We start from the raw sequence: 112130 nt of genomic DNA on the forward strand, positions 1-112130 counted from the left end.
TCTTGCCGGGGGCCTTTTGCGTGCGACGAAAGTGGACTCTCTGTCCAACCTTCGTCTGAACGTTCCGGTCTGCCTTGACCGTGCCGTAGCGGCATGGTTTCAACTGGGTCTCGTCAGCAACCGGAGAGGAGGACGTCGTGGCGTGGAGCACCAGTCAACTGGCCGATCTCGCCGGCACGACGTTGCGCACGATCCGGCACTACCACGACGTGGGCCTGCTCGCAGAGCCGGAACGCCGCGCCAACGGCTACAAGAGCTACGGCGTGCCCCATCTCGTGCGGGTGCTGAGGATCAAGCGCCTCACCGAGCTCGGGTTGTCGCTCACGCAGATCGCGGAACTGGGTGACGGGGACGAACATCCTCGCGAGGCGTTGCGGGAGCTCGACGCCGAACTGGCCGCGCAGATCGAACGCCTGCAACGGATCAGGGCCGAACTGGCACTGGTCCGGCTCCAGAAGGTGCCGACCGACCTGCCGCCGGACGTCGCGGCGATGATCGAGAACGCGAACCTGTCACCGCGGGACCGCTCGTTCACCGTCGTGCTGGCCCAGCTGCTCTCGCCGGAGACGCTTGCCAGGTACGCCGAGACCCTGAAGGACTACTCACGGGACCCGGCGGTCGTGGCGTTCGACAACCTGCCGGAGGACGCGGACGAGGAGACCCGGCAGCGGGTGGCGGACGCCATGCGCGACATGCCGTACATGGCTCAGATCCGCGCCGTGTTCCCGGATCCGGCCGGTCTGTGGAGCGACGCCCCGCGAGGTGCGGAGCACGCGCGGCGGACTGTCGTGAAGGTCCTGGTCGAGCTCTACAACAAGGCCCAGCTGGACGTTCTCGTCCGCATGAGCGGCTGACATTCCATTGGTTCGACGCGCCGAGAGCGCGTCGTCGGGGAGGTATTTGCTAATGCGAAAATCGTTGTCGCTGGCCGCGGCCGTGACCGCCGCCGCAGGGCTGGTGGCGGTACCGGGGGTGTCGACCGCCGCCACGCCGAAGCCCGAGGTGCAGTGGGTCGCTTGTCCCGCTGACGTGGCGCTTCCCGGGCTGGAGTGCGGAAAACTCCGACTGCCGCTCGACTACCGCAAGCCGGAAAGCCGCAAGACCGAGGTGACGATCTCGCGGCTGGCCAGCAAGAACCCCGCGAAGCGCAAGGGGATCCTGCTGACCAACCCCGGCGGGCCGAGCGAGGGCCTGACGTTCCCGGCCGTGTTGAAGGCGGTCGGACTGCCACAGGACGTGCAGGACGCGTACGACATCATCGGCATGGACCCTCGTGGGATCGGCTACAGCTCACCGTCCACATGCGACCTCACCGAGGAGCAGATGGCTGACGGCAGCGTGCCTCCGTACGCCAACAACTCCTCCGAAGTGCGTCAGCGCGCCGACGAGGTCAAGAAGATCGCTGAGCAGTGCCTCAAGTCGTCCTCGGCCGGCGAACTGCCGTACAACACGACCGCGAACATCGCGCGTGACCTGGACTCGGTCCGTGCGGCGCTGGGCGAGAAGAAGGCGTCGTTCCTCGGGTACTCGTACGGCTCGTACCTGGGTTCGGTGTACGCCACGCTGTTCCCGAAGACCGCCGAGCGCGTCGTGATCGACAGCAACCTGCCGAAGGGCGGCTGGGACGTCGAGGGCGGCCGGCTGATGGGCCGTGGCGTCGAGGACACGTTCCCGGACTTAGCGAAGTGGGCCGCGGCGCACCCCGAGTACAACCTGGGCACGACGCCGCAGCAGGTGCGCGCCAAGTTCTTCGACCTGGCCGCGCGGCTCGACAAGAAGCCCTCGGTGGAGGGCTTCGACGGCAGGCTGTTCCGCTTCCTCACCTTCACGGCCCTCTACGACACCGGTGACAAGGCTTTCTCGAAGCTCGCCGCCTCCTGGAAGGCCTTCGACACCGGCCAGCCGCAGCCGCCGCAGGAGTATCCCGAGGTCCCGCGCGTCCAGGCCCTGCTGGCAGGCCGCCTGAACGTGATCTGCGGTGACTCCACCTGGCCGTCGTCAGTCGGCACGTACGAGCGCAACGTGGCGATCGACCGCATCCGCAACCCGATGTTCGGCGCGGCCGCGGCGAACATCCAGCCGTGCGCCTTCTTCCCGAAGCCGGTGGAGAAGCAGGTTCTGCCGTCCGACCGAGGCCCGCGCAACGTGCTGCTGGTGCAGAACGAGCGCGACCCCGCGACGCCGCTGGTCGGCGCCCAGTCGACTCGCCGCGCGTTCGGCGACAGGGCCGCGATGATCGCGATCGACCAGGGCGGGCACGGCGCCTACATCTTCGGCAAGAACAAGTGCGCCAACGACAAGGTCACCGAGTACCTGCTCGGCGGACAGCGTCCGAACGACCAGAAGTGCGCAGCTGAGAACGGCTGATGACAGGTGGGGGCCCGGCTCGCGAGCGAGCTGGGCCCTTGCCATGTGCACGCTCCCAGGGCTAGCTTGTCCCCGCACGACGTCGCCGCCGATTCCACTGTGGAACGGAGCGGCATGAAGACGTTTACACGGCTCGCGGCAACGGTTCTGTGCGCGGCGGCCCTCGTCACGCCCGGCACCGCCCAGGCGGCGGACCTGAACGACCCGCAGCTCAAGGACATCGCCATGCAACTGGTGTCCAGTGCGGAGAACTCCTCTTTGGACTGGCGCGCGCAGTTCGGCTACATCGAGGACATCGACGACGGCCGCGGCTACACCGCCGGCATCATCGGCTTCTGCAGCGGCACCGGCGACATGCTCGACCTCGTCCGCCTCTACCGCGACTGGAAGCCCGGCAACGTCCTGGAGAAGTACCTGCCGGCGTTGGAACGGGTGAACGGCACGCCGTCGCACGACGGCCTCGACCCGAACTTCACGTCCGACTGGGAGACCGCGGCCCAGGACGGCACCTTCCAGGGCGCGCAGGAACACGAGCGTGACCGCGTCTACTTCAACCCCGCCGTGAACCGCGCCAAGCAGGACGGCGTGCAGGCGCTCGGCCAGTTCGCCTACTACGACGCGATCGTCATGCACGGCGACGGCTGGGGTGACCTGGACTTCTCCGGCATCCGCCAGCGCGCGCTCAACACCGGGGCCCGTCCGCCCGCACAGGGTGGCGACGAACGAGCGTGGCTGCACGCGTTCCTCGACGCACGGGCGTGGACGATGAAGCAGGAGCCCGCCCACGAGGACACCAGCCGGGTCGACACAGCACAGCGCAGGTTCCTCAACGAGGGCAGGTTGAACCTCGAACGCCCCCTGCAGTGGCATGTCTACGGGGACTTCTACGAGATCAGGTGACATGAACGGTTCCGGCGGAAACGTTTGCGGGACAAGCGTTTCCGCCGGAATGCGCCCAGTGACGGCAAATGTCCGTTTCGCGAATTAGTAAAGACACTTGCCAATAAAGGTATGGACCCCTTACCGTGGCTCCCACGCCGCCCGGGAACTCGACATCCCTGCCCCGGAGGGAAACACGTGAAAATCACTGGTCGCATCGCGGCCGCACTGCTGACGTGCGCCGCTCTCTTCACCACCACGATCGGAACCGCTGCAGCGGCCAACCTCGACGAACCGCGCCTCAAGGACATCGCGATGCAGATCGTGTCCAGCGCGGAGAACTCCTCGACGAACTGGAAAGCGCAGTTCGGCTACATCGAGGACATCGACGACGGCCGCGGCTACACCGCGGGCATCATCGGCTTCTGCTCCGGCACCGGTGACATGCTCGACCTGGTCGAGCTCTACAAGACCAAGAAGCCCGGCAACGTGCTGGAGAAGTACCTCCCGGCACTGCGCAGGGTGAACGGCACCGAGTCCCACTCGGGCCTGGACCCCAACTACACCAAGGACTGGAAGACCGCGGCCAAGGACTCCGTCTTCAAGGCAGCACAGGAGTCCGAACGCGACCGCGTGTACTTCAACCCGGCCGTGAAGCAGGGCAAGGCCGACGGCGTGCGCGCCCTGGGCCAGTTCGCCTACTACGACGCGATCGTCGTGCACGGCGACGGCGGCGACAAGACGAGTTTCAGCAACATCCGCAAGCGCGCGCTCGGCAAGGCGAAGCCCCCGTCACAGGGCGGCAACGAGACCACGTGGCTCAACGCCTTCATGGACGCCCGCGTGTGGGCCATGAAGCAGGAAGCGGCCCACGAGGACGTCTCCCGCATCGAGACCGCGCAGCGCGTGTGGCTGAAGGCCGGCAACTTCGACCTGAAGACGCCGCTCAGGTGGAAGGTCTACGGCGACAGCTTCGAGATCAAGTGATCTCCTAGCGCGCACACAGACGAAAGAGGAGGGCGTCCCCACTCGGGGACGCCCTCCTCTTCGCTCGCGCCAAGTTCCGATAACATCATGATCCGATGAAAACTCTTGCAGGACATGGTGTTTACGCTGATCGAACCAGTGAGCGCGGCGCCTGATCCGTAATCCGGTAACTGCCCTTGCCGCTAGTGGTACGGACCCCTTACCGTTGCCTCACTGCCGCCCGGGACACCCCGGAGGACCTACGTGAAGATCCCAGGCCGCCTCGCGGCCGCGCTCCTGACGTGCGTCGCACTCATCGCCACAACCACGGGCACAGCCCAAGCAGCAGACCTGAACGACCCGCGCATGAAGGACATCGCGATGCAGATCGTGTCCAGCGCGGAGAACTCCTCCACGAACTGGAAAGCCCAGTTCGGCTACATCGAGGACATCGACGACGGCCGCGGCTACACCGCCGGCATCATCGGCTTCTGCAGCGGAACCGGTGACATGCTCGACCTGGTCGAGCTCTACCAGCAGCGCAAACCCGGCAACGTGCTGGAGAAGTACCTGCCCGCACTGCGCAGGGTGAACGGGACGGACTCCCACGCGGGCCTGGACCCCAACTACACCAAGGACTGGAAGACCGCGGCCAAGGACTCCGTCTTCAAGGCAGCACAGGAGTCCGAACGCGACCGGGTGTACTTCAACCCGGCGCTGCGGCAGGCCAAGGCCGACGGTGTGCGTGCGCTCGGCCAGTTCGCTTACTACGACGCGATCGTCATGCACGGCGACGGTTGGGGCAGCCTGGACTTCACCGGCATCCGCAAGCGGGCGCTGGGCAAGGCGAAGCCGCCGTCGCAGGGCGGTAACGAGACCACGTGGCTCAACGCCTTCATGGACGCCCGCGTGTGGACCATGAAGCAGGAGCCCGCACACGAGGACACCACCCGTGTCGACACCGCGCAGCGCGTGTGGCTCAAGGCCGGCAACCTCGACCTGAACACACCGCTCAGGTGGAAGGTCTACGGCCAGAGCTTCGAGATCAAGTAGCTGAACAGGCGTCTGCAAGTACTACCGACGACCAAGTTGGCGGTACTTGCAGACGCCCCTTCCGTCCTACAGCTGGGTCCAGTCCAGCACCGGCGCCGCGAAGTCGCGGATCGACCCCAGCAGCCCGAGCCGCGCGGCCTTGACCGCCGGATCCTCGGCCATGACCAGCACCTCTTCGAAGAACGTGTTGATCGGCGCCGTCAGCCCCTCGGCAGCGGCAACGAACGCCGCCAGACCGGCCACATCGCGCGAAACACCGTCGAACGCCTTGTACAGCGCCACTTCCGCCGGCTCCGACAACACCGAGGCGTCGTAAGAAGCAGAGACGTCGGCCGGCACGATCCGCCGCACCCGCTGCAGAGCGGCCACGAGCGAGTCGAAGGACTCGTTGCCCGCCAACGACTCCAGCTGCGCCAGCGTCTCGTCGGCCAGCACCGGCGAGTCGGCCAGCGGCAGCACCGCCTGCACGAACCGGTGCTCGTGGCCGGCGTCGAGCAACGCCTGCTCGTAGCGCCGTACCGCGAACTCCCGCGCGGTCTCCAGCGCCTCGGCCGACACCTCAAGGCCTTCAGCGGCAAGGGACAACGCCACCGGCAGGGTGATCGCGCGCAGGTCCGGGAAAGCCCGCAGCACGGTCACCGCGCCCAGAGCCGCGCGGCGCAGGCCGAACGGGTCGGAGGAACCGGTCGGCTGCGCGCCGATGCCGAACAGACCCGCCAGCAGGTCGAAGCGGTCGGCCAGCGAGAGCAGCGCACCCGGCACCGACGACGGCAGCGCGTCACCGGCCGAGCGCGGGAGTTCCATCTCCCACAACGCCTGCGCGACCTCCGGGGTCTCCCCCGCCCGCGCCGCGTACTCCTTCGCCATCACACCGGCCAGCGACGACAGCTCGATCACCATCTGCGAACCGAGGTCGAACTTGGCCAGCGCACCCGCTCGATCAAGCGTCTCGCGGTCGACGTCGACCACCGAAGCGAACCGACCGGCCAGCGTGGCGATGCGACCCGCGCGATCCGCCATCGAGCCCAGCTTGTCCGCGAAGGTGAGCTTCGCGAGGCCCGACTTCATCTCCTCCAGCGGGGTCTTGAGGTCCGCCCGCCAGAAGAAGGCCGCGTCCTCGTACCGCGCGCGCAGCACGGCCTCGTTGCCCGCACGGACCAGGTCCGCGTCGATAGAACCGTTCGCCACAGCCACGAAGTGCGGCAGCAAGGCGCCATCGGACGAACGCACCGGCAGGTAGCGCTGGTGCTTGCGCATCACGGTCGTGAGGATCTGGCCCGGCAGCTCCAGGTACCGCTCCTCGAACGAGCCGAGGATCGGCGTCGGCCATTCGACCAGGTTCGTGACCTCGTCCAGCAGCCCGTCGACCTCGACGACACCGCCGACCGACGCCGCGAGCTCCTGCGCGGCGGCCACGATCGAAGCGGAGCGGACCGAGGCATCGGCCTGAATGCCGTGCCCGGCGAGGAACTCCAGGTAACCGTCCGCAGTGGACACTTCAACGACCGGCGCGTCAGCCGTGCGGTGCACGCGCGTGACGGTGCCGGAAGCCAGCGACGACACCGCGACGGGCACCGGCGTGGACCCGAGCAGCGCGAGCAGCCAGCGGATCGGCCGGGTGAACGACAGCTTCGGGTCGTTCCACTTCATGTTCTTCTCGGCGCGCAGGTCCGACACGACCTCGCCCAGCAGGCCGCTCAGCACCTCGACGGCACCGCGCCCGGCATCGGTCTTGGTCAGCGCCACGAACTCGACGCCGTTCTCCTCGACGCGCCCCAGCGCGGCGACATCGACGCCCTGGCCCCGCGCGAAGCCCTGCACGGCCTTCGTCGGGTTGCCGTCAGCGTCGAAAGCGGCGGAAACACGCGGACCACGCACCGTGCGCTCGGCATCCGGCTCACGCGGCGACACCGAGGGCACCAGCACGACGATCCGGCGCGGCGTTCCGTGCACGGTCACCGTGCCGTGCGTCAGACGAGTCGCACCCAGCTTCGAGGTGACGGCCTCGCGCACCGCGTCGACGGTCCGCAGCACCTCGTGCGGCGGCAGTTCCTCGGTACCGATCTCGAACAGCAGGGTCGCCGGCGCCACCACGTCCTCGAAGGACGAAGGAGCCGCGACGGCGGCCGGAAGTTCAGCCACCCCGAGCGGATGCCCGAGCTCGGCGCGTCGCTCGGCCCACAGACCGGCGACTTCCCTGGCCAGGCCGCGCATCCGGCCGAACGCACGGGCGCGCTCGGTCGTGGAGATCGCACCCCGGGCGTCCAGCACGTTGAAGATGTGCGAGCACTTCAGCACGAAGCTGTGCGCCGGCACGGGCAGGCGGGCGTCGAGCATCCGCCGCGCCTCGACGGCGAACTCCTCGAAGAGGCGCTTGTTCGCCTCCACGTCCGCGTCGTCGAGGTAGTACCGCGACATCTCGTACTCGGCCTGGCCGAACGCCTCGCCGTAGGAGATGCCGGGCGCGTAGGCGATCTTCTTGAAGTGGTCGACGCCCTGCAGCGCCATCATGATCCGCTCGATGCCGTAGGTGATCTCCACCGACACCGGGTCGAGCGTCATGCCGCCGGCCTGCTGGAAGTAGGTGAACTGGGTGATCTCCAGCCCGTCGAGCCAGACCTCCCAGCCGAGGCCCCAGGCGCCGAGCGCCGGTGAGGCCCAGTTGTCCTCGACGAACCGGACGTCGTGCGCGCGGACGTCGATGCCGAGCGCCTCCAGCGAGCCGAGGTAGAGCTCCTGCGGGTCGCCCGGATCCGGCTTGAGGATCACCTGGAACTGGGTGTGCGCCTGCAGCCGGTTCGGGTTCTCGCCGTAGCGGGCGTCGTCGGGCCGCACGGACGGCTCCACGTACGCGACGCGCCACGGCTCGGGACCCAGCACCCGCAGCACGGTGGCCGGGTTCAGCGTTCCCGCCCCGACCTCGGTGTTGAACGGCTGCACCACGATGCAACCTCGGTCGGTCCAGTACTTGGTCAGCGCGAGCAGCGCGTCCTGCATCGTCAACACGGCCACGAGTCTACGAAACCGGCAAAACCGCTGGTCACGGCCCCTGCATCTGGTGGTGTGCACCACTGTGTCACGCTTTGCACAACCGAGTGGAGTCCCCGCACGTCTACTTGGGGTACCCGGAAGTGCTGAGAGGAGTGGGTGTGGACAACCGGCCGCCGCGGCCGGGAGACCCGAGTGGATCTCCTGGTCGGTCTCCTTCTGGGCGACCCTCCGCCACCCCGCGACCCCCGGCGGGGCAACCCCGCCGTCCCCAGGTGCCGCCGCGCAGCTCAGAGCCGCCGCGCCGCGAACCGCGCCAGGCAGAACCTCCGCGCCGGGAGCCCCCGAAGCGCGCCGAACCGCCGCGCAGGGAGCCTCCGCGCCGGGAGTCCGCGAGCCGCAGCGAGCCACCTCGCCGGGAAACCCCGCGCCGGGAGCAGCCCGCCCGCGCCACGTCGTCCGCCCCGCGCCCGCGTCCGGTGGCCGACCGCCCGACGGTCCGCACCACGCCCGCCAAGGCGAAGACGCCCGCTCCGGCCCGGCCGCGACCGAGGCCCGCCGCCGCTCGCCGGCCGAGCACGGCCAGCCGTGGCACGTACACCGGCACGAAGATCTTCGTCAGCATGCTGTCCGCGGTGGTCCTGCTGGTCACCGGCATCGGCTGGCAGAACTACACCGCGCTGACCGACAACCTGACCACGCAGGACTTCGGCCTGGCCGACGCGGGTGAGAAGCCGGCCGACGGCGCGATCGACATCCTGCTGGTCGGCATGGACAGCCGCACCGACTCCAAGGGCAACCCGCTGCCGCAGAACATCCTCAACGAGCTGCAGGCGGGCGGCAGCGACGACGGCGGTTTCAACACCGACACGCTGATCCTGCTGCACATCCCGAACGACAGCGGCAAGGCGTTCGCGGTGTCGTTCCCCCGCGACTCCTACGTGAAGATCGCGGGCGGCTTCGGGCGCCACAAGATCAACTCTGCCTACGGTTACGCCAAGGGGCAAGCCGCGGAGAAGCTGCAGGGCAGCGGCAAGAGCCCGCAGGACCTCGAGATGGAGACCCGCAAGGCGGGCGCGAAGAACCTGATCGAGACCATCCAGAACCTGACCGGCACGAACATCGACCACTACGCCGAGGTCAACCTGGTGGGCTTCTACGAGATCACCAAGGCCATCGGCGGCATCGACGTCTGCCTCAACAGCAACGTCCGCGACAGCTTCTCCGGCGCGAACTTCAAGGCGGGCCCGCAGACCATCGAGGGCAAGAACGCGCTGGCGTTCGTCCGGCAGCGGCACGGTCTGCCAATGGGCGACCTGGACCGCGTCGTGCGCCAGCAGGTCTTCATGGCGGGCCTGGCCAAGAAGATGCTCTCCGCGGGCGTGCTGACCGACAGCACCAAGCGCAACGACACGATCAAGGCCGTGAGCGGCGCCATCGTGCTCGACGACGGCTGGGACATCGCCAAGTTCGCCCTGCAGATGAAGGACCTGACGGGCGGCAACATGACGTTCCAGACGATCCCGACCGGCAACCCCGACCTGCAGACCCCCGAGGACGGCTCGGCGGTCGAGGTCGACGAGGGCGACGTCCGCACGTTCGTGAAGAACCTCGGCAAGGCGCCCGCGTCGTCGGCCGCGCCGGACCCCAAGTTCAACAACGCCTCGGTGATCGTCGACGTCCGCAACGCCTCCGGCCAGCCAGGCCTCGCCGGCCAGGTGCTCCAGTCACTCGTCGCGAAGGGCTTCGGCGAGGGCCAGACGGGCAACGCCGCGGCCATGTCGAAGTCCGTCGTCCGCTACGGCAAGGGCGGCGAGGCGGGTGCCGACGCGGTCCAGAAGGCCCTCGGCGGCGTGAAGACGGAAGAGGACGTGAACACCCCGGCCGGCCGCGTCCGCGTCTTCCTGGGCTCCGACTACTCGGGCCCCGGAGCGCAGGGATTCACCGGCTCCGGAGTACTCGCCCTGGACGGTGCACGTCAGCAACCGGCTGACCCCGCGGCCCCTCCGCCCATCACCGCAGACGGCGTGCGCTGCGTAAACTGATACCCAGAGTAGAGTCGAGTACCCCATTCGGGGGATTCCGGCAGTAAGTTGCGTAAGCAGCGAAGCTCTGGCGCCTTCCATCACCGTGAGACCCGCTCACGGGGTGGAGGACCAGTGACGACTGCGACAGGCCAAATCGACACAGCGGCGTACCAGCGCGTGCTCGGTGATGAGATCCGCAGCCTTCGCAAGCAGCGCGGCTGGACCCGCAAGGAGCTCAACAAGCGACTGCAGACGGAGATCTCGCTGCAGACGCTGGCGACCTACGAGCTGGGTACCCGGCAGTGCTCCGTCGTGCGCCTGGTGGAGATCTGCCACGCCCTCGACGTGCCCGCGCACCAGGTGCTCGCCCGCGTCCACGAACGCTTCTTCGGCGACACCCCCGCCGGCCACCTGACGCTGAGCCTCACCGCCGTGGCCGCCACCGACAACCCACGCCTGGTGCCGCTCAAGCGCTGGGCCGCCGGACGCCTGCACGCGCTGCCTCCCAGCCTCTCCCCCGAGGTGCACCTCGACCTGCCCGCGCTCGAGAACATGGCACAGCTCTGCCAGCTCCCGACCGTCGAGCTGATCCGCATCCTGCGCGGCCTGGCCCGCTAGAACAGTCAGCCCACCCAGCCCGCACCCGAGAACATGACCCAGTCGACGGCCAGCTCCCGACCGTCGAGCCGATCCGCGCATCCTGCGCGGCCTGGCCCGCTAGTCGTGCCGGGCCGCCAGTCGTGCCGAGCCGCCAGTCGTGCCGAGCCGCCAGTCGTGCCGAGCCGCCGGTGCTGAGTCGCTAGTTGTACCGAACCCCGTTCACACCAACGCAACGACCGCCCGAAAAGGTCGCTTCTCCACCGCCGGTAGCATCGCCGGGGTGAACGATTCCCCCGCCCGCCTCCCTCTGCGCACCGCAGCCGCCGTGAAGCTGGGCAACCTGAGCTCCACGCTGTCCCAGAAGATGGGCCTCGGCGCCGGCGGCATGATCGGCGGCCGGGTGGCGCTGAAGCTCGACCCGCAGGCGCTCGCCCGGCTCACGCACGGCCGCAGGGTCGCCGTCGTGACCGGGACGAACGGCAAGACCACCAGCACGATGATGCTGGCCAGGGCCGTCGGCGCGCTGGGCGAGGTCGCCACGAACCACAGTGGCGCGAACATGCCCGACGGGCACGTCACGGCGCTGTCGAAGCAGCCGGACGCCCCGTACGCGGTGCTGGAGTGCGACGAGGGCTACTTCCCCGCCGTCGCGGGCGCGAGCAACCCGGCCGTCGCGGTGATCCTGAACCTGTCGCGCGACCAGCTCGACCGCGTCGGCGAGGTTCGCACCATCGAGCGGGCGTTGCGCGACACCGTCACCAAGCTGCCGAACTGCACGATCGTCGCGAACTGCGACGACGTGATGGTGACGAGCGCGGCCTGGAACGCCCAGAAGGTCATCTGGGTCGCCACCGGCACCGGCTGGCACCACGACTCCGCGAGCTGCCCGCGCTGCGGCAACCCGATCCGCTGGCAGGGCGAGCACTGGCACTGCACCGGCTGCGACCTCGCGCGCCCGCACCCGAACTGGATCACCGCCGACGAGGCGATGATCACCCCGGAGCACCAGAAGCTGGAGCTCCGCCTCACGCTGCCGGGCAAGTTCAACCAGGCCAACGCCGTCATGGCGTCCGCCGCCGCGCACGCTCTCGGTGTGCCCACGGACGAGGCGGTGCGCAGGCTGCGCGGCGTCTCCAACGTGAGCGGCCGTTACCGCACGATCCAGCGCAACGGCCGCAGCGCGCGCCTGTTGCTCAGCAAGAACCCCGCCGGCTGGAGCGAGACCCTCACGGTCGTCAAGGAGGCCAACCACCCGGCCGTCCTGGTGATCAACGCCAACGAGGCCGACGGCCGCGATCTGAGCTGGCTGTGGGACGTCCCGTTCGAACGGCTGCAGGGCCGCACGGTGATCGCGTCCGGCGAACGGGCGACCGATCTCGCCGTCCGCCTGACCTACGCCGAGGTCCAGCACACGATCGTGCCCGACCCGCTGAAGGCCATCGACCAGATGCCGCAGGGGGCGGTCGAGGTCATCGCCAACTACACCGCGTTCCGCGACTTGAATGCCAGGGCTGCCGCTGATGAGTGAGTCGACAATCCAGATCGCGCTCGTGCTGCCGGATCTCCTCGGCACGTACGGGGACTTCGGCAACGCCGTGGTCCTCGAGAAGCGCATGACGTGGCGCGGCATCAAAGCCGAGATCGTGCCGATCAACTACGGCGAGCCGGTACCGGACTCGTGCGACATCTACGTCGTCGGCGGCGGTGAGGACACCGCGCAGACGCTGGCCGTGAAGCACCTGCGCGAACACCCCGGCCTGCAGCGCGCCGTCACGAAGAACGCCGTGGTGTTCGGTGTCTGCGCCGGCATCCAGATCTTCGGCGAGAGCTTCACCCGTGCCGACAACATCACGCACCCCGGCATGGGCCTGATCGACTCGTCCTCGCACGCGGGCGGCAGCCGTGCGATCGGTGAGGTCGTCGCCGAGCCGGCGGACGGCCTGTTCGAGGGCCCGCTGCTCGGTTTCGAGAACCACCAGGGCCGCACCACCCTGGGCCCGGCGGCCCGGCCGCTGGCGCACGTCAAGGTCGGCACTGGCAACGACGGCAGCGCCGAGGGCGCGGTTCAGGGCCGGATCGTCTGCACCTACCTGCACGGACCTGTGCTGCCGCGCAACCCGGCGCTCGCGGACATGCTGATCGAGTGGGCCACGGGCACGAAGCTCGCCCCGCTGGACCTGCCCGCCGTCTCCGCTATGCGGGCCGAGCGGGTGCGGGCAGCTTCGTAAGCCTGGCGGAAACACCCGGCCAGATCACGGCCATCACGTAGTCGGTTGCGAGCGCGGGCCCCACCGAGGGCCTGCGCTCCATCCACACCGCGAGGCGTTCCGTCGCACCGACGACGATCTCCGCGAACGCCTCGGCTTCCAGCGGGTCGATGTCCGGCGTGAACGACGCCAGCACGGCCCCGATCATGTCCGTCTGCTGCTGACGGATGCCTTCCACCTCTTCTTGGGCCGATGGCACGGCCACGGCCGCCTCCTGCCGCAGCAACGCCCACGACCTGCGGTGCTCGTCGATGAACTCGAAGAACGCGAGCAGGCCGAGCCGCAGGAACTCCTCAGGACTTCCCGCGCCCGCGATCGCCGCCGCGGTCTTCTCCCGCAGCTCGGTGCGCGCACGGTGAATACAGCCGATGAGCAGGCCTTCCTTCGAGCCGAAGTACTCGTAGAGCATCGGCTTCGAGACGCCGACGCGTTCGGCGATCTCGTCCATCGACGTGGCCAGATACCCCTGCTCGGCGAAGATCTCCTCGGCGACGGTGAGCATCTGCGCCATGCGCTGGGCCTTGGGCATGCGGCGGCGCGGAGCAGTCACGAATGGAGTCTACCGCTCGTAACTTACTTCGAGTAACCTACTGCGAAGTAGCCACCGCGAGCGGAGGGACTTCCCCATGCACCGAGAGACGAAAGTGCTCGTCATCGGCACCGGCTTCTCCGGCCTCGGCATGGCCATCGAGCTGAAGCGCCGCGGCGAGCACGACTTCGTGGTGCTCGAGAAGGCCGCTGACCTCGGTGGCACCTGGCGCGACAACTCCTATCCCGGCTGCGCGTGTGACGTGCCGTCGCACATGTACTCGTTCTCGTTCGAGCTGAACCCCAAGTGGTCGCGGATGTTCGCGCAGCAGGGCGAGATCTGGGACTACCTGCGGCAGGTCGCCGACAAGTACGAGCTGCGGCCGCACATCCGCTTCAACACCAAGGTTTCCGGCGCGCGGTGGGACGACGAGGCCAAGCGCTGGAACATCACGACCGAGCAGGGCGACACCTACACGGCACAGGCGCTGGTCGCCGGCGTCGGCGCGCTGCACATCCCGAACGTCCCCGAGCTGCCCGGCATCGAGAACTTCGGCGGCAAGACGTTCCACTCGGCGCAGTGGGACCACGACTACGACCTCACCGGCAAGCGCGTCGCCGTGGTCGGCACGGGCGCGTCCGCGATCCAGTTCGTGCCGAAGATCGCGAAGCAGGTCGGCTCGATGAAGATCTTCCAGCGCACGCCGCCGTGGATCATGCCCAAGGCCGACCGCGAGATCACCGGCCGGGAGCAGAAGCTGTTCCGCGCCTTGCCTTTCACGCAGCGGCTCTACCGGAACTTCGTCTACTGGGTGCGCGAGTCGTCCGCGCTGGGTTTCGCGATCAACCCGAAGATCATGCGGTTCGCGCAGGGCATCGCGTTGAAGCACATGAAGAAGCAGGTGCCGGACCCGAAGCTGCGCAAGAAGCTGAAGCCCGACTACACCATGGGCTGCAAGCGCGTGCTGATCTCCAACGACTACTACCCCGCGCTGGCCAGTCCGAACGTGGACCTGGTGACGGACAAGATCTCCGAGGTGCGCGAGAAGTCCATCGTGGACGGTGCGGGCGTCGAGCACGAGGTCGACGTCATCATCTACGGCACCGGGTTCCACGTCGTCGATTCGTTCGACTACCTGGACATCCAGGGCAAGGGCGGCGTCGACCTCGCGAAGCAGTGGCGTCAGCAGGGCATCGAGACCTACTACGGCATCACGGTCTCGGGATTCCCCAACCTGTTCTTCCTGCTGGGCCCCAACACCGGGCTCGGCCACAACTCGGTCGTGTTCATGATCGAGTCGCAGATCCGGTACATCTCGCAGTGCCTCCAGCTCCTCGACAAACACCGCGCAGCGGAGCTGGACGTGCGGCCGGAGGCCCAGCAGGAGTTCAACGAGGAGATCCAGCACAAGCTCACCAAGGGCGTCTGGACCCAGGGTGGCTGCAAGAGCTGGTACCTCGACGCGCAGGGCGTGAACCGCACCGTGTGGCCGGGATTCACCTGGCGGTACTGGATGCGGACCAAGCGCGTGCGCGCCGAGGACTACGTGCTCACCACCGCGCCGCGCGCTACGGCTGAACGATGACCTTGAGGGCGGTCCGCTCGTCCATCGCCTGGTAACCCAGCGCGACGTCGTCGAGCGAGACCGTCCGGTCGAACACCGGTCCGGGGTCGATCCGCCCGGCGAGCACGTCGGCCAGCAGTTCCGGCAGGTACGCCCGCGCCGGAGCCACGCCGCCACCGATGGCGATGTTGCGCCCGAACAGCTTGCCGAGCGGCAACCCTGGCATCTCGTGCGGCACGCCGACGTACCCGATCCGGCCGCCGTCGCGCACGATGCCCATCGCGGTCTCCCACGACTGCTCGGTGCCGACGCACTCCAGCACGGCCGACGCGCCCAGCCCGCCGGTCATCTCCTTGATCCGCTCGACCGCGGCCTCACCGCGCTCGGAGACCTGGTCCGTGGCACCGAAGAGCTTCGCGATCTTGGCGCGGTCCTCGTGCCGTCCCATCGCGATGATCCGCTCGGCGCCGAGCCGCTTGGCCGCGAGCACGCCGCACAGCCCGACCGCGCCGTCACCGACGACCGCGACCGTCGCGCCGGGACCCACGCCCGCGCCCATCGCCGCGTGGTGACCGGTGCCCATGACGTCGGACAGGCTCAGGAACGCGGGCAGCAGCGCGGCCGGCGCGTCCGCGGGAACCCGGACCAGCGTGCCGTCGGCCTGCGGCACCCTGACCGCCTCGCCCTGGCCGCCGTCGCTGCCCTTGCTGCCCCAGAAGCCACCTGCCCGGCACGACGTCTGCAACCCCGCCTGGCAGTACGCGCAAGTGCCGTCGCTCCACACGAACGGCGCGATGACCCGGTCGCCGACGTTGACGGACTGGACCTCGCTGCCGACCTCCTCGACGATGCCGAGGAACTCGTGCCCGATCCGCTGCCCGCCCTCGCGCTTGGCCACGCCGCGGTACGCCCAGAGGTCGCTGCCGCAGATGCAGGCCAGCTCGACCCGGACGACGACGTCGGTGGCCTCCTCGACGGCCGCGTCCGGCACCTCCTCAACGCGGATGTCTCGGGTGCCGTAGATCGTCGTAGCCCGCACCGGGCGCCTCCTCGTGGTCGATGCTCAACCGTTACATCGTGCTCCTGTCCCGGTGTTCGCGCCGAATCGAGACGCTGTGGAATTGGTTACGCATGCTTAGTATCGAAAGGTGCTGATCAACACCCGTGGCGTCCGGTACGCGAAGGCCGCCCGTTTCGCCGAACCCGAACCGGTCTCCTGGGACGGCGTGGTCGGCTCCTCACAGCGCGGCCCCGCCTGCCCGCAACCGCCGTCGTCGCTGGTCGCGGTGGTCGGCAACTCGGTGGAGGGCCTGTCGTTCGACGAGCACTGCCAGGTGTTGAGCGTGACCGCCCCCGCCGATGCGTCCGGGCTGCCCGTGATGGTCTGGTTCCACGGCGGCGCGTACGTGACGGGCAGCGGTGAGTCGAAGAAGTACGACGCGACACTGCTGGCCACCGAGGGTGTCGTCGTGGTCAGCGTCAGCTACCGGCTCGGCATCTTCGGCTACCTGCGCGACGACCTGGGTCTGCTCGACCAGCTCGTCGCGCTGCGGTGGGTGCGCGACAACATCGCCGCGTTCGGTGGCGATCCGTCGAACGTGACCGCGTTCGGGCAGTCCGCGGGCGCGGACTCCGTGTACGCGCTGATGCTCACCGACACCGAAAACCTGTTCCACCGCGCGATCCTGCAGAGCGCCCCGCTCGGCGCACGCGGCCCCGAACGTGCGGAGATGACCGCCGCGCTGCGCGAGTTCGTGTCCGTGGACGCCTCCACACGGGTGGACGACGTGCTGGCCGTGCAGCAGGAGGTCCCGGCAATGGCGGCGCGTTTCGGCCTGGCCGGCGGCATGCCGTTCGGCCCGGTGATCGACGAGGTCGACCTCAGCGCCGCGGCGCCCAGGGTCGAGCTGCTGGTCGGGCACACGGCTGACGACGGCAGCCCGTACGTGGCGGACCACCCGGAAGCCTGGGCGACCGTGACCGAACTCGTGTTCGCCGAGCCCGCCCGCCGGTTCGCCGCGGACTGGACGGCGGCAGGCGGTCAGGCCGCCACCTACAACTTCAAGGGCAAGCCACCGGGCGCACCCCTGGGTGCGTGCCACTGCATGGAGCTGCCGTACCTGTTCGACCCGGACGCGTGGGCGAGCGCGGGCATGCTGGCGGGCCAGGAGCCCGATCCGGAGCTGGCGAAGGTCATGCGGCGCACGTGGACCGAGTTCGCGCGAAACGGGATCGACGCGCTGCCGTCGCGGGCGCTTGAATTCGGCGAGTGACTGACCGAGCACGGCGTGTCGCAACTGACGCGCCGCTCGTTGTCCCCCGCCACCAGCCGCCCAGACCTCCAAGATCTCAAGTTATCCACAGCCTGAAACGCCTTTGACCTGGGGCGATCCGATTCCGGCTAGGCTGTGGACAACCGCAGGAACGAAATCGGAGGCTGGAGCGATGCGCCAAGAGGAAGCGCGTGGGGGGCGGCAGGTACATCGCTCAGCCGCGGCTTCGAGGAGTCGTCCGTGGCCCGCCGGACCATCCCGGCCTCGTCGTGTCCGCCACCGCTCATGCCCGGCTCGATCCGCACCACGGACAGCGAAACGTGCCCCCGGCCCCTCGAAGCCGGCGGCCTGCTGGCCGTGATCTCCACGCACCACGTCGCGGGTGGCACCGAGCAGTTCTTCGTCGACGTGCAGGAGATCTACGAGCGCTGGGACCCCGCCACCCCACCGAACCTCAGGCTGTCGCGCGCGGACGGTATCCCGCGCGAGTTCGACGACAGCGAGCTCTTCGGTGAACCGGAGTTCCACCGGTACGAGTGGGAGCAGGCCTACGACACCGAGGCGTACGCGGACCTGCTCCTCACCTACTCGAACCACATCGCGCTACCTCACCGCGACGAGTTGATCGCGGACGTACGGCAGCTCGTCGACACGCGCTACGACGGCCGGGTCGTCAAGCGGTACCTGGCCCAGCTCGCCGTGGCCCGGGTCAGGGCCGCCTGGCCCGCCGCGCCATGACGACGCCGGCACCCACCAGCGCGAGGCCGCCCAGGCCCAGCGGCAGCACGTCGAAGCCGGTGAACGCCAGTTCGTCGACCTCAGCCGCCTCTCCGAAGGGCGCCGCCTGAGGTGCGGGAGGCGCTCCACCGCCGGGCGGGACCACCGGTGGGGTCGAGGTGGCCGGGGGCGTGGAGGTGGCCGGAGGCGTGGAGGTGGCCGGTGGCGTCGACGGCGGCTGTTCGGCGGGCGTGCAGCCCGTGTGGGCCGGGTTGCCGCGGCCGACACCGTGGTTGGTGTCGCACTCGTAGCCGGAGTTGGCGTCCGATCCGCCCGGCTGCTGGCCGTTCGGATTCTTGTTGTCGGCCTTGCCGACGCAGCCGGCGCACGGCTTGCCGGTCGCCTCGCCCGTGCCGTTCCCGTTCAGCGACGGCGAACCGTCACGGGTCGAGTCGTACGGGCCGTGCACGTTCGCGCCGTTGCCGCTGAAGTCCGCGTTCGACGGCGGCTGCGGCACCGAGGTGTCCTCGGTGGACTGTCCAGGCGGAACCTGCGGGTTGTTCGTGATCCCGTTCCCCTTGCCGGTGCCGGGGTCGGCGAGCGCCAGGCCAGGCGCCAACGCCAGCGCGGCGGCGGCCGCAAGGGCAGGGAGGAGCCGAGTTGCTTTCATGCCTGACATATAGGACGGTCTGTGACCCGCGTTACAGCAGATCACAGACCGTCCTCACCGGACTACGCGCAGGTGATGCGCGGCGAGCCCCAGTCGCCGTGGTCGGAGTTGATCCCGTCACCGGCGTCCGTGATCACCAGCGACAGGTTCTCGGCATCGGTCAGCGGCGCGGTGAGCTTCTTCGCCGCGTCCGTGCCCGTCAGCTTCCCCGAGTCCGCGATCTTCGTGCCGTCCGCGAGGATCTGGAAGATCACCGAGCCCTTGCCCGCGGCCACCTCGTCGTCGACACCGACGTCCACGGTGATCGAGGAGCACTTGCGGCCCAGGTAGAACTCGATCGTCGAGGCCGCGTGCGCACCGAACCCCTTGGGGTGCGTGGCGCCGTTGATCGTCAACGTCCTGCCGTCACCGGCCGCCTGGTTGCCGACGGACTTGTCGATCTCCACCGGGCCCCAGCCGTTCGTGGACGACGACGCCTCGAACGCGGACAGGTCGGTGGTGCCGGCCGGCGGGGTCGGGCGCGGGCCGCCGTCGGACTTCGACACGCGGTAGACCACGGTGGCGAGCGACGGCACCGAGGCCGAGATCGCGCCGGTCGTCGTCCGCGTGGACTTGGTCCAGAGGTCCTTCAACGTCGCCGGGCCGGAGAAGCCGATCTCGGACAGGGAGGTCGAGATCGTCTGCGTGGAACCGGACTTGTTGAACAGCGCCACGGCCTTGTCGCCGTTGGCCAGCGGCTTCACGATCACGTCGACGCCGGTCTTGCCGGTGGTCCTGATCCGTTTGCCCTGCTTGCCGAGCTTGTCCTGGTCGACCGCGATGAGGTCCTTGTTCTCCAGGATGGTGAACGTGTCGGCGTTGACCTTGCGCAGGTCCGAGCCGATCAGCAGCGGTGCGGCCATGATCGCCCACAGCGAGAAGTGGCTGCGGTACTGCGTCGCGGACATCTTGCCGTTGCCGACCTCAAGCATGTCGGGGTCGTTCCAGCGCCCAGGACCGGCGTAGGCGTCCAGCACGACGTTCTTCTCGTAGATGTCCATCGTGCGTGGCCAGGTGTCGTTGATGTCGCCGGTCGTGCGCCACAGGTGGCCCGTGTCGGAGGCCCACTCCCACGGCTTGTTCTGGCCCCACTCGCACAACGAGAAGACGATCGGGCGTCCGGTCTTCTTCAACGCGTCACGCATCTTGCGGTAGCGCTGCTTGGCGTCGACGCCCTGGTTGTTGCAGTTGTCGTACTTCAGGTAGTCGACGCCCCAGGACGCGAACTGCTGAGCGTCCGACTCCTCGTGGTTCAGGCCGCCGGGGAAGCCGTTGTCCTTGTTGCACGTCTTGGTGCCGGCCGAGGTGTAGATGCCGAACTTCAGGCCCTTGGAGTGCACGTAGTCGGCGACGGCCTTGATGCCGTTGGGGAAGCGGGTCTTGTTCGGCACCAGCTTGCCCTGGGCGTCTCTGGTCTTCTCGGCCCAGCAGTCGTCGATGTTGACGTACTCGTAGCCGGCGTCCTTCAGGCCCTTGTTCACGAAGATGTCGGCGATGCCCTTGACCATCGCCTCGTTGAAGTCGGCCCGGCAGTGGGTGGCGTTCCAGTTGTTGAAGCCCATCGGCGGGGTCAGGGCGAGACCGTCGGGCAACGCCTGTGCGACAGGAGCGACCAGGACCGCGCCGACCATTGTGGACAGCACCGCCAGGGTGAGTGTGCGCATGGGGCTTTCCTTTCCGAACATCACGCGGGGAGACCCCATGGCTTGCCAGGGGTCGTGATGGCGACCGGCTTCACGGTCAGGTCGGGGCGGCGGCCCCTGGGGTGCACCAGGACTTCCTGCCCGCGGCGCAACGGGATCTCCAGCGTCCCGTCACCGCGGTCGTGATAGCGGACCGGACTCACGACGGACACCGGGCCCGTGATTCCGTGCCGCAGCACCAACGGCTCACCCGCGCGGCTGCGGACGAGCACGAACTGGGTCTTGCCACCGGAGCGCTTCGCGGTGACGTCGAAACCACCCTCACAGGAGTGGTCGGCGATCATGACGTCCGGCCAGGCGGACGGCACGGCCGGGAACACCCGGACGACGCCGCCCCAGCTCTGGCAGACGAAGTCGTGGATCGTCTGCGCGCCGGACAGCGGGGTCTCGACGACCGGGCCTGCCTCGGTGTACATGGTGTTCTCGAGCACCGGGTAGCGCTTGGTGGTGTCGAACATCTTCACGAAGTACGCGTAGGCCTCGTCGCCGCGGAACATGCGCGCCGCGATCGAGCCGGAGCCGGAGTAGCTGTAACCGCGGTGCGCGGGCTCCAGCGACATCCAGTGGTGCAACGACTTCTCGATCAACGCGCGGTTCTCCGGCTGATCCCAGTTCACCGTCATCAGCGGGAACGTCGCCAGCAGGTGTGAGAAGTGCCGGTGCGACACCACGAACGGCACCCCAGCGCCGATCATGAACCCGTTCCCGTCGACCGGGTACGGCACGAGGTCCCGCAGCACCTCGGCCCACTTCGGCTCCAGCGGATCCTTGATCTTCAGCAGCTTCGCGGAGTCGATCAACGTCTGGCAGCCCCACCGGATCAGCTGCAGGTCGTAGTTGCAGTCCGGGGCGTCGCCGTACTCCGGCGAGGTGGTGACGTCGAGGTGCAGCTTGCCGTCGCTGCCCTTCTTGAGGAAGTGCAGGTAGTAGTTGATCGACCGGCGCAACAGCGGGAACACGACGTCGGACAGGATCCGGACGTCCATGCTGTGGCGGTAGGACAGCCAGACGTTGTGCAGGCCCCACGTGAGGTTGCCGAGCTCCTTCACGCCGGTGCCGCCCGTGCCCGGTTCGTACAGGGTGCCCGCGTTGGACGTCGTCCGGTCGGTGCTGCGGCCGACACCCGCCGAGTCGTGCCGGTACTGCTCCTTGACGTTGCGGACGAGCTGGTCCTGGTTGTCCTTCAGGGTCGACGTGATCGAGTCCAGCTCCAGGTGGTTCGAGCCGTGGATCAGCCAGTACTCCAGCTGCACGTTGAGGTTCCACCAGGCCGCGGCCCACGGCGTCTTCTCCAGCCACGGACCCGTCGTCGCCATCACCGGGCTGCCCGCGCGGGAGCCGGACGCGACCTTGTAGAGCTGGATCCAGTAGAACGCCTGCAGCCGCTGCTCCCCGAACGACAGGAAGCTCTTCCGGTAGAAGGCGTTCCACCACCTCCGGTGCGACCTGGTCAGCAGCCCGCCGAGCGCCGCGGCCTCGCGCACCGACTTCAGCACGATCTTGTCCGCCGCGACCTCGGGATAGGTGTGCGCGACCGACAGCAGCACGCGTTGCGCATGGCCGTTCGTGATGATCCGGAAAGCGGTTGCCGTCTGGCCGCCCGCGTTCAGCGCCTGCGTCACCAGCGTCTCGCGGCCGTCGGCTTTCGTCACGGGATCGGGGTTGAGGACGTAGCCCTCGGGAAGCGGGTTGAAGTCCGCGCGCGGCGGGATCGCCTTGGACGGCACGAACTCGAGCACCGGCTTCTCGGTGCCGGTCGCGGTGACGTTCAGCGACAGCACCGAGCGTTCGGCGTGGATGTACGCGACGAACGAGATCACGCCCAGCGACGTGGTCACGGTTCCACGCAGTTCGGCGTTCCACAGGTCGAGGCGCCAGTCGACGGCCGTGACGGTGCCCGCCGCGGTCATCTTCAGGTTTCCGACAGGAAGTCTGCACACGCCGAACTGGCTGCCGCCGGACGTGCGGTGGTCCTGCACATCGGCGTGCTGCACGGTGAACCGCACGGTGTTGGCCTCGGCGTACACGACGCTGCCGAGCCGGCCGTCACCGAGGAACGGCGCCTGCCCGTACTGGGTCGGAGGTTTCTGCCACACGAGATCCTGCGCCCCGACGAACTTTTCCCACTCGCGTTCCGACATGCCTTCACAGCCGAAGACATCCGATGGCCCGGTCGCTTTCCCGGTCGCTACACCCGTCTGGGCGAGTACCACCGCCGCCGTGGTGCCACCAATGAAACCCCTCCTACCAAAGACCATTACCCGCTCCTCGCCCGCGCATGACGAACCCTCACGTTCAGCTGCGCGGCGGGGCAGCTTGGTCCAGACAAGTCCGAAAGGTAGGAGTTCTGGACCACATCGCGCAAGAGCCAACCAACCGCAACACGAAGCAACAACCGGGTGCTGCTCACCCTGCGAGATGGGTAAGACGCCTAGGATGTCCCGCCAAAGGGGCGGGGAGACACGCATGCGCCGTGCCCTTGTACGAGGAGGTGGCATGGCCGTGTCGACAACGGCGTTCAACGAGGGCAGGGTCCCCCAGCGGGGCCGTCCTCGCGACGCCAGCAGGGACGACGCATTACGTCAGGCAGCGCTCGAGGTGATGGCCGAGGTCGGGTACCGGGCCCTCACCATGGACGCCGTGGCAGCTCGCGCGAGAGCGGGCAAGGCCACGATCTACCGGCGCTGGGAGTCGAAGCTCGATCTCGTGATCGACACGTGCACCCAGCTCGCCACGCAGAACCTCGCGGCACCGGACACCGGCTCACTGGCCGGCGACCTGCGCGAGTTCCTCTCGTCGTTCGCCGCGTTCCTGTCCGGACCGATCGGCAAGGCAGCCCAGGCGCTCGTCGGCGAGTTGCCGCACGAGCCGGAGCTGGCGGCGGCGTTCCGGGAGACGTTCCTGATCTCGCAGCGCGACGTGCTGCGCGGGATCCTGGACCGCGCAGCCGAACGGGGCGAGCTCAAGGCAGACGCCCCGCGCGGCATGGCGGTCGAGATCGCGGGGGCCGCGCTCATCTACCGGCTGATGCTGACCGGAGACCCGCTCGACGAGCCGTTCGTGGAGAAGGTCGTCGAGCAGGTGCTCCTGCCGTTGGTGCGGGTGTCCTAGCGGAACAACTTGCGGACCAGCGCGAAGCCGACCACCGCGCCCACCGCGATCAGCGTGTACTTCACCTTGGGCTGGCTCAGCACGTCGAGCACGGACGACTTGCCCTGCTCGACGAGCTTCTGCGGGTTGGCGCGCTCGCTGAGCTCGTCCAAGGTGGCGGCCAGCGCGGTACGAGCCTGTTCGATCTCGCGCTGGATGGTGTCGGGATCGCGAGCCACATGTCCTCCTAGCAGCGGTTCTGCCCGCAACCGTAGTGGACGGTCAGGGCCGCGGCTTCGAGCGACCCACGTGCGACCCGAGAGAGCGAGTCCATGGCAGGCCTATAGGCTTCCACGTGAGGGGTCGTAGCCCAATTGGCAGAGGCACTGGGTTTAGGTCCCAGCCAGTGGGGGTTCGAGTCCCCCCGACCTCATTGATCAGCTGTTTTGGTGGTCTCGCCGCGGGGGCCGACCCGCGGCGGAACCGCCTCCAGGTTAGCCGCCGGAACACCAGGTTGATCACCGGCGAACGCCCTTTCGCGGCCGTACAGCCGGACCGATTCGAGCTGCTCGAACCGGCCCGCTCCGGAGAACGTGAGCAGCGACTTCGCCACCAGTGCGGACAGCAACGCGAGCACCCGGTCCGCCGGCAGGTCGCACGCGGCCAGCGCGACGTCGAGGCCGAAGTCGCCGGGCAGCGGCGCGAGGCACCTGAGCACGTGCTGCTCGTCGGCGCTGAGGCGGTCGTAGCTCCACGCGATCGCGGCCCGCAGGCTCTGGTGCCGTTCGGCGGCGGTGCGGTTGCCTCGGTTGAGCAGCTCCAGCCGGTCGTCCAGGCGCGCCAGCAGCTCGGGGACGGGCAGCACGGTCACCAGCCGGGCGGCGAGCTCGATGGCCAGCGGTAGCCGGTCCAGGCGCGCGCACAACGCGGCGAGCACCTCCGAGTTGTCGATCCGCAGGCCCAGCTGGTTCGCGCGGGCGCGGTCGGCGAACAGCTCCACCGCGCGCCGCAACGGCAGCGGCCGCACCGCGAACAGCACCTCGCCCGGCACCCGGAGCGGTTCGCGGCTCGTGGCGATCACCCGCACTCCCGGGCAGCCGAGCAGCAACGGCTCCAGCAGCGCCGCACACTCCGCCACGGCGTGCTCGCAGTTGTCCAGCACCAGCACCGCGGTCTGATCGGCCAGTGCGCACACCAGGGCGCTGAGCGCGGGTTCGCCGACGCCGAGGGCCGTCGCGCACGCCCGGACGACGTTCGACTCCGAGGCGAGCTCGACCCACACCACGCCCTGGCCGGCGGTGAACTCCTTGGCCAACCTGGTCTTCCCGACGCCGGCGGGGCCGATGAGCGTGAGCACGCGGTTGTCGCGGAGTGTGGTGAGACAGCTCAGTTCGTCGTCACGGCCGATGAAACTGTCCAGTGCCGTAACCGGCTCGTTCACCCGTTGCCGGTACGCCCGCTGACGGCAGGCGTTCGAGCAGTACCGCGCGTGTTTGCGCCGGGAGGTGGCGGTCGCGGCGCCGCAGTTCGCACACGTCCCCACCGGTTCGGCCATCGAAAGCATCGTAGTCAGCGGCCACCGACCGGAAAAGCCTTTCCGGCCGCGTTGTAGACCAATGGCGCCGCACCGCGTATACATCGGATCTGTCGCCGCCGCGACCGACGTCTTGGAGGACTGGACATGCGGTTGTCTACCGTGCGCTGGCGCGCGGCGGGAGCACTCGCCATCGCCCTGACAGCGGGCGTCACAACCCCAGTAGCGACAGCACAAACCGGCGCTTGGCCGAAGGCTGTCGTGCAGTTGTCGAACGGGGTGCCGACGCTGTCGGTGACCCGTGGCGGCACCACCGTGCTGGAGCCGAGCCCGTTGGGCGTGGTCACCGAAAGAGCGGATCTTTCCACCGGTCTGCGATTGATCGGACGGACCGAACGACGCGTGGTCGAGCACTACACCGCGTCGTCGGGCAAGCAGCGGCAGCGCACCGTGACGCACAAGGAGGAGCGCTACTCGTTCGCCGGTGCCGCCCGCCTCGATGTCGTCGTGCGGACCGCGCGCGACGGCGTCGCCTACCGGTACGAACTGCCCGCGGGTTTGGGCAACGTGCTGCGCGAGACCTCGGCGTTCGTGGTCCCTTCCGCGGCGACCGCGTGGATCGCCAAGTACCGGCGTGACTACGAGAACCCGTTCGTGGAAACGAATGCCACCTCTGCCGAGACTGCGGAGTACCTGAATCCGGCGTTGTTCGAGACGAACGGTGTGTACTCGCTGATCACCGAGTCCGCTGTGGACGGACGCCACTCGGGTGCGCGGCTCGTGCACACCGCGGGTTCGTCGTCGTATGCGATCAAGTACTGGGACGAGCAGGTGCTCGTGGACGGCCCGTGGCAGTCACCGTGGCGCACGGCCGTTGTCGGCTCCCTGGCAGACGTGTCGTCTTCGACGTTGGTGGACGACCTGGCACCGAGGTCCAAGGTGCGCGACACGTCGTGGATCGAGCCGGGCAAGGTGTTCTGGAGCTGGCTCGCCGGTGGCCGTGAGGCGGGCCAGAGCCTCGCGATGCAGAAGAAGTACGTGGACTACGCGGCCGCGCACGGCTGGCCTTACGCGCTGGTCGACGCCGGTTGGTACTTCGACCCGAACTGGGACTACGACCCGACGTGGGAGCAGACCTCGTGGATCCCGTCGCTGGTCTCCTACGCCCGCGCGCGTGGCGTGAAGATCCACCTCTGGATCCACTACGACGAGCTCGACACGCCCGCGGAGAGCGCTGCCAGGCTGGCGTTGTTCGAGAAGTGGGGCATCGCGGGCGTGAAGATCGACTTCATGGACTCCGACGGCCAGGACCGCTACCGCTGGTACGACCGGATTCTCGCGGAGACCGCCCGGCATCGTCTGCTGGTCAACTTCCACGGCTCGACGATCCCGCACGGCATTCACCGCACATGGCCGCACGTCATGACGATGGAAGCCGTGCACGGCGGTGAGAAGTCCTCGGGCCTCACCGGAACACACCTGACCGCCTTGCCGTTCACACGCGGTGTCGTCGGCGGCATGGACTACACGCCGTTGGCCTGGCACCGCCCGTCACGCACCACCTCCGACGCGCACGAGCTCGCGCTGACGGTGATCTACGAGTCGGGTCTCGCGAACCTCGCCGGGCGCCCCGAGGACTACGCGGCGCGGCCGGTCGCGGAACGCTTCATCGACCAGGTTCCTACTGCCTGGGACGAGACCAGGTTGCTGTCCGGCCGCCCCGCGGACCACTCGGTGTTCGCGCGGCGGTCCGGGGATCGGTGGTTCATCGGTGGCGGGTACTCGGGCGCCGCGCGGACCGTCTCGGTGCCATTCACGCTGCCGTCCGGGCGGTGGCTGGTGGAGATCACGCGTGACGGCCCCTCTGGTCTCGTGCGCGAGTCACGGACCGTGCGTTCAGGCGATGTGTTGACTTTGGACGTGGCAGCCAACGGCGGTTTCGCCGCTATCGCGTGCCGTGCGGGATCACGCACGTGTGAGCGTCCGGTGTCTGCTGTGCCTTCGACCTCGGTGTCGGCTTCTGCGCGTGGGTTCTCCGTGACCGGACTCTTCACCACGGGCACCGACGTGCGTGGCGTGACGCTGGCACCACGCGTGCCCGCCGGTTGGTCGGTGCAGGGTTCTCCTGTCTCCGCACGGGTTGTGCGTCCGGGTCAGGCGTTGTCCGGCACTTGGACCGTCGTGCCACCCGCTCAGCTCTCGTCGTTCGGCTACTTCGACATCCCCGTCGTCGCATCGTTCAACGGCGGTGTGGAGTCCGAGAAGACCGCACGGGTACACCTCGTACGGCCGTTGTCGGACTCCTGGTCGTACTTGAGTGACCGACCGTGGGTCTCCGCGGTCGGTGGCGACGGACCGGTGGAGAAGGACCTCGCGAACGGTGGTGCTGCCGCGGGTGACGGCCGTGGCATCGCCATCCGCCGCGTGACCTACGGCAAGGGCCTCGGCACACACGCGTCGTCCGAGATCACCTATGCGCTGAGCTCTCGTTGCACCGGCTTCGCCGCTTCGGTCGGCGTCGACGACGAGGCCGGCCTGGACGTCGCGAGGCAACGCGTCGGCGGCACGGTGTCGTTCCAGGTGCTCGGCGACGGCGTGGTCCTGGCCGACACGGGCGCGCTGGGCGTCCGCACCCCGGCCCGCGACCTGGCCGTGGACGTGACCGGCGTGAGCACTCTCACCCTGCGCGTCCTCGACGGCGGCGACGGCACCCAGAACGACCATGCTTCCTGGGCCGACGCAAGGATTCGCTGCGCCTAGTGGTTTCTCCCTGAGGTTGGGGTGGGGTTTTCCCCACCCCAACCTTGCGGTTCACCCCAATGTCCTCTCCGCGCCCGATCCGTAACTTGGACCCCATGAACTTGGTCGACTGGGTCACCGACCTGATGCAAACGGCCGGCGCACCCGGAGCGGCTCTGGCCATCGCGCTGGAAAACCTGTTCCCGCCCCTGCCGAGCGAGGTCTTCCTGCCCCTGGCCGGCTTCACCGCGGCCCAGGGCAAGATGTCGCTGCTCGCCGCCATCGTCTGGACCACCGTCGGCTCCGTGGCAGGCGCCCTGGTCCTGTACTGGCTGGGCTCCCTGCTGGGCCGCGACCGAGTCCGCCGCATCGCCTCCCGCATGCCCCTCGTCCGAGTGTCCGATGTGGACAGAACCGAGGCCTGGTTCCTGCGCAACGGTTACCGCGCCGTCTTCTTCGGCCGCATGATCCCGGTCTTCCGCAGCCTGATCTCGATCCCGGCCGGCGTCGAACGCATGCGGATGGCCCCGTTCCTCGCCTACACGGCCGCCGGCAGCCTGCTGTGGAACACCGCCCTGATCCTCGCGGGCTACTTGCTGGGCGACAACTGGCACCTGGTCGAGCAATACGTGGGCCTGGTCTCGAAGGCCGTGCTGGCGCTGGCAGTGATCGTGGCCGCCGTCTTCGTGGTCACCCGCCTCGCCAAGCGAAAGCCGGCCGCTACCAAGCGTCCTTGAGCAGCGGCGGCCCTTCCTCGTCCTCGTCCTCGACAGGCCTGGGCGCCACCCGTGGAGGAGGAGCCAGTGCGGCCTCGATCGCCTCGACGTCAAGGGAGGCAACGCCAGCCAGGTGCTGGTCCAGAAAGGCATGGGCCTGCTCCAACGACCACTCCTCGGCAGCCTCCGGGGAATCGCGGAACCGTGCAGCCTCAGCCTGAAGCTCGTCGATCCAACCCTCGACCACCCACCCGGTGGTCAGCAGATCGCGCGGCTCTGCCCGCCCCGCTACCACCTCCTTGGCGAAGTCCGCGAGCACTCCGTCCCCCGACGCGGCCAGGATGCGGAACTCGGCCATGCGGGCCCGGCGGCCGACGGGAGTGTCGAACGGATTGGTCACAGCTCACACCCCCGGATGGTCGTAGGGAGCACAAGGCCAGCTGGCCGCCACGACCTCACCCTGCCCCTTGGCCGCCGCGACGATCCCGGAGAACTCGTGCGCGGTGGCGAAGATCAGGTCGGTGAGCGCCGTCGCCTCCCCCGCCCAGGCCTTCATGGCCTTCAGCAGGTCCTTGAAGTCACCGGACCCCGTCGCGAAGTCGAGCACCTTGCCGAAGGCCTCACTCATGGCGTGGAACTTCTTCAGCGAGATCAGCTCGCCGACCAGATCCACCAGGGTGCCGAGCGCGGTCTCCAGCGACTTGGCGCGGTGGTAGACGGCCTCGGCGAGGTTGCGGATCTTCTCGGCGGACTCGCGGCAGTACGTGGCGTGTTCGCGGCAGGCTCGCGCGTACTCGTCGAGCCAGTTCTCGGCGGCCGCGGCGGCGTTGCCGTCCCAGGCCGGCTGGATGTTGAAGCGGCCGCGGTCGATGTTCGTGGCGATGTGGTCGAAGGCCTTGCCGGTGTCGGCGATGATGAGGCCCTCGCGGTGGATCGCGTTCCAGTCGCCGGACACGAGCAGCGCGGCGCGTTCGAACGGGTTCCAGCGCGTGACGAGCTCGACGAGTTTGCCGATCTTCGCGCCGGTGGAGACCAGGTCGCCGAGGGCGTCGAGGCGGTCCTCCAGGTCCACCGGCCAGCCGAGGTCCTGTTCGAGGTCGGCGGAGGTCGGCGGTCGGTAACCGCTCACGTCGTGGACGTCGCCGAAGCCGCTCTGGGTCACCTCGCACGGCAACGACGACCGCTCGCGATCAACAGACGTGACGGGCCGATAGGTGCCGTCCAGGCGTGCTTCGACTGCGTTGTCGGTCTTCACGTAGAACGCGGCGGTGTCGCGCAGCTGGAGAGCCGAGTTCCCGGCCAGGCTCAGGCCCTGCCGGGTGTTCGAGTGCGCGTAGTAGCGCAGGTACACGAGCTGGTTGCTGATCAGCTCGAAGAAGCCGTCGCCCTGGTCGGAGACCGCGTTGTGCTCCAGAGCTGCCAGGTAGCCGGCGATGCCCTGGCTCTGCCGCCGCACGAGCTGCCCCAGCCCGGCGACGGCCGCGGGGTCGACCTTGAAAGAGCCCACCGGCCGGTCATGGCACGTCCGGGCGGGCCAGATCAGGAAGGGGAAACCCCTTGGGCGAGGTAGCCCACCAGCTCGCGGACGGCGCTGCGGCCGGCCCGGTTCGCACCGATCGTGCTGGCGGACGGGCCGTAGCCGACGAGGTGGATGCGCGGATCGGCGACCACGCGCGTGCCGTCGACCTGGATGCCGCCGCCGGGTGCACGCAGGTGCAGCGGCGCGAGGTGGTCCAGGTCGTGCCGGAAACCGGTGGCCCACAGGATGACGTCGGCGTCGAAGTGCTCGCCGGACGCCCAATCGACGCCGGTGGGCGTGATGCGCTCGAACATCGGCTTGCGGTCCAGCGCGCCGGACGCGATCGCGGCGCGCGTCTGGTCGTTCAGCGGCAGCCCGGTCACGCTCACGACGCTGTGCGGGAGCAGGCCGGCGCGGACGCGTTCCTCGACCAGGCCGACGACCCGGCGGCCGTAGTCCTCGTTGAACGGGCCTTCGCGCCACACCGGTTCGCGGCGCGTCACCCATCGCGTCTCCGCGGCGACCGGCGCGATCTCCATCAGCAGCTGCGTCGCGGACGCACCGCCGCCGACCACGACGACCCGCTTGCCCGCGAACGACGCGGGGCCCTGGTAGTCGGCGGTGTGCACCTGGCGGCCGTGGAACGTCTCCTGGCCGGGGTAGTGCGGCCAGAACGGGCGGCGCCACGTCCCGGTCGCGTTGATCAGGCCGCGCGTGGTCCAGACGCCGTCGGACGTCTCGACCTTCAGCAGCGCGCCGTCGTCCACCACCTGCGTGACGTTCACCGGTCGCACCACCGGCAGGTCGAACAGCTGCTCGTAGCGGGCGAAGTAGGACGGGATCGCCTCGTTGGCGCGCTCGTCGGGCGAGGGCTGCTCGAACGGCATGCCCGGCAGCTCGTGGATGCCGTGCACGGTCCGCATCCGCAACGAGGGCCAGCGGTGCAGCCAGGCGCCACCGGGCGAGGGGTTCGCGTCCAGCACCACGTGGTCGACATCGCGCCGACGCAGGAAGTACGACGCCGACAGGCCCGCCTGCCCCGCGCCGATCACCACGACATCCGTCACGCCCGGTTCAACGACGAGCCCGCGGCGGCCCTTCTCAGGTGTGACTGACGAAACATCGGACAAAAGGATCTCGTTACCGCTAGCTTCCGGTGGCGTGCACCTACTTCTGACGCTGGCGATGATCGCCGGAGCGCCCGCACCCGCCGAACCGGCACCCACCCCGTCCGAGTCCTACGCGGTCTACGACCGGATCACCCACCGCGTGACGGGGAAGGACGTGCACAAACCGATCAGGTCCGCCTCTCTGGTGAAGATCCTGATCGCGATCGAGCAGCTGGAGACGCGCGGCAACGACCCGCGCATCGAGCCGATGCTGCGGTCGAGCGACGACAACGCGGCGAGCGAGCTGTGGGTGGAGAACGGCTGGGAACAGCTCGTCGTCCGCACCGCCGACCGCATCGGTCTGGAGGACACGCGCCCGCCGGAGAACCGCGGCATGTGGGGCTACACGGCCGTGAGTGCGTACGACGTCGTGAAGACCTATCGCTACGTGCTGGAAAAGGCGAAGCCGTCGGTCCGGCGCACGATCATGGGCCATCTGCAGAGGGCCACGAAGTGCGCCTCTGACGGCTTCGACCAGTCGTTCGGACTGCCCTCCGCGACCTGGAAGCCGGCGTTCAAGCAGGGCTGGTCGGGCTTCGGCGACCCGGAGAAGCCGTGCGTCGACAGGCCGCGCCCGCGCATCCAGTGGGATCTGGACCTGAAGTCGCCTGCCATGCACACGTCAGGAACGTGCCTGTTCAGCATCGTCGCGGTGCTGACGCTGCACCCCCAGGGCACCACGTACAAGCAGGCCGCGAAACGAGTTACCCGCGTCACGGAAGAAGTCACCAAGCATCGGTGTTGATCGATGTATGAGCCGCCTCAGTGAGATCCCTCTGTCCGTTCTCGACCTCGCTCCCATCACCTCGGGATCGGATGCGACGACCGCACTGCGGAACTCACAGGAGCTCGCCCAGCAGGCCGAACGGCTCGGCTACCTGCGCTACTGGTTCGCCGAGCACCACAACATGCCGGGCATCGCGTCCTCCGCGCCCGCCGTGCTGATCGGGCACATCGCGTCCGCCACGTCGACCATCAGGGTCGGCTCCGGCGGCGTGATGCTGCCCAACCACGCGCCGCTGGTGGTCGCGGAGCAGTTCGGCATGCTCGAAGCGCTGCACCCCGGCCGGATCGACCTCGGCATCGGCCGCGCGCCCGGCACGGACCAGAAGACCGCACGGGCGTTGCGGCGCACCGAGGCCGGTCTCTCCGCGGAGAACTTCCCGCAGGAGCTGACCGAGCTGATCAAGTACTTCGAGGGCACCGCGGAGCTCAACGCCGTGCCCGCCGCCGGCAACAAGCCGCCGATCTGGCTGCTCGGCTCGTCCGGCTACAGCGCACAGGCCGCCGGCATGCTCGGCCTGCCGTTCGCGTTCGCCCACCACTTCAGCGCGCAGAACACGCTGCCCGCGCTGGAGCTCTACCGGCGGAACTTCCGGCCGTCCGAGGTCCTCGCGGAGCCGTACGCGATGGTGTGCGCCTCGGTGATCGTGGCCGACACCGACGAGCACGCCCGCTACATCGCGGGACCGGGAGCGCTCTCGTTCGTGCGGCTGCGCCAGGGCCGTCCGGCGCCGCTGGCCACGCCACAGGAGGCCGCGGACTACCCGTACACGGAAATCGACGAGCTGGTGATCGAGGACCGCATGTCCAGCCAGATCATCGGATCCCCCTCAACGGTCCGCGCCGGACTCGACGCGTTGATGGAGTCGACCGCCGCCGACGAGCTCATGGTGACGACCATCGTGCACGGGCACGACGACCGCCTCCGTTCCTTCGAACTGCTCAGCGAGGTGGCCGAACGGACGCCGTCGATGGGCCGTTCAGCCGCACATACGTGAGTCGGCCAGGCGTGACCTTCACGTTTCGTACGACTGCCACTGGTCTGAACGGGTGATAAACGGCTCCACTTGTAGCGCCAGGCACACCGTCGGCGATGATCGGTATGAGCGCGCACGCCCCCCGACGCGCTCCCTAGCGTGACCCGGCGGTTCGCCGCCAGGACGGCGTGGGGCCGGCGCACTGTGTGGCGCCGCCCACGCCGCCCATCACGAGACGGCCACGGCCTGGCACCAGGTCCGCGTCAAGGCCCCTTTTCGGTCCCCACCACCCCTGCGGCACCGTCACAGTTGACGGGAGTCGTCAACACCCACCGCCGGGGTGGGAAAGGGGAGTTCGTGAAGTTCGCCAAATCGGCCGCGGGCCTGTGCCTGCTCTTGGCCGTGGCGGGATGTGCGGGCCCCAGTGTCGCCGTCACCCCGAACGAGAACCTGACAGTCGAACAACGTGCCGAGACGCCCAGCGCGTCCGGCGCCGCCGCCTTCGGCACCCAGCGCGTGTGGGCCTCCGGCCTGTCCGTCGTGGTGTCCGCTCCCCGCTCGCTGGCACCGTCCGAGACGGCCATCCCGCCCGCCAAGCGCACCGCGGTCTTCACCATCACCGTCTACAACGGCTCCAAGTCGTCCTACCACCCGTCCCAGCTGTCCGTACGCGCGACAGCCGACGGCAACCAGGCGTCCGAGCTGGTCGACTCCGTGCAGGGTCTCAACGGCCTCGCCGCCGCCGTGGCCGAGCTGCCGCCGGGCCGCGACACCCAGTTCCAGCTGGCGTTCGCGGTGTCCGAGTTGCCCGTGCACATGCAGCTGTCCATCCAACCCGGTGGACAGGGCCAGGACGCCGCCACCCTCTTCGAGGGCCAGGCCTAGTCTCTGGGGCATGACCAGTCGTCTCGAGCCTGGAGACACCGCGCCCGCGTTCACGCTGCCCGACAGCGAGGGCAAGCCGGTGTCCCTGTCCGACTACCTCGGCAAGTCCGTGGTCGTGTACTTCTACCCGGCCGCCAGCACGCCGGGCTGCACCAAGCAGGCCTGCGACTTCCGCGACAGCCTCGCCCAGCTGAACAACCTCGGCTACGACGTCATTGGCGTGTCGCCGGACAAGCAGGAGAAGCTCGCCAAGTTCCGCGACGCGGAGGGCCTGACCTTCCCGCTGCTCGGCGACCCGGACAAGACCGTCCTGGTCGAGTGGGGCGCGTTCGGCGAGAAGCAGAACTACGGCAAGACCGTCCAGGGCGTGATCCGCTCGACGTTCCTCGTCGGCCCCGACGGCAAGATCGTCAAGGCCATGTACAACGTCCGCGCCACCGGCCACGTCGCGAAACTGCTGCGCGAACTCCCCGCCTGAATCCGGCACCGAATGTGACGCCGCCGCCGCACGTCTTGCGGCGGCGGCCCGTTCTTCGGGTATGGTCGGTGCGAGGGCGTGCAACAAATGCCGCCCCTTGTTCCGGTGAGGGTGATACACCGTGTGTCGCTTGACGGCACCTCGCGGCCCCGACATCCCGTCTGATTTCGTCCTGCGCGTCCACTTTCCCACGCGTGGCGGTTGACCTGGGCGTTTAAGCCCAACCATCCGTTCGCAAGCAAACACGCATGCCTAGCGCTGCGTGCATTTCGTGCTGGGAAATTCAATGCTCAAGTGGATGTTGCTCGCCGTCGCCGTTGGCGCGGAAGTTTTCGCAACCCTTTGTCTGAAGTACTCGGAAGGTTTCACGAAACCGTGGCCGACCGTCGGCCTCGGGGCCGGGTTCCTCACCGCTCTCTACCTGGAGTCGGTGGTGATCCGGATGGGCCTGCCGGTCGCCATCACGTACGCGATCTGGGCAGGCGCCGGCATCGCGCTGGTGGCGATCACCAGCCGCGTGCTGTTCGAGGACCCGCTGAACCTCGCGATGCTGGGCGGCATGGCCCTGATCGCGGCGGGCGTGTGCGTGGTGTCGGTCGCGTCCCACGCACACGCCGCAGCGTGATCTAGCCGAGCTTGCGCAGGTACGGGACCAGCAGCTTCAGCGCACGGCCGCGGTGCGACTCCGCGTCCTTCTCCTCGGCGGTCATCTCCGCCGAGGTGATCTCGTAGCCCTCGGGCACGAAGATCGGGTCGTAGCCGAAGCCGCCGGTCCCGCGCCGCGCACGCAACAACGTGCCGCGCCACTCACCGCGCACGACGACTTCCTCGCCACCGGGCACAACGAGAGCGACGACCGACACGAACGCCGCGCCACGGCGCTCGTCCGGCACGTCGCCGAGCTGGCCGAGCAGGAGGTCCAGGTTGGCGTCGTCGTCGCCGTGCTTGCCGGACCACCGCGCCGACAGCACGCCGGGCATGCCGTTCAGCTCGTCGACCGCGAGCCCGGAGTCGTCCGCGATGGACACGAGCCCGGTCGCCAGAGCGGCGTCACGGGCCTTGGCCACCGCGTTGCCCTCGAAGTCGGGCGCGGTCTCCGGCGCCTCGGGGAACTCCGGCACGTCCGACAGCGAGAGCACCTCGATGCCCGTCAGCCCCTCGGCGGCGACGATGCGCTGCAGTTCGCGCAGCTTCTTGGCGTTGCGCGAAGCGAGCAGCAGCTTCATCGCTTGCTCGCCTTGGGCTCCGGCAGCACGCCGGGGTACGGCTCGGCCAGCGCCGCGGCCTGCAGCCGGTTGAGCTCGGCGCATCCGAGCAGCGCCACGTCGAGCATGCGGTCCAAAGTGGACCGGGCGAACGTCGCGCCCTCACCGGTGCCCTGGACCTCGATCAACGTGCCGGCGTCGGTGGCGACGACGTTCATGTCGACCTCGGCCCGCGAGTCCTCCTCGTACGGCAGGTCGAGCCGCACGCGACCGTCCACGACACCGACCGACACGGCGGACACCGCGCAGGACAGCGGCGACGGGTCGGCGAGGCGACCGGCGGCACCGAGGTACGTCACCGCGTCCGCCAGCGCCACGTAGGCACCGGTGATCGCCGCGGTGCGGGTGCCGCCGTCGGCCTGGATGACGTCGCAGTCGATGACGATGGTGTTCTCGCCCAGCGCCGCCAGGTCGATGCAGGCCCGCAACGAACGCCCGATCAGGCGCGAGATCTCGTGCGTACGGCCACCGATGCGGCCCTTCACGGACTCGCGGTCGCTGCGGGAGTGCGTGGCGGAGGGGAGCATCGCGTACTCGGCGGTCACCCAGCCGAGGCCGGAGCCCTGACGCCAGCGGGGCACGCCTTCGGTGACACTCGCGGCGCACAGCACGCGGGTGTTCCCGAACTCGATCAGGACCGAGCCCGCGGGCCAGGTCTGATATCCACGCGTGATCCGGATGTCACGCAACACGTCGTCGTTTCGGCCATCGCTTCGCACCACGCGGCCTACCCTAATGAACCCTGCGGAGCGCCATGGCGTAGGGAGAGACATGCTGACGATCGACGGTATTCCGCTTCACCCGTTGCTGGTGCACGCGGTGGTCGTGCTGCTGCCCCTCGCGGCGCTGAGCTCGATCGCGATCGCGCTGGTCCCGAACTGGCGGCGCAGGTACGCGTGGCCCGTTCTCGGCGTCACCCTGGCCGGTGTCGCGGCGGTTCCGGTGGCCAAGCAGGCCGGCGAGGACTTCCAGGCCGTGCTCGCGAGCAAGGTCGGGCCCAACCCCGCCATCCAGACGCACGCCGACCTCGGCACGATGCTGCTGCCCATCGCCCTCGGGTTCGGCGTCGCGGTGATCGCGCTGCTGGTCGCGGGCAGGCTCGCGGACCGGGAGCGCCAAGCGGAGGCACCCACCACGAAGACGTGGCGGGTGATCTCAGTCGTGGTGTCCGTGCTGGTCGTGCTGCTCGCGGTCGGGACGACGGTGCAGACCGTGCGCGCCGGTCACAGCGGTTCGGAAGCGGTCTGGAGTGGCGTCGGCAGCTGAAGGGGCGCCGTCGCCGACTGCTTCAGCGTCCGCGTGACCGTGCAGAACTGTTCCACGGCACGACGGACGACGGTTTCGAGTGCCTCCGGGTCGTCCACGGCGGACAGGTCGTACGAGAGCGTCACCGGGATGGAGATCACCTCGTTGCCGCTCTCGGACTGGACCGCGTCCGCGACGGCGGTGAGCTGATCACCGCCGGTGCGGCGCAGGATCAGGGTTTCCGAGGTCACGAGAGCGCAGCCCGCGGCGGCCGCGACCAGCAGTTCGACCGGGCTGAACGAGCCCTCCTGGCCCTTGCGCCCGATCCGCACCGACGCGCCGCGCCCGTTGGAAGCGACGAACTCGTGCTCGCCCACGCGCTCCAGATTGATCATGCCCGCTCCCCCACCTCGTACCGGCCGCCCTCTACGACCAGCTCACACGGCCCGCCGAACGCCGACTTCGCTTCCCTCAGCACGTCCTCGCGCGACGTCCACGGCGGCACGTGCGTGATCAACAGCCGACCAGCGCCCGCTCGGGCGGCCAGTTCGCCCGCCTCGAGCCCGGACATGTGCAGGCCCGTCTGGCGGTCCGGCGCGTGCGTCCAACTCGCCTCGCTCAGCAGCACGTCGACACCGGCCGCAAGCGAGTCGAGCGATGAGCACGGCCCGCTGTCGCCCGTGTAGGCCAGCGACACGCCACCGCAGGAGATCCGGAACCCGTAAGCCTCGCAAGGATGCGCCACCACGGCCGAGTCCACAGTGAACGGTCCGATCTGGACGGTCGAACCCAAGCCGTGAAAGGCGAAGACGTCGCTGAAGTCCAACGATGACCGCTCGGCCTCGTTGGGCGCGTAGGCGGCGACGAACCGCGACGGGGCCTCGGCGGGCGCGTAGACCGGCAGCACCGAGGAAGGCGGCGTCGGGTGGTACTTCCGGGCCACGTACAGGGAGGACACGTCGATGCAGTGGTCCGGGTGCAGGTGCGACAACACCAGCGCGTCCATCGAGAACAGCGGGCGCTCCTCCTGGAACCGCGACAGCACCCCGTTCCCGAACTCCAGCGCCAACGTGAACCCGTCGGCCTCCAGGAGGTAACCCGACGCGGCCGCGCCGGGTCCGGGAATGCTGCCGGAGCAGCCGAGCACGGTCAGCAGCACGTCAGCCCCATTGTTCAAAGGTAGGCAGGAATCTGGCCGCCAGCTTCGCGAACCGCTCGGGCGGACCAGTGCACGTCACCCGATGGACGGCCGGTTCGGCAGCGAACTCGTCGCGCTCGGTCAGCAGCCGCACGACGTCCTTCACCGTTTCCTCGGCGCTCGACACCAGCGTCACGGCCTCGCCCATGACGATCTGGATCACGCCGGTCAGCAACGGGTAGTGCGTGCAGCCCAGGACCACGGTGTCGACCTCGGCGCGCTGCAACGGCTCCAGGTACGCCTGGGCCAGCCCGAGCACCTGCCGCCCGGAGGTGATGCCGCGCTCGACGAAGTCGACGAACCGGGGACACGCCGCCGCGGTCACCGTGACGTCGCGCGCCGCCTGGAAAGCGTCCTGATAGGCGTGTGAGTTGATCGTGCCGACCGTGGCGATCACGCCGATGCGTCCGTTGTGGGTGGTCCGCACCGCACGGCGCACCGCCGGGAGGATCACCTCCACCACCGGCACGTCGTAGCGCTCACGGGCGTCGCGGAAGCACGCGGCGGACGCCGTGTTGCACGCGATGACGAGCATCTTCGCGCCCTCGTCGACCAGCCGGTCGCAGATCTCCAGCGCGTGCTTGCGCGCCTGCGCGATGGGGAGAGGCCCGTAGGGACCGTTGGCCGTGTCGCCGATGTAGTGGATCGACTCGCCGGGCAGCTGGTCCATGATCGCTCGGGCGACCGTCAGGCCGCCGACGCCCGAGTCCATGATCCCGATCGTCACGCCGTGAATGTAGCCGGTGCGGTGCTGCGGCGGATGTCGCGAGAAACACCCCACGCGGCCAGAATTCCACCGATTGCGCCGAACAGGTGGCCTTCCCACGACACGCCGGGCTGGCCGGGCAGCACGCCCCACAACGCCGCGCCGTAGAGCGCGAACACGCCGACCGCGATCACCAGCTGGAGCCACGACCGCGCGAAGATCCCGCGCACCAGCAGGAACGCCAGGAACCCGAACACCAGCCCGGACGCGCCGATGTGACTGCCGGGGCTGCCGAACACCCAGACGCCCAGCGCGCTCGTCAACCAGATGACAGCGGTGACCTGGAAGAACTGTTTCAGCCCGCCCGAGGTGGCGAGGAACCCCAGCAGCAGCAACGGAACCGCGTTGCCGGTGAGGTGACTCCAGTCGCCGTGGATCAACGGCATCCACAGCAGGTTGTCCCACTCGCTGAAGTCGCGCGGCCGGACGCCGTCGCCCTCCAGCGAGCCGCCGGTCGCGACGTCGAAGGCCTCCACGACGTAGAGGAAGCCCACGAACCCGGCCACGACAAGCAGCGAAATCACTGGGTGCGGCGGAATTACCCGTTTCGCGATGGCGGTGCGGTCCACGTTCCCAGAGTACGTGCCCATAAGCTGCTTGGGTGTCGATCGAAGTAGCGGTGCGCATATCGGCCCAGCTCGGCGAGGGGCCGACCTGGGACCACAGCAGCTCCACGTTGCTGTGGGTGGACATCCTGGCCTCCGAGGTCCACCGGTACGCCCCCGCCCGGGACGACGACGCCGTGCTCGTGCTCCCCCAGCACGTGGGCGCCGCCAAACCGCGCGCCATGGGCGGCATCGTCTGCAACCTGCGCGACGGCATCGCGCTCGTCGACCGCGACGGCACCAAGAGCTGGCTCGTCTACTGGGCGCGCGACGGCGTGCGCGGCAACGACGCGGGCATCGACCCGTCGGGCCGTCTGTGGGCCGGCACGATGCGCTACGACCAGGCGGCTGACGAGGGCTGGCTCGCCAGGATCACCGGCGAGGGCGCCGCGAAGGTCATGGTGGACAAGGTGAACACCAGCAACGGCGTCGGCTGGAGCCCGGACGGGACGCTGATGTACTACATCGACACCCCGACCCGCCGGATCGACGTGTTCGACTTCGACAACGCCGCCGGCACCGTCTCGAACCGCCGCCCGCTCACCCACGTCGGCAACACCGACGGCTGGCCGGACGGACTCACGGTCGACGCGGACGGGTGCGTGTGGGTCGCGCTGTGGGGCGGCCACGCCGTGCGCCGCTACACGCCAGAAGGTGAGCTCGACCGTGAGATCGAACTGCCGGTCGACCAGCCGACCGCGTGCTGCTTCGGCGGCCAGGACTTCACCGACCTCTACGTCACGTCCGCGCGCACCGGGCTGTCGGACCAGGCGTTGATGGACCGCCAGCTGAACGGTTCGGTGCTCGTGCTGCCGGGTGCCGGCGCAGGGGTGCCTGGAACAGCCTTCGCAGGCTGACGCGGGGCTGACCGCCACAGCCTTCGCACGCTGACGCAGGGGTACCCCCGAGCTGGGATCCCCTGCGTTTCAACGTACTCGGCCACCCCGACAAGATCGTCCAGGTCCTGAGTCGCCAGTTCGCAGCCAGTCATCCCGTTTGGCTGGGTGGCGTCTGCAAGTACCGCCAACTCTTGATCAAATCGCCTGTAACTACACCCCAACAAGCAGGTCCGCGGCCCGTGGCCGCCGGAACAGGCCGGCCGGTTGGGTGTAGTTGTACGCTCGATGATCTTGAGTTGGTAGTACTTGCACACGCCACAAGCTGACCGTGAACCAGCGACTCAGGACACTGGACAAGATCGTCGAGGTGTCACGCCCGAGGTGTCACGCCCAGAGGTGGCCGTCGAGCCTCGCGGCCGCCTCGTCCAGCGTTCCCGCGTAGGCGCCGGTGGACAGGTACTTCCACCCCGCGTCCGCCACGATGAACACGATGTCGGCGGACTTCCCCGCCGCTTCCGCCTTCTGCGCCGCGGCCAGCGCGGCGTGCAGGATCGCGCCGGTCGAGATGCCGGCGAAGATCCCCTCGGTCTCCAGCAGCTGCCGGGTGCGGCGCAACGCGTCGTAGGAGCCGACCGAGTACCGCCCGGTCAGCACCGACTCGTCGTACAGCTCCGGCACGAAGCCTTCATCCAGGTTCCTGAGCCCGTAGACCAGCTCGCCGTACCGGGGTTCGGCGGCGATGATCTGCACGTCCGGCTTGGCCTCGCGCAGGTACCGCCCTACTCCCACCAGCGTGCCGGTGGTGCCCAGCCCGGCGACGAAGTGCGTGATCGTCGGCAGGTCGGCCAGGATCTCCGGACCGGTGCCGCGGAAGTGCGCCTCCGCGTTCGCCGGGTTCCCGTACTGGTAGAGCATGATCCAGTCCGGGTTCTGCTTGGCGAGCTCCTTGGCCGTGGCGACGGCCTGGTTCGACCCGCCCGCGGCCGGCGAGAACACGATCCGGGCGCCGTAGGCCTGCAGCAGCTGCTTGCGCTCGGTCGAGGTGTTCTCCGGCATCACGCACACCAGGCCGTAGCCCTTGAGCTTCGCGGCCATGGCGAGCGAGATGCCGGTGTTGCCGGACGTCGGCTCCAGGATGGTCGCGCCGGGACGCAGGATGCCGTCCCGCTCCGCCGCCTCGATCATGGCCAGCGCGGGCCGGTCCTTGATCGAGCCGGTCGGGTTGCGGTCCTCGAGCTTCGCCCAGATGCGCACGTTCTCGGACGGCGCCAGGCGGGGCAGGCCCACCATCGGGGTCCCGCCGAGCGCGTCCAGGAGCGAGTCGTAACGGGCCATCGGAAGATCAGCCGCCCGCGACAGCCGGGAGGATGGTGACGTTGTCGCCGTCCTTCACCGGAGCGGTGAGGCCGCCGGCGAAGCGCACGTCCTCGTCGTTGACGTAGACGTTGACGAAGCGGTGCAGCGCGCCTTCCTTGACCAGGCGGGCCTTGAGGCCGCCGTGGTTGTTCTCCAGGTCGTCGATGATCTCGGCGAGCGTGGCGCCGGTGGCGGACACCGACTTCTCGCCCCCGGTGTGGGTGCGCAGGATGGTCGGGATCGACACGGTGACGGCCATGATGGTTCTACCTCCGCGGAAACTAACTCAGGATTCGATGATCTTGACCGGTTCCTCGGTCACGACACCGTCGACGATGCGGTACGACCGCAGCTCGTGCTCGATCGGGTCACGCGTGGAGACCAGCACGTAGTGTGCCTGGGGCTCGTTCGCGAACTTGATGTCCGTGCGGGACGGATAGGCCTCCGTCGCGGTGTGCGAGTGGTAGATGACCACCGCTTCCTCGTCGTTGGCCTGCATCTCGCGGTACACCTTGAGCTGCTCGGCGGCGTCGAACCGGTAGAACGTGGGCGACCGCTCCGCGTTCTCCATCTCGATGATGCGCTCAGGCCGATCAGAGCCCTCAGGCCCCGCGATCTGCCCGCACGCCTCGTCGGGATGGTCGCGGCGCGCGTGGGCCACCATCGCGTCCACCAGGTCACGGCGAATCACCAGCACGTGCTCAATCCTACGGGCTGGAGAAAGTTGTCTCGGTATGCGAGATACCAGCGTTGTGGTGCTTGTTTTAGCTCTGGCTAATATTAGTGACAGCTACTACAGTGGCCGCTGTGCACGCGTTCGACGTACTCGGCGACCCGGTGCGCAGGCGGATCCTGGAACTGCTCGCCAGTGGTGAGCGGACGGCGGGCAACGTCGGCGCGGCGGTCCAGGCCGAGTTCGGGATCACCCAGTCCGCCGTCTCACAGCACCTGAAGGTGTTGCGTTCGAACGGGTTCGTCCAGGTCAGACCCGAGGGCACGCGCCGGGTCTACGCCGTGGCACCCGACCCGCTGCAGGAGATCGACTCCTGGCTCGACCACTTCCGGCGGTTCTGGGAACCGCACTTCGACGCGCTCGAGACCGAACTCGCCCGTGGCAGGCGTGAGCGCAGGCTCCAGGAGGAGGCAGAAGATGACTGACCGCGGCTACGACGACGGCAAACTCGTCATCCGGCGGCACTACAAGGCCGGCCGCGAAGACGTCTGGGACGCCATCACCACGCCGGAACGCCTGGTCCGCTGGTTCCTGCCGATCTCGGGCGACCTGCGGATCGGCGGCCGCTACCAGCTCGAAGGCAACGCGGGCGGCGAGATCGTCCGGTGCGACCGGCCCAGCGAGATCGGCCTGACCTGGGAGATCGGCGAGATGAACACCGACGTGCTGGTGCGCCTGGAAGCGGATGGCGACTCGACGATCCTCACGCTCACGCACTCCCCCATGCCCGGTGAGTTCGTCCCCGGCACCGGCGTCGGGTGGGAGCTCGGCCTCGTCGCACTGGAGAAGTACCTCGCCGGCGACCTGCCGGAGGGACGCGCGGTCGACTGGATCGCGGCATCCGCGCCGGAGGACCTGGCCGCGGCACACGCACTGGCGGAACAGCTCGCCGGAGAATGGGTGAAGGTGCTCTGATGCGGTTCACCAAGGAGGTCGTGCTCGACAAGCCGATCGAACACGTCCGCGTGCTCACCTCCGACCCCGCGCACCTGCACGAGTGGCAGCCGGATCTGGTCAGCATCACCCAGCACAGCGAGACGCCAGGAGCCGCGGGAGCGACGGCGACGCTGGCGTACCGCAAGTTCAAGCTGGAGGAGACCGTGCTGTCCGCGACCGCCGACGAGCGGGTCTCCCGCTATGAGACGACCGGGATGGTGCACACGATCACCAACCGGTACTCGGCGATCGACGACCAGCACACGCTGCTCGTGTGCGACAACGAGTTCCAGCTGTCCGGGCTGCTGAAGCTCGGCCGCCGGGTGCTGGAGAAGTCGCTGCGCGAGCAGGTCGAACGCAACGTCGAGAACTTCAAGGCGTTCATCGACGCCTGCTGAGCACCACCACGAGGTAGAGGGCGAGCAACGCGACCCCGCGCCGCCGTTGCGCCTGGTCGAGCCCACGCCACGCGGCCAGCTCCGCCCACGCCGCGAACGGCGTGACGGCGACGCCCAGCTTCATCAGCACCCGGCCCAGGCCCGGCGGCACCAGGAACGACGCGACGAACAGCCCGGCGGGCGCGACCACCGCCAGCTCCCTGCCGGGTACCTCGCGCCCGGTCACGCCGGGCGGCACGAGTTCGGAGACGACACCTGCGGCCTGATCGATGACATCCGACATACCCGGTGGCTACCCACTCAGAGGTCGCGGAAAGCCGTCACGCCGTTCAAAGACGTCGCCTCGCGCGCACCGGACACCACCGCGTCCGCGAACACCTCGGCAGCGGCGGCGCACAACGCGTCCAGCACGAACACCCGCGGTTCCGGCAGCGGCACGGCTCCCGTGGCCAGCGCGAACACCGTGTCACCGTCGAACATCGAGTGAGCGGGCCGCACGGCGCGGGCGAGGCCGTCCTGCGCCGCCATCGCGATCCGCTGACACTCCGCTTTGGACAGATCGGCGTCCACCGCGACCACGCCGATCGTCGTGTTGAGACCGTCGGGCTTGCGTTCGGGCAACGCCACGGCCGACGTCCCGAGCGCGGGCAGCCACGGCAGACCCGTTGCGCGGTCGACGACTTCGCCCGCCGCGTTCACCACGGCGAGCGCGCCGACGGTGTGGTCGCCGACCTTCTTGGTCGCCACGCCGACGCCGCCCTTGAGCGAACCGACGCGCGCACCCGCGCCCGCACCGACGCAGCCCAGCGCGAATTCCGTTGCAGCAGCGGCACAAGCTTCGTAGCCGAACGACGCGTCCGGCCGGTTGCCCCACTCGGACATCGGCAGGTCGAAGATCACCGCGCCGGGCACGATCGGCACGACGTGGTGCGGCTGAGCGCCCACCTGGAAGCCGATCGAACGTTCCGAGAGCCACCGCATGACGCCGTCCGCGGCTGCCAGCCCGTACGCGGAGCCGCCGGACAGGCAGATCGCGTGCACCTGCTGGACGAGGTTCGCCGGGTCGAGCAGGTCCGTTTCGCGGGTTCCGGGGGCGCCACCGCGTCCGTCGACCGCCCCGACCGCGCCCTGGGGCACGAGGACGACCGTGGTGCCGGTGGCCCAGCCGGGTTCGATCCGGTGGTGGTGGCCGACGAGGACGCCGGGAATCACCGCGCCACCCCAGTTCCCGCCATCACGGCATCATCGCTTCCACCAGCGTGTCCTGCACCCACGTGAGCCAGTGGTACACCCCGAGGTGAGGCGAGCGCGGGTCCTCCGGCGGCAGCTCTTCCGGCATGTCCTCGGTGACGTCCAACGCTGTCCCGAGGGCCAGACGCACGTCGTTGAGCGACGAGAGCCACGCCTCGGCCTCGCCGACCGACAGCCTGATCTCGCCGCCGTCCGGCGAGCACGTGTTCAGCACGATCTCGGCCGCGCCCGTCTTCTGGTCGAGCAGCTCCGGTTCGTGCAGCGAGCGCAACGCCGCCGCCGAGTTGACCTCGTCCGGGTCCGGCGCGTCGTCGTCCAGCCGGTGGAAGTCCGGGAGCAGCCGGCCGAGGATCGGGTCGTCGGGAGCCTCCGACGAGCCGGTCCGGATGCCGGTCAGCTCGGCGAGCTCGTCCTGCGGGGCTTCCTCGGCGCGGGCCAGCAGCATGTCCTGGATCTGGCTGACCAGACCGCGCACGACAGCGGCCTCCTGGCGGTCGAGCCTGCCCACAACGACGTCACCGTCGCGGATCCACCGCTTCACGAGGACTTCTGCATGGTCGCCCAGAGGCCGGCCGCGTGCAGCTTCGCCACGTCGGCCTCGACCTTGTCCTTGGTGCCCGATGTCACGATCGCCTTGCCCTTGTGGTGCACGTCGAGCATCAGCTTGGTCGCTTTGTCCCTGCTGAACCCGAACAGCTTCTGGAACACGTACGTCACGTAGGACATCAGGTTGACCGGGTCGTTCCAGACCACGGTCTGCCATGGCGAGTCCTCGGCGACGACTTCCGCACCGATCGGCTCGGCCTGCGTCCGTTCCTGTTCGACGGGCGTGGTCATACCGCCAATGGTGTCATGTTCGCCGCAGTGGCGGAGACCGCATGCGGCTAAACCGGATGCGACCTTAGGGTTGGCGACCATGAACTCGACGGCGTTGCTGACCGACCACTACGAGCTGACCATGCTCGCGGCCGCGCTGCGTGACGGCACTGGTGACCGTCCGTGCGTGTTCGAGGTCTTCGCTCGCAGACTCCCGGACGGCCGCCGTTACGGCGTGGTCGCGGGGGTGAACAGGCTGCTCGACGCGATCGGGGACTTCCGCTTCGGTGAGCAGGAGATCGACCAACTGCGCCGCAACGCCGTGGTCGACGATTCGACGTTGGAATGGCTCGCGAACTACCGGTTCTCCGGGGAGATCGACGGCTATCCCGAGGGGGAGCTCTACTTCCCCGGTTCGCCGGTGCTCACCGTGCGCGCGTCCTTCGCGGAGGGCGTCGTGCTGGAGACGCTCGCGCTCTCGATCCTCAACCACGACAGCGCGATCGCGTCCGCCGCGGCCCGCATGGTGACGGCGGCGAACGGCCGTCGCATGATCGAGATGGGCTCGCGGCGCACGCACGAGGAAGCCGCCGTGGCGTGTGCCCGCGCGTCCTACCTGGCGGGCTTCACCGCGACGTCCAACCTCGAAGCGGGGCGCCGCCACGGCATCCCGACGGCCGGCACGTGCGCGCACGCGTTCACGTTGCTGCACGACTCCGAGGAAGAGGCGTTCCGCAGCCAGATCGATGCGCTGGGTGTCGGCACCACGCTTCTGGTCGACACCTACGACATCACCGAGGGCATCAAGACGGCCGTCGCGGTGGCCGGTCCCGACCTCGGCGCGATCCGGATCGACTCGGGAGACCTGGGCGTGATGGCCAGGCAGGCACGTGACCTGCTGGACTCGCTGGGCGCCCGCAACACCCGGATCGTCGTGTCCAGCGACCTCGACGAGTACGCGATCGCCGCGCTGCGCGCCGAACCCGTGGACGCGTACGGCGTCGGCACGTCCGTCGTGACCGGTTCCGGCGCGCCGACCGCGGGCATGGTCTACAAGCTGGTCGAGGTCGACGGCAGGCACGTCGAGAAGCGCAGCACGTCGAAGCAGTCGCGCGGCGGCTGGAAGAAGGCGTTGCGGCGCCACAAGGACACCGGCACGGCGCTGGAGGAGGTCGTGTTCCAGGCGTCCGCCGAACCCGAGCTCGGCGCGTACGACAAGCTCGTGCAGATCCCGCTGATGCGTGCTGGACAGCTCACCGACGAGGTACCCACGCTGGAGCAGAGCCGTGAACGCCTGCGCGCGGCTCTGGTGAGCGTGCCGTGGGAGGGCCTCAAGCTCTCGCGCGGTGAGCCCGCGATTCCGACGACCTACTTGGAGGGCTGACATGACCAAGGCGCTGATCGTCGTGGACGTGCAGAACGACTTCTGCGAGGGCGGCTCGCTGGCCGTCACGGGTGGTGCGGCCGTCGCAGCGGCCATCTCGCATCACATCGCCACGTCGGCGTACGACCACGTCGTGGCGACGCGGGACTACCACGTGGATCCCGGCCCGCACTTCTCCGCGACGCCGGACTTCATCGACTCGTGGCCGGTGCACTGCGTGGCCGGGACACCCGGTGCGTCGTTCCACCCGGAGCTCGACGTGTCCCGCGTGGAGCAGGTGTTCTCGAAGGGCCGGTTCGCCGCCGCGTACTCGGGTTTCGAGGCGGAGAACGACCTCGCGGGATGGCTGACCGACAAGGGTGTGACCGATGTGGACGTCGTCGGCATCGCGACCGACCACTGCGTGCGCGCCACCGCCCTCGACGCGCAACGGAACGGCTTCCGCACGACGGTGCTCGTCGGGCTCACGGCCGCCGTGGCGCCGACGACCCGCGACGCCGCTGTCGAGGAGCTGCGCGCCGCGGGTGTCGGTGTCGCCTGACGGGTTACGGCGTCGGTGAGCAGGCCACCGAGCCGACGGTGATGCTGCCCGTGTAGCCGGACGACGGTTCGAACGTGATCTTCAACAGGGTCATGCTGATGCTGCCGTCGTTCGGCACCGGGAACACGGTGTCGGTGAACTTGGCCTTGGCGAGCACGGTTCCGTTGCCCGCCTTGACGTCGTGCACGTAGCCCGACGGGATCTGCTGCGGCAGCCCGGTCCAGCCGGACATGCCCTTGAGCTCCCAGCCCGCCTGCGTGCCCTTGTCGTCGGCGGCGCAGTTGACCGACCACTCGGCGATCTTGAGCCGCGGGCCCTTCGCGGCGGTGAGCGCGGACAGCTCGAACGCCTTGCCCGTGGCCACCGACTTGGTCTTGGTGAGGAACTCGTCCGGGTTCACGACCTCTGTCGTGCACGCGGACGACGTCTCACCGATCTTGAGCCCGGTCCTGCTCACGGCGGGGCTGGAGCCGGTGACGGTGCCGGCCGCGTCCGGGTTGACGTTGCACACGGCGAGCGGCTCGACCTTGAACGTCTGGTCCGCCTTGGCGAAGTCCGCGGAACCTGACGCCGCGGTGCCCGGCGGGTTGCCTGCGAGCGCGGGGGCCCCGGTTGCCAGCGTCAACGCGGCCACAGCCCCGGCGATCCACCTCTTGCGCACTTTTGCCCTTCTCCCCTTTGTCTCGTTTCCCACCGCCCGATAATGGTTGTGTTGCGTGGCGCTGATAACAGCTCGGCACCCCATGTCACCCGTTCGTGTGGCCAATTACCTGAACGAGTGACAGGCGAACTGGTCAGCTTGAAAAGAATTTCCGCGCTAACGCACTCCGGCCAGCGTGGCGAACGGCTCCCGGCGCGGCAGAGCCGTGGGCAGGCCCGCCAGCCTCTCCAGCGCGGAGCACACCCGCACCGCAGCACGCCCGTCGCCGAACGGGTTGCGCCCCAGGGGAAGCCGCAACCGGGAGCCGAGCACCCAGCCCGCTTCGGCGAGGATGCGGGTGGTGTCGGTGCCGACGAGCCAGGCACACCCGGCGTCGACGGCGAGCATGCGTTCGGTGGTCTCGCGCAGCACCAGCACCGGCACACCGAACGACGGCGCTTCCTCCTGGATGCCACCGGAGTCGGTCAGCACGAGGGCCGCGCGCTTGAGGACCCGCACCAGGTCCGGGTAGTCCAACGGCTCGGTGATGACGACGCGCTCGTGGCCGCCCAACAGCGACACGACCTGTTCGCGCACACCGGGGTTCGGGTGCGCGGGGATCAGCACGTGCAGGTCGGGATGCCGGTCGGCGATCGCGCGCACGGCGTTGAGCACGCGCATCAGCGGACGGCCCCACGACTCGCGGCGGTGCACCGTGACCAGCATGAGCCGGCCGCCGGTGGCGTCGAGGGTCCGTTCCAGGGCGATCACGTCGTGGCTGGACGCGGGGACGTTGGCGTCCGCTACGCGCTGCACGGCGTCCACGACGGTGTTGCCGGTGACGACGATGTGGCTGTCCGGCAGGGATTCCGTGTTCAGCGCGTTGGCGGCGTCATCGGTCGGCGCGAGGTGCAGCGAGGTGATGCGGGAGATCATCTGCCGGGTCCCCTCCTCGGGGAACGGGCCGTAGAGGTCACCGGTCCGCAGACCGGCTTCGAGATGTGCCACGGGGATTCCGCGCCAGAAGGAGGCGAGCGCCGCGGCCAGCGTCGTCGTGGTGTCGCCCTGCACGAGGGTGACCGCGGGGTCGCGTTCCTCCAGCACGGCGTCGAACTCGGGCAGCAACCGGGAGACCAGTTCGGCCTGCGTTCCGGTGTGCCTGGGCACGTCCAGCCGCACGTCCGGCACCAGGTCGAACGCGCTGAGCGCCTGCTCGACCATGCCGGCGTGCTGTCCGCTGTGGACGATCGTGGGACGGAGGCCGGGATGCCCCTTCAACGCGATCGCGACGGGGGCGATCTTCACAGCTTCTGGCCTCGTGCCGGCCACCAGCAGAACTTCTTTGCGCACCGTGTGTCCTCTCTCGGGGAGACCGGGAGGCCCGCCTGGGACCGGGGGCAATCCCAGGCGGGCCGTGTCAGCCGGCTCGGTTCGGTCTGGTCTTGACGGGGACCGCGACTGCTGCGGGACGGCGCTTCCTGCGCGTGCTGTGCATGAGGAACGCACCAGCGAGCAGGAGGACGATTCCCGCGACGATCCACCACGTCACGTCCGCGCCGGTGACCGCGAGGGCACCCACGCCCGTGCCGACACCGATGCCGGTACCGGGGACCTTGTACATCTGCCGCTCCTCTTTAGGCCGCGTTCAGCGACGCGCGACGGCGCAGCGCCACGAAGGCGACCGGAGCGGCGGCGACACCGAGCAGGCCGAGTCCGATCCACAGGCCCGCACCCGACGCCATCGGGATGGGCAGGCCGGCGGGACCGCACGTGGCCGACGAGATGATCACGTCGCCCGTGCCGATGGCGCCGAGCACGCCCTGCAGCAGCTTGATGTGGATCGCGTTCACGGTGAGGCTGCCGTCGTTGTTCTTGATCTGCTCGTTGAAGATCACTTCAGCGATCTTGACGCCGGCGAGCTGGACGTCCAGCTTCGTGTTGGCCGCGGGATCGGCGTTGACCTGGCCGAGCTTGCCGAGGTTGACGCCCGCGAGCTTGGCCTTGCCGGTCAGCCCCTTCTGGGTCGCCGCGCACTCCGCCTCCACCAGTTCGGCGGAGATCTTGCCGGTGACCTTGGAGAGCAGATCGACCCGGACGTCCGCGGTGCTCGCCCGCGAGTACACGCCACCGGACTTCTCGTCCCGCGACGCGGAGGCGTTGATGACACCGGTCTTCAGAATCCCGGTGAGATCGACGCCGGCGAACGTGTTCTGCGTCGGCCCGTTCGCGTTGGCGGCGGCGAACGGCTCCGCGTTGACCGCGGGGCTGCCGAGCAGCGTCACGTTGAGCCTCGCACCGTAGGCCGAGGCGTCCCCCGGAGCGGCCGAAGCAGGTGCGGCACCGACCAGGAGTGCGGCAATCGCGATGACCCCAGCCAGTCCCGTCATTCGGACACGCATGAAACTCCTTCCCTTGATTCCTCCGGCCCCAAGGCACGTTGATACCAATGTGGTTTCACGCTTTCCGGGGGCAATTACCGGCATCGGCTTTCTTTCGAGGGAACTGAGGGTTACTCCCCGTATCGGGCGACACGACCACCCAACTCGCCCAGTCGGCGCCACTCATCGTGGGTTTTTTGATCAATTTCCGGTTACGGCGTCACCCGATCCGGGGGTGAGGGCTGACGTTGCGTCTACCGATGGAACGTCAAGTAGCCCGTCTGGGCGCTCCCTCATCGGTGGAAAGGATCCTCGGGTGACGCTTGCCGTGCGCCGCGCCGCACTCCCGAGCCGGGTGACGGTGGTCGTCCTGCTCGCCGTTGCCGCGGGACTCGTGTTCGCACACCGTCTGTACCGCACGGCGGAGATCTCGCTGTCCGGCGCGATTCTCAGCGTCATCAGCTCGTACGGCGTGGACGTGATCCCCGATCGGCAGACCGTCTACTTCGGACTGGGTTCGGACACGCCGCTGGGTCTGCGGATGACACCGGAGTGCACGTCCGCGTTCCTCGTTCTCCCGCTGATCGTGGTGGGCGCCGTGATGATCGCGCTGCGGCCGCGGATCCAGTCGCGCGTGCTGTTCGCCCTGGGGATCGCGGCGCTGGCCGTCGTGATCGTGAACCAGTTCCGGGTGCTGACCCTGTTCGGCCTGGTCCAGTGGCTGGGCGTCGACACCGGCTATTACTGGGGCCACACGCTGCTCGGTTCGATGGTGAGCGTGTTCGGTGGCGCGGCCGCGCTCGTGGTGTTCGTCTGGCTGGCCACGCGCAAGTGAGCCTCGACCTCGTTCTCGGGTTCACGCAGGCGCTCGCGCTGACGATGAGCGTCGCCTTCGTGACATACGTGTTGTTCATCGTGGTGCCGTACCTGCGGCGCAAACCCGCTCCCGTGGGAGAGCCCAGCTCGTTGGAGTGGCACTTCTTCGTGCCGTGCCGCGACGAAGAAGCCGTCATCGGCGACACGATCCGTTACTTGCGCGGGACGTTCCCCATCGCGCACGTGTGGGTCATCGACGACGACTCCGACGACCGGACTGCCGGTGTCGTGCGGATGTTGAAGCGCAACGGCGGTGTTCGGGACCCGAACATCCATCTCGTGCAGCGCCAACGCCCGTACGCCCGCACCGGCAAGGGCAACGCACTGAACGACGCCTACCGCACGTTGAAGCTGTGGATGGGCCGGCGCGCGGACACAGACCGTGCGGTCGTCGTTGTTGTTGACGCTGATGGACGTCCTGCTGCCAACTGCCTGGAAGTCTGTGCGGCCGCGCATCTTTTCGGCAATCCGCGGATCGGCGCCGTGCAGGTGGACGTGCGGATGATCAACGCCGGCCAGCGCCAGCCGGGAGTTTCGGCCTGGCGCCGGGCGTTCGGTGCGGGGCTGGTGCGGATGCAGGACCTGGAGTTCCGCACGGCCATCGCGGCGATCCAGATGTCACGCGGCGCGACCGGCACGATCTCCATGGGCGGCAACGGTCAGTTCACCCGACTGTCCGCTTTGGACTCGATCGCCGGACCGACCGGCAGCCCGTGGCGCGGGTCGTTGCTGGAGGACTTCGAACTCGGCGTGCACCTGCTGACCGCGGGCTGGCACACCGGTTTCTCGTTGGACACGCACGTGAACCAGGAGGCGCTGTACTCGTTGCGCCGCTTCTTGGCCCAACGCACCCGTTGGGGCCAGGGCACGATGCAGTGCATGCGTTACCTGAGGCGCATCTGGGACTCCGAGCATCTGACGACTCTCGGTGCCGCAGAGATGATGTATTACCTCGCGCAACCGTGGATGCAGTTGCTCGGCACGCTCATCTACCCGATCCCGATGGCCATGATGGCGTACCGGTTCGCGGTGTCTCCCGCTGAAGTCGTGGCGTGGTTCTTCGACGGCGCGTGGATCCTGTTCACCGTCTACGGCGCGTTCGGCCTGATGCCGTTCGTCCTGTGGGGACCGGTCTACCGTGCGCGCTGTGAGCCCGTTGGCTTCTGGAAGTCCATCGCGTACGGGTTCGGCTACGCGCTGTACATCTACACGTTCTACATCACGTCGTGGCGCGCGCTGATCCGCTTGGTGCGCGGCAACAACGGTTGGACCAAAACGCGTCGCAACGAGGACAGAGTGGCGGGCAAGGTCGCCCTGGATGTGTGACCGGTCACTTTGTAGAGATCGAACAAAGACGTTCTCGAGTCTCCGTGGTTAACCTCGGTTCACTCGATTCCGCCTGGGAGGGAACGTGACTCTCGCACTCGCGCCTCGTCGCACCGTGCTCGCCGACTTCGTGCCGGGCGCCCTCGTCCGCGACCTGACCCTCGTGGTCGCCGGTGCCGCCCTCACCGGACTCGCCGCACAGGTGGCGCTGCCGATCCCCGGCAGCCCGGTTCCGCTGACCGGCCAGACCTTCGCCGCGCTTCTGGTGGGTGCCACCCTCGGTTGGCAACGCGGCGCCACCTCGATGCTCCTGTACCTGATCGCGGGCGTCGCCGGCGTGCCGTGGTTCCAGGGCGGCACGTCCGGCGCCCCGGTGTCGTTGGGTTACGTCGTCGGCTTCGTGTTCGCGGGTGCCCTGGTCGGTGCGCTGGCCAAGCACGGTGGCGACCGCACGCCGTTGCGCACGGTCGGCACCATGGTGCTGGGCAATCTGGTGATCTACAGCGTCGGCGTGCCGTGGCTGATGGCCGCGACCGGCATGGGCCTCGGCAAGGCGCTGTCCGTTGGTGTGCTGCCGTTCCTGCTGGGTGACGCTCTGAAGATCGCCCTGGCGGCGGGCCTGCTGCCCACCGCCTGGGCTCTCCTCAAGCGCCGTTAGTCGCTCACGGCCCGGTGTACTCGAAGATGTACAGGCCGTAGTCGCGGTCGCTGGCCGCCACGTACTCCTTGCCGTTGTGCGAGAACACCTGGACGCCCCAGAAGTTGTTCCCGCCCTCGTCGATGAAGTGGCCGACCTCGACGAGCTTCTCGTTCACGATCTTCGTGACCCGGAAACCGCCCGCGTAGTAGGCGAAGTACGCGAGGTCGTTGCGCGTCGGTGAGGTCGCGACCTCGTGCACCGACAGGTCGCCGTGCCCGGACGCCTTCGCCGGGTCGTGGCCCTCGGGGATGGCGTAGGTGTCGAGCTCGGCCATCTTCCCGGCGTTGTTGCGGAACAGGTGCACGTAGCCCCAGCCGTCGAACGACGAGCTGAACGTCAGCACGTCACCCACAGCTCCGACGGCGAGACCGGGGATCAGGCTGCCCGGCAAGGTGTCGCCACCGGCGAGGCACTGCGCCTCGTTGTACTCGGCCTCCTTGTCGAAGAAGCCGAAGCCCGTCTTCCGGTCGACGGAGAACGCGGGCAGCGTGCCCTCGACCGTCATGCCGAACGCGCCGCACTCGCCCTCGCGGTTGATGATCACGGTCGCCTCGTAGCCACCGGCGGCGGCCACGTTCGCGACCTTCTCGGTGAAGGTGCACCCACCGCGGGTCACCGCGGCGATCTGCTTCGTGCCCACCGCGGGTGCGGCCGGAACCGCCGAGTCGCCGATGCACGCCCGGCCGACGTACACCGTGGTGCCGGACAACGTCTGTCCCGCGGGCAGCTGCGGCGTCAGGTCGCCCTGGTTCGCCGCGAAGCTGGTTCCGTCGTCGGTCGACGCGGACAGCACGTACGGCCCGAAGTCCTCGTCCGCACCGATGACGTAGTCGTTGTTCTTCGTGAACTCGGACTGGTGACCGTTGCCCTCGGGTGCGGCGGCGATGCCGGTCGACTCGAGCAGCTCGGGATCGGGGTTCGCGAAGTCGGTGTCGCCGAGGTAGACCGGGCTCACCGGGTTGGTGACGTCGAGCTTCACGTAGCCCGCGTCCCAGTAGGAGATCAGCATGACCTGCCTGCCGCCGATCTCCTTCACGATCATGTCGTGGTTGAAGACCTCGGTCAGGTTCGCGGGCGTGGCCTGGGTGATCTGCGGGAACATCGCGGCGAGGTCGTACTCGGCGATCTTCACCGGCGTCCGCGGGTCGGTGATGTCGAAGATGTCGACGTCGGCGTTCTCCTCGTCGTCGACGAGGACCGCGTAGGCCTTGTCACCGGCGTCCCAGATGAAGACGCTGTGCACCTCGTGCGCGAGGCCTGCTGCGTTGCGGCTCACTGGGTCGAAGTCGCCGAAGCCCTGCGCGAGGTACTTGTGCACCTTGGGGTTCGTGACGTCGACCAGCGTGGCGCCACCGACGGTGGTGCTGTTGATGTGGTCTCCGCAGATCTCGTTGTTGAACGCGAGCACGTCGCCGTTGAACTTCGGCGTGTCGATGTGGATGACCTGGGAGCCCTCACCGACGTAGCTGTCCTGGCCGGTGCGGATGAAGTTGATCTGCTTGGGCTTGGCGGGATCCTTGATGTCGAAGACGTACATGCCGCCCTTCTGGCACGTGGGGTCCCGGAACGCGGCGAGATACGCGTACCCGTTGTGCACTCCGACGTCGGCGACGCGGCCTTCGGTGTCCTGGTTGATCGCGGCCCTGCCGACGACCTTGACGTTCGCGTTGCCGGCGGGCAGATGCCCGTGTTCACCTCCGTGCTGATCGTGGCCGTGGGTGGCTTCCGCGTGGTCGATCCCTCCGTCAGTGGAGGTGGAGCCGTCCGCTTCGTGGGCGACGGCGGCCGGGGTGAGCAGGATGAGCGCGGAGAGCGCTGCGAGGAGTACCGGTCTGCGGCGGGGAGAGGACACAGATTCCTCCAAATGTGTGCATTGTGAGCGGCGTCACTCTCCGTCGCTTCATGTCGGAACACAAGGTTTCGCGCAGCTGTTTCGGTCCAGTGCCTGTCGACCTGCGTACGGTGAGGTGACGTGATCACCGCTGAGGACTACTTGGAGTTGCTGGACGACCACCTGCCGGAGTTGGTGGTGGGCGCGCACGTCTACGGATCGCGGGTGCTGGACGACGTCGTCGCCGGCTCCGACCTCGACATCGTGATCGAGCTTTCTGCTGCCGCCGCGTTGCCGTCGGTGAGGGGTGCGGACGTCGCGGTCGTGCTGGCAGGCTCGCTGGAGAAGCCGGTCCGCGACGTGACGCCGCTGGCCGGTGAGATCACTCCGGTGTTGTGGCAGCAGCTGCGAACCGCTGGGCAGACCGTGCGCGGTGCACGACCCACATGTCCTGGCACTGCCGCTGATGTCGAGGCCTACTGCCGTGACAACCTCGTCAGCTACTGGAAGCCCTTGTTCGACCAGGTTCACGCCATGACGGAACTGCCGCGCGAGGACCTGCTCTGGGTGGGGCTGGGGCCCGCGCGGTTGTGGCACACCATCCGGACCGGAGAGATCGTCAGCAAGTCACGCGCCGGCGAGCTGGCCGCGGCCAGATGGCCCGACCTGCCGATCCTCGACCTGGTGTCCGCGCGCCGCGACGAGGACGCGCCGCTGACGAGTTCGCATCTCAACGCGACCATCGCACTGTTCGACCGGATCCTCGCCGACGTAACGACGTGAGGCCCGCGGCCGAGAAATCCGCGTGACGACGCATACCCCGGAAGAGCTGGGCTGCCTGGCCGGCGGCCCCGCCCGCGCCGCCGAGGTCGCCCTGGCCCGGTTGCTGCACATCGGTGCGGTCCGGATCTCCCGTGAGGGCGTGGTGACCGCGGTCCACCGCAACCCCGGCCGCGTCTCGCCGCTGGAAGCACGGATCCTGACCAGCGTCCAGGCGGGCCGGTACCTGCACGACGTCCTGGGAGAGGCGGCGACGTCGGCCGAGGCGTCAGGCCTGCGCGCCCACCTGGCCGGCCGCGGGCTGCTCCGGCGGCGGCGTTCGCTGCGGCCCAGGCTCCACCCGTGGTTGTTCACGCTGGGAATCGGCCTCGTCCTGGTGGGGCTCGCCTGCCTGGTCCTCCCGGACGTCGTCGAGCCGCAGAACGAAGCGGTGCCGCGGTTCAGCGAGGTTCCCCGGTGGGCCTTCTTCGCGGGCGGAACGCTGCTGATCGTCTGGGCCTCGGTGCTGAGAGCGCGTGACCCCGGCCGGTTGCGCACGAGAGCCGGGCACCGGCTGGTGAACCGCGCGACCGGGCGCGTGTCGCCGCAGGACCCGCTGGGCGCGGTCGCGGTGCTCGGGCTGCGCGGCAGGATCGGCCGGCTCGCGGTGGCCAGGATGTTCGGGCTGACGCCGGTCGTGGTCGGGATGATGCCCGCGCGCGACCACTCGTCGAGCAGTAGTTGTGGCAGTGGTTGTTCATCCGGCGGTGGGTGCTCGTCCGGTGGTGACAGCGGTGGCGGTGGGTGCGGCGGCGGGGGCGGTGACTGAGCGGGTCTGACGGGACTGTCGGACCTGCCGGGTACGGTCTGTCTCGTGCCTGAAGTTCCCCCCACCCTGAGCCTCCTCGAAACCGCCGTCCACGCCGTCGGCGGCGCGGAGCGGCCCGGTCAGGTGGAGATGGCCGAGGCCGTCGACCACTCCATCCGCACCGGCGAGCACCTCGCCGTGCAGGCGGGCACGGGCACGGGCAAGTCGTTGGCGTACCTGGTGCCGTCCATCCGGCACGCGGTGGCCGAGGACGAGACGGTGGTGATCTCCACGGCCACGATCGCGTTGCAGCGGCAGCTGGTCGACCGGGATCTGCCGCGGCTGTCGAAGGCGTTGAAGAAGGAGCTCGGGCGCGAGCCCACGTACGCGATCCTCAAGGGCCGCAGGAACTACCTCTGCATGCATCGGGTGCACAACGGCGCGCCCGAGGAGCCGGAGGAGGCCGGGCTGTTCGACCCGTTCGCGGTGTCGCGGCTCGGGCGTGAGGTGAAGCGGCTGCACGAGTGGTCGTCGGACACCGAGACCGGCGACCGGGACGAGTTGGTGCCCGGCGTCAGCGACCAGTCGTGGCGGCAGGTCAGCGTCACGGCGCGGGAGTGTCTGGGCGTGTCGAAGTGCCCGATCGGGGCCGACTGCTTCGCGGAACGGGCGCGGGCCGAGGCGGGCAAGGCGGACGTGGTGGTCACGAACCACGCGATGCTCGCCATCGACGCGTTGGAGGGGTACCAGGTTCTGCCGGACCACGACGTCGTGGTGATCGACGAGGCGCACGACCTCGTCGACCGCGTCACGTCGGTGGCGACCGAGGAGCTGAGCGGCGCGAGCATCGCGATCGCGGCACGGCGGTGCGGCAGGCTGATCGACCAGGACATCGCGGACCGGCTGGCCGAGGCCAGCGACGGGCTGGCGATGATCCTCGAGGACATGCCCTCCGGCCGGCTCGACGCGCTGCCGCGAGCGCTTGCGGGCGCACTCGCGGCCACTCGCGACGCCGCGCACAACTGCGTGTCGGCGATGGGGCCGGAGCGCAAGGAGGACCCGGAAGGGGCGACGGCGCGCAAGCTCGCGCTGGCGTTGCTGGAGGAGGTCCACGACTGCGCGGTGCGGGTGCTGGAGGCGTTCGACGAGGAACGCGACGTCGTGTGGGTGTCGGGCGACTTCAACCAGAAGGCGCCGACGCTGCGTGTCGCACCTCTGGGCGTGGGTGGTCTCTTGCGAGAGAGGCTGTTCGCCAAGCGCACCACCGTGTTGACGTCCGCGACGCTCACGCTCGGCGGCGCCTTCGACACGATGGCGCGCCAGTGGGGGCTGCCGCCGGCGGAGAAGGTCAAGAAGATCGAGGGCGCGGCGACGGACAAGGACATCGACGGCCCGAAGTGGTCTGGGCTCGACGTCGGCAGCCCCTTCCAGCACGGATCGAGCGGCATCCTTTACGTGGCAAGGCATCTGCCGCAGCCGGGGCGCGACGGACTGCCGCAGGAGTACCTCGACGAGATCGAGGGCCTGGTGAACGCCGCCGGCGGCCGGGCGCTCGGGTTGTTCTCGTCGATGCGCGCGGCGAAGCAGGCCACGGAAGCGCTCCGGGACAAGCTCGACTTCCCGATCCTCTGTCAGGGCGACGACTCGACGGGCCTGCTGGTCAAGAAGTTCAGCGAGGACGACCGCACCTGCCTGTTCGGCACCCTGTCGCTGTGGCAGGGCGTGGACGTGCCCGGTCCCAGCCTGCAGCTCGTGATCATGGACCGGATTCCGTTCCCCCGCCCGGACGACCCGCTGGCCTCCGCGCGTCAGAAAGCCGTCAACTCGCGTGGCGGCAACGGCTTCCTGACGGTCGCGGCGACCCACGCGGCACTGCTGCTCGCCCAGGGCGCCGGCCGGTTGCTGCGGTCGATGTCGGACAAGGGCGTGGTGGCCGTCCTCGACCCGAGGCTGGCCACGGCCCGTTACGGCGGCTTCCTGCGCGCCTCACTCCCCCCGTTCTGGACGACCTACGACCCCGACGTGGTCAGGGCCGCGCTCACGCGGTTGGACGCGGCCCAGACTCCTGGGGCGAAGAAGCCGTGATCCGTTCGACCAGCTCGTCGCGGTACGCCTGAACCTCCGGTAGTTCAGGCTCGGACCCGTCGGCCCGCTTCAGCGCGCCTTCCAGGATCTTCAACGCCTGGCGTTCGTCCCCGTGCGCGTCGGCCTGCCGCGCGGCGTTCTCCATGGCCTTGGCGAGCTTCGTAGTCGCCTCGGGTTCCGCAGCGGCCTTGTTGATCCGGATCCAGTTGCCACCCGGATCGACGACGGTGAACCCGGTGTACCTGTCGTTGCGCAGCCGCGGCCGGGTCATCCGCGGAATGCCGGAGATCAGCATCTTCCCGTGCACAGCCCTCATCCCCGCCGCGAACGCCTCGAACAGCGGACCGGTGTCCTGCACGATGATCAGGCACGTGCTGTGCGACTGCTCCGGGACGTGGCCGTCCATCCCGTAGAAGTGCAGGTTGATGTCTTCACGCTTGAGCGCGACGTACGGGTTCGGCCGCGTCTGCCGGTAAGTGAGCGAGAAGCCGAGCATCTCGTAGAACGACGCGATCTCGTCGATGGACTTGCAGGGCAGGAGCGGGATTGTCAGTTCGTTCGCCACCGCCCGAAGCTAAGCCCGGCACCGCCGAAACGACACCGAGCAATTTGCTCAAGCGAACAACATGACGATCCCGCCCAGCAACAACAACGCCGACACAACGGCAATGGCGAGCACACGACCACGCGGCGTGCCAGCGTGTCTCAACGCAATACCCAACGGACCAATCCCAGCCACGACAGCCCCTTTCGAAGGCATGGCAACGACAGCGCGCACAGCCCCGAACGCCACCCCCAACGGCGACATGCCGAGCTCGCGCGCCCCAACAACATCCGCTTCCCACTGCTCGCGATAGCGCTCATCACCCACAACGGCCGCCGCGAACCGCACCAGCAACAACGCGACTCTCATCGCGCCGCCCGAGGCACGAACCGAGGCGCCGGAGCAGCCCGCGCGACCACCCGGCGAGCTTCCGCGGCCCCGTCGGCCGTCAACCGGTACATCCGCCGCCGAGGCCCGCGCCGTTCCGCGTCGTCATCCCACGACGACGTGACCCAACCGGCCCGCTCCAGCCGGTCCAGCAACGGATAAACGCTGCCCGACGGCCGCCCGGTCAGCTTGATGATCTCCAGCCCCCAGCACGGCTCGTCGGTGCCGAGCAGCACCTCGAGCACGTCCACGGTGGCCTTGCCGATGCGTTGCAGTGGCTCCACACCACCGTCAAGGCTCCCTTTGACGTCTGCAAGTACCACCATCTCTTGATCGAATCGCCGCTAACCGCACCCAACCTGTTCGGCGAGCACCGAACAGGTTGGGTGCGGAAAATTGCTTGTTGACGTTGGGTTGGCGGTACTTGCACACGCCGACGTCAGCTGTGCAGGCCCAGCCGCTCGAGCAGCTCGGCGCGGAACTCCAGCGCCGACTCGCGCTCCTCCTCCGAGGCATGCACCTCCCGTGCCAACGCCCCTTCGAGGATCCTCAACGCCTGCCGCTCCGCCCCGTGCGACCCGGCCAGCGTCACCGCGTTGCTCAACGCCCGCGTCAAGCCGTTGCGCCCCGGCCCTGGCTCGCGCTCCCGCACCGCCGGCACCACCCGGATCCAGTTCCCGCCGGGATCGACGAACAGGAACCTGTCACGGCGCGGCCGGGTCATCCGCGGAATGCCCGTGAGCAGCACCTGGCCGTAGACCGCGCGCATGCCGTGAGCGAAAGCCTCGTACAGCTCTCGCGGATCCTCCACCTGCACCAGGCACGAACTGTACGACCGCTCCACGTCGTAGTCCGGGATGCCGAAGAAGTGGAGGTTGATCTCCTCGCGGCGCACCGAGAGGTACGCGTTCGGCCGGTACTGCCGATACGTGACCGTGAAGCCGAGCATCACGTAGAACTCGGCGACCTCGTCGATGGAGGCGCACGGCAGCAGCGGGATCGTCACCTCGTTGGCCACGCCGCCAAACTAGCCCCAGAGATCAGCCGTCGACCAGCAATCCACGTAACGGTCCTTGCAGCCTTCCGGACCGCCGCGACACCCCAGGCAGCTCCATCACCCGCGAGTTGCCCTTCAGGGCAGGCCGCCAGACCTTGTCGACCACGTCGTCGATCGGCCCCGACACGTCCGCCCCGAGGTGCTCCGTCCACAGCCGCAGCCGAGTCGATCGAGCCACCTCTGGATCGTCGGTCACCACGTTGACCTCGGTGTCGTTGAACAACGAGTGCTCGTTGAGGTTCGCCGAGCCGACCGAGAGCCACTGATCGTCCACAATGGCCAGTTTGGCGTGGATGTAGACCGGCGCATCGCCATGTGCGACAAGGGTCGCGGCGACCAGCCGCCGATCGACGTCGGCGTCGAGCAACCGGCCGAGCTGCCCGCGCGTGGTGTCGGCGCCGTTGCTGGGCTTCTGCGGCAGCAACAGCACCATCCGGAACTCCGGCGTCGGCGGCCGGCAGAGCTTCTCGATCAGCACCTCGGTGATCTCCGGTGACCACAGGAACTGGTTCTCCACGTAGATCAACGATCTCGCCGACCGCAGCGCCCGCAGGTACGAGTCGACCAGGCTGAAGTCCCCGTGCGGTGCGAACCCGTAGGTGCTCTCCGGAATCGTCCGCACCACCTGCACGGACGACGACCCGGCCTCGGGCGGCACCTCGGGCGCGGGCAGGGTCTCCCCCGCGATCTCCAGCCACCGCGCGGCGAAGTGGCCGGCCACCTCGGCCACCGCCGGGCCCTCCACCCGCGCGATGTGGTCGTGCCAGCCGAGGTCGCGCGGCGGGTGTTCCGGCGAGTCGTGCCGGTCACCCTCGACAGCGGTCATGTCGAGCCCGCCGACGAACGCCACGTCGTCGACGATCACGATCTTCTCGTGGTGGCAGTGCAGGGTCCGTTCGCGGGCGTCGAGTTCGCACCGGACCGCGCCGCACTCCAGGAAGGCCTTCTGCGCGGCAGCGGCACGCTTCCTGGTCGGCTCGAACATCGGGAACGGCGGCCCCGCCCAGAGCAGCACGCGCACCGGAACCCGTTCCGCGGCAGCCGAAAGCAGCTCGCGCAGCTGTGGCGCGCCCGGCTCGCGGGTCAGCTGGAAGTCCGGCGACGCGTGCCAGTTCGCGATGTGCACGTACTTCTGCGCGTTCTCGATCGCTTCCGCCACAACGGGAAACGCGGTGGCGCCGTCGATCAGCACCTCGATCTTGTTGCCGTGCTGGACGGTCCGGCGCGGGGTGAACCACCCCGTCGCGTCACCGTCCAGCACCTCGCCCCACCCCAGCCGGCGCAGTCTTCGCGCGTGGTGAGAGCACAGCAGGTTCTCCAGCCCGTCTCCGAGCCGGGCATCGAGAACGTCGAGTAAGCCCACGAGAGGCGGATTTACCCGTTCAGACCGATCTCAAACAGCAAGTACCGTCGTCGTACCCGGCTCGACCTCCGTGAAACCCGCGTCCCGCACCGCCACGACGTCACCGCGGTGGATCAGCGAGTCCCACTCCGCAACCGAAGGCGTACGCACCGCACACCGGTAGTCCAGCGCGGCCCACGCCTTCAGTTCGGAGACCGACAGATGCGGCGCCAGCAGCATCGACGCGTGCCCGACCTGAGCCGCGAGCTTCCCCGCGGACATCTCGACGCGCGGGTTCACATACAGCAACCGCGCACCCTCCGGAACCGGCCCTGGCTCGTCCACCGGCAGGTCAGAGCCGGAGATCTGCAGCTTCGCGACCTCCCGAGGCGTCTCGGACACCAGCACCGGCAGCAACGAACGGACCGACGCGCCGTCCACGGTGATCGTCACGCCCGGCAGCTCCTGCACGGCGTCCCACTGCACGCCACGGGCCCGCCGCGACACCTTGCGGATCCGCCCGGCCACCCACGCGCGCACGGCCTCGTGCCACTCGCCACCGACGTCGGCACGCGGGTCCAGGCACACCGCGACCGCCGAAGCGGCCGCGGCCTCCAGCAACGCCGTCCTGGACGGCGGATCGACGCGTTCGATGCGCAACACCATCGGCATCGCGCGGACTTCGGACTCCTCTGCGTAGTTCCGCGAGGCGATCAGGTCGAGGATCATCACAGCCGGGTCAGCTCCAGGCCGTCCGCGGCGTCCGCGGCCTCCACCTCGGCGCGCGTCACGCCGAGGATGAACAGCACGGCGTCCAGGAACGGGTGCGACAGCGCGGTGTCGGCCACCTCGCGCAGCGCAGGCTTGGCGTTGAACGCGATGCCCAGACCGGCCGCGCCCAGCATGTCGATGTCGTTCGCACCGTCACCGACCGCCACGCACTGCGCCAGTGACACGCCTGCTTCCTGCGCGAACCGCCGCAGCGCCACGGCCTTGCCCGGCCGGTCAACGATCTCGCCGATCACCTGGCCGGTCAGCTTGCCGTCCACGATCTCCAGCGTGTTCGCCGCGCAGAAGTCCAGTTCGAGCTCGTCGGCGAGACCCGTGATCACCGACGTGAAGCCGCCGGAGACGACACCGCAGTAGAAACCGAGACGCTTCAACGTCCGGATCGTCGTGCGCGCACCGGGCGTGAGCTCCAGCGAAGCACCGACCTCGTCCAGCACCTTCGCGTCGAGACCCTCCAGCAACGCGACCCGGCGGCGCAGCGACTGGGCGAAGTCGAGCTCACCGCGCATCGCGGCCTCGGTGATCTCGCGCACCTGCTCCTCGCACCCGACGTGCGCGGCCAGCATCTCGATCACCTCGCCCTGGATCAGCGTGGAGTCGACGTCGAACACGACCAGGCGCTTCGCCCGGCGGGTCAGACCGGCGCGCTCGACCGCGATGTCCAGGCCCCCGCGCACCGACACGTCGGCCAGTGCGGACCGCAGCTCCGCGTCGTTCTCCAGCGTGTCGTCCGCGACCGAAACGCGCAGCTCAAGGCCCGTGACGGGGTAGTCGGCAACGCCGCGGATGGCGTCGATGTTCACGCCGAGCGACGCGAGCCGGCGCGCGACCTCGGTGAACGCCTTCGCGGTCACCGGGCGGCCCAGCACGATCAGCACGTGCGAGGACTCCAGGCGCGCGGTGCGCTTCGAGTCCGCACCGATCTCGATCTCCACGTGCATCGAGACCGTCGCCATGGCCTGCTCGACGGACTCCTGCAGCCCCTCGGGGTCGTGGTCGGTCGAGACCAGCGCGCCGAGCACCAGCCGTCCTCTGATGACGACCTGCTCCACGTCGAGCACCTCGACGCCGTGCCTGGTCAGCACGGCGAAGAGCACCGAGGAGACACCGGGCTTGTCGGGACCGGTCACGGTGATCAGCACGGGAGTTTTCACGTCGTCGTCTCCTCGTAAGACGCGACGAGCCCCGACCGCGCGAGGCAGCCGGGGCTCGTCGTTGAACCTGTGAAGTGCAGGTTACTTGTCGTGGTCCGGGTCGTCCTTCTCGGACGCCGTACCCGACTTGATCGCCGAGGCCGCCATCTCGGACAGTGCCGGCTTGGCGTCCTTGTGCTGGATGATCTTGCCGGTGAAGGTCACGTGACCCTCGTTCCGGATGCGCTCGATCATGTGCGGGTAGTGCAGCTCGAACGCCGGGCGCTCCGAACGGATCCGGGGCAGCTCGGTGAAGTTGTGCCGCGGCGGCGGGGACGAGGTGGCCCACTCGAGCGAGTTGCCGTAGCCCCACGGGTCGTCCACCGTCACGACCTCGCCGAAGCGGTAGGACCGGAAGACGTTCCAGATGAACGGCAGCGTCGAGGCGCCCAGGATGTAGGCACCGATCGTCGAGACCATGTTCAGCGTGGTGAAGCCGTCGGACGCGAGGTAGTCGGCGTACCGGCGCGGCATGCCCTCGTTGCCCAGCCAGTGCTGGACGAGGAACGTCGCGTGGAAGCCGATGAACGTCGTCCAGAAGTGCAGCTTGCCGAGCGGCTCGTCCATGAACCGGCCGGTGATCTTCGGGAACCAGAAGTAGATGCCGGCGAAGGTCGCGAACACGATCGTGCCGTAGAGCACGTAGTGGAAGTGCGCGACGACGAAGTACGTGTCCGACACGTGGAAGTCGATCGCGGGCGCGGCCAGCAGGATGCCGGAGAGACCACCGAAGAGGAACGTGACGATGAAGCCGATGCTGAACAGCATGGGCGTCTCGAACGTCAGCTGGCCCTTCCACATCGTGCCGATCCAGTTGAAGAACTTCACACCGGTCGGAACAGCGATGAGGAACGTCATGAAGGCGAAGAAGGGCAGCAGCACGGCGCCGGTCGCGTACATGTGGTGTGCCCACACGGCGACGGACAGGGCCGCGATGCCGAGCGTCGCGTACACCAGGCCGTTGTAACCGAAGATCGGCTTGCGGCTGAACACCGGGAAGATCTCCGACACGATGCCGAAGAACGGCAGGGCGACGATGTAGACCTCAGGGTGCCCGAAGAACCAGAAGAGGTGCTGCCACAGGATCACGCCGCCGTTGGCGGGGTCGAACACGTGGGCACCGAGATGGCGGTCGGCCAGCAGGCCGAGCAGCGCCGCGGTGAGGATCGGGAACGCGAGCAGCACCAGCACCGACGTCACCAGGATGTTCCAGGTGAAGATCGGCATCCGGAACATCGTCATGCCGGGCGCGCGCAGGCAGACCACCGTGGTGATCATGTTCACCGCGCCGAGGATGGTGCCGAGACCACCGACCACCAGGCCGGAGATCCACAGGTCGGCACCCGCGCCGGGCGAGTGGATGGCGCTCGACAGCGGCGTGTACGCGAACCAGCCGAAGTCAGCCGCGCCACCGGGGGTGACGAAGCCCGCCATCACGATCAGGCCACCGAAGAGGTAGAGCCAGTACGAGAAGGCGTTGAGCCGCGGGAACGCCACGTCGGGCGAGCCGATCTGCAGCGGGAGCACGAAGTTCGCGAAGCCGAAGACGATCGGGGTCGCGTACAGCAGCAGCATCACGGTGCCGTGCATCGTGAAGAGCTGGTTGAACTGTTCCTGCGAGAGGAACTGCATGCCGGGCCGGGCCAGCTCGGTCCGCATCAGCATGGCCATCGCGCCGCCGACCATGAAGAAGGCGAACGAGGTGACCAGGTACATGATGCCGATTTGCTTGTGGTCCGTGGTGCGGAACATCCGCAGCAGGAAGGACCCCTTGACCGCAGTGCGCGTCGGATAAGGACGCGTTGCGATCGGCTGCGGGGCTACGGCCGTCACGGTGCCTCCAGGCCTTGGTGGGACCAGTTCGTTCGGGAAACTCCACGGGATATTAGACGGAGCCGATCAGCTCCATTCGGGTGGGCCATGGCCGGTGGCCAGCGGCGTAGCGCACGTCACACGTATCCTGCCGCCGTGCTCCGAATGTCCGCTGTCGCCGCTGTCCTGATGTTGGCCGCCTGTGGTTCCCCCGCCACGCACAACTCGGCGGACGTCGCGTTCGCCCAGGGCATGGTGCCGCACCACGAACAGGCGCTGGAGATGTCCGAGATGGTCGCCTCCCGCACCGAGAACCCCCACGTGATCGATCTGGCCAAGCGCATCTCGGCGGCGCAACAGCCCGAGATCGACCGCATGAACGGCTGGCTCAAGACGTGGAGCGCGCCCGTGCAGGCCTCGTCGCACACCTCACACGGCCACTCCGAGACGCACGGCATGGTCGAACTGGGCAACCTCGCCGACCTGGACGGCACGGAGTTCGACCGCCAGTGGCTCTCGCTGATGATCCAGCACCACCGCGGGGCCGTGGAGATGGCGCAGAAGCACCTGTCCGCCGGCACCGACCCGGAGACCCGCAAGCTCGCCCAGGACATCGTCAGCCACCAGGAGAAGGAGATCGCGGAAATGGAGTCGCTCCTCCCCCAGGGCTGATGCCAGCCTTCTTGCCGTGAGTGCGTCTGAGGCCGTGCGCGCCGCCGTCTCCTTGGCGGCCGCACACGGCGTTGCCTGTTCCGACCCCGTCGTGCTCAAACAGGGCAGCAATCTTCTGGTGCACCTGCGCCCGTCCCCGGTCGTGGCTCGGATCGCCGCGCGCACGGCCCTGGTGCGGCCTTCAGTCTCGGACCACTTCGCACGCGACCTGTCGGTGTCGTCGTTCCTGGCAGGACGCGGCGTGCCCGTCGTGACGCCCGCTGCAGAGCTTCCCGCCGGGCCTCACGTGTCCGATGGCTTCGTGCTGTCGTTCAGCACGTACGTCTCGCACGACCCCACGGCGCGACTGCCCAGGCAGGACGTCCTCAAGCTCCTGCCCGACCTGCACGCCGAACTGAGGCTCTACGAGGGCCTGCTGCCCACGCGCGGCCCGCTGGACGACGTGGACAACGTCCTGACCTACCTGGACGGCCTGGGCGTGCCCGGCCTGGCCAGGTTCCGGAAGTGGCGCGACGACCTGCTGGCCGGCTGGTCCGCTCACCACAACGACGTCCAGCCCCTGCACGGCGACCCGCACCCCGGCAACCTGCTGATCACCCCGTCAGGCCCGGTCTGGAACGACTTCGAGGACACCTGGCGCGGCCCACTCGCCTGGGACCTGGCCTGTTCCGCGGACAAAGAAGAAGCCGCCCAACGCACCGTAGAGATCTACAGCGGCGGGGCGGCTCCTTCAGACGTGGAGTTCCACGCGGAGACACGAAGCATGTTCGGCACGCTCTGGGGCGTGCTCATGCAGTGGTCTTAGACGCGACGCCTGCGCATCACGAGCACCATCGCGGCACCAGCGGCCACGAGCGCGGCACCGAGCCCGAGCATCCACGCGGACCCGAAGCCGGTGGCCGCGAGGTCGTCCTCGTTCGCAACCGGCACAACAGCGGCCGTGGTGGTCGTCGTGGGCGCGACCTCGGAGGACGACGACTCGGTGGTCGTCGTGGTGGCGGCGGACGACGAGGACGGGGTCGACGAGTGCGTCACGGTCGAAGTCGTCGTGGTGGTCGTCGTCGTGGTCGTGGTCGTCGTGTCCTTGACGCCACAGCCGTACCAGTGGCTGATCTGCGGGAGCTGCCCACCGTTGTTGAACGGCGACCGCAGCTTCTCCCACGGCAGCGCCGCACCGAGCTTGTCGGCGAGGTAGACGTTGAAGCTGTCCCCGCCCTTCACGACGATGCCCGTCACCTTGACGCCCTCGGGCAGGCCGGTGATGTTGAGGTACTGCTGGTTGTCGCCACCCGTGTACTCGAACAGGTTCGGGTGGATCGTCGAGCCGGTCAGTCCGCCGACCGTGCAGGCCTCAGGGTGGTTGATGTCGACGTTCTTGAGGTACGCCGTCGCACGCGGGTCGTCGGTGACCGGCGCGTCCGGCTGAGCCAGCGACGTGGTCGCCAGGGCGAGCGTGGCCACAGCGGCCATGGCGGCCGAGGCGAGCAGGCCGGATCTTCTCAGGGGCGTCAGGCGCATCGGGTTACTCCGTGGGGGTTGGCGGATGCGGCGATCTAAGACGATCGACGTCGCCCGAACGGTCTAGATGACGATCAACTGCGCCCTTGTGGCCGAGTTGTTACCCGTCCGTGAGGTCGCATCCCCAAACGACCAAACGCCGAAGGGGCCGGAAACCGGCCCCTTCCGCAACACAGGAGAACGAAGCTCAGTCGTTCTGCTCGCCCTGAGCGGGCTTGAGGAACACCGTGCCACCGTTCGGCATGCGCCGGAACCAGTCAACGGGGGTGACGGGCTGGCCGATGGCCGGGCCCACTCCCGTCGGGAGGTGGGGAACAGGAACGCCGACGCCTTGAGGGGACTGAGGCAGGCGAAGAGGCTGGTTCGGGGTGGTCATGGTTCCTTCTCGACGTGGGGAGCTCGAGAACGCACAACAGCCGGAGCATTCTGCGCGAGCCCCACAGCACGGCGTCGACGACTTGCCAATTCCCGGATGCCTGAAAGTACGAGCTCGAACCGATGGTGATTGATCAATCATCGTGACGCGCCGACCACGAGCGCGACCTGGGCGCGCGTCGAGAGCAGACGATAGCGATCCAGGCCAACCCTTGTGCAACTGGCGAGTCAGCAGGCATCCCGGCAAGCCGGGATGCGGCAGTCTACATCGGACTACGCCAATGACCGCACAGTACAAGCGTTCCGGAAACACTTCTGCAAAGCTGCCTCAAGTATAGGTAATTTCAATCTGACAGCCGCGAACAGCACGAAAACTTCCGCGTTCAGGAAGTCGTGTGTAGACGGTGCCGCCATTCGGCATACGCCGGAACCAGTCCACCGGGACCACCGGCCGTTGCACCGGCACACCCGTTGGTGGGACAGGAAGCCGCACGACAGCGCCCGTTCTGGAGCGCGACAGGCGTAACGGCCGAGTTGGTTCGATCATCAGATTCCCCCAGAAGTGGAGCCGGCGCTCATGGCGTCGACTCGATGATCGACGCCGCTTCGAGGGAGTCGAGTGCGACGGTGAGGCGTTGCGCGGCTGAGCAGGACTCCACTCCCCAGTCCTGCGCCGCGGTCGCCAGCACGAGGTCGAACGACGTGGTTCGCCCGTCGCCGAGCAGCGCCAGCACCCAGCCCGCGTCGGCGTCGAGCCAGTAGATCGCCGTTGGTTGCGCCATCCGGCCCACCACCGAGCGCCCGGAGACAGAGCGTTCGAACCGCACGTCCGGCAACACGCGGAATCGGCGGTTCCGGCGGATCGCTGAGCCTCGGCCGGGATCGGTGTGCCCGGCGCCGGTCTGCTGACCGGTGAGCGCCCCCAGCAGCCATCGCGCGTCCAGACGCAGGTCGTCCTCGTGGGAGATCAGCCAGCGGCCGATCTCGTCGGCCCGCTCCCGCGCCTGCGGCAGCAGGGAGAACGGGCCCAGCGGTTCGTCACCGCACGACTCGGAGAACTGGGCGAGACAGCTGTAGGCGTGCCAGGCGGCGAACGTCTGCTCGAGCGGCCAACGCGCGTGCGACCACGAGGTCTCGAAGAAGTCCACGTCCTCGGCGTGTGCGTCGAGGAACTCCCTGGTGATGGCCAGGTCGAAGAACTTTTCGTGCGCGCCCTCGTGCACGAGCGCCTCAGCCACCTCCATCGGGGTGACGGGCTCGTCGATCAGCACGATGCCGGGCACATAACGCGACGAGGCCGACACCACGCCGCCGGAAGTCTCCTTCTTGAGCACGGCGAGCATCGAGACGTGCGCGAGCAGGTCGTCGGCCGTCTCCGGCACCAGCCGCCGCAGCAGCTGAATCCCGCCGGCCACGATCTCCAGCGCCGCCTCGAACCGCTCCCCGTCCGCGTCGGTCAGCGGCAGCGGGGACGCCCCCGGCGGCGCGATGATCCGCAACGGCGCCTCGATCAGGTCCGCGGCCTGCGGATCCGCCGCCACCGGCAGTCCGGCGTCCCGCACGCGCATGGCGGCCACGCGGTGCAACAGCTCCGGATCGAGATCGCCCTTGCCCGCGAGGGCCCTGCCGATCTCGTAGCGCACGATCGGATGGTCGAGGAGGTTGTCCGACAACTGCGTGCCGGGCGCGAAGAGGCGGACCGCGAGGCGGTACAACGTGCGCCGCTCGTCGACCAATGTTTCCGCAGGAGCGATCGCGGCATGCAACGCATGTGCGCTCGCGGCGGGTGAACTCATCACCGAAGACCCCGTACTCACGTCCCCCGACGCCATGGAGTCACGATGCCGCCCGAGCGACGCCGTGATGACGGACAACTCTACTGACTTCATGACCTGGACTACGTGCGGACAGGCCGAACGGACAGGTGCCCGGACCGCGAGCTTTGCGGTCCGGGCACCGTGGTTCTGTTCATCAGCGGGTTTTGCTCACTAGCTGAACATGATGCTGCTGATGTTCACGAAGCCGACGACGGCAAGCGCGACCACCGAGACGGCGATCATCGTGATCACGGTGCGCCACCCGATCGCGGTGACGGCTACTGCGACGGCGGCGGCGATTCCGAGTGCACTCCCTGCGGACATCTCGTTCCCTCCCGACTAGCGAGTACGTGCTCCCAGGTGTGGGCGGTCCTGGGCGCCTCGCCTGATAACAGGGTCTCGTGTTGTAGGTTGTCTGTCAACGGTCGCCAGGTTGCCAGACAAGTTGCAACCAGACTGCGATAGGCCTAAGCTGAACCAATGCCCGCCGACGACGCACATCTCGGCGAGAGCTGGTCGCTCTCGCCTGATTCGCGACGACCCCTCCCGGAGCTGATCGAGCAGAAGCTCCGCGAGCAGATCATCGGGGGCACCCTCAAAGCCGGTGATCGGCTCCCCACCGAACCCGAACTGGCCCGCAAACTGGATGTCGCCCGGTCGTCGTTGCGTACAGCTCTGCAGCGACTTCAGCTCCAGGGCATCGTCGAGGTGCGCCGCGGCCTGGGCTGGTACGTGCGCCGCACCGACCTCGCCGCGGTCGAGGAGCACCTCGAAGGCAGGCTCGCCGCCAGGCAGTTCTCCCAGACGGACCTGCTGGAAGTGCGCATCGCACTGGAGACCACCGCGGCGAGCCTCGCCGCCGTGCGCGCCGGTGACGGTGAGCTGGACGAGCTGGCCAAGCTGAACCGCCGCTACCAGCGGGCGCCCGTCGACGACATGCAGGAGGTGATCGAGTCGGACGAGGAGTTCCACTCGGCGCTGATCCGCGCGTCGCACAACGAGCTGCTGGAGCAGATGTACCAGACCCTGGTTCCCGGCCTGCAGGACTGCAAGCGGCACGCGCACCCGTCCCGCGAGGTGCACAACCGTTCGGCGAACGAGCACGAGCAGGTCGTCTGGTTCCTCCGCAGGCACGACGAGGTGGGCGCGAAAAGCGCGATGACCACGCACCTGCTGGGCCTGTACAACGACCTCGCCACCGACGACGCGAAGCCGAAAGCGACGCTGAGCACCTACGTAGGGGTGTCGGACAACCCCATCTGGAACAAGCCCCGCTGATACGGCATTGACCGAAAGGGTCTGGCGCTGACCCGAGATCACTCCCACCATGTATGGACGACCGGTGGAGTGAGGGGGCGGCGACCAGGTGGTGATAGCGCGCAGGCACAAACAAGTGCTGGCCGTCGCGATCCTGCTGTTGGCCGTCGCAGCCGCTGATCTGACCGCCGTGCTGCTGTGGCAACCCACTTCGCGAAGCGTGCTGCACGACGCGTTGGTGGTGCTCTGGCCGTTGCCGGCGTTGACGGGATTCCTGCTCGGCGTCTACGAATTGTTCCTGCACAAGCGCCTCGTCGCGGAGATCGGGCGGATCTCCGGGCCGAGCATCGTCGAACACCTGCTGCCGTCCGAGGTGCTGCGCACGTTCCTCTCGTACGTGTACGGCCCGAACGCCGCGAACGACGACGTGGTGGCAGGTGTTCTCGGCGGCGACGGCATGCGCCCGCGTGGCGACGACCTGACGATCAGCACCGGCACCACGGTCAAGCTCGAACTGCAGGGCATCGACACCAAGACGTACCACCTCATGACGACCCAGCGGTACCAGTTCCGCAACAGCGTCCCCGCCGACCGCTTCGTCATCTTCGCCACCTCCAACGCCACCCTGCGCGACACCATCAGCGCCGCCTGCCGCTACCCGTTGTTCGAGCTCTACTTCATCCCGGACTCGTCACTGTTCCTCGACTCCGTGGACGACCTGCGCCACTCCACCCAGATCGCCATCGACTACCTCGACCACGAGGGCCAGCGCCGCTCGGCCGAACCCAGCCAGATCCCACCGGTAGAGGTGAGGTTCGACCAGTGGAGCAACTACCTGACGTTCTTCCGCGAGTCCACCGGCCCGCTGGGCAAACTCAGCCCGCTCGACCACATGAGCGATCTGCGGATCTTCGAGTGCGACCTCAACGGCATCGCCGACGACCACGTGGTGCGCGCGATCCGCGGCCTCACCGTCTGGTCGCGCACCTTGCAGCGCACCAACGACGGCTTCTGCTACTGGCAGTCACCCTATCCGTCCTTTGTGGACACGATCAGCTTCGACGCCACCGGGCTGGCGGTCGACCAGTCCCCCAGGCACGAGTTCCGCGTCATGCCCTTCACGTTCCGGTCGGCGACGGCTTCCGCCCAGTGGCTGGAGGCGAGCGAACTCGACGACCTGGACGTGCGGTCGTGGTTGCTGCCGGGGCACGGGGTTGCGCTGCTGTGGCGGGAAGCGACGGGCTGAGTCACCACACGGCGACAGCACCCTGCCCCTGCACCACCCACCGGTCCAGCCGAAGCGAGAGGTACCCGTCCTCCGCGTCGAGCATCAGGTTCTCGACGCTGCCAAGAAACACTTGCACGAACACCTTGAGCCCTTGGTTCCGCACGAGTTCTCGCATGTCCATCGTCAGAGTCCTGACGAACATCGGGCGATCGGCATACCACCACGAGAAGTGTTCGGCGATGTCCTGCGACCAACGCAGGTGTTGCCGCACTCTGACGAACTCGTCTTCCTCCCGGCTGAGATCCGCGAGGAAGAGCACCAGATCGCCTTGCGTCATGCCGACCGGCGGCGATATGTACCTGCGGACCGAATTCGTCGCCACCTTGCGGAACTCGACCCGTCTTGTCACGCCGGACCGTGGTTCGACATAGCACTCGAGCTTCTCTCCGAACGACTTCGCCTCCTCCTCGAACGAGGTCTCGGTGGTCAGAGTCGCAACGTCGAACAGCTCGGGACATGCGTCCGACAGTGCCGTCGTGTGCGTCATCGAGGCGTCGTGGTGAACAGGCCTCGTCGACAGCAGCAGCGACATGAACGTCGACTTGTCCGCCGTACGCGGAATGTGGCGATCGAGTGCAGTGGTGATCAGCTCTTCAGGCGATGTCGTGTCCAGCACGAGCTTTTTGATCGCGGGCGCAGCCTCATCGCGCAACGCGTCGAGCTTGCGGTCCATGCCGCGCAACAACTCGCCCTGCCCCTTGGTCCGGACCCACTCGAAGTAGATCGAGATGAGCAGCACCAGCACGAGGTCCTTGGTGACGGACCCGAGGCTGCGTGCGACCGCGTCGCCGGCCTCCGGGTTGAGCACCGCGGACACGACGATCCTCGGCACCGGCGTGTTGATCAACGCGATCGTCGCGAGCAAGCTGCCGAAGTAGACGAGCACGCGTGACCGCATGGCACCTGATCAGTCGATGGGCCGCACGTAGACGGTGCCGCCACCAGTCGGCATGCGGCGGAACCAGTCGACGCCGCGCACCGGTTGCGGTGGCCAGCACGGGCGCTCGGGCAGCTGCGGAGCCGGAGCCGGCGCCGGAACGGGACGGAGCGGATCGGTGGCCATCGCGGTCTCCCTCACCTGCGGCTGGCCTTGGAGCCTATCCACGGCGAGGGCCCCAGGGCGCCTGCCGAGAGGGTGAGCGTGGTGCTGCAAGCGAGCGCAAGAACTTGCGTACACTTGCGCCATGACGCAACGGAGGCTGGCCGAGGTCGCGGCCAAGGTCGGGGTCAGCGAGGCGACGGTCAGCCGGGTGCTGAACGGCAAGCCGGGCGTCTCGGACGCCACGCGCAGTGCCGTGCTCACCGCACTTGACGTGCTGGGATACGAGCGGCCGACGCAGCTGCGGGGTGAACGGGCGAGGCTGGTGGGGCTGGTGCTGCCGGAGTTGCAGAACCCCATCTTCCCCGCGTTCGCGGATGTCGTGGGTAACGCGCTGGCGCAAAGGGGCTTCACGCCGGTTCTCTGCACTCGCACGGCCGGTGGCGTGACGGAGGCGGAGTACCTGGAGCTGCTTCTGGAGCAGCACGTGTCGGGGATCGTGTTCGCGGGCGGGTTGTACGCCCAGAAGGACGCGAGTCACGGGCACTACCAGCAGATGATGTCGCGGAAACTCCCTGCGGTGCTGGTCAACGCCGCGATAGACGACCTGGCGTTCCCCAGGGTGTCGTGTGATGACGCGGTGGCGGTGGAGCAGGCGTACGGGCATCTGACCTCGCTGGGGCACCGGCGGATCGGGGCCGTGCTCGGGCCGCCAGACCACGTGCCGAGCCTGCGGAAGCTCGAGGCCATCACCAAGTGCGGTGGGGCGGATGTCGAGCACGCCATGTTCAGCCTCGAAGGCGGGCAGGCGGCGGCGACCAAGCTCGTGCAGCGCGGCGTCACGGCGATCATCTGTGCCAGCGACCCGCTGGCGCTGGGGGCGATAAGGGCCGTCAGGCGGGCTGGGTTGGACGTTCCGAAGGACGTTTCGATCGTCGGTTATGACGATTCCGCGTTCATGACCTGCACGGATCCGCCGCTCACGACGGTCAGGCAGCCCATCGAGGCGATGGGGCGGGCCGCGGTGGAGCTGCTGGCCAACCAGATCTCCGGCAACGCGGTGGCGCCGGACGAGTTGCTGTTCGAGCCGGAGTTGGTGGTGCGGGCGTCCAGTGCGCCGGTGAGGTAACGAAGCGCAGTCGCCTTCTTGCGAGTTTTCGTCTGGATATTGCGTTCAGATGTAACGGGGACTTATGGTCGCCGTCACATCGACGCGCTCGCGAGAAGGGCGGCCCCACCATGAAGAAGTCCGCTGCCGTGCTGCTAGGCGGTGTCCTCGTTCTGAGCACCGCCGCCTGTGGGAGCGGTTCCACGACTGAGCCCGGCGGCAAGGTCACGATCAACATCAATGGTCAGCCGCCGCAGACCCAGGCGTTCGACCGCAAGGTCTTCGACGAGGACGTCGCGGAGTTCGAGAAGCAGAACCAGAACATCGACCTCGTGCCGCACGAGGGGTTCATGGACCCGAAGACGTTCAGCGCCAAGCTCGCCGGCGGGCAGCTCGAGGACGTCTTCTACGTCTACTTCACCGATCCCGCGGCGCTCATCGCCAGGAAACAGGCCGCCGACCTCACCGACTACGTCAAGGACGTCCCGCACTACGGCGACCTCAAGCAGGAGCTGAAGGACGTCTTCACGGTCGACGGCAAGGTTTACGGCCTGCCCACCGCCAACTACACGATGGGCCTGCTCTACAGCCGCACCAACTTCACCAAGGCCGGCCTGAACCCGGACCAGCCGCCGAAGACCTGGGACGAGGTGCGCACCGCCGCCAAGAAGCTCAAGGACGCCGGTGTCACGGGGTTCGCCGAGTACAGCAAGAGCAACCAGGGCGGCTGGCACTTCACCACGTGGATGAAGTCCGTCGGTGGTGACATCGCCCGCAAGGACGGCGACACCTACAAGGCCGACTTCAACAACGACAAGGGCAAGGAAGTCCTGCGCCGTCTCAAGGAGATGCGCTGGGACGACAACTCCATGGGCGAGAAGCAGCTCCTGGAGATCGGCGACGTGCAGAACATGATGGGCGCGGGTCAGCTCGGCATGTACCTCGCCGCGCCCGACAACGTCGCCGCGATCGTCAACCAGTTCAAGGGCAAGTACGACGACTACGGCCTGGCGGCGATTCCGGACCAGAAGGGCACCCTGCTCGGCGGCGAGGGGTACATGATCAACCCCAAGGCCACGCCGGACAAGATCAAGGCCGGCCTGAAGTGGATCCAGTGGAAGTACCTGAACCCGGACCGCCTCGAAGGCAACCTGCAGAAGTACAAGGACCGCGGTCAGCCCGTCGGCCTGCCGATCCCGCCGATCGCCGACATCTGGACCGGTGAGCCGCGCAAGCAGCAGGAGGACCTGAAGTCCAAGTACGCCACCATGCCGGTCAAGAACTTCCAGGCCTATGTGGACGGTTCGGAGAAGACCAAGGGCTCGCTCGAACCGCCGCAGGCGCAGCAGGTCTACGCGATTCTCGACACCGTCGTGCAGGCCGTGCTGACGAACAAGGACGCTGACCACGCGGCGCTGCTCAAGGACGCCGAGACCAAGGTCAACGCTGTTCTGGCGCAGGTGAAGTAAGTGCGGCGACACGTCACCGCGTACGGCTTTCTGAGTGCCGCACTGGTCGTCTTCGCGGTGTTCTCCTGGTACCCCATCGTGCGCGGGGTGGTCCTGAGCTTCCAGCAGGTCAACTTCGTCACGAGCCCCGACTGGGTGGCCTGGGAGAACTTCGAGCGGCTCTTCGCGGACCCGCTGTTCGCGGTGGCGTGGCGCAACACCTTCTACTTCACGGTTCTGGCCCTGATCCTCGGTTTCGGCGTCCCGTTCCTGACCGCCGTGGTGCTCAACGAACTGCGGCACGCCAAGGGCTACTTCCGGCTGCTGGTCTACTTGCCGGTCATGTTGCCGCCGGTCGTCACGGCCCTGCTGTGGAAGTGGTTCTACGATCCGGGACCCGGCCTGTTCAACTCGGTCCTCAGAGGACTCGGGCTGCCGACGTCCCAATGGCTGGATTCCAGCAGCACCAGCATGGTCAGCCTCGTCCTGGTGATCACGTGGGCGAACATGGGCTCGGCGACGCTGATCTACCTGGCCGCGCTGCAGACCATCCCCGGTGAGCTGTACGAGGCCGCGGACCTGGACGGCGCGGGCATCCTCAAGAAGATCTGGCACGTCACGATCCCGCAGACCAAGTTCGTGATCCTCATGCTGCTGCTGTTGCAGGTCGTGGCAACGATGCAGATCTTCACCGAGCCGTTCGTCATGACCGGCGGCGGCCCGGAGGAGTCCACGGTCACCGTGCTGCTCCTGCTGTACCGGTACGCCTTCTACTACAACGACTTCGGCACCGCGAGCGCGCTGAGCCTGATCCTGTTCGCCGTGCTGGGCGTCTTCTCCTTCCTGTACCTCAAGATCACCAGGAAGGCGGACTCATGAGGACGCTCACCAGGGGCACCGGCACCGTCTACTGGATCGTCCTCACCGGCACGCTGGTCCTGTTCACCGCCGCGTTCCTGCTCCCGCTGGTCTGGGTGCTGCTCGGCGCGTTCAAGCCGCCGGCGGAGCTCGCGCAGCAGCCCCCGACGATCCTGCCGGAGACGTGGGAGCCGAGCGCGTACGTCGACGCGTGGAACTACATGGACCTCGGCCGGTTCTTCCTCAACACGTTCGTCGTCGCTATCGGCGCGTGGGCCGTGCAGATGGCCGTGATCGTGCCCGCCGCCTACGCGCTCAGCAAGCTGAGGCCGTGGGGAGGCAACGTGATCATGGGCCTGATGCTCGCCACGCTGATGCTGCCCGCGACGGCACTGCTGGTCCCGGTGTACCTCACGCTCGTCGACCTCGACCTGCTCAACAACCCGGCCGGCATCTGGCTGCCGGCCGCGGCGAACGCGCTGAACGTCTACCTGCTCAAGCGGTTCTTCGACCAGATCCCGGAAGAACTGCTGGAGGCGGCCAGGATCGACGGCGCGAACACCTGGACGACGCTGGTCAGGATCGTCCTGCCGATCTCGCGGCCCATCCTCGCCGTCGTCTCGATCTTCGCGGTCGTGGCGGCCTGGAAGGACTTCATCTGGCCGCTGCTCGTGTTCCCCGATCCGGCGAAGCAGACGCTCAGCGTTGCGCTGCAACGCTTCGCTCCGGACACCCCGATCAACCTCCTGCTCGCGGGCCTCGTGCTGGCGAGCCTGCCGATGGTGGCGCTGTTCCTGGCGTTCCAGCGGCACATCCTCGCGGGGCTCACCGCGGGCGGCGTAAAAGGCTGAAAGGACTTCAGATGAGTTGGTGGCGCAACGCATCCATCTACCAGGTCTACCTGCGCAGCTTCGCGGACGGCAACGGTGACGGCATCGGCGACCTGGCCGGCCTCCGCGCCAAGCTCCAGCACATCGCGAGCCTCGGCTTCGACGCGATCTGGCTCAACCCGTGGTACCCGAGCCCGCTCGCCGACGGTGGCTACGACGTGGCGGACTACCGCGACATCGAGCCCGTCTTCGGGTCGCTCGCCGATGCCGAGAAGCTCATCGCGGACGCGCACGGGCTCGGCATCAGGATCATCATCGACCTCGTCCCGAACCACAGCAGCGACCAGCATCCGTGGTTCAAGGACGGACTGTGGGATCGCTTCCACGTCCGTGATTCCGAGGAGATCCCCAACGACTGGCAGTCGCGGTTCGGCGGCCCCGCCTGGAGCAAGCTCCCGGACGGCCGCTGGTACCTGCACCTCTACGCCGCCGAGCAGCCGGACTTCAACTGGGAGAACCAGATCGTCCACGACGAGTTCGAGGACATCCTGCGGTTCTGGCTCGACCGCGGCGTCGACGGGTTCCGCATCGACGTGGCGGACGGGCTGGTCAAGGACTTCAGCAGGCCCGACGTCGACCTGCCGTACTCCGACCAGGACGGTGTGCACGAGATCTACCGCAGGTGGCGGCAGATCGTGGACTCCTACGACGGCGACCGCATCCTCGTCGGCGAGATGTGGCTGCCGGACCCGGTCCGGTTCGCCCGGTACCTGCGCCAGGACGAGATGCACAGCGCGTTCAACTTCGACTTCCTCTGCTGCCCCTGGAACGCCCAGGAGCTGCGCAGTGTCGTCGACAGCACGCTGGCCGCGCACGAACCCGTCGGCGCGCCACCGACCTGGGTGCTCTCCAACCACGACGTCACCCGGCACGTGACCCGCTACGGCCGTGAGAAGACGGGTTTCTCCTTCGCGGACCGGCAACACGGCGCCCCGACCGACTTCGAACTGGGCACCCGCCGGGCCCGCGCGGCGATCATGCTCACGGCCGCGCTGCCCGGTGGCGTGTACGTCTACCAGGGCGAGGAACTGGGCCTCTGGGAGGTCGAGGACCTGCCGGACGAGCTGCGCGAGGACCCGGTGTGGCACCGCTCCGGCTTCACCGACCGGGGTCGCGACGGCTGCCGCGTGCCACTCCCCTGGTCCGCCGACGACGGCCCGAGCTGGTTGCCGCAGCCGGAGAACTGGCAGCAGTTCTCGGTCGCGGCCCAGTCGGACGACCCTGAATCGATGCTCGCCCTGTACCGCGAGGTGTTCGCGCGGCGCCGCGCGATCGACGGCGACCTGGAGTGGCTGGATCTCGGCGAGAACGTGCTGGCGTTCCGGCGCGGCGACCACACGTGCGTGGTGAACCTGTCCGACGGGCCGATCGATCTGCCTGGCGTGCCAACGTTGTCAAGCATTCCGCTGGAGGACGGCAGGTTGCCGAGGGACGCGGCCGCCTGGCTGAGCCGGCACTGAGCGTGAACTGAGCTGTACCGACCGAGGGGTCGAGAGCGGTTGTGGTCGAACGTTCGACCACAACCGCTCTTGCGTTTCCGCCCAACTGGGGGCGATACGGGCAGATCACCACCCGCTTTCGGGCGGGCCCGGTCCGGGCGACCTGCGTGAACACGCCGTCACACACGGCGAACCGGGCAGATATCGGGCAGGATCTCAGCTAGTTGTGGTGCCGACCACAGTGTTACCAGGGTGTTTCATCTATGCACGGCCCGAACGGGCAACCCAAGAGCCGAGTGGGCAGGTGACATGCGAGCCGAGGAACGCAAGCGGCGCATCCTGGCCAGGGCCCGCGCCGACGGCCGCGTCGACGTGGTGGAGATGGCGCAGGAACTTCGCGTCGCGCCCGAAACGGTCCGGCGTGACCTGCGGGTGCTGGACGAGCACGGCCTGGTCCGCCGCACGCACGGTGGCGGTGTCCCGGTCGAGAGCGCCGGCTTCGAGACAGGACTCCGGTTCCGCGCCGGATCGCACGTGCCGGAGAAGCGGCGGATCGCGAAGGCCGCCGCCGAACGGATCGACGACGCCGAGACAGTCTTCATCGACGAGGGTTACACGCCACAACTCGTCGCGGAGGCCTTGCCCACGACCAACCCGCTCACGATCATCACCGCGTCGCTGCCGACCGCGGCGGCGATGTCCGAACACCCGTCGTGCACCGTCCTGCTGCTGGGCGGTCGCGTCAGGGGCCACACACTGGCCACGGTGGACCACTGGACCACCCGGATGCTGGGCGAGATGGTCATCGACCTCGCCTACATCGGTGCCAACGGCATCTCCCGCGAGCACGGCCTGACGACGCCCGATCCGGCGGTCGGCGCGGTGAAGGCCAAGGCGCTCAACGCGTCCCGGCGGAAGATCTTCGTCGGCACGCACACGAAGTTCGGTGTCTCCAGCTTCCACCGGTTCGCCGAGGTCTCCGATCTGGAGGCGATCGTCACCGATTCCGGCCTCTCCGCACACGAGGCCCACCGCTACACCCTCCTAGGCCCCAAGGTCATCAGAGCCTGAAGGCGTCTGCAAGTACTACCAACTCGGAGTTGGCGGTACTTGCAGACGCCAGCAAACCCCACCTTTGGGCGCCATCCCCCCTCTTTGACGCGCCCGAAAACCCTTTGAAAGGAACCGACGATGTCGTCGATTCGCACACCACTCCTCCGCACATTCGGGGCCGCCACCGCCGTGTTGCTGCTCGCGTCCGCTTGCTCGGGTGCGGGCGGCGGGGGTGGTGGTGCCGACTCGGTCAACGTGCTCATGGTGAACAACCCGCAGATGCAGGATCTGCAGAAGCTGACCGCGGACAACTTCACCAAGGACACCGGCATCAAGGTGAACTTCACCGTGCTGCCCGAGAACGACGTCCGCGACAAGATCAGCCAGGACTTCTCCAGCCAGGCCGGGCAGTACGACGTGGCGACGATCTCCAACTACGAGACGCCGATGTACGCCAAGAACGGCTGGCTCGCGCCGATGGACGACTTCGTGGCCAAGGACAGCGCGTTCGACCAGGCCGACATCCTGGAGCCGATCCGGCAGTCGCTGACCGCCGCGGACGGCAAGGTGTACGCGCAGCCGTTCTACGGCGAGTCGTCGTTCCTCATGTACCGCAAGGACATCTTCGAGGCCAAGGGCGTCACGCTGCCCGAGAAGCCGACCTGGCAGCAGGTCGCGGAGGCCGCCGCGAAGGTCGCCACGCCGGAGGTCCGCGGCATCTGCCTGCGCGGCCAGCCGGGCTGGGGCCAGGTCATGGCGCCGCTCACCACCGTCGTGAACACCTTCGGCGGCACGTGGTTCACCAAGGACTGGCAGGCGCAGGTCAACGCGCCGGAGTTCAAGGAGGCCACCAAGTTCTACGTCGACCTGGTGCGCAACTACGGTGAGGCGGGTGCTCCGCAGGCCGGGTTCGCCGAATGCCTCAACAACATGACGCAGGGCAAGGTCGCGATGTGGTACGACGCCACCGTCGCCGCCGGTCTGCTCGAAGCCAACGACTCCCCGATCAAGGGCAAGCTCGGCTTCACCCAGGCGCCCGTCGTGAAGACCGACAGCTCCGGCTGGCTCTACACCTGGGCGTTCGGCATCCAGAAGGCGTCGAAGAAGCAGGACGCGGCCTGGAAGTTCATCTCCTGGGCGTCCGGCAAGGGCTACGAAGAGCTGGTGGGCAAGAACCTCGGCTGGTCGAAGCTCCCGGACGGCAAGCGTTCCTCTACCTACCAGCGCGCCGAGTACAAGCAGTCCTCCGGTTCGTTCTCCGCGCAGGCAGAGGCCGCGATCAAGGGCGCGAAGCCGTTGAACCCCGGTGTGCAGGAACGTCCGGCGCCCGGTATCCAGTTCGTCGGCATTCCCGAGTTCACCGACCTCGGCACACAGGTGTCGCAGCAGATCAGCTCCGCGATCGCGGGCGCGACGTCGGTCGACGACGCGCTGAACAACGGTCAGGGACTCGCCGAGAAGGTCGCAGCCAAGTACAAGGGGCAGTGACATGGCGGTCATCACCCGGGAGCGGCCGGTCGTCGACCGGCCGCCTCCCGTCCCCCGCAAGAGTTATCCGAAGTGGGCCAGGCGGGCCCCGTTGCTGCCGGCGCTCATCTTCCTGATCGTCGTGACCCAGCTGCCGTTCGTGGCGACGCTGGTCATCTCCTTCATGAAGTGGAACTCGCTCGACCCGACCAATCGCGGGTTCGCCGGGTTCGACAACTACGTCAACGTGTTCACCGATCCCGACCTGCGATCGTCCATTGTGAACACGATCGTGCTGACCGCGTCCGTGGTGCTGATCAGCCTGGTCCTCGGGCTCGGGCTGGCGTTGCTGCTGGACAAGAAGTTCCGTGGCCGGGGGTTCGTGCGCACCATGCTGATCGCGCCGTTCCTCGTCGTTCCGGTGGCGGCGGCGCTGATCTGGAAGCACGTGCTCTACAACCCGGAGTACGGCCTGTTCAACGGCATCCTGAACTGGCTGGGCTTCGACGCCCAGCCGGACTGGATCAGCACCATGCCGATGAGCGCCGTGGTGTTGTCGCTGGTGTGGCAGTGGACGCCGTTCATGATGCTGATCCTGCTGGCCGGGTTGCAGAGCAAGCCGATCGAACCCGTCGAGGCCGCCACGATCGACGGCGCCTCGTCGTTCCAGATCTTCCGGTACCTGACGTTCCCGCACCTGCGGCAGTACCTGGAGCTCGGCGGGCTGCTCGGCTCGATCTACATCGTGCAGAACTTCGACGCGGTCTTCACGATCACGTCCGGTGGCCTGGGCACGGCGAACCTGCCGTACATGATCTACCAGACCTTCTACCAGGCCCACGAGTACGGCGAGGCGTCCGCGGCCGGCGTGATCGTGGTCGCCGGGTCGATCCTCATCGCGACCTTCGCGCTGCGCGTGGTGTCCTCGCTGTTCAAGGAGGAGACGCGATGACCCGCATTTGGGGAGTGCTCGCCTGGTTCGCCGGCATCGTGTTCTTCGCGCCGGTGGCCTGGATGTTCCTGACCTCGCTGCACAGCGAGACGGACGCGGCCACGAACCCGCCGTCCATCGCGGCACCGCTGACGCTGGACGGCTACACGGAGTTCTTCGACGGCGGCGCGTGGCCACCGCTGCTGAACTCGTTCAGCGCCTCGATCGGATCGACGATCATCGTTCTGCTGCTGGCGATCCCGGCCGCGTACGCGTTGTCGATCAAGCCGGTCGAGAAGTGGACCGACGTCCTGTTCTTCTTCCTGTCCACCAAGATGATGCCGGTCGTCGCGGCACTGCTGCCGATCTACCTGATCGCGCAGTTCGCCGGGATGCTCGACAACATCTCGTTCCTGACGCTGCTGTACTGCTCGATGAACCTGCCCATCGCGGTGTGGCTCATGCGGTCGTTCCTCTCCGAGGTCCCCAAGGAGATCCTCGAGGCGGCCTCGATCGACGGCGCCGGGCTGATCACGATCCTGCGCCGGGTGGTGGCACCCATCGCGATGCCCGGCATCGCGGCGACGGCGTTGATCTGCTTCATCTTCAGCTGGAACGAGCTGTTGTTCGCGCGGGTGCTGACCGGTGTCGTCGCCGGTACCGCGCCGGTGTACCTGACCGGGTTCGTCACCTCGCAGGGGCTGTTCCTGGCCAAGGTCTGCGCCGCGGCCGTCGTGGTTTCCCTGCCGGTGCTCATCGCCGGGTTCGCCGCCCAGGACAAGCTGGTCCAGGGCCTTTCGTTGGGAGCAGTCAAGTGAAAGCAGCCCAAAAATGAAGGCAGCTCTGATCACCGGCGTCGGGTCCGTCGAAGTGACCACTGTGGACGATCCTGAGTGCGGTCCTCGCCAGGTGGTCGTCGACGTGGCGGCCTGCGGCCTGTGCGGAACGGACCTGCACATCCTGCAGGGCGAGTTCGCGCCGACGCTGCCGGTCGTGCCGGGCCACGAGTTCGCCGGCACGATCGTGGAGATCGGGTCGCAGGTCAACGAACTCGCCGTCGGCGACCGGGTCGCGGTGGACCCGTCGCTCTACTGCTACGAGTGCCGGATGTGCCGTGCGGGCAAGAACAACCTGTGCGAGCGCTGGGCGGCGATCGGCGTCACGACGGCCGGCGGTGCCGCCGAGTACGCGGTGGCACCGGTCGCGAACTGCGTGAAGCTGCCCGACCACGTGCGGACCGAGGACGCGGCGTTGATCGAACCGCTGTCGTGCGCGGTGCGCGGGTACGACGTGCTGCGGTCGCAGATGGCGTCGCGGGTGCTGATCTACGGCTCGGGCACGATGGGCCTGATGATGCTCCAGCTCGGCAAGCTGACCGGGGCGTCGTCGATCGAGGTCGTGGACCTGAACCCGGAACGCCTCGAAACGGCTCGGCAGCTCGGCGTCTCGGCGGTCGCCTCGTCCGCGGACGAGCTGGACCGGCCGCAGGGCTGGGACGTCGTCATCGACGCCACCGGCAACGAGAAGGCCATCCAGGACGGGCTCGGCCGGGTCGCGAAGGGCGGCACGTTCCTCCAGTTCGGCGTCTCCGACTACTCGGCGCGGGTGACCATCGAGCCGTACAAGATCTACAACCAGGAGATCACCATCACCGGCTCGATGGCGGTGCTGCACTCGTTCGAACGGGCGGCGGATCTCTTCGCGACCGGAGTACTCGACCCCGAGATCTTCATCAGTGACAGGGTGCCGCTGACCGACTACGCGGGGGCGTTGGACCAGTTCAAGGCAGGTAAGGGACGCAAGATCCAGGTCCTGCCGTGAGCTAGTCCGGCAATTGGGCGAAACGATCGTGGGCACTCGTGTATCCAGACGAGTGCCCACGACTCCTTCCAGACATGTCGAAGTCCGGGCAGAAAGTGGTACCGCCGTACTTTTCGCACATGTCCGACGAAGAGCTCCTGTCTTGGTACGCGGAGCTTCAGGCGCGGGCGATGAACCCGCAGTCTGGGGACGTCGATTTCGACCACGTCCACAAGGCTGCCGAGCCGGTGTCCGTTGAGGAGTTGCGTCATCGGATCATGACCTTCCAGGGCTGGCCGGGTGGCCTCTCCACGCAAGATGCCGGTTCGCCGTTTCACAACCTGTGGCACTGGCTCAGCGACTGACCCGACGCGAGGTAACCCTCGCTCGGGTCATTGGCGCGCTGGTGGCCGCCTGTGTGCTCTACGCCGTCGTGCACACAGCGGTCACCGGCGCTGTCTCACATCCGCGGCACTGGCTGGTCGCGTTCGCCTGCACCCTGCTCGGGGTGCGGGTGATCGGCCATGTCCGCAGGTCGGCCGTCGGGTGGCTGCTGCTGGCCATGGGCGTGTTCGGCGCGGTGGCCGTCGCGGTCGCCGGCCAGCCGGTCACGCACCCCGCCCGTTGGGTCGAGGCATGGGTCTGGTGGCCCACCTACGCGTTGTTGCCCGCCGTGGCGCTGGTCTTCCCCAACGGCAAACCGTTGAGCAACCGCTGGTGGATCGCCATCGGTGCGTCGTTGTTCAGCGCTCTCGCGGGCACCGTTGGGATCGCTTGGGCGTCGTGGGGCAATCCCGCCGACTTCTGGCAGGTGCCCGGCGGTGGACTGGCCAAGACGATCACGCTGATCGCCGTGCTCGCGGCTCTCGTCGCGGTGATCGCCGCTGTGGTGTCGTTGTTCATCAGGTGGCGGCGGGCTGAAGGCGATGAACGCCGTCTGCTCGTGTGGGCTGTCGCGCTGTTGGTGTTGGCTGTCGTGGCGACCGTTGTGGAGACGACGGACGGACACGTCGCATGGGTCGTTGGTGTGCTTGCGTTTCCGGCTGCTGCTGTCATCGCCATCGTGCGGTACGGGTTGTACGACATCAGCCTGCTGATTCACCGGTCGTTGCTCTACGGCTCGCTCACTGTCGTGCTGCTGCTGGTCTACCTGGGCGTGATGGTCGGGGCAGGCCGGCTGTTCACGAACGACGCCGAGGTGATCGGCGTGGTCGCGGCGGGGCTGGTGTTCGCGCCGATTCGCAGCTGGTTGCAGCGCAAGCTCGACCGGTGGCTGTTCGGCGAGCGCAACGATCCCTATGCGGCGCTGTCGACGTTGAGCGAGAGACTCGAACGCTCGCAGGACGTGCTGCCGACCGTCGCACAGACCGTGGCCGAGTCGTTGAAGCTGCCGTACGTGGCGATTCGCGGTGGGTCGGTGCTGGCCGAACACGGGCGCAGTCGCGGGTGGCCGCAGTTGCGCTTTCCCATGACCTATCGCGGTTCTCTGGTGGGCGATCTCGTCGTTGAGCCACGTGCGCCTGACGAGCGGTTGAGCGACCAGGAGCTGAGTCTGCTCGTCGATCTTGCCCGCTCCACCGCACCCGCCGCACAGTCGATCAAACTGACCGCCGATCTGCAGCTCGCGCGCGAACGGCTCGTGCGTGCGCGCGAAGAAGAACGGCTGCGGCTCAGGCGCGACCTGCACGACGGCGTCGGACCGGCGTTGGTCGGCATTCGGTTGCAGCTGAGAGCTCTGCGACGGTCGCTGGGTGATGTGCTCGATCCTGTTCTGGGTGACGTCGACTCGACCGCCGGCGAGGTGCGCAGGCTCGTGGACGGGCTGCGGCCGCCGATCCTCGACCAGGGCCTGGCGCTGGCTGTGCGGGACGAAGCCGCGCGGTTCAACGGTGACCTGCGCGTTCAGGTCGAGGCCGAGGAGATCGACGGACTGTCCGCCGCCGTCGAAGTCGCGGCCTACCGGATCGTCGCGGAGGCGCTGACCAACACCGCCCGCCACGCCGAGGCGTCGACCTGCCTGATCAGCGTGCGCGCGGACGGCGACCTGGTCGTGGAGATCGTCGACGACGGCCGCGGGGTGGCGGCGGACGCGAAGCCCGGTGTCGGCCTCGACTCGATGCGCGAACGGTGCGCGGAGCTGGGTGGATCGTGCACAGTGGGACCTGCGCAACCACACGGGACACGGGTGGTGGCGCGGATTCCGTTGGAGGCCCAGTGACGCGCGTGGTGATTGCCGACGACCACCCGGTGTTCCGGCGCGGGCTCAAGGCGTTGCTGGACGGCGAGGACGGCCTGGAGGTCGTCGGCGACGCCGCGGACGGCCAGGAAGCCGTGTCCGTCGTCCTCGACCTCGAACCGGACGTCGTCGTGATGGACCTGCACATGCCCGTCCTGGGCGGCGTCGAGGCCGCGAAGCAGATCCTGGCGGCGTTGCCGACGTTGGGCGTGCTGGTTCTGACGATGCACGAGGACGACGAACTCGTGTTCGCCGCGATGAAGGCCGGCGCACGCGGCTACCTGGTCAAGACGACCGACGACGACGAGATCGTGCGCGCCGTGCAGGCGATCGGCGCCGGTGAGGCGATCTTCAGCGCCACCATCGCGCAACGGATGATGGGATACTTCACCGCTATCTCGTCGTCCAAGGCCGTGCTGTTCCCCCAGCTCACCGACCGCGAACGGGACGTGCTGGAGCTGATGGCGTCCGGCCTCGACAACACCTCGATCGCCCACAAACTGAGCCTGTCCAGCAAAACCGTGCGCAACCGCGTGTCCGAGATCTTCACCAAGCTGCAGGTGGCGGACCGCGCGCAAGCGATCGTGCGTGCCCGTGAAGCGGGGCTGGGAAGTCCCGGCCAACTCGGGACAACGGTCACCTGACGACGGGACTTCTCCCCCGGTTGGATCGGCGCATCCGCCGAAGGGGGCCCAATGGACATCACCTGGGACGTCGCACACGCGCGGCTCAGCCACGAACGAATGCTGCACATCACTCAGGCGCTGATCTCGATGCGACCGGAGACCGTCACGCTGGGCGGAGGGGAGCCTCTCAGCGTGCCGGGCCTGTTCGAGATCGTCGAACAGTTCCGCGCCGCCGAAATCGACGTAGTACTCCGCACGTCCGGCAAGTCACTGCACCCGTCAATGGTGCGCACCCTGCTGGTCTGCTGCGCACGCATCGAGGTGTGCGCAATGGCGTTCACGCACGCCATGCACGCACTGCACCTGCTCGACATCGGTGCCGCCAAACTCGACCAGCACGCCGTGTTCGGCCTCGACGCCACCGGCATCCGGCGCGGCTTCGACCGGCTGGAGGAGTTCTGCGCCACCACCGCGTTCGAGCTGCCGCGCCTCGGCTTCATCGCGTTCAGCGAGACGCTCGGCGCCGACCACGCGCAGTACCTGCAGTCGCTCGCGCCGCAGAGCGTGCGGGTGACCGTGGAGACCGCGAACACCTCGGTGGTCAGAGCGAGTTGATCAGGGCGCGCCAGGCAGGGGTGGAGAACGCGAGAACGTCACCACTCGCGTTCTTCGTGTCGCGCACCAACGCGTCCTGGGCCAGCGACACCTCGACGCAGCTTTCCGCGGTACCACCGTTGCTGTAGCTGCTCTTACGCCAGGTCCGTTCCGCCGCCATGAGGGTCCTCTCGAAGTCCGCTGACGTAGTTCGCCAGCATGCTCTTCGATTGTTCCGCATCCAGGGCGACGGCATCCAGCCGCTGAAAGAGCCGCTTAGCCCGCGCGACGGCGACGCTGTCCTGCGCCCACACCTGGGCCGTTTCGGTCTCGCTGTACACAACCGGGGCCGCCTTGCCGAACTCGTACAGCGTGACCGGAGAGCGGAAAGCACAGATGTTCGCGGGTACGACCCTGAGGATGTGGGTGTTGAAGAGGAGACGCAGATACTGCTCTTCGCGGACGTGCGCATCACCCAGCCGCATCCGCAAAGCCAGCTCGTGCACGAAAAACACGCACTCCGGCCGGTTCGGCCGCCTCATGATCGCCTGCCGGTCCATGCGCGCCTGGACGAGCCTCGCGATGTCCTCAGGTGCTTCGATGTGGGAGTCGACGAACAGCTGGAGCGCATACTCCTCCGTCTGCATCAGGCCGTGAATGATCAGAACGTCATAGGAAAAGATCTTTGTGGCCATCGCCTCTGTCATCGCGAGTGTGCGCACGTTGTCCGACACCTGGGCAAAGTACAGATCGAACGCGTTGTAGTAGCGGCTGCGGAACTCGTTGGCGAAGTTGATGTCCTTGCCGCACGTCGCCAGGTACTGGACGAGGTCGACCTCGCTCGCCCGCACCTTGCCGAGCTCGATGTCGGACACCTTGCTCGGGTCCCAGCCGAGCTGGATGGCCATCGCACGGCCGGTGAACGAGGTGCAGGACTCCCGCAGGCGGCGCAGCTCGTCGCCGAGCTCCCGGCTGTACGGCGTGGAAAGAGTCGCGGTCATGCCCTTCGACGTTAGGGCTTGGATTGGATCCATGCAGCCGCTCATTCGGGTGGAAATGGGCTAGAAAATGCCCCCGCGAGCTGCGAAAACTTCCCCGACAGGCTGCAACGAGCCGATAGCGAGCCGCAGCAGCACGCGCGCCTTACGAGGACACAACCACCCAGCCATCACCGCGCCGCGCTTGAGCAGATCCGACTCGGATCCGGTGAACCCGTAGGTGTTGCGGAACGTCGTACCCGCACCGGTTCGCGTCGCCACCACCACCGGGAACCGGGCCCGCGAGATCGCCTCCGCCATGCCGACCGACACGTGCCCGACACCCGTGGCCGCGACGACGACTCCCTTGACGTTGAGCCAGTCGAGGATCGAGCCGTCATCGTCCAAAGTGGCCTCGATGAGCGGCACCGCCGGCGCGTCCAACGGCCGTGGCAACGCGGGAAGCTGGTGCGCGGGGTGGAAGTACTGCGGTGCGCCCTCGATCACGAGCCCCAACGGACCGGGGAACGACTCGAAGGCGTTCATCAAGCTGCTGTGCGTCTTGCGGACCCAGCGGGAGGCGTGGATCTCGTCGTTCAACACGAGCAAAGCACCACGGCCGCAGGAGTTCGGGGCGGCGGCGACAGCGACGGCGGCGGCGAGGTTGGCAGGGCCGTCGGCGCCGGGGAGGCCGGGGTGCCGCATCGCGCCGGTGACGACGACGGGTTCCTCGTGCGGCCACAGGCAGTCGAAGAAGTACGCGGTCTCTTCCAGGGTGTCGGTGCCCTGGATGATCACGACGCCGGTGGCGCCCTCGGAGACCTGCTTGTCGGCCCAGTCGAAGGCTTCCAGCAGCGTGGCGAAGGTGAGCGAGGCGCCGGGGATGGTCGCCAGGGTGGCCATCTCGCCGACTTCGAGGCCCTGGACGAGGTCTTTCGCGCCCAGGGTCGGTGACACCGCGCCGGAACCGGTCATCGTGATCGTTCCGCCGAGCGATGCCACCGCCACCTGTGAGCTCATGAGCTCACTCTAGGGTCACTCGTATGACCGGACTCGAACCAGTTGACTGGCCTCCAGCCCCGATCAGGACCGAACGGCTCGTGCTGCGCGAGTCCGAGGCAGGCGATCGCGGGGCGTTCGTCGAGCTGTTCTCGTCGCCGGAGGTGGGCACCTACATCGGTGGCGCCCAGCCGCGCGACGAGGTCGAACGCATGGCGCCCGCGGTGCCGGGCAGGCGCGCGGGCTTCTTCGTCGTCGCTCTCGGCGGCGCGATGATCGGCATGATCTCGTTCGACCCGCACCACGAGTCCGGCGAACCTCAACTGGGGTACCAGTTCCTGCCGGAGTTCTGGGGGCAGGGTTACGCCTACGAGGCGTGTGCGGCGGCGCTCGACTGGTTCGCCGCCGCACGTCCCGGTCAGCAGGTGGTGACCACCACGCAGACGGCCAACCTGGCCTCGATGCGGCTCGCGGCGAAGCTGGGCTTCACCGAGGTGAGGCGCTTCGAGGAATGGGGCGCCGCGCAGTGGTCAGGTGTCTGGAAACCCCAGCGCTGACAAACGTCCGGTTCAGGGAATCACTGGCGCCAGTAGGTGATGTTGCGGAAACGGGCCTCCGCGCGGCCGCTGCCGTGGTGGTAGACGCCGTTCTTGAAGTGGCGGGTGGCCTTGCCGCGGTCGGACACCGTCGCCTTCAGCACGCCGTTGGCGTAGACCTTGATCTTGCCGGTGCCGCCGGCGACGGCGGAGTGCTCGACGCGGATGCGGACCCAGGTGTTGTAGATGTTCTGGGCGATGACCGTGCTCGTGTAGTACCGGAGCGTGCCGCCGTTGGCGTTGGTGGCGTTGAGCATGAAGTCGGTGGCCGGGGTGCCGGGGTCACCGCCGCGCACGCGCAGGATCTGCATGACCGTGGGGCCGTTGACGCCGCTGGGGACGTAGATCTCGCCCTCCCAGGCGTGCTGTCCACTGGAGTACTCCTGATCCCAGCGCATTTCGGTGCGCGGGTCGGTGCTGCTGCCTTCGCTGTGCGGCTCGTCGGTGTCGAAGACCCACATGGAGTGGACGCCGCCTTCGAACTTGTAGCGGGCGCTCTGCGGGAGGTTCCACGGCTTTTGGATCTTGTAGGTGAACGGCGTCTGCGTCCAGGCCGGTGCCGCGTGGGCGGGCGTCGCGAGCAGAGCGACAGCGGGCAGGGCGAACAGGGAACGACGGGGCAGGGTCACGGAAGCCTCCGGCCTCGGTTAGTGGTCTGGACCAGAATCACCACACCGAGGCCGGGCTCCGCAACGCCTGGACCACACCGAAATTCCGATCACTGGCGCCAGTAGGTGATGTTGCGGAAACGGGCCTCCGCGCGGCCGCTGCCGTGGTGGTAGACGCCGTTCTTGAAGTAGCGCGTCGCCGGGCCTTCGTCGGCATGCGTCAGTTTCAGGGCGCCGTTGTAGTAGACCTTCACGGTGCCGCGGCCGCCTGCGACGGCGGTGTGTTCGACGCGGATCTTGAACCACTTGTTGTAGATGCCGGTCGCGATGACCTGGTTGCTGTCCTTGCGCAGGCTGCCGCCGTTGACGTTGGCGACGTTGAGCATCACGTCGGTGGCACGGGTGCCGCTCGGGCGGCTGCCGCGCAGGATCTGCACGACCGTCGGACCGCTGACGCCGGCGGGGACGTAGATCTCGCCCTCCCAGGCGCGCTGGCCGCTGGAGTACTCCTGGTTGAAGCGCATCTCGGTGCGCGGATCCGTTGGGCTGCCTTGGGTGTGGGGCTGGTCGTAGTCGTAGACCCACATCGTGTGCACGCCGCCGGAGAACGTGTACCTGGAGCTCAGCGCCAGGTTGTACGGCTTCTGCATCGTGTAGGTGTAGGGCGCCGAGGTCCATTGCGCGGACGGCGGCTGAGCGAGGGCCTGAGCCGCCGGGGCCACGAGCAGGGGTGCGGTCAGCGCGAGGGCGAGCATGGAGCGTCGCGCGTGGAGAGCAGGGGTTTCCACGTTGAATCCCTCCGACCTTCGATAAGTGGTCTGTACCACTGTGAGGTCAGAAGACGGAGGGAATCAATACTTTGTTCAGTTTCCGGAACAATGTTCAGACAGCTGAACTTTTCACATTCCTGAACTGAGCTCGTCGAAGGTCGGGAACTTCGTCGCGATGTCGCTGCCGGTGAAGTTTCCGATCCAGCCGTCGTCGTCGTGGAAGAACCTGATCGACACGTAGTCCGGGGTCGTGCCCATGTCGAACCAGTGCGTGGTGTTCGCCGGAACGCTCAGCAGGTCGCCCGCCGTGCAGAACACGCCGTAGACCTTGTCGCCGATGTGCAGGTAGAAAACCCCTGCGCCACGGGCGAAGTAGCGGTCCTCGTCGTCGTCGTGGGTGTGCTCGGCGAGGAACTTGTTGCGGAACTCGACGGCCTTCGCGCGGTACTCGTCGGTGTCCGCCGGGGTCATCTCCATCGCGTCGACGTAGGTGTAGCCCTCCGTCTCGCTGACGCGGGCGACGTCCTTTTCGTAGATCCGCAGCGCGTTCCCGGCCGTGACACCGTCCACAACGGACCAACGGTGGAACCGCACGCCGTGCTCCTTGAGCGCGGTGGCGATCTCCTCGGGGTCGGTCGTGCGGACGAGGGTCTCCTCGGGGCCGGAGTCCGGCCACACCGTCAGCAGCGTCATGAGTGCCTCCCCGTAAAGATGTCTCGCGTCTCCACCTTGAAGCGCAGCAACCACTCCAGGCATTCCAGGCGGTGCCGGGCCTGCACGAGGTCGTCGCCCCACACATACACGCCGTGCCGTGCGACGAGCAGTGCCGGAACCTTCGGGTCGAAGCCCTTCTCGAAGGCGTCGCCCAGTTCGAGCATGTCCTGCGAGTTCTTCACGACCGGGATCACGACTTCCTCGTGGTCGTACCGGCCGAAACCCTTGAGCATTTCCAGGTCTTTGAGCACGACGCCGTCCGGCCAGTGTTCGGCCGCGACGACCGGCGCCAGCGCGTGGACGTGCACCACCGCGCCCGCTCCTGCGACTCGCGCGATCCTGGCGTGCAGGCCCGCTTCGGCGGACGGGATCTTCGGCGAGTCGACCGCGTTGCCGTCGACGTCGATGATCACGCTGTCCTCAGCGGTGATCTCACCCTTGTCCACGCCGCTGACCGTGACCGCGAGCCGCAGCGGATCACGTTGCAGGACAACGGAAAGGTTGCCGCTCGTGCCGCGCATCCAGCCCATCTCGGCGTAGCGCGCGCACTCGCGGGCGAGCTCTGCCGTCACGAGAGTTCCCAGACCGTCGGGTGGGGCGTGAAGTCGGCGTTGCCGTACGGCTCACCGGCGCGTGCGACGCCGACCGTCTTCCAGCCCGCCTCCTGCGCGGCGTGCAGCTCGGCCGGAACGTCGCTGTAGAAGGTGATGTCGTCGGACTGCAGCGTTTCCGCGATCTTGTGGTACGACGCGGCTTCGCGCTTCGGGCCGGCGTTGACCGTGTCGAAGTGGTGCTCCAGCAACGGGGTCAGGTCGCCGTCGGTGGTGTGCTGGAAGAACGCGATCTGGCCGGCGACCGAGCCGGAGCTGAAGATCGCGAGCTTCACGCCGTCGTCGTGCCACTTGCGCAGCGCGGGGACGACGTCCGGGAAGAACTCCGCGACGAGGTCGCCCTGTGCGTAGCCCTGCTGCCAGATGAGGCCCTGCAACGTCTTGAGGGGCGTGACCTTCTGGTCGGCGTCCATCCAGTCGTGCAGCGCTTTGACAACGTCGTCGTGACCGCTGAGTTCCTTGATCTGCCGCACCGCGTCGGCGACCACCGGGTCGTCACCGTGCTGCTCGATCCACGGCCCGAGCCGCGGGCGGGCGTAGTCGTAGAGGACGACCAGCACCTGGTCCGTCGCGCTCAGCGTGCCCTCGATGTCGAGCACGACCCACTTGCTCACCGCTGTTCTCCCTCGTAGTACTTGTCCAGCTCGCCGGCGTCGTAGACACCCCGGTCCGTCACCACGTCCGTCACGAACCGCGGCGGCGTCACGTCGAACGCCGGGTACAGCCCTTTCACCCTCGGCGTGGCACTGGGTCTGCCGAGCACCTGCAGCACTTCCGCGCCGTCGCGGTACTCGATCTCCACGTGCCGCGTCGTGGGCGCCTGCAGATCGGGTGCCTGCACCTGGGCGTGGAACGGTACGCCGAACGCATGAGCGGCCACGGCCAGCCCCAGTGTGCCGACCTTGTTGACGACGTGCCCGTCCATGGTGACCCTGTCGGCCGCCGTGACCAATGCGTCGACCTCACCGCTTTGCAGAATCGCGGCGCCCATGCCGTCCGTGATGAGCGTGGTGTCGACACCCATCTCGATCAACGTTTCGGCGGTGAGCCTCGCTCCTTGCAGGTAGGGCCGGGTCTCCGTGCAGAAGAACCGCAGGGTCTTGTTCTGGTTCTGGGCTGCTCTGACCGTCTCCGTGAGGTAGAGGTCTGCCCAGCAGTGCGTCAGCACCGTGGCGTTGTCGGGCAACAGGTTCGCGGTGTGCTCGCCCAAGGCCTGGCTCTTGGCGCGGTACCTGCGATCGCCTTCCAGCGCGCCTTCGAGTGCCTTGGTGATGTCCTGGGCTTTGTCCACCGTTTCCAGGACGATCTTGGTCGCCTTGCGCAGGGCGTTGTTGGTGCGCCTGGTGTTCTCGAGCACGTGCGCGGTGGCCGCGAGTTCCGAGCGAGCCTGTTCGTACGGCATGTTTTCGAGCGTTCGGGCCTTGAGGACCATGCCGTAGAGGACCGCGAAGTACGGGCCGGAGGACTGGGTGACCATGTCCTCGATGGCCCGCGCGACGTCTTCGGCCGTGCGGCACAGCACCCAGTTGCGCTCGAACGGGAACTGCCGGCGGTCGAGGATCAGCACGCCGTCGTCGGTGAGCCTCACCGAGTCGGCGAGCACCGGCTGCATCAGCTGTACCCGGTGTAGGCGGGGCGCGCGCCGGTCAGGAAGTGCTCGCCGACTTCGCGGGCCTTGTAGACGACAGGGTCGTGCAGCGTGAGCGTGCGGGCGTTGCGCCAAAAGCGGTCCACGGCGTACTTGCCGGCCGTTCCGCGCGCGCCGATCTGCTCGAAGATGCGGCTGGTGACGTCGTTGACGAGCTTGGTGCTGACGACCTTGGCCTCGGAGATGGTGACCGCGACCTCGCCGCGCTTGGCGGACGTGAGGTGCCGGCCGAGTTCTGACGCTTCCCACAGCTGTTTGGCCGCTTCGTCGGCGAGCAGCCCGGCGGCCTTCGTCTGCGCGACCATCTCGCCGTACGCGACGACGATGTACGGGTCGTCCGTGGCCTGCTCGACCCCGCTGACGAACCACGGCCGGGTCTTCGTGCGGGTGTAGTCGGCGGCTTCCTGGAGCGCGCCCTCCGCGAGCGCGACGTAGATCTGGGCGAGCACGAGCTGGAACCCGATCGCGGCGAGGCTCAGCCGCGGGTCCTCGTTCGCCGGCTGCACGCCGAGGACCTCGGTCACCGCGACGTTCTCGAACTGCACGCCACCGGACGCGGTGAGGCGCTGGCCGATGTTGTCCCAGTCGTCCAGGTAGGTGATTCCGTCCGCTTTGCCGTCGAGCAGGAAGGTGAGCTTCTCGCCGTTGTCCGTGCGGGTCGCGCTGACCACGAGCCGGTCGGCCACGCTCGCTCCGGTGGCGAACGTCTTGCGTCCGTTGAGGACGAATCCGCCGTTGGCGGGCGTGAGTTCGAGCGCCGCGTCGAGCGGGTTGCTGACGCCCGCCCAGAACTGGTCCGGCGCCTTGCTGAACTGGGCGTCGAACAGCCCGCTGCGCCAGATCTGCAGGTAGTGGTACCCGAGGAGGTGCCCGACGTTCGCGTCGGCGGCCCCGATGATCCGGTTGATCCGCTGCTGGTCGGCCCAGTCGCCGACGTTCAGCAGGCCGCTCTGCCTGAGCAGTTCCACTTCTTTGGCAGGTGGCTGGTTGGCCCGGTCCCGATCCGCCGCGTCGGACCTGAGCGTCGCCGCCACTTCGTGCGCGACGGCCAGCCAGTTGCTCATCCCTGCTCCTCTCGGTGGTACCCGGTTCAACTTACTTCGTCACACCACCGGGCTAACCACGATGTGAGAGAGACCCGTGACTGGCAGACTGCCCGCGCACCCCCGCGCGACGGGGGACGAACTCTAGGGAGCAATCGGTATGGCGCAGGGCACCGTGAAGTGGTTCAACGGCGAGAAGGGCTTCGGATTCATCGCGCAGGACGGCGGCGGTCCGGACGTTTTCGTGCACTACTCGCAGATCGAGGGCAACGGCTTCAAGTCGCTGGAAGAGCAGCAGCGCGTGGAGTTCGAGATCGGCCAGGGTCAGAAGGGACCGCAGGCACAGGCTGTTCGCGCCATCTGATTTGAGCTTCTCGGGGCCCGCTCGGTTTTAGGACCGGGCGGGCTTCTTTTGTGCCTGAAACCGCCCCTGAGCTGGGCTTCCGAAAACTGTCAGACCCGTCTGTCATCGTGGTCACATAGCTCGTTCGGAGACTCACGATGATCGAAAGGCTGGTGGTTCCGGTGATGGCACGGCCCGACCCGCTTGAGTTGCGGAGTTCCCTGAACAAGGCGGCCTACGTGCTGGCCCTGGCGACGAGTCGCCATCCGGGCTCCGTCAACAAGGAGCTGAACGACGTGATGGGTGTCGATCGCCGCGCCGAGGCGAACAAGGAACAGTTGCGTGAGGCCCTGCAGTACGTCGGTGATCGGCTGCGCGCCTTGGCGAAGTCCCGCCACAGACCGCGCCGCGAAGACTCGGCCGACGCCACGTCAAGCGAGTCGGCCCGCCGCGATACCGACGTGACGTTCAGCGGCGATCCACCGTTCCAGAACGAAGCGCGCGCCGCGGCCCGTCGACCGCGACGCCTGCGCTTCCGCCGCGGGAACGGACGAAGCGAACGTGGCAACCGAGGGAGTCGAACCCTGCGCGGCTTGTGAAGGCGGCGCCCGAGTACCGGCCCTAACCCTTCGGTTGGGCGACGGCTGCCTTGGAGTTGTTCTGCTCTACATGAGGCCCCGACGTCACCAGGGATACCCACAGTGTTAAACGTCCAAACAGCTGAGGACGTTTCATGTTTCACTCAAGTGGGTGACTCTGGTCACCGTGCGATACCTCCCTGCCGTCGCAGCCCTGCTGCTACTTCCCCTGGTGCCCACGACCGCTCACGCGGCTCCGTCGGGCACGTACTACGTCACCAGTGTCAGGACCGGCCTCAACGTCGCCCAGAGCGGCGGTGGACTGGCCCTCAACCGGCCCAAGGGCAACGAAGGCCGCCAGCAGTGGCGGCTGAGCGACGGGAGGTTCGAGAACACCGACTCGCCGGGCCAGTGCATCACCCGTCAGCTCACCATGGGTTCGTGTTCACAGGGGGATACGGTTCACGAGCCGCGTCAGTTCGGTGATCAATGGGAATTCTTCAGCCTCAACGGCGAGTCCCGCTGGTACCTGACGCCGACGCAGGCCCGGACCGACGCGATGCCGGCAGATCCGCGGCTCGACCAGATGACGTTCCTGACGGCCCACAACGCCTATGCGAACGGGGTGGACGGCGGGTTCGCGCCTCCGTTCATCAACCTCGCCAAGAACCAGACGCGCGGCATCGTGCAGCAGCTGAACGACGGCGTGCGGGGCTTCATGCTGGACATCCACCAGACCCCGGACGGCGCGATCCTCTGCCACAACAGCTGCACGCTCGTGAGCAAGCCGGTGGCGCTCAACGTCGACGTCCAGCGGATCGTGGACTTCCTGCGCACCAACCGCAGCGAGATCATCACGGTCTTCCTGGAGGACTACGTCGACGCGAACACGCTGCGGGCCGAGCTGCGCAAGGTGCAGGGGCTGGGCGACGTCCTCTACCAGGCGGACGGCGTGCAGCAGAACGGGTGGCCGACCCGGAGCCAGCTGCAGAGCGCGAACAAGCGCCTGATCATCTTCACCGACCACGGCAAGGACGGTCGCGAGGACTCGGGCGTGCTGTACCAGAAGGACTGGACCGTCGAGAACTACTGGTCGATGGGTCCGGGGCTGGGCAACTCCGATTGGTCCTGTTACAGCCGATGGGATGAAAAACCGCTCACGGCGACGGGCGCGTTCCAGCCGTTGTTCGTGATGAACCACTTCCGCGATGTTCCGTTCACGAGCACTGCCACGACGGACAACGGGAAGCTTCTGAACCGTGCCCAGCAGTTCTGCCAGCCGGCGGCCAGGAAGAAGCCGAACTTCCTGGCGGTTGATCTCTACCACCTGGGCAACGCGGCTCAGGCCGTGCAGCAGCTCAACACTTACGTATATAGGCCGTAGCCCAAATACTGGGAGTTGTACGCTCCGCGCATGGCCTCGATCCTGTTCACGCGCGGAGCGCCCTCTCTCGACATCATCGACCAGGAGGGTCTGCGCGAAGCGGCGCAGAAAGCCTTCACGGACGACCCCGGCGGCACGTTCGCGTACGGCACGAGCGTGGGCTATGTGCCGTTGCGTGGCTGGATCGCGGAGCAGCACGGTGTCGCGCCGGAGCAGGTGCTCGTCACCAACGGCTCGATGCAGGCCGACGCGTTCCTGTTCGAACTGCTCGTCCAGCCGGGCGACGACGTGGTGGTCGAGGCGCCGACCTACGACCGCACGCTGCTGAACCTGCGCCAGCGCGGCGCCAAGATCCACGCCATCGAGCTGGAGACCGACGGCATCAACGTCGACGCCCTGGAGCAGCTGCTCGAGAGCGGCGTGCGGCCCTCGCTCGCGCACATCATCCCGAACTTCCACAACCCGGCCGGCTACACGCTGTCCGAGGCGAAGCGCGCGCGTCTGCTGGAGCTCGCCGCGAAGTTCGACTTCGTGCTGTTCGAGGACGACCCGTACATCAAGGTCCGCTTCGAGGGCGAGCCGCTGCCGACGATGCTGTCGCAGGACAAGAACGACAAGGTCGTCTACGCGTCGTCGTTCTCGAAGACCATGGCGCCCGGCATCCGCTGCGGTTACCTGGTGGGCCCGAAGGCGATCATCAAGAAGGTCCAGGACATCGCCACCACCACGTACATCTCGCCGAACATGGTGGCGCAGTCGATCGTGAACTCGTACTGCCGCTCCGGCCGTCTCGACGAGTCGGTCGTCAACGTCCGCACCGCCCTGCGCGCCCGCCGCGACGCTCTCGTCACGGCCCTGAAGCGCGAACTCCCGGAGGCCGTCTTCACCGCGCCGCAGGGTGGCTACTTCATGTGGGTCGAGCTGCCGGGCGTGTCGATCGAGAAGCTGGTCCCGGTCGCCAAGGAGCACGAGGTCGAGTTCGTGAAGGGCTCGGACTTCCTGCTGGAGGGCGGCGACAACGCCATCCGCCTGGCGTTCTCGGGCGTCACGCCGGAGCAGATCGACGAGGGCATCACCCGCCTCGCCGCGGCTGTGCGCTCACTTTCCTGATCTGTGCTTCCAGGTGCTCCGGCAGCGCTCGCCGCTGCCGGAGCGCCTGGCGCAGCCGGGGCATCGCCGCCCGGAACGCCCGCGGGTCCTTCAGCGACGCCGCCAGCGCCTGGTGCACCGGGCGACGCATCCACGAGACCAGCACCGCGTTGCGCCGCTCGACGAGTTCACCACCCGGCGCCCGTTCCGGAGCCGGATGGTGGTGCGCCACCACGTCCTCGACGAAGCAGAGCGCCCATCCCGCCGCGGCGGGATCCCACGACAGCAGCGTTTCCTCGCCGCGGAAGAACAAGATCGGGCTGAACCCGCCCGCCTCCACGAAGGCCTGCCGCCGCACGATCGCCGAGCACGCCATGAACCCGAGCACCGCGGGCCCCGCGACGCCGACTCCCAGTGGGCTGTGGCGCAGCAGCGGCGTGATCGGATCCGGGGTTTCCTCAGGCCCGACGAGGGTGCGCGCGGCGATCAACGCTAGATCCGGGTGGTCGTCGAAGATCGGCTCGGCTCGTTCGAACGCGTCAGGGGCCCACCAAGAGTCGTCGTCCGCGAAGGCGACGAACGGTGTCCGCGCCAGCCGCACGCCGAGATTGCGTGCGACCGCGCCGAGGTTCACCGCCGACTCCAGCACCGTCACCTGCGGGAAGTCCTGCCGCACTCGTGCGACCGTGTCGTCGGTGGAGGCGTTGTCGACCAGGATCACCGGCGCCGCGAGCTCGCTGAGGTGGGTGAGCGTCCGCAGCAGGCTGTTCGCCCTGTTGCGCGAGGCGATGACGACCGTTGTGCGAGCCATGCCAGTCGTCTACCCCAACGCCCACCACCAACACTTTGTCAGCAACTGACATAAAATCTGGCAGTAACTGACACTTCGCGCTACCGTGGCAACGTGGACACCTTGACCACGCGCGCCGCGAAGGACCTGCGCACCCGCCTGGCCGTCCAGGAGGCGGCCATCGCCCTGTGCCTCGACCAGGGCTTCGCCGCCACGTCGACCAAGGCGATCGCCGACCGCGCGGGCGTCTCCGAACGCACGTTGTTCCGCACGTTCGGCACCAAGGCCGCGATCTTCTGGTTCGACGCGTTCCTCAGCCGGGTCGTCCGCGCGCTCACCCCGGACCCGGATCCCGTTGCGGCGCTGACGAACGCCGTGCGCCGGGCGATCGACACCATCACGCCCGAGCAGTGGGCTCTCGAACTGGGCCGCCGCGCCGTGATCATCCGCGAACCGGACCTCATCGCCACCGGCACGCAGGAGCTCAACACCGGCGCAGCGCAGATCGCCACGATCCTCACGCCACCGCTCGCCTCCCCCGCACAGGCCTTTGACCTGGTGCTTTTCGCGCGTTTCGCGGTGTCCGGGTTCGGCGTCGTGCCGATCCACTCGGACACCACGCCAGAAGCGTGGGGCGCGGAACTGGAACGGATCGTGCACAAGGCCGCCCACGGCGCGTTGGAGCGGTCATGAAACTGCCCGGCCTCATCACCGACCCGAACACGCTGGCCGGCCTCAGCCACGACGAGGCGGAGTGGGCACCGGCGGGCACGCCGTTCGCCGCGTTCCGGCCGCAGTCCACTGAGGACGTTCAGCAGGCCGTGGAAGCCTGCGCCGGGAACAACATCCCGATCGTGCCGAGGGGCGCGGGCACCGGGTTGTCCGGCGGCGCCAACGCCACCGACGGCTGCCTGGTCCTCGACCTCAGCAGGATGAACCGGATCATCGAGATCGATCCGGACAACCTCCTCGCCGTCGTGCAGCCGGGCGTGGTCAACGACGACCTCAAGAAAGCCGTTGCCGCACAAGGACTCTGGTACCCGCCGGACCCAGCCAGCTCGCCGTGGTCGACGATCGGCGGCAACGTCGCCACCAACGCGGGCGGTCTCTGCTGCCTGAAGTACGGCGTGACGCGCGACTACGTGCTCGGCCTGGAGGTCGTGATGGGCGGCCCCGTCGAGTACGGCACGGCCGTCAAACTGGGCAGGCGCACCAACAAGGGCGTCGCCGGCTACGACCTGACCAGCCTGCTCGTCGGTTCCGAAGGCACGCTCGGCGTCGTCACCGAGATCACCCTGCGCCTGCGCCCCGCCCCACGCCCTGCCAGCACTGTCGTCGGCGCCTTCTCCGATCTCGTCGACGCAGGTCAGGCCGTCGCACTGGGCACCAGCCGAGGCCTCCAGCCCGCCGCACTCGAACTGATCGACCGCGCCTGCCTGCAAGCCGTCGAGGACTGGAAACACCTCGGCATCGAGCCGGACACCGAAGCCATGCTGCTGGCGCGGGCGGATTCCGAGGAGGACGCCGCGGGGCTCGTTTCGGCGTTCACCGACGCGGGCGCTGTCTGGACCGAACGCTCGACCGACTCGACCGAGGCAGAAGCCCTGTTCGCCGCCCGCCGCCTCACCTACCCGGCCCTCGAACGCCTCGGCCCACTGCTCACCGAAGACGTGTGCGTGCCACGGTCGAAGGTGCCCGAGATGCTCGCCCACATCGAGGCGATCGGCGCGAAGCACGGCGTCCAGATCGCCACCATCGCGCACGCCGGCGACGGCAACCTGCACCCGTTGCTGATCACCCCACCCGGCGACGACAACGCGCGCATCGCCGCGCAGGCAGCGTTCGACGACATCATCAACCACGCTCTGGCGTTGGGTGGCACCGTCACCGGCGAACACGGCGTGGGCCTGCTCAAGCGCGACGGCATGATCCGCGAACTCGGCCCCGACGCGTGCGCCGTGCAACAAGCCATCAAGAACACCCTCGACCCGTTGAACCTCTTCAACCCAGGCAAGGCCTAAGGAGTCCGCATGCTCGTTCCAGTAGACGGCGGCCAACTAGCCGTTGAAACGCACGACGGCGACACCGCACCAGTGCTGGCCATCCACGGCGTAAGCGGCAGTCGCAAGCTGTGGAACTGGGTCGCCGCCCACAACTTCTCCCTCATCACCCCCGACCTGCGCGGCCGCGGCGACAGCACGGCCCTCCCCGGCGCAACGATCAAGCAACACGCCGACGACATGCTCCGCGTGCTCGACGCGCTGGACCTCGCCGCCGTCACGGTGTGCGGCATGTCCATGGGCGCGCACGTGGCCGTCGAACTGGCCGTGCGCCACCCAGACCGAGTGCGCGCGCTCGTGCTCGTGGACGGCGGCTTCCCCATGCCCGCACACGCGCAACTCACCCAGGAAACGCTCTCGGCGGCCTTCGCCCCGCAACTCGCTGCCCAGGAACGCACCTGGACCGTCGACGAGTACCTCGCCGTCCAAGCGATGGTGAACCCGTTGATCGACGCCACCGACCCGCTGATCCACGACTACTTCGCCCACGACCTGACCGACGACGGCCACCTGAGGCTGCCCGGCGACACCCTCATCGCCGACGCCACCGACGTCGTGTTCGGCGAGTCGCGCTGGCAGGAACTGACCATGCCGACGTGGTTCGTGCACGCCGAGTGGAGCACCGGCCCGGACTCCCCGCCCGCCTACACCGTCGAACAGGCCCAGGCCTTCCGCGCCGAACTCCCGGTGCTGCACGAACCCGTGCTGATCAACGAGGTCGACCACGGCGGCACCGTGATGACCCCGGCGGGCGCGGCCGTCGTGGCCGAGGTGCTCGCCGAAGCCCTCAGGCCTGAGCTGACGGCGTCTGCAAGTACCACCAACTCAACGTCATCGGGCTCATAACTGCACCCAACCTGTTCGTCGGGCGCCGAACAGGTTGGGTGCATTCAAAGGCGATTTGGCCTTGGGTTGGTGGTACTTGCAGGCGCCGTCACAGCGGTGAGCAGTGCGCCACACCGGTTGGACTCGAGCGCGCCCGCGAGTTACCGTGTACACAAATGATTAGTACACCAAGCATTCCGGAGAACCCGCTCGAGCTGGAACGGCAGGTCTGCTTCGCCCTCGCCGTGGCCAGCCGGACGGTGATCGCGGTCTATCGCCCGATCCTGGAGCCGCTCAACCTCACCCACCCGCAGTACCTGGTGATGCTGGCCCTCTGGGAACGGTCCCCGCGCACCGTCAAGGACCTGAGCAACGCGCTGCAGCTCGACCCCGGCACCCTCAGCCCGCTGCTGAAGCGCCTCGAGTCGATCGGTTACGTCCAGCGTCAGCGGGACAGGGCCGACGAGCGCGCGCTGGCCCTGACCCTGACCGACAAAGGTCAGGAACTGCGAAATGAAGCGTTGAAGATCCCCTTCAAGGTCGTGGAGCAGCTGGACATGTCGTTCGAGGAGCTCGCGCAGCTCAACGTCGTGCTGCACAAGGTGATCGCCAAGGCCACGAGATGAACCCCGCGCTGAAGGTCTGGTACTACGCGGGCGGCAGGGTGCCGCAGGAGTACCGCGAGTTCGTCTTCGAGGACGTGACCGGTCCGAAGTGGTTGGTGCGCTTCACGATCAGGAGCCTGGTGCAGGTCACGCCGCTGGTCACGGTCATCACCCTGGCGCTCGTGTACGGGCTCGGCTCGCCGTGGCCGCTGGCAATTGCGTGCGGTGGGCTCGGTTTCGTTGTAGGACTGTACTTCGCATTGTCCTACGCGCCCGAAAGTGTGGATTACCGGCTCACCAAGTACGGGTACCCACGAGGGTCGGCGACTCAGGGGCGCCGGGAGCGAAACGCCGCGCAGGACCGCGAACGACAAGCGAAGTACGACGCGGTCTGGCGGCGATCCGAAGGGTAGGACGAACTATGGCCTTGCTGAGCAACGAACTGGAGTTCACGAGGCCACAGATGCTCACCCTCTCGGCCGGGTTGTTGCAGCTCGCGTTCGGCTGGTTCGACGTGTTCGGATTGGACCCGAACTACCACGTGATCCAGGTCGGGGTCGGGGCGCTGGGCGTCGCGATGGCGTGGCGGCACGACCTGGCACGGATGTACGGAATCTTGTTGCTGCTTTCGTTCGGGACGTTGGCTTTCTCCCTCAACGATGTGACCACCGAAAGTTTTCTCGAGGTGCGGACGGCCTTGATCGGGCTCGTGATCACGCTGGCCAGGCCGGCAAAGCGCGCTCCGAACTGACGTCGCGGTCCACCGAGCGCAGCGCTGTCAGGGTCGCGAAGCCGTCGGCCAGCAGGGCCGTGTCCGTGCCCGGCACGAGCGATTCCTCGGCGTAGACGTGGACCAGTTCGACCTCGTTGTCGCCCACGTCGTCCACGCGGCTCTGCACGGTGCCGAACCGCGCCAGCTCCGCCCAGCGAAGTCCTTGCACGTCAACGATGTTCGGCACGTTCAGCGAGATGATGGACGCCGCGGGCATCTCCAGCAACAACGGCAGCACCGCGCGCACGACCTCGCCCGCCTTCTCCCACAACGGTTCGGGCCCGTCCAATCCCACGTCGAGCGACACCGCCAGCGACGTGACGTCGTTGAGGTGGGCGGTCAGGGCGGCGCCGACCGTGCCGGAGTGCAGGATCGCGCGGCCGACGTTCGCGCCGAGGTTCACGCCGGACAGCACCACGTCGGGTTTGCCGCCGAAGCCGCCGCGGCACGCGATCAGCGAGATCAGGCCAGGATGTGCGGCTACCGCGTAGGCCTCCACGTCGAGGTCGGGCAGCGTCCGGCGTTCGCTGAGCACCCGGCCGCTGTCGCCGAGGGCCGCGACCGACGCGCTCGTGCCGCTGGCCTGGGAACTAGGCGCCGCCACCACCACTTCGAGGCCGCGGTCGAGAGCGGCAGAGGCCAGAGTGGTGAGGCCGGGCGAGTCGATTCCGTCGTCGTTGGTGATCAGCGCGCGCATCCGCTCATTCCTCGATCGGCTCCAGTTCCACGCGTTTGCCCAGCTCACGCACCGCTTCTCCCCCGCCACTGCCGAGGCCGTGCCGCGTCACGTTGACCGCACCGGCGGCCGCGCCGAGCTTCACCGCGTCCTCCAACGACATACCCAGCGCGAGGCCCGCCGAAATCCCTGCGGTCATCGAGTCGCCGGCGCCGCGGGTGTCGACGGGTTGCAACTGAGGCATTCGCACGAAGTACAACTGGTCGTTGAGCAGGGCCAACGCCGGTTCGTCCGCACGTGACACCACGACGCCGCGCACGCCAGAAGAAGCGATGTCCCGGGCCTTCTGCACGAGCTTGGGCACGTCCTCCTCTCCCAGTTCCTCGTGCGACACCTTCACGACGTGCGGACCGCCGCGCACCGCTTCAGCGAGCCGGTCGCCGGACAGGTCGACGATCACGCGGCAGTCGTTGCTGGTCAGGTCGGCGGTGAGGCGGTAGTAGGTCTCGTGGGGCAGCACGCGATCGTCGGAGGGGCCGCTCAACACGGCCGTGCCCGCGCGAATGCCTTCGACCAACGCCGACTCGTAGAGGTCGTCCAGCTCGTGCCGGGACAACGCGTCCGGCGGCATCTCGACCATTTCGGAACGGTCGCCGTCACGACGATCGTGCACATACGCGCTGTTGCGCGCGGCGACGTCTTGCGCGCGCAGTTCGACGTGCTCGCCTTCCAAGAGGGTGCGGAGCACACGGCCTGTCTCGCCGCCGAACGTCGCGCACACCACGGCTTCGACGCCCAGCGCGGCGATCATTCTCGACTGCCAGAAACCCTGGCCGCCCGCGTGCAGGTGCACGTCGGGCTCGCCGTCGAGGTCCTCGACGGTGACGGTCAGCTGAGGGGACGGGGCAAATACGGCAACTCGGGCATCCACGACGTTCTGGTACCCGGTGCGGGCGAGCTGTACTCGCCCGCACCGGATCACGCACCGGAGGCGCCGGTCGGGTCCTCCCCGCCCTGCGGTGCGGGCGCGCCGCCCGGCCCCATCTTCTCGTCGGCGCGCCACTCACCCGGTTCTGTCATGTCGCGGTACTCGTCGACCTCCTGAGGCGTGGGGTCGACACCGGCGTGTTCCGCGAACTCTTCCGCTTCTTCCGGATCCGTCATGTGCCACGGAGTACCCAGCAGAACTCAGCAGACGCCGCCGTCCCGCCAGACGCCCCACTGGCCGGTGGTGCCGGGCTCCTCGCCCCGCGTCCACCACTGGGCGGTCCACTTGTGGCCGTTGTGCGAGACCACGTTGCCGCCGGTGTAGACCTTGTCGCGCTCCCACGCCGGCTGCGAGCAGGGGCCGGGCGGCGGGCCGCCGGTGTCCCACGGGACCTGCGTCGACTTGTAGAAGTTGATGCCCATGGTCGTCCAGCGCGGGCCCTGGTTGCCCAGGCGCACCTTGAACTGGTCCCAGTTGTGCGTGGACCACGGCGACCAGGCCAGTTCGGCGATCGCCCCGAGCCGCGGGAAGGCCATGAACTCGATGTCCCGCCCGGTCACGATCGTCTCGGTCCACAGTGGAGCTTCGACGCCGCGGACCGCGGACTCCGGGACACCGCTGAGGTGCGTGCCGGGGTTCCACTCGTAGGCGGTCTGGACCTCGATCAGACCGGCCCACGACAGGCCCAGCGGCGTGCTGGAGTTGTACTTCATGTCCAGGTACGCCTTGTTCGCGGGCGACATGATGACCTTGTTGCCGCGCGCCGCCGCTGCCTGCACCGTGGCGTTGGACGTCGTGGTGCCCCAGTACTGCGGCATGGCCGTGGTGTCGGTCGTGGTCTTCACGAACTCGTGCCAGCCGAGCACTGTCTTGCCGTACTTCTTGACGATCGGCAGGGCGCGGTTCATGAACGTCTGGTAGTCGGCGTCGGAGGTCGCGTGCGCCTCGTCGCCGCCGATGTGGAAGTACGGGCCGGGCGTCAGCGCCGCGATCTCACGCACCACGTCGTCGATGAACTGGTAGGTGATGTCCTTGTTGACGCACAACGAGGAATAGCCGACCTCGATGTCCGTGCGCAGCGGCGGAGCCTGGCCGTTGCAGTTCAGCTCCGCGTACGAGGCCTGCGCCGCGTTGGTGTGGCCCGGCATGTCGATCTCGGGGATCACCGTGATCTTGCGCGAGGCCGCGTACTGCACGATCTCGCTGTACTGCGCCTTCGTGTAGTAACCGCCGGGGCCGCCGCCGACCTGCGTGCTGCCGCCGTACGTCGCGAGCCGCGGCCAGCTGTCGATCACGATCCGCCAGCCCTGGTCGTCGCTCAGGTGCAGGTGGAAGTAGTTGATTTTGTACAGGGCCAGCTGGTCGATGTAGCGCTTGACCGTGGAGACCGGGTGGAAGTGGCGGGCCACGTCGAGCATCGCGCCGCGGTAGGAGAACCGGGGGTAGTCGACGACCAGCGCACCCGGCACGGTCCACGGACCGGGTTGCGTGGTCGCGCTTTCCACGGCGGCGGGCAACAGCTGCCGGAGCGTCTGCACGCCCGCGAACAGACCCTCCGACGTGTTGGCGCGCACCACGATGGCGCCGGCGGCGACGTCCAGCTGGTAACCCTGCTGGCCGACGGTGCCCGGCGCGCCCGAGAGCAGCAGGGAGATTCCGTCCGCCGGGGTTCCCACCGCGTCGGACACCGGCAGCGCGTAGCCGGTCGAGGGCCGCAGGACTCCGGCGAGGAAGGTGCCGACGTCGCGCGCGGCAGGGGCTGTGTAGATCTTCGTGGCTGCCGTCAGCGTGTGCGTGACACCGCTTCTGGCCTGCGCCGAGACCGGAACGGGGACCAGGCTCTGCAACGGCTCCGCGGCTTGCGACTGCGCGCTCACGGACAGCGCTGCGGTGACAGCGATGACCGCGGCGAGAACGCGAGTTCTCACGGCTCCTCCTCACGAGTCAGGGGCGGCGACCCTGTCCTCAGCCTGCTCAAACATCCCTTTTGTCGTCAATGGTCTGAGCCAATTTCTTCTTCGAGACCGGCTCGAAAGCCGCCTTCCGCGCTGCTCGGCGCAGCGTCCGGAGCAGCACGGGGCCCGTCACCACCACGAGAACGGCGGTGGTGACGGCTCGCCCGAGGTCCCAGCCGAGCGAGGTGGCGAGCGTGAAGGCCGCCAGCCGCACCAGGTTCGCGCCCGCGGACGCGTCCGGGTCGAAGCTCACCGACGTGCCCTCGCCGACCGCGAACGGCCAGAACGACAGGTTCAGCAGGAACCCGAAGAGCAGCGAGCTGATCACGCCGTACCCCGCCAGCAACGCGATCTCGGCCTTGCCACGCCACCGCGGCAGCAGGCCCGCGCCGAGAGCCACCCAGGCCGCGCCGAGCATCTGGTACGGCAGCCACGGGCCGACACCGCCGGTCAGCAGCGCCGAGGCGAACAACGTGGTGTTGCCCAGCACGAACCCGAACCCCGGCCCGAACACCCTGCCGCTCAGCACCATCAGGAAGAAGATCGTCTCGATGCCCGCGGTGCCGGCGCCGAGCGGCCTGATCGCGGCCCCGAGCGCGGACAGCACGCCGAGCATCGCGATCGCCTTGGAGTCCAAGCCCTTGTCGCTCAGCTCAGCGAGCACGACGGCCAGCACCAACGGCAGCAGCAACGCGAACGTCCACGGCGCGTCGCCGCCGTGCGCGATGTCGCTGGACGGCGCGACGAACAGCGGCCAGGTGAACGCCGCCAGGCCGATCACGCCGGACACCAGCAGGGCGACCGCGGACCGGCTCTTGATCGCGATCACAGGGCTGCCTCGACGTCGGCGACCGTGAGCCACGGCCCGAGGATCTTGCTGACCTGCGGGGCGAAGATCGGTGACGAGGTGACGACCTCGCGCGCCGGGCCGTCCGCGACGATTTCTCCCTCGGCCATCACGATCACCCGTGTCGCGTACTCGGCGACGAACTCGACGTCGTGCGTGGCCAGCACGATCGCGCTGTCGAGGTCCTTCAGGACCCTGGCGAGCGCTTCCTTCGCCGGGTAGTCGAGGCCGCGCGTCGGTTCGTCGAGCAGCAGCACGTCCGGGGCGCCGGTCAGCATCACGGCGAGCACGAGCGCCAGCCGTTGCCCCTCGGACAGGTCGCGCGGGTGGACGTCCTGCGGCACGCAAGCCAAGCCGTCCAACAACTTCCGGCACGTTCCTGCCGGTTTACCGGTCTCGTTGTCAGCCTGCGCGCACTCCTCCGCGACCGTCTCCAGGTAGAGCAGGTCGGACGGCTGTTGCGGCACCAGCGCCACGGTTCGGCGTCTTTGGGCGGGCTTCAGCGTCTTCGGATCGGTACCGTCGACCGCGACCGTGCCGGACGTGCGTCTGCCACTCCCCTGCACCGCCCAGAGCAGCGACGACTTGCCGGAACCGTTGCGCCCCATGAGCGCGACGCGTTCGCCGGCACCGACGGTGACAGATACCCCTTGCACAGCCTGGACATCGCCGTACTTCACCACGACGTCTCGTGCTTCGAGCACGGGCTTGGAGGTTTGCGGGGTCTCGGTCGCGGGCTGCGGAAGTCGGGCGCGCAGTGGTGCCGCGACTCGGCGCGCGTCTCGTACCGACACCGGAACCGGCGACCACCCGGCGAGCTGGGCGAGCCTGACGACCGGCGGGGCGACCAGGGCTGCGGCGAGCACCTCACCAACGTCGCCGATCTCGCCTTGTGGCAGGAGGAGGGCTCGGTCCGCGTACTGGGCGACGCGTTCCAGCCGATGTTCGGCGATCACCACGGTCATCCCGAGGTCGTGCACAAGTCGTTGCACCGCAGCGAGAACGTCCTCGGCGGCCCCCGGGTCCAGTGCCGATGTGGGTTCGTCCAGCACGAGGATCCGCGGATGGGCCGTGAGGGCCGCACCGATCGCGACCCGTTGCTGCTGGCCACCGCTCAGCGTCGCAAGTGGACGGTTCCGCAGCGATGCAAGGCCCAGCAGGTCGAGGGTTTCCTCGACGCGCTTGCGCATGACGTCACCGGGCAGGCCCAGCGACTCCATCGAGTAGGCGAGCTCGTCCTCGACGTTGTCCGCGACGAAACCCGCCATCGGGTCCTGGCCGACGAAGCCGACCACGTCCGCCAGCTCACGCGGCGGGAACCGGGAGGTGTCGCGGCCGTCCACGAGCACGCGGCCGGCCAGGGTGCCGCCGCTGAAGTGCGGGACCAGGCCGTTGACGGCGCGCAGGAACGTCGACTTGCCCGAACCGGTGCGGCCGACGACCAGGCAGAGTTCGCCCTCGGGGATCTCCACCGAGAGGTTCGACAGCACCGGCTTTTCGGCGTAGGTGATCGTGACGTCCTCGAACCTGATCATGCTTCCCTCGCGATCGCCACTGGCACCAGCGCCACCAACACGGCCAGCGCCGGCACCAGCGGCAGTTCCGGTGCCTGCAACGGAACCGTCGGCGGCGACAACGCCGGGTCCGCCGAGAACACCAGCGCCACCGCCCCCAGCACCCCGCTCAACGCCACCCCGACGGCCCTGGCCGTCCACCGGTCCGGCCGATAACGCGTGCGCGGCACCCGGCGCGCGCCGACCTTCAGGCCCGCGATCGCCAGCACGCCACCGAGCGCGAGCAAGGGCCAGCCGGAGTAGGCGTCGGCGAGCAGCCCGTACATGCCGATGCAGGACCCGAACAGCCCGGCCAGCACCAATGTCCCGGTCAGCGCCCGGTCCCGGCGCGAGATGCCCGCCGTGCGGCCATATCCGCGGGAGTCCATGGAGGCGGCCAGCACCAACGACCGTTCGAGAGCGTCTTCCAGCACCGGCACCAACATCGTGCGGATCGCCTTCGCACCACGTGCCGTGTCGCCGCGGAGCTGACGAGCCCTGCGCACCGACCGTGCGGACGCGACCAGTTGTGGTGCAACGGTCAGCGCCACCACCACGGCCACGCTCACCTCGTACAACGCGGCGGGCAGTGAGCGCAGCAGGCGTTTGGGGTTCGCGAGGGCGTTGGCGGCACCGACGCAGCTGAGGATCGTCGCGAGCAGCAAACCCTGGTACAGCGCGAAAACCAGGCCCTCCGCGGAGACCGGTCCGCCGATCCTGATGCCCTGGGCCCAGTCCGGGAGCGGGACCTGGGGCAGGGTGAACAGCACGGTCGGGCCTGCGATCCCGCCGAGGAACACGTGCAGGACCACGCGCAGGCCGATGATCAGCAGGCCGAACTTGAGGAACACGCCGTAGGTTCCGGCCCACAGCGTGTTCGCCCGGCAGGTC

The 112130-nt window shown here is 68.1% G+C and carries 123 protein-coding genes and 1 tRNA gene (1 of these 124 running past the window's edge); 63 read left to right on the plus strand and 61 right to left on the minus strand.

The genetic code is table 11. The annotated features are described in order from the left end of the window. The first annotated feature begins 137 nt into the window (after positions 1–137). The 5 genes from SK803_RS21155 (at position 138) to SK803_RS21175 (ending at position 5265) form a co-directional block, all read left to right on the plus strand. Positions 138–854 carry a helix-turn-helix domain-containing protein gene (locus SK803_RS21155; RefSeq protein WP_319967773.1) on the plus strand — a complete coding sequence of 239 codons (717 nt, stop codon included), beginning with the start codon at positions 138–140 and terminating at the stop codon, positions 852–854. 52 nt (positions 855–906) lie between these two features. Then, positions 907–2367: an alpha/beta hydrolase gene (locus SK803_RS21160; RefSeq protein ID WP_319967774.1), complete on the plus strand. Its 1461-nt coding sequence runs from the start codon at positions 907–909 to the stop codon at positions 2365–2367. A 114-nt stretch (positions 2368–2481) separates the two neighbouring features. Continuing rightward, complete coding sequence (locus tag SK803_RS21165) at positions 2482–3267, plus strand: chitosanase (RefSeq protein WP_319967775.1); 786 nt, start codon at positions 2482–2484, stop codon at positions 3265–3267. Between the two features lie 177 nt (positions 3268–3444). After that, positions 3445–4233 (plus strand): chitosanase, encoded by a 789-nt coding sequence (locus SK803_RS21170; RefSeq protein WP_319967776.1) that lies wholly within the window; start codon positions 3445–3447, stop codon positions 4231–4233. Positions 4234–4476: 243 nt separating this feature from the next. Continuing rightward, complete coding sequence (locus tag SK803_RS21175; protein WP_406601558.1) at positions 4477–5265, plus strand: chitosanase; 789 nt, start codon at positions 4477–4479, stop codon at positions 5263–5265. A 66-nt stretch (positions 5266–5331) separates the two neighbouring features. Here SK803_RS21175 and SK803_RS21180 read toward each other — a convergent pair whose 3' ends face one another. Then, the gene (locus tag SK803_RS21180) at positions 5332–8262 is read right to left on the minus strand and encodes a glycine--tRNA ligase (RefSeq protein ID WP_319967954.1); all 2931 of its coding nucleotides are present in this window, start codon (positions 8260–8262) and stop codon (positions 5332–5334) included. A gap of 266 nt (positions 8263–8528) precedes the next feature. Here SK803_RS21180 and SK803_RS21185 point away from each other — a divergent pair, with 266 nt between their 5' ends. The 4 genes from SK803_RS21185 (at position 8529) to SK803_RS21200 (ending at position 13108) form a co-directional block, all read left to right on the plus strand. Next, positions 8529–10298: an LCP family protein gene (locus SK803_RS21185; protein ID WP_319967777.1), complete on the plus strand. Its 1770-nt coding sequence runs from the start codon at positions 8529–8531 to the stop codon at positions 10296–10298. Between the two features lie 114 nt (positions 10299–10412). Further along, entirely contained in the window at positions 10413–10898 is a 486-nt protein-coding gene (locus tag SK803_RS21190) for a helix-turn-helix domain-containing protein (protein ID WP_319967778.1), read from the plus strand. 262 nt (positions 10899–11160) lie between these two features. Next, positions 11161–12408, plus strand: a complete 1248-nt coding sequence (locus SK803_RS21195) for a MurT ligase domain-containing protein (RefSeq protein ID WP_319967779.1) — start codon at positions 11161–11163, stop codon at positions 12406–12408. Then, a complete protein-coding gene (locus SK803_RS21200) occupies positions 12401–13108 on the plus strand; it encodes a type 1 glutamine amidotransferase (RefSeq protein ID WP_319967780.1) in 708 nt (235 codons plus the stop codon). The genes SK803_RS21195 and SK803_RS21200 overlap by 8 nt, the downstream gene beginning before the upstream one ends. On the opposite strand, the gene SK803_RS21205 is transcribed toward SK803_RS21200, so the two are convergent. Further along, positions 13074–13658 carry a TetR/AcrR family transcriptional regulator gene (locus SK803_RS21205; protein ID WP_319967955.1) on the minus strand — a complete coding sequence of 195 codons (585 nt, stop codon included), beginning with the start codon at positions 13656–13658 and terminating at the stop codon, positions 13074–13076. The two genes, SK803_RS21200 and SK803_RS21205, sit on opposite strands and share 35 nt — an antisense overlap. A 115-nt stretch (positions 13659–13773) precedes the next feature. Between SK803_RS21205 and SK803_RS21210 the strand changes: the two genes are divergently transcribed. Beyond that, on the plus strand, positions 13774–15261 hold the full coding sequence (locus tag SK803_RS21210) for a flavin-containing monooxygenase (protein ID WP_319967781.1): 1488 nt from the start codon (positions 13774–13776) through the stop codon (positions 15259–15261). Here the strand turns inward: SK803_RS21210 and SK803_RS21215 are convergent. After that, positions 15245–16279: a zinc-dependent alcohol dehydrogenase family protein gene (locus SK803_RS21215; RefSeq protein ID WP_319967782.1), complete on the minus strand. Its 1035-nt coding sequence runs from the start codon at positions 16277–16279 to the stop codon at positions 15245–15247. The genes SK803_RS21210 and SK803_RS21215 overlap by 17 nt on opposite strands. Before the next feature lie 109 nt (positions 16280–16388). Between SK803_RS21215 and SK803_RS21220 the strand changes: the two genes are divergently transcribed. Next, positions 16389–17513: a carboxylesterase family protein gene (locus SK803_RS21220; protein ID WP_319967783.1), complete on the plus strand. Its 1125-nt coding sequence runs from the start codon at positions 16389–16391 to the stop codon at positions 17511–17513. Positions 17514–17753: 240 nt separating this feature from the next. After that, positions 17754–18251 carry a hypothetical protein gene (locus SK803_RS21225; protein ID WP_319967784.1) on the plus strand — a complete coding sequence of 166 codons (498 nt, stop codon included), beginning with the start codon at positions 17754–17756 and terminating at the stop codon, positions 18249–18251. Here the strand turns inward: SK803_RS21225 and SK803_RS21230 are convergent. From SK803_RS21230 to SK803_RS21240, 3 genes are all read right to left on the minus strand, one after another. Next, positions 18223–18900, minus strand: a complete 678-nt coding sequence (locus SK803_RS21230) for a hypothetical protein (RefSeq protein ID WP_319967785.1) — start codon at positions 18898–18900, stop codon at positions 18223–18225. The two genes, SK803_RS21225 and SK803_RS21230, sit on opposite strands and share 29 nt — an antisense overlap. A gap of 62 nt (positions 18901–18962) precedes the next feature. Further along, the gene (locus SK803_RS21235; RefSeq protein ID WP_319967786.1) at positions 18963–20603 is read right to left on the minus strand and encodes an NPCBM/NEW2 domain-containing protein; all 1641 of its coding nucleotides are present in this window, start codon (positions 20601–20603) and stop codon (positions 18963–18965) included. A gap of 20 nt (positions 20604–20623) precedes the next feature. Next, on the minus strand, positions 20624–22783 hold the full coding sequence (locus SK803_RS21240) for a glycosyl hydrolase family 95 catalytic domain-containing protein (RefSeq protein ID WP_319967787.1): 2160 nt from the start codon (positions 22781–22783) through the stop codon (positions 20624–20626). Positions 22784–23138: 355 nt separating this feature from the next. Between SK803_RS21240 and SK803_RS21245 the strand changes: the two genes are divergently transcribed. Then, positions 23139–23753, plus strand: coding sequence for a TetR/AcrR family transcriptional regulator (locus SK803_RS21245; protein WP_319967788.1), 615 nt, complete (start codon positions 23139–23141; stop codon positions 23751–23753). On the opposite strand, the gene SK803_RS21250 is transcribed toward SK803_RS21245, so the two are convergent. Then, complete coding sequence (locus tag SK803_RS21250) at positions 23750–23971, minus strand: DUF3618 domain-containing protein (RefSeq protein WP_030469566.1); 222 nt, start codon at positions 23969–23971, stop codon at positions 23750–23752. The genes SK803_RS21245 and SK803_RS21250 overlap by 4 nt on opposite strands. Positions 23972–24091: 120 nt before the next feature. Between SK803_RS21250 and SK803_RS21255 the strand changes: the two genes are divergently transcribed. Continuing rightward, positions 24092–24165: transfer RNA gene (locus SK803_RS21255), tRNA-Leu, on the plus strand. Here the strand turns inward: SK803_RS21255 and SK803_RS21260 are convergent. Then, entirely contained in the window at positions 24163–25287 is a 1125-nt protein-coding gene (locus SK803_RS21260; RefSeq protein ID WP_319967789.1) for an ATP-binding protein, read from the minus strand. The genes SK803_RS21255 and SK803_RS21260 overlap by 3 nt on opposite strands. Positions 25288–25413: 126 nt before the next feature. Here SK803_RS21260 and SK803_RS21265 point away from each other — a divergent pair, with 126 nt between their 5' ends. Next, positions 25414–28026 (plus strand): glycoside hydrolase family 97 catalytic domain-containing protein, encoded by a 2613-nt coding sequence (locus SK803_RS21265; RefSeq protein ID WP_319967790.1) that lies wholly within the window; start codon positions 25414–25416, stop codon positions 28024–28026. A 95-nt stretch (positions 28027–28121) separates the two neighbouring features. Continuing rightward, complete coding sequence (locus SK803_RS21270; protein ID WP_319967791.1) at positions 28122–28742, plus strand: DedA family protein; 621 nt, start codon at positions 28122–28124, stop codon at positions 28740–28742. On the opposite strand, the gene SK803_RS21275 is transcribed toward SK803_RS21270, so the two are convergent. Genes SK803_RS21275 through SK803_RS21285 form a run of 3 tightly spaced genes read right to left on the minus strand, consistent with a single transcriptional unit; the run spans position 28726 to position 31307 of the window. After that, positions 28726–29121, minus strand: coding sequence for a hypothetical protein (locus SK803_RS21275; protein WP_319967792.1), 396 nt, complete (start codon positions 29119–29121; stop codon positions 28726–28728). The two genes, SK803_RS21270 and SK803_RS21275, sit on opposite strands and share 17 nt — an antisense overlap. A 3-nt stretch (positions 29122–29124) precedes the next feature. Then, positions 29125–30228 carry a hypothetical protein gene (locus SK803_RS21280; RefSeq protein ID WP_319967793.1) on the minus strand — a complete coding sequence of 368 codons (1104 nt, stop codon included), beginning with the start codon at positions 30226–30228 and terminating at the stop codon, positions 29125–29127. 32 nt (positions 30229–30260) lie between these two features. Further along, entirely contained in the window at positions 30261–31307 is a 1047-nt protein-coding gene (locus tag SK803_RS21285) for an NAD(P)-binding domain-containing protein (RefSeq protein ID WP_319967794.1), read from the minus strand. A 94-nt stretch (positions 31308–31401) separates the two neighbouring features. On the opposite strand from SK803_RS21285, the gene SK803_RS21290 reads away from it, so the two are divergent. From SK803_RS21290 to SK803_RS21310, 5 genes are all read left to right on the plus strand, one after another. After that, positions 31402–32154, plus strand: a complete 753-nt coding sequence (locus tag SK803_RS21290; RefSeq protein WP_319967795.1) for a hypothetical protein — start codon at positions 31402–31404, stop codon at positions 32152–32154. Between the two features lie 7 nt (positions 32155–32161). Then, on the plus strand, positions 32162–33190 hold the full coding sequence (locus tag SK803_RS21295) for an LLM class flavin-dependent oxidoreductase (RefSeq protein WP_319967796.1): 1029 nt from the start codon (positions 32162–32164) through the stop codon (positions 33188–33190). Positions 33191–33526: 336 nt separating this feature from the next. After that, the gene (locus SK803_RS21300) at positions 33527–34054 is read left to right on the plus strand and encodes a hypothetical protein (protein WP_319967797.1); all 528 of its coding nucleotides are present in this window, start codon (positions 33527–33529) and stop codon (positions 34052–34054) included. 10 nt (positions 34055–34064) lie between these two features. Beyond that, complete coding sequence (gene bcp / locus SK803_RS21305) at positions 34065–34532, plus strand: thioredoxin-dependent thiol peroxidase (RefSeq protein WP_319967798.1); 468 nt, start codon at positions 34065–34067, stop codon at positions 34530–34532. A 286-nt stretch (positions 34533–34818) separates the two neighbouring features. After that, positions 34819–35157, plus strand: a complete 339-nt coding sequence (locus SK803_RS21310) for a DMT family transporter (RefSeq protein ID WP_319967799.1) — start codon at positions 34819–34821, stop codon at positions 35155–35157. A 1-nt stretch (position 35158) separates the two neighbouring features. Here SK803_RS21310 and rdgB read toward each other — a convergent pair whose 3' ends face one another. Both rdgB and rph read right to left on the minus strand, forming a co-directional pair. Further along, complete coding sequence (rdgB, locus tag SK803_RS21315) at positions 35159–35758, minus strand: RdgB/HAM1 family non-canonical purine NTP pyrophosphatase (RefSeq protein WP_319967800.1); 600 nt, start codon at positions 35756–35758, stop codon at positions 35159–35161. Then, positions 35755–36519, minus strand: coding sequence for a ribonuclease PH (rph, locus tag SK803_RS21320; RefSeq protein ID WP_166047800.1), 765 nt, complete (start codon positions 36517–36519; stop codon positions 35755–35757). Before rph ends, rdgB begins: the two co-directional genes overlap by 4 nt. Positions 36520–36568: 49 nt before the next feature. Between rph and SK803_RS21325 the strand changes: the two genes are divergently transcribed. Beyond that, a complete protein-coding gene (locus SK803_RS21325) occupies positions 36569–37063 on the plus strand; it encodes a DUF2231 domain-containing protein (RefSeq protein WP_319967801.1) in 495 nt (164 codons plus the stop codon). Here the strand turns inward: SK803_RS21325 and SK803_RS21330 are convergent. The 4 genes from SK803_RS21330 to SK803_RS21345 are packed head-to-tail and all read right to left on the minus strand — an operon-like array spanning position 37021 to position 39575. Beyond that, entirely contained in the window at positions 37021–37437 is a 417-nt protein-coding gene (locus tag SK803_RS21330; protein ID WP_319967802.1) for an OsmC family protein, read from the minus strand. The genes SK803_RS21325 and SK803_RS21330 overlap by 43 nt on opposite strands. Beyond that, positions 37434–38201, minus strand: a complete 768-nt coding sequence (locus tag SK803_RS21335; protein WP_319967803.1) for an MBL fold metallo-hydrolase — start codon at positions 38199–38201, stop codon at positions 37434–37436. Before SK803_RS21335 ends, SK803_RS21330 begins: the two co-directional genes overlap by 4 nt. Before the next feature lies 1 nt (position 38202). Beyond that, positions 38203–38952, minus strand: a complete 750-nt coding sequence (gene murI, locus SK803_RS21340; protein WP_319967956.1) for a glutamate racemase — start codon at positions 38950–38952, stop codon at positions 38203–38205. Positions 38953–38963: 11 nt separating this feature from the next. Further along, positions 38964–39575, minus strand: coding sequence for a rhomboid family intramembrane serine protease (locus SK803_RS21345; RefSeq protein ID WP_319967804.1), 612 nt, complete (start codon positions 39573–39575; stop codon positions 38964–38966). Between the two features lie 32 nt (positions 39576–39607). On the opposite strand from SK803_RS21345, the gene SK803_RS21350 reads away from it, so the two are divergent. Beyond that, complete coding sequence (locus SK803_RS21350) at positions 39608–40468, plus strand: SMP-30/gluconolactonase/LRE family protein (protein WP_319967805.1); 861 nt, start codon at positions 39608–39610, stop codon at positions 40466–40468. Positions 40469–40834: 366 nt separating this feature from the next. Here SK803_RS21350 and SK803_RS21355 read toward each other — a convergent pair whose 3' ends face one another. The 3 genes from SK803_RS21355 to SK803_RS21365 are packed head-to-tail and all read right to left on the minus strand — an operon-like array spanning position 40835 to position 42503. Then, positions 40835–41785 carry a PLP-dependent cysteine synthase family protein gene (locus SK803_RS21355; protein ID WP_319967806.1) on the minus strand — a complete coding sequence of 317 codons (951 nt, stop codon included), beginning with the start codon at positions 41783–41785 and terminating at the stop codon, positions 40835–40837. Between the two features lie 7 nt (positions 41786–41792). Continuing rightward, entirely contained in the window at positions 41793–42065 is a 273-nt protein-coding gene (locus tag SK803_RS21360) for a MoaD/ThiS family protein (RefSeq protein ID WP_319967807.1), read from the minus strand. A gap of 27 nt (positions 42066–42092) precedes the next feature. Then, the gene (locus SK803_RS21365) at positions 42093–42503 is read right to left on the minus strand and encodes a Mov34/MPN/PAD-1 family protein (protein WP_086661214.1); all 411 of its coding nucleotides are present in this window, start codon (positions 42501–42503) and stop codon (positions 42093–42095) included. A 110-nt stretch (positions 42504–42613) separates the two neighbouring features. On the opposite strand from SK803_RS21365, the gene SK803_RS21370 reads away from it, so the two are divergent. The 3 genes from SK803_RS21370 to SK803_RS21380 are packed head-to-tail and all read left to right on the plus strand — an operon-like array spanning position 42614 to position 43873. After that, positions 42614–42964, plus strand: coding sequence for an ArsR/SmtB family transcription factor (locus SK803_RS21370; protein ID WP_319967808.1), 351 nt, complete (start codon positions 42614–42616; stop codon positions 42962–42964). Next, complete coding sequence (locus tag SK803_RS21375) at positions 42957–43454, plus strand: SRPBCC family protein (RefSeq protein WP_319967809.1); 498 nt, start codon at positions 42957–42959, stop codon at positions 43452–43454. Before SK803_RS21370 ends, SK803_RS21375 begins: the two co-directional genes overlap by 8 nt. Further along, positions 43454–43873 (plus strand): SRPBCC family protein, encoded by a 420-nt coding sequence (locus SK803_RS21380; RefSeq protein ID WP_319967810.1) that lies wholly within the window; start codon positions 43454–43456, stop codon positions 43871–43873. Before SK803_RS21375 ends, SK803_RS21380 begins: the two co-directional genes overlap by 1 nt. Here SK803_RS21380 and SK803_RS21385 read toward each other — a convergent pair. From SK803_RS21385 to clpS, 4 genes are read right to left on the minus strand one after another with little or no spacing between them, the layout of a single operon-like run. Next, positions 43857–44156 (minus strand): hypothetical protein, encoded by a 300-nt coding sequence (locus SK803_RS21385; protein ID WP_319967811.1) that lies wholly within the window; start codon positions 44154–44156, stop codon positions 43857–43859. The genes SK803_RS21380 and SK803_RS21385 overlap by 17 nt on opposite strands. A 17-nt stretch (positions 44157–44173) precedes the next feature. Continuing rightward, positions 44174–45085 carry a P1 family peptidase gene (locus tag SK803_RS21390; protein WP_319967812.1) on the minus strand — a complete coding sequence of 304 codons (912 nt, stop codon included), beginning with the start codon at positions 45083–45085 and terminating at the stop codon, positions 44174–44176. 22 nt (positions 45086–45107) lie between these two features. Further along, a complete protein-coding gene (locus SK803_RS21395) occupies positions 45108–45665 on the minus strand; it encodes a DUF2017 domain-containing protein (protein ID WP_319967813.1) in 558 nt (185 codons plus the stop codon). Further along, entirely contained in the window at positions 45662–45961 is a 300-nt protein-coding gene (clpS, locus tag SK803_RS21400; protein WP_319967814.1) for an ATP-dependent Clp protease adapter ClpS, read from the minus strand. The genes SK803_RS21395 and clpS overlap by 4 nt, the downstream gene beginning before the upstream one ends. Before the next feature lie 79 nt (positions 45962–46040). On the opposite strand from clpS, the gene SK803_RS21405 reads away from it, so the two are divergent. Both SK803_RS21405 and SK803_RS21410 read left to right on the plus strand, forming a co-directional pair. Continuing rightward, positions 46041–47324 carry a nicotinate phosphoribosyltransferase gene (locus tag SK803_RS21405; protein WP_319967815.1) on the plus strand — a complete coding sequence of 428 codons (1284 nt, stop codon included), beginning with the start codon at positions 46041–46043 and terminating at the stop codon, positions 47322–47324. A 1-nt stretch (position 47325) separates the two neighbouring features. Further along, positions 47326–47865 (plus strand): isochorismatase family protein, encoded by a 540-nt coding sequence (locus SK803_RS21410; RefSeq protein ID WP_319967816.1) that lies wholly within the window; start codon positions 47326–47328, stop codon positions 47863–47865. A gap of 4 nt (positions 47866–47869) precedes the next feature. Here SK803_RS21410 and SK803_RS21415 read toward each other — a convergent pair whose 3' ends face one another. The 4 genes from SK803_RS21415 to SK803_RS21430 form a co-directional block, all read right to left on the minus strand. Beyond that, a complete protein-coding gene (locus SK803_RS21415; protein WP_319967817.1) occupies positions 47870–48526 on the minus strand; it encodes a hypothetical protein in 657 nt (218 codons plus the stop codon). A gap of 156 nt (positions 48527–48682) precedes the next feature. Further along, the gene (wecB, locus tag SK803_RS21420) at positions 48683–49855 is read right to left on the minus strand and encodes a non-hydrolyzing UDP-N-acetylglucosamine 2-epimerase (protein ID WP_319967818.1); all 1173 of its coding nucleotides are present in this window, start codon (positions 49853–49855) and stop codon (positions 48683–48685) included. A 67-nt stretch (positions 49856–49922) separates the two neighbouring features. Then, on the minus strand, positions 49923–50126 hold the full coding sequence (locus tag SK803_RS21425; RefSeq protein ID WP_319967819.1) for an LPXTG cell wall anchor domain-containing protein: 204 nt from the start codon (positions 50124–50126) through the stop codon (positions 49923–49925). A 13-nt stretch (positions 50127–50139) separates the two neighbouring features. Beyond that, positions 50140–50904 carry a choice-of-anchor P family protein gene (locus SK803_RS21430; protein ID WP_319967820.1) on the minus strand — a complete coding sequence of 255 codons (765 nt, stop codon included), beginning with the start codon at positions 50902–50904 and terminating at the stop codon, positions 50140–50142. 295 nt (positions 50905–51199) lie between these two features. Between SK803_RS21430 and xrtP the strand changes: the two genes are divergently transcribed. The 3 genes from xrtP (at position 51200) to SK803_RS21445 (ending at position 53743) form a co-directional block, all read left to right on the plus strand. Further along, a complete protein-coding gene (gene xrtP, locus SK803_RS21435; RefSeq protein ID WP_406601559.1) occupies positions 51200–51718 on the plus strand; it encodes an exosortase P in 519 nt (172 codons plus the stop codon). Positions 51719–51762: 44 nt separating this feature from the next. Then, complete coding sequence (locus tag SK803_RS21440) at positions 51763–53085, plus strand: glycosyltransferase (protein ID WP_319967958.1); 1323 nt, start codon at positions 51763–51765, stop codon at positions 53083–53085. 85 nt (positions 53086–53170) lie between these two features. Then, positions 53171–53743 (plus strand): biotin transporter BioY, encoded by a 573-nt coding sequence (locus SK803_RS21445; protein WP_319967821.1) that lies wholly within the window; start codon positions 53171–53173, stop codon positions 53741–53743. Positions 53744–53747: 4 nt separating this feature from the next. On the opposite strand, the gene SK803_RS21450 is transcribed toward SK803_RS21445, so the two are convergent. Next, complete coding sequence (locus tag SK803_RS21450; protein WP_319967822.1) at positions 53748–55637, minus strand: PA domain-containing protein; 1890 nt, start codon at positions 55635–55637, stop codon at positions 53748–53750. Between the two features lie 120 nt (positions 55638–55757). Here SK803_RS21450 and SK803_RS21455 point away from each other — a divergent pair, with 120 nt between their 5' ends. From SK803_RS21455 to SK803_RS21465, 3 genes are all read left to right on the plus strand, one after another. Next, positions 55758–56399 carry an aminoglycoside adenylyltransferase domain-containing protein gene (locus SK803_RS21455; RefSeq protein WP_319967823.1) on the plus strand — a complete coding sequence of 214 codons (642 nt, stop codon included), beginning with the start codon at positions 55758–55760 and terminating at the stop codon, positions 56397–56399. A 22-nt stretch (positions 56400–56421) separates the two neighbouring features. Next, entirely contained in the window at positions 56422–57204 is a 783-nt protein-coding gene (locus SK803_RS21460) for a TIGR04222 domain-containing membrane protein (RefSeq protein ID WP_319967824.1), read from the plus strand. 129 nt (positions 57205–57333) lie between these two features. Then, on the plus strand, positions 57334–59268 hold the full coding sequence (locus SK803_RS21465; RefSeq protein WP_319967959.1) for an ATP-dependent DNA helicase: 1935 nt from the start codon (positions 57334–57336) through the stop codon (positions 59266–59268). Here the strand turns inward: SK803_RS21465 and SK803_RS21470 are convergent. The 8 genes from SK803_RS21470 to ctaD all read right to left on the minus strand — a co-directional run bounded on the left by SK803_RS21470 (position 59222) and on the right by ctaD (position 66413). After that, positions 59222–59833 carry a VOC family protein gene (locus SK803_RS21470; RefSeq protein ID WP_319967825.1) on the minus strand — a complete coding sequence of 204 codons (612 nt, stop codon included), beginning with the start codon at positions 59831–59833 and terminating at the stop codon, positions 59222–59224. The genes SK803_RS21465 and SK803_RS21470 overlap by 47 nt on opposite strands. A gap of 48 nt (positions 59834–59881) precedes the next feature. Then, the gene (locus tag SK803_RS21475; RefSeq protein ID WP_319967826.1) at positions 59882–60166 is read right to left on the minus strand and encodes a hypothetical protein; all 285 of its coding nucleotides are present in this window, start codon (positions 60164–60166) and stop codon (positions 59882–59884) included. A gap of 11 nt (positions 60167–60177) precedes the next feature. Next, positions 60178–60525, minus strand: a complete 348-nt coding sequence (locus tag SK803_RS21480) for a PadR family transcriptional regulator (RefSeq protein ID WP_319967827.1) — start codon at positions 60523–60525, stop codon at positions 60178–60180. 113 nt (positions 60526–60638) lie between these two features. Then, positions 60639–61217, minus strand: a complete 579-nt coding sequence (locus tag SK803_RS21485; protein WP_319967828.1) for a VOC family protein — start codon at positions 61215–61217, stop codon at positions 60639–60641. A 22-nt stretch (positions 61218–61239) separates the two neighbouring features. Continuing rightward, positions 61240–62619, minus strand: coding sequence for a phospholipase D-like domain-containing protein (locus SK803_RS21490; RefSeq protein ID WP_319967829.1), 1380 nt, complete (start codon positions 62617–62619; stop codon positions 61240–61242). A gap of 30 nt (positions 62620–62649) precedes the next feature. Next, entirely contained in the window at positions 62650–63327 is a 678-nt protein-coding gene (locus SK803_RS21495; protein WP_319967830.1) for a peptidyl-tRNA hydrolase, read from the minus strand. Further along, positions 63327–64541, minus strand: a complete 1215-nt coding sequence (gene serB, locus SK803_RS21500) for a phosphoserine phosphatase SerB (RefSeq protein WP_319967831.1) — start codon at positions 64539–64541, stop codon at positions 63327–63329. The genes SK803_RS21495 and serB overlap by 1 nt, the downstream gene beginning before the upstream one ends. Positions 64542–64622: 81 nt before the next feature. Then, positions 64623–66413 (minus strand): aa3-type cytochrome oxidase subunit I, encoded by a 1791-nt coding sequence (gene ctaD, locus SK803_RS21505; RefSeq protein WP_319967832.1) that lies wholly within the window; start codon positions 66411–66413, stop codon positions 64623–64625. 144 nt (positions 66414–66557) lie between these two features. On the opposite strand from ctaD, the gene SK803_RS21510 reads away from it, so the two are divergent. After that, a complete protein-coding gene (locus SK803_RS21510; RefSeq protein WP_319967960.1) occupies positions 66558–67064 on the plus strand; it encodes a DUF305 domain-containing protein in 507 nt (168 codons plus the stop codon). Positions 67065–67080: 16 nt separating this feature from the next. Then, positions 67081–67869, plus strand: coding sequence for a phosphotransferase (locus SK803_RS21515; RefSeq protein ID WP_319967833.1), 789 nt, complete (start codon positions 67081–67083; stop codon positions 67867–67869). Here SK803_RS21515 and SK803_RS21520 read toward each other — a convergent pair. From SK803_RS21520 to SK803_RS21535, 4 genes are all read right to left on the minus strand, one after another. Further along, on the minus strand, positions 67866–68582 hold the full coding sequence (locus tag SK803_RS21520; protein ID WP_319967834.1) for an LPXTG cell wall anchor domain-containing protein: 717 nt from the start codon (positions 68580–68582) through the stop codon (positions 67866–67868). The two genes, SK803_RS21515 and SK803_RS21520, sit on opposite strands and share 4 nt — an antisense overlap. 187 nt (positions 68583–68769) lie before the next feature. Then, positions 68770–68958, minus strand: coding sequence for a hypothetical protein (locus SK803_RS21525; RefSeq protein WP_319967835.1), 189 nt, complete (start codon positions 68956–68958; stop codon positions 68770–68772). A gap of 574 nt (positions 68959–69532) precedes the next feature. Beyond that, positions 69533–70753 carry an aKG-HExxH-type peptide beta-hydroxylase gene (locus SK803_RS21530; protein WP_319967836.1) on the minus strand — a complete coding sequence of 407 codons (1221 nt, stop codon included), beginning with the start codon at positions 70751–70753 and terminating at the stop codon, positions 69533–69535. Between the two features lie 192 nt (positions 70754–70945). After that, positions 70946–71098: a hypothetical protein gene (locus SK803_RS21535; protein WP_319967837.1), complete on the minus strand. Its 153-nt coding sequence runs from the start codon at positions 71096–71098 to the stop codon at positions 70946–70948. A gap of 156 nt (positions 71099–71254) precedes the next feature. Between SK803_RS21535 and SK803_RS21540 the strand changes: the two genes are divergently transcribed. Together SK803_RS21540 and SK803_RS21545 are read left to right on the plus strand one after the other, a co-directional pair. Then, positions 71255–72052 (plus strand): FadR/GntR family transcriptional regulator, encoded by a 798-nt coding sequence (locus SK803_RS21540; RefSeq protein WP_319967838.1) that lies wholly within the window; start codon positions 71255–71257, stop codon positions 72050–72052. 91 nt (positions 72053–72143) lie between these two features. After that, positions 72144–73277 (plus strand): hypothetical protein, encoded by a 1134-nt coding sequence (locus tag SK803_RS21545; protein WP_319967839.1) that lies wholly within the window; start codon positions 72144–72146, stop codon positions 73275–73277. Position 73278: 1 nt separating this feature from the next. Here the strand turns inward: SK803_RS21545 and SK803_RS21550 are convergent, their stop codons facing one another. Further along, positions 73279–74217, minus strand: coding sequence for a hypothetical protein (locus tag SK803_RS21550; protein WP_319967840.1), 939 nt, complete (start codon positions 74215–74217; stop codon positions 73279–73281). A 9-nt stretch (positions 74218–74226) separates the two neighbouring features. Beyond that, positions 74227–74382: a hypothetical protein gene (locus tag SK803_RS21555; RefSeq protein WP_319967841.1), complete on the minus strand. Its 156-nt coding sequence runs from the start codon at positions 74380–74382 to the stop codon at positions 74227–74229. 121 nt (positions 74383–74503) lie between these two features. Here SK803_RS21555 and SK803_RS21560 point away from each other — a divergent pair, with 121 nt between their 5' ends. The 14 genes from SK803_RS21560 (at position 74504) to SK803_RS21625 (ending at position 88829) form a co-directional block, all read left to right on the plus strand. After that, positions 74504–75487 carry a LacI family DNA-binding transcriptional regulator gene (locus SK803_RS21560; protein ID WP_319967842.1) on the plus strand — a complete coding sequence of 328 codons (984 nt, stop codon included), beginning with the start codon at positions 74504–74506 and terminating at the stop codon, positions 75485–75487. Positions 75488–75597: 110 nt separating this feature from the next. Continuing rightward, positions 75598–76935, plus strand: a complete 1338-nt coding sequence (locus SK803_RS21565) for an ABC transporter substrate-binding protein (RefSeq protein WP_319967843.1) — start codon at positions 75598–75600, stop codon at positions 76933–76935. Then, positions 76936–77793: a carbohydrate ABC transporter permease gene (locus tag SK803_RS21570; protein WP_319967844.1), complete on the plus strand. Its 858-nt coding sequence runs from the start codon at positions 76936–76938 to the stop codon at positions 77791–77793. Beyond that, on the plus strand, positions 77790–78623 hold the full coding sequence (locus tag SK803_RS21575; RefSeq protein ID WP_319967845.1) for a carbohydrate ABC transporter permease: 834 nt from the start codon (positions 77790–77792) through the stop codon (positions 78621–78623). The genes SK803_RS21570 and SK803_RS21575 overlap by 4 nt, the downstream gene beginning before the upstream one ends. An 11-nt stretch (positions 78624–78634) precedes the next feature. Beyond that, positions 78635–80122, plus strand: a complete 1488-nt coding sequence (locus tag SK803_RS21580) for a glycoside hydrolase family 13 protein (RefSeq protein ID WP_319967846.1) — start codon at positions 78635–78637, stop codon at positions 80120–80122. 288 nt (positions 80123–80410) lie between these two features. Next, positions 80411–81172 (plus strand): DeoR/GlpR family DNA-binding transcription regulator, encoded by a 762-nt coding sequence (locus SK803_RS21585; RefSeq protein WP_319967847.1) that lies wholly within the window; start codon positions 80411–80413, stop codon positions 81170–81172. Between the two features lie 120 nt (positions 81173–81292). Beyond that, complete coding sequence (locus tag SK803_RS21590; RefSeq protein ID WP_319967848.1) at positions 81293–82642, plus strand: ABC transporter substrate-binding protein; 1350 nt, start codon at positions 81293–81295, stop codon at positions 82640–82642. Position 82643: 1 nt separating this feature from the next. Continuing rightward, the gene (locus SK803_RS21595) at positions 82644–83573 is read left to right on the plus strand and encodes a carbohydrate ABC transporter permease (protein WP_319967849.1); all 930 of its coding nucleotides are present in this window, start codon (positions 82644–82646) and stop codon (positions 83571–83573) included. Beyond that, a complete protein-coding gene (locus SK803_RS21600) occupies positions 83570–84370 on the plus strand; it encodes a carbohydrate ABC transporter permease (protein WP_319967850.1) in 801 nt (266 codons plus the stop codon). The genes SK803_RS21595 and SK803_RS21600 overlap by 4 nt, the downstream gene beginning before the upstream one ends. A 13-nt stretch (positions 84371–84383) precedes the next feature. Then, positions 84384–85373, plus strand: coding sequence for a zinc-dependent alcohol dehydrogenase family protein (locus SK803_RS21605; RefSeq protein WP_319967851.1), 990 nt, complete (start codon positions 84384–84386; stop codon positions 85371–85373). A gap of 119 nt (positions 85374–85492) precedes the next feature. Further along, positions 85493–85717: a hypothetical protein gene (locus SK803_RS21610; protein ID WP_319967852.1), complete on the plus strand. Its 225-nt coding sequence runs from the start codon at positions 85493–85495 to the stop codon at positions 85715–85717. A 41-nt stretch (positions 85718–85758) separates the two neighbouring features. Beyond that, positions 85759–87570 (plus strand): sensor histidine kinase, encoded by a 1812-nt coding sequence (locus SK803_RS21615; protein WP_319967853.1) that lies wholly within the window; start codon positions 85759–85761, stop codon positions 87568–87570. Beyond that, entirely contained in the window at positions 87567–88232 is a 666-nt protein-coding gene (locus SK803_RS21620; RefSeq protein WP_319967854.1) for a response regulator transcription factor, read from the plus strand. The genes SK803_RS21615 and SK803_RS21620 overlap by 4 nt, the downstream gene beginning before the upstream one ends. A 51-nt stretch (positions 88233–88283) precedes the next feature. Further along, a complete protein-coding gene (locus SK803_RS21625; RefSeq protein ID WP_319967855.1) occupies positions 88284–88829 on the plus strand; it encodes a hypothetical protein in 546 nt (181 codons plus the stop codon). Here SK803_RS21625 and SK803_RS21630 read toward each other — a convergent pair. From SK803_RS21630 to SK803_RS21640, 3 genes are read right to left on the minus strand one after another with little or no spacing between them, the layout of a single operon-like run. After that, positions 88816–88989 (minus strand): DUF397 domain-containing protein, encoded by a 174-nt coding sequence (locus SK803_RS21630; protein ID WP_319967856.1) that lies wholly within the window; start codon positions 88987–88989, stop codon positions 88816–88818. The genes SK803_RS21625 and SK803_RS21630 overlap by 14 nt on opposite strands. Further along, positions 88964–89854, minus strand: coding sequence for a helix-turn-helix domain-containing protein (locus SK803_RS21635; protein ID WP_319967857.1), 891 nt, complete (start codon positions 89852–89854; stop codon positions 88964–88966). The genes SK803_RS21630 and SK803_RS21635 overlap by 26 nt, the downstream gene beginning before the upstream one ends. A 15-nt stretch (positions 89855–89869) precedes the next feature. Continuing rightward, complete coding sequence (locus SK803_RS21640; RefSeq protein ID WP_319967858.1) at positions 89870–90805, minus strand: asparaginase; 936 nt, start codon at positions 90803–90805, stop codon at positions 89870–89872. A 23-nt stretch (positions 90806–90828) separates the two neighbouring features. Here SK803_RS21640 and SK803_RS21645 point away from each other — a divergent pair, with 23 nt between their 5' ends. Beyond that, positions 90829–91341 carry a GNAT family N-acetyltransferase gene (locus tag SK803_RS21645; protein WP_319967859.1) on the plus strand — a complete coding sequence of 171 codons (513 nt, stop codon included), beginning with the start codon at positions 90829–90831 and terminating at the stop codon, positions 91339–91341. Between the two features lie 20 nt (positions 91342–91361). Here the strand turns inward: SK803_RS21645 and SK803_RS21650 are convergent, their stop codons facing one another. The 7 genes from SK803_RS21650 to SK803_RS21680 form a co-directional block, all read right to left on the minus strand. Further along, positions 91362–92009, minus strand: coding sequence for a heparin lyase I family protein (locus tag SK803_RS21650; RefSeq protein WP_319967860.1), 648 nt, complete (start codon positions 92007–92009; stop codon positions 91362–91364). Positions 92010–92098: 89 nt separating this feature from the next. Continuing rightward, positions 92099–92776: a polysaccharide lyase family 7 protein gene (locus SK803_RS21655; protein ID WP_319967861.1), complete on the minus strand. Its 678-nt coding sequence runs from the start codon at positions 92774–92776 to the stop codon at positions 92099–92101. 111 nt (positions 92777–92887) lie between these two features. Next, positions 92888–93451 carry a 1,2-dihydroxy-3-keto-5-methylthiopentene dioxygenase gene (locus SK803_RS21660; RefSeq protein WP_319967862.1) on the minus strand — a complete coding sequence of 188 codons (564 nt, stop codon included), beginning with the start codon at positions 93449–93451 and terminating at the stop codon, positions 92888–92890. After that, positions 93448–94044 carry a methylthioribulose 1-phosphate dehydratase gene (gene mtnB, locus SK803_RS21665; protein ID WP_319967863.1) on the minus strand — a complete coding sequence of 199 codons (597 nt, stop codon included), beginning with the start codon at positions 94042–94044 and terminating at the stop codon, positions 93448–93450. Before mtnB ends, SK803_RS21660 begins: the two co-directional genes overlap by 4 nt. Beyond that, complete coding sequence (mtnC, locus tag SK803_RS21670) at positions 94041–94697, minus strand: acireductone synthase (protein ID WP_319967864.1); 657 nt, start codon at positions 94695–94697, stop codon at positions 94041–94043. Before mtnC ends, mtnB begins: the two co-directional genes overlap by 4 nt. Next, positions 94694–95695, minus strand: coding sequence for a s-methyl-5-thioribose-1-phosphate isomerase (locus SK803_RS21675; protein WP_319967865.1), 1002 nt, complete (start codon positions 95693–95695; stop codon positions 94694–94696). Before SK803_RS21675 ends, mtnC begins: the two co-directional genes overlap by 4 nt. Continuing rightward, positions 95695–96795 (minus strand): acyl-CoA dehydrogenase family protein, encoded by a 1101-nt coding sequence (locus SK803_RS21680; RefSeq protein ID WP_319967866.1) that lies wholly within the window; start codon positions 96793–96795, stop codon positions 95695–95697. The genes SK803_RS21675 and SK803_RS21680 overlap by 1 nt, the downstream gene beginning before the upstream one ends. 139 nt (positions 96796–96934) lie before the next feature. Here SK803_RS21680 and SK803_RS21685 point away from each other — a divergent pair, with 139 nt between their 5' ends. The 4 genes from SK803_RS21685 to SK803_RS21700 all read left to right on the plus strand — a co-directional run bounded on the left by SK803_RS21685 (position 96935) and on the right by SK803_RS21700 (position 100189). Then, entirely contained in the window at positions 96935–97138 is a 204-nt protein-coding gene (locus SK803_RS21685) for a cold-shock protein (RefSeq protein ID WP_045310287.1), read from the plus strand. Positions 97139–97275: 137 nt separating this feature from the next. Beyond that, positions 97276–97716 (plus strand): hypothetical protein, encoded by a 441-nt coding sequence (locus tag SK803_RS21690; RefSeq protein ID WP_319967867.1) that lies wholly within the window; start codon positions 97276–97278, stop codon positions 97714–97716. Positions 97717–97882: 166 nt separating this feature from the next. Further along, on the plus strand, positions 97883–99079 hold the full coding sequence (locus tag SK803_RS21695) for a PI-PLC domain-containing protein (protein WP_319967868.1): 1197 nt from the start codon (positions 97883–97885) through the stop codon (positions 99077–99079). Between the two features lie 30 nt (positions 99080–99109). Beyond that, on the plus strand, positions 99110–100189 hold the full coding sequence (locus SK803_RS21700; protein ID WP_319967869.1) for an aminotransferase-like domain-containing protein: 1080 nt from the start codon (positions 99110–99112) through the stop codon (positions 100187–100189). Here SK803_RS21700 and SK803_RS21705 read toward each other — a convergent pair. After that, positions 100152–100979, minus strand: coding sequence for a glycosyltransferase family 2 protein (locus SK803_RS21705; protein WP_319967870.1), 828 nt, complete (start codon positions 100977–100979; stop codon positions 100152–100154). The two genes, SK803_RS21700 and SK803_RS21705, sit on opposite strands and share 38 nt — an antisense overlap. Positions 100980–101072: 93 nt before the next feature. Between SK803_RS21705 and SK803_RS21710 the strand changes: the two genes are divergently transcribed. From SK803_RS21710 to SK803_RS21735, 6 genes are all read left to right on the plus strand, one after another. Continuing rightward, positions 101073–101651, plus strand: coding sequence for a TetR/AcrR family transcriptional regulator (locus SK803_RS21710; RefSeq protein ID WP_319967871.1), 579 nt, complete (start codon positions 101073–101075; stop codon positions 101649–101651). Further along, on the plus strand, positions 101648–102979 hold the full coding sequence (locus tag SK803_RS21715; RefSeq protein ID WP_319967872.1) for an FAD-binding oxidoreductase: 1332 nt from the start codon (positions 101648–101650) through the stop codon (positions 102977–102979). The genes SK803_RS21710 and SK803_RS21715 overlap by 4 nt, the downstream gene beginning before the upstream one ends. Before the next feature lie 9 nt (positions 102980–102988). Then, positions 102989–103864 (plus strand): alpha/beta fold hydrolase, encoded by an 876-nt coding sequence (locus SK803_RS21720; RefSeq protein ID WP_319967873.1) that lies wholly within the window; start codon positions 102989–102991, stop codon positions 103862–103864. Positions 103865–104019: 155 nt separating this feature from the next. After that, the gene (locus SK803_RS21725; RefSeq protein WP_319967874.1) at positions 104020–104469 is read left to right on the plus strand and encodes a MarR family winged helix-turn-helix transcriptional regulator; all 450 of its coding nucleotides are present in this window, start codon (positions 104020–104022) and stop codon (positions 104467–104469) included. Continuing rightward, positions 104466–104861 (plus strand): DUF5313 family protein, encoded by a 396-nt coding sequence (locus tag SK803_RS21730; RefSeq protein WP_319967875.1) that lies wholly within the window; start codon positions 104466–104468, stop codon positions 104859–104861. The genes SK803_RS21725 and SK803_RS21730 overlap by 4 nt, the downstream gene beginning before the upstream one ends. Positions 104862–104869: 8 nt before the next feature. Further along, a complete protein-coding gene (locus SK803_RS21735) occupies positions 104870–105199 on the plus strand; it encodes a hypothetical protein (RefSeq protein WP_319967876.1) in 330 nt (109 codons plus the stop codon). Here SK803_RS21735 and surE read toward each other — a convergent pair. The 7 genes from surE to SK803_RS21770 form a co-directional block, all read right to left on the minus strand. Continuing rightward, positions 105162–105917, minus strand: a complete 756-nt coding sequence (gene surE / locus SK803_RS21740; RefSeq protein ID WP_319967877.1) for a 5'/3'-nucleotidase SurE — start codon at positions 105915–105917, stop codon at positions 105162–105164. The two genes, SK803_RS21735 and surE, sit on opposite strands and share 38 nt — an antisense overlap. 4 nt (positions 105918–105921) lie before the next feature. Then, the gene (locus tag SK803_RS21745) at positions 105922–106827 is read right to left on the minus strand and encodes a 1-phosphofructokinase family hexose kinase (RefSeq protein ID WP_319967878.1); all 906 of its coding nucleotides are present in this window, start codon (positions 106825–106827) and stop codon (positions 105922–105924) included. 47 nt (positions 106828–106874) lie between these two features. Then, positions 106875–107060 (minus strand): hypothetical protein, encoded by a 186-nt coding sequence (locus SK803_RS21750; RefSeq protein WP_319967879.1) that lies wholly within the window; start codon positions 107058–107060, stop codon positions 106875–106877. 24 nt (positions 107061–107084) lie between these two features. Next, positions 107085–108785, minus strand: a complete 1701-nt coding sequence (locus tag SK803_RS21755) for a family 20 glycosylhydrolase (protein ID WP_406601563.1) — start codon at positions 108783–108785, stop codon at positions 107085–107087. A gap of 73 nt (positions 108786–108858) precedes the next feature. Beyond that, positions 108859–109668, minus strand: coding sequence for an ECF transporter S component (locus SK803_RS21760; RefSeq protein WP_319967880.1), 810 nt, complete (start codon positions 109666–109668; stop codon positions 108859–108861). Further along, positions 109665–111221, minus strand: a complete 1557-nt coding sequence (locus tag SK803_RS21765) for an ABC transporter ATP-binding protein (RefSeq protein ID WP_319967881.1) — start codon at positions 111219–111221, stop codon at positions 109665–109667. Before SK803_RS21765 ends, SK803_RS21760 begins: the two co-directional genes overlap by 4 nt. Further along, positions 111218–112130, minus strand: the 3' portion of a protein-coding gene (locus tag SK803_RS21770) for a CbiQ family ECF transporter T component (RefSeq protein WP_319967882.1). Its footprint extends 119 nt past the window's final position; the window shows 913 of its 1032 coding nt (coding positions 120–1032); its start codon lies beyond the right edge, outside the window; its stop codon occupies positions 111218–111220. Before SK803_RS21770 ends, SK803_RS21765 begins: the two co-directional genes overlap by 4 nt.

It is taken from the genome of Lentzea miocenica (assembly GCF_033949945.1).
GTDB classification, from domain to species: Bacteria; Actinomycetota; Actinomycetes; order Mycobacteriales; family Pseudonocardiaceae; genus Lentzea; species Lentzea miocenica.

Bases quoted from the DNA above. Each gene is read 5' to 3' on its own strand.
- bcp (WP_319967798.1), top strand. From the start codon at position 34,065: ATGACCAGTCGTCTCGAGCCTGGAGACACCGCGCCCGCGTTCACGCTG.
- SK803_RS21700 (WP_319967869.1), top strand. From the start codon at position 99,110: ATGGCCTCGATCCTGTTCACGCGCGGAGCGCCCTCTCTCGACATCATC.
- SK803_RS21580 (WP_319967846.1), top strand. From the start codon at position 78,635: ATGAGTTGGTGGCGCAACGCATCCATCTACCAGGTCTACCTGCGCAGC.
- rdgB (WP_319967800.1), bottom strand. From the start codon at position 35,758: ATGAAGCTGCTGCTCGCTTCGCGCAACGCCAAGAAGCTGCGCGAACTG.
- SK803_RS21640 (WP_319967858.1), bottom strand. From the start codon at position 90,805: ATGAGCTCACAGGTGGCGGTGGCATCGCTCGGCGGAACGATCACGATG.
- SK803_RS21440 (WP_319967958.1), top strand. From the start codon at position 51,763: ATGAGCGTCGCCTTCGTGACATACGTGTTGTTCATCGTGGTGCCGTAC.
- SK803_RS21495 (WP_319967830.1), bottom strand. From the start codon at position 63,327: ATGATCCTCGACCTGATCGCCTCGCGGAACTACGCAGAGGAGTCCGAA.
- SK803_RS21355 (WP_319967806.1), bottom strand. From the start codon at position 41,785: ATGGCCCGTTACGACTCGCTCCTGGACGCGCTCGGCGGGACCCCGATG.
- SK803_RS21240 (WP_319967787.1), bottom strand. From the start codon at position 22,783: ATGTCGGAACGCGAGTGGGAAAAGTTCGTCGGGGCGCAGGATCTCGTG.
- SK803_RS21765 (WP_319967881.1), bottom strand. From the start codon at position 111,221: ATGATCAGGTTCGAGGACGTCACGATCACCTACGCCGAAAAGCCGGTG.
- SK803_RS21270 (WP_319967791.1), top strand. From the start codon at position 28,122: ATGAACTTGGTCGACTGGGTCACCGACCTGATGCAAACGGCCGGCGCA.
- SK803_RS21310 (WP_319967799.1), top strand. From the start codon at position 34,819: ATGCTCAAGTGGATGTTGCTCGCCGTCGCCGTTGGCGCGGAAGTTTTC.
- SK803_RS21430 (WP_319967820.1), bottom strand. From the start codon at position 50,904: ATGCGTGTCCGAATGACGGGACTGGCTGGGGTCATCGCGATTGCCGCA.
- SK803_RS21245 (WP_319967788.1), top strand. From the start codon at position 23,139: ATGGCCGTGTCGACAACGGCGTTCAACGAGGGCAGGGTCCCCCAGCGG.
- SK803_RS21425 (WP_319967819.1), bottom strand. From the start codon at position 50,126: ATGTACAAGGTCCCCGGTACCGGCATCGGTGTCGGCACGGGCGTGGGT.
- SK803_RS21735 (WP_319967876.1), top strand. From the start codon at position 104,870: ATGGCCTTGCTGAGCAACGAACTGGAGTTCACGAGGCCACAGATGCTC.
- SK803_RS21725 (WP_319967874.1), top strand. From the start codon at position 104,020: ATGATTAGTACACCAAGCATTCCGGAGAACCCGCTCGAGCTGGAACGG.
- SK803_RS21330 (WP_319967802.1), bottom strand. From the start codon at position 37,437: ATGATCAATCTGGAGCGCGTGGGCGAGCACGAGTTCGTCGCTTCCAAC.
- SK803_RS21720 (WP_319967873.1), top strand. From the start codon at position 102,989: ATGCTCGTTCCAGTAGACGGCGGCCAACTAGCCGTTGAAACGCACGAC.
- SK803_RS21360 (WP_319967807.1), bottom strand. From the start codon at position 42,065: ATGGCCGTCACCGTGTCGATCCCGACCATCCTGCGCACCCACACCGGG.
- SK803_RS21265 (WP_319967790.1), top strand. From the start codon at position 25,414: ATGCGGTTGTCTACCGTGCGCTGGCGCGCGGCGGGAGCACTCGCCATC.
- SK803_RS21235 (WP_319967786.1), bottom strand. From the start codon at position 20,603: ATGCGCACACTCACCCTGGCGGTGCTGTCCACAATGGTCGGCGCGGTC.
- SK803_RS21680 (WP_319967866.1), bottom strand. From the start codon at position 96,795: ATGAGCAACTGGCTGGCCGTCGCGCACGAAGTGGCGGCGACGCTCAGG.
- SK803_RS21585 (WP_319967847.1), top strand. From the start codon at position 80,411: ATGCGAGCCGAGGAACGCAAGCGGCGCATCCTGGCCAGGGCCCGCGCC.
- SK803_RS21600 (WP_319967850.1), top strand. From the start codon at position 83,570: ATGACCCGCATTTGGGGAGTGCTCGCCTGGTTCGCCGGCATCGTGTTC.
- SK803_RS21205 (WP_319967955.1), bottom strand. From the start codon at position 13,658: ATGGCGCAGATGCTCACCGTCGCCGAGGAGATCTTCGCCGAGCAGGGG.
- SK803_RS21325 (WP_319967801.1), top strand. From the start codon at position 36,569: ATGCTGACGATCGACGGTATTCCGCTTCACCCGTTGCTGGTGCACGCG.
- SK803_RS21160 (WP_319967774.1), top strand. From the start codon at position 907: ATGCGAAAATCGTTGTCGCTGGCCGCGGCCGTGACCGCCGCCGCAGGG.
- SK803_RS21510 (WP_319967960.1), top strand. From the start codon at position 66,558: ATGTCCGCTGTCGCCGCTGTCCTGATGTTGGCCGCCTGTGGTTCCCCC.
- SK803_RS21465 (WP_319967959.1), top strand. From the start codon at position 57,334: ATGGCCGAGGCCGTCGACCACTCCATCCGCACCGGCGAGCACCTCGCC.
- SK803_RS21260 (WP_319967789.1), bottom strand. From the start codon at position 25,287: ATGGCCGAACCGGTGGGGACGTGTGCGAACTGCGGCGCCGCGACCGCC.
- SK803_RS21375 (WP_319967809.1), top strand. From the start codon at position 42,957: ATGACTGACCGCGGCTACGACGACGGCAAACTCGTCATCCGGCGGCAC.
- SK803_RS21565 (WP_319967843.1), top strand. From the start codon at position 75,598: ATGAAGAAGTCCGCTGCCGTGCTGCTAGGCGGTGTCCTCGTTCTGAGC.
- SK803_RS21635 (WP_319967857.1), bottom strand. From the start codon at position 89,854: ATGAGCGGCTGCATGGATCCAATCCAAGCCCTAACGTCGAAGGGCATG.
- SK803_RS21645 (WP_319967859.1), top strand. From the start codon at position 90,829: ATGACCGGACTCGAACCAGTTGACTGGCCTCCAGCCCCGATCAGGACC.
- SK803_RS21165 (WP_319967775.1), top strand. From the start codon at position 2,482: ATGAAGACGTTTACACGGCTCGCGGCAACGGTTCTGTGCGCGGCGGCC.
- SK803_RS21750 (WP_319967879.1), bottom strand. From the start codon at position 107,060: ATGACGGATCCGGAAGAAGCGGAAGAGTTCGCGGAACACGCCGGTGTC.
- SK803_RS21550 (WP_319967840.1), bottom strand. From the start codon at position 74,217: ATGCGGTCACGCGTGCTCGTCTACTTCGGCAGCTTGCTCGCGACGATC.
- SK803_RS21610 (WP_319967852.1), top strand. From the start codon at position 85,493: ATGTCCGACGAAGAGCTCCTGTCTTGGTACGCGGAGCTTCAGGCGCGG.
- SK803_RS21230 (WP_319967785.1), bottom strand. From the start codon at position 18,900: ATGAAAGCAACTCGGCTCCTCCCTGCCCTTGCGGCCGCCGCCGCGCTG.
- SK803_RS21535 (WP_319967837.1), bottom strand. From the start codon at position 71,098: ATGTCCGCAGGGAGTGCACTCGGAATCGCCGCCGCCGTCGCAGTAGCC.
- SK803_RS21675 (WP_319967865.1), bottom strand. From the start codon at position 95,695: ATGCAGCCGGTGCTCGCCGACTCGGTGAGGCTCACCGACGACGGCGTG.
- SK803_RS21295 (WP_319967796.1), top strand. From the start codon at position 32,162: ATGAGCCGCCTCAGTGAGATCCCTCTGTCCGTTCTCGACCTCGCTCCC.
- SK803_RS21180 (WP_319967954.1), bottom strand. From the start codon at position 8,262: ATGCAGGACGCGCTGCTCGCGCTGACCAAGTACTGGACCGACCGAGGT.
- SK803_RS21630 (WP_319967856.1), bottom strand. From the start codon at position 88,989: ATGGCGGCGGAACGGACCTGGCGTAAGAGCAGCTACAGCAACGGTGGT.
- SK803_RS21715 (WP_319967872.1), top strand. From the start codon at position 101,648: ATGAAACTGCCCGGCCTCATCACCGACCCGAACACGCTGGCCGGCCTC.
- SK803_RS21210 (WP_319967781.1), top strand. From the start codon at position 13,774: ATGCACCGAGAGACGAAAGTGCTCGTCATCGGCACCGGCTTCTCCGGC.
- clpS (WP_319967814.1), bottom strand. From the start codon at position 45,961: ATGACCACGCCCGTCGAACAGGAACGGACGCAGGCCGAGCCGATCGGT.
- SK803_RS21660 (WP_319967862.1), bottom strand. From the start codon at position 93,451: ATGACGCTGCTGACGGTGTGGCCGGACTCCGGCCCCGAGGAGACCCTC.
- SK803_RS21410 (WP_319967816.1), top strand. From the start codon at position 47,326: ATGACCAAGGCGCTGATCGTCGTGGACGTGCAGAACGACTTCTGCGAG.
- SK803_RS21690 (WP_319967867.1), top strand. From the start codon at position 97,276: ATGATCGAAAGGCTGGTGGTTCCGGTGATGGCACGGCCCGACCCGCTT.
- SK803_RS21560 (WP_319967842.1), top strand. From the start codon at position 74,504: ATGACGCAACGGAGGCTGGCCGAGGTCGCGGCCAAGGTCGGGGTCAGC.
- SK803_RS21605 (WP_319967851.1), top strand. From the start codon at position 84,384: ATGAAGGCAGCTCTGATCACCGGCGTCGGGTCCGTCGAAGTGACCACT.
- SK803_RS21555 (WP_319967841.1), bottom strand. From the start codon at position 74,382: ATGGCCACCGATCCGCTCCGTCCCGTTCCGGCGCCGGCTCCGGCTCCG.
- SK803_RS21540 (WP_319967838.1), top strand. From the start codon at position 71,255: ATGCCCGCCGACGACGCACATCTCGGCGAGAGCTGGTCGCTCTCGCCT.
- SK803_RS21595 (WP_319967849.1), top strand. From the start codon at position 82,644: ATGGCGGTCATCACCCGGGAGCGGCCGGTCGTCGACCGGCCGCCTCCC.
- SK803_RS21625 (WP_319967855.1), top strand. From the start codon at position 88,284: ATGGACATCACCTGGGACGTCGCACACGCGCGGCTCAGCCACGAACGA.
- SK803_RS21685 (WP_045310287.1), top strand. From the start codon at position 96,935: ATGGCGCAGGGCACCGTGAAGTGGTTCAACGGCGAGAAGGGCTTCGGA.
- SK803_RS21200 (WP_319967780.1), top strand. From the start codon at position 12,401: ATGAGTGAGTCGACAATCCAGATCGCGCTCGTGCTGCCGGATCTCCTC.
- SK803_RS21380 (WP_319967810.1), top strand. From the start codon at position 43,454: ATGCGGTTCACCAAGGAGGTCGTGCTCGACAAGCCGATCGAACACGTC.
- SK803_RS21705 (WP_319967870.1), bottom strand. From the start codon at position 100,979: ATGGCTCGCACAACGGTCGTCATCGCCTCGCGCAACAGGGCGAACAGC.
- SK803_RS21480 (WP_319967827.1), bottom strand. From the start codon at position 60,525: ATGGTGGTACTTGCAGACGTCAAAGGGAGCCTTGACGGTGGTGTGGAG.
- SK803_RS21525 (WP_319967835.1), bottom strand. From the start codon at position 68,958: ATGACCACCCCGAACCAGCCTCTTCGCCTGCCTCAGTCCCCTCAAGGC.
- SK803_RS21530 (WP_319967836.1), bottom strand. From the start codon at position 70,753: ATGAGTTCACCCGCCGCGAGCGCACATGCGTTGCATGCCGCGATCGCT.
- SK803_RS21385 (WP_319967811.1), bottom strand. From the start codon at position 44,156: ATGTCGGATGTCATCGATCAGGCCGCAGGTGTCGTCTCCGAACTCGTG.
- murI (WP_319967956.1), bottom strand. From the start codon at position 38,952: ATGGACTCGGGCGTCGGCGGCCTGACGGTCGCCCGAGCGATCATGGAC.
- SK803_RS21520 (WP_319967834.1), bottom strand. From the start codon at position 68,582: ATGCGCCTGACGCCCCTGAGAAGATCCGGCCTGCTCGCCTCGGCCGCC.
- SK803_RS21405 (WP_319967815.1), top strand. From the start codon at position 46,041: ATGAACTCGACGGCGTTGCTGACCGACCACTACGAGCTGACCATGCTC.
- SK803_RS21590 (WP_319967848.1), top strand. From the start codon at position 81,293: ATGTCGTCGATTCGCACACCACTCCTCCGCACATTCGGGGCCGCCACC.
- SK803_RS21575 (WP_319967845.1), top strand. From the start codon at position 77,790: ATGAGGACGCTCACCAGGGGCACCGGCACCGTCTACTGGATCGTCCTC.
- surE (WP_319967877.1), bottom strand. From the start codon at position 105,917: ATGCGCGCGCTGATCACCAACGACGACGGAATCGACTCGCCCGGCCTC.
- SK803_RS21730 (WP_319967875.1), top strand. From the start codon at position 104,466: ATGAACCCCGCGCTGAAGGTCTGGTACTACGCGGGCGGCAGGGTGCCG.